Origin of the sequence: Streptomyces sp. NBC_00400, from assembly GCF_036048035.1 — a bacterium.
GTDB lineage: Bacteria > Actinomycetota > Actinomycetes > Streptomycetales > Streptomycetaceae > Streptomyces.
In genome coordinates, this window is sequence record NZ_CP107940.1 from 3,070,234 (window position 1) to 3,185,153 (window position 114,920).

Genomic DNA, 114,920 nt, shown 5'->3' on the forward strand with positions numbered 1-114,920 from the left:
GGATCACGGTCTCGGTCCGGTGGCGGACGAGGGCGTCGGGGTCGACGCCCTTCCCCCGGCAGGTGAGGGGCTTACCGGGGTGGGAGGGGTGAGAGGTGCGGGAGGGGTGAGAGCCGGCCGCCCCCGCAGGTACGGCAGCGGTGCCGAGGAGGCCGAGGGCGAGGGTGAGCGGGACGGCGGACAGGGCGGCGCGGAAGCCGGTACTGCGAAAGCCGGCGCCGCGAAAACGGGTGCTGCGGATCCCGGCGCTGCGGATGTCAGTGGTGCGGATGCCGGACATGGAGTTCCCCTCTGTCGGTCGGGAGTGTGAGCGCTGCCTACCGGGCGGATCGCGCGGCCGCACCGCACCTCCGCCCACCTGAACTACAGCCTCACACCTTCGTTAATAGTTATAACGCGACACAGAACAGCAGGTCAACAACTTGCGTGATACCTTCTAACCAAGTCTTGAAGATGTAGCCAGACGGATGGGGACGGTGACAGGCCATGGCGACGACGGGTGCGAACACTCCGCGGGAGCGCTACCGGGCCCAGGTGCGGGCGGAGATCACGGAACGCGCCTGGGAGCAGATCGCCACGGCGGGGGCGTCCGCGCTCTCCCTCAATGCGATCGCCAAGCAGATGGGCATGAGCGGACCGGCGCTCTACCGCTACTTCGCCAGCCGCGACGACCTGATCACCGAACTCGTCCGGGAGGCGTACCGAAGCCTCGCCGAAACCCTCCGCACGGCCTCCGCCAACGGCGCCGACCTGGCCGGGCTGGCACACGCCCTGCGCGACTGGGCCCTGGCGGACCCGCAGCGGTACTTCCTCGTCTACGGGACCCCCATCCCCGGCTACCACGCGCCCGAGGACACCACCGCCCTCTCCTCCGAGATCATGACGATCCTGGTCGACGCGTGCGCGGCGCTCGCCCCGGACAGCGCCACGACGCCCTTCGGCAGCTACCTGGAGGACCACCGGGACTGGGCCGCCGGCCACCCCGCCCCGCCCGAAGCCCTCCACCGGTTCCTGACCTTCTGGACCCGCCTGCACGGCGTCCTGTCCCTGGAACTCGCCGGCCACTTCACCGGCATGAACCTCGACTCCGCCCTGCTCTTCGCGGCCGAACTGGACGATCTGCTGGCACCCCGGTCCTGAGGCCGCACGCGGCGCGGCGCAGGTGGCGCGGCGCAGGCGCGGCGTAGACGGACCCCCTAGGCGTCGTGCGCGTACCAGCGGAGCTCGATGGTGTTGCCGTCCGGGTCGCTGACGTACAGGGACTGGCCCTCGCCACGGGCGCCGAAGCGCGGCCCGGGGCCGTCGACCACCGTGAACTCGCCCGAGTCGATGACCTCCTGCCAGTCGACGGGCTCGACGACCAGGCAGAGGTGGTCGACGTTGGAGCCCTCACGGGGCCTCTGGGTGAGGTCGATGATGACCGTCGGGCTCACGCGCACGGAGGGGAAGGGCACCTCGCCCGCGCGCCAGGCGTCGACGCGGACCGGCTCCAGGCCGAGCGAGCCGCAGTAGAAGTCGAGCGAACGCTCGATGTCGGAGACGTTCAGAACGAGATGGTCGAAGGCGGTGACGCGCATGGAAGCTCCTCTGGGGGCGCCCGGCATGGACAGAGCGCCGTCGGGTGATTGCATGAGGAACGTATCGCCCGGATCAGGGAGTGGGGATCGGCCGTTGGACCTGGTCCCAGCCCTGGTCCTGGTCCGCCGGTCCTGATTCCCCGGTCCTGGTCCGCTGGTCCTGGTCCTCCGGTCCCGGCCCATCGGTCCGGCCTAATCCTCCTCGCGCAGCACCAGGCCGAGCAGCCCCGGGAAGCGGGCGTCGAACTCCTCACGGCGCAGCCGGTTGAGGCGCTTGGGGCCCTGGTCGCGCTGTTCCACCAGGCCCGCGGCGCGCAGTACGCCGAAGTGGTGGCTCAGCGCGGCCTTGCCGACCTCCACGCGGAAGCTGCCGCAGCTGTGCGACCAGTCGGCGGAGCCGGCCAACTCGCGGACGAGCTGGAGTCGTACGGGGTCGGCGAGGGCGGCGAGGGCGGTCTCGACGGGGACGTCCTCGGGGTGGATGTGCACCGGCTCGGCGCGGTGGCTGCTGCGGCCCGGCATTCCTCGGTCTCCTCGATCTCCTCGGTCCCTTGGGCCTTGAGCCCCTGGATCCCTGGCCCCCCTTGCAGAGTGTTCGATCCAGATCATACAGTCGGAGTGTTCGCATCCCATTGAACAGTCGTGAGGGGCGTGTGTGGTCATGCGTGCGGTGGAGTTCGAGGAGTACGGCGGTCCCGAGGTCCTGAGGGTCGTGGAGACCGGCGTTCCCGGGCCGGGGCCCGGGCAGGTGAGCATCGATGTCGCCTACATCGGGGTGAACTTCGCCGATCTCAAGGCGCGCGCCGAGGGGTACCGCGTCCCGTCCCTGCCCTTCCGGCCGGGCCTGGAAGTCTCCGGGCGCATCCGCGCGGTCGGCGCGGCCGTCGACGGGCTCCGGCCGGGGCAGGAGGTCGCGGCGCTCACGGACGGCGGCGCGTACGCGGAGACCGTGGTCGCCGCCGCGGCGAGCGTGTTCCCGCTGCCGCAGGGGGTGAGCCTGCGCACCGCGGCCACCTTGCCGACGGTGCTGCCCACCGCGCATGCCCTGGTGCACGAGGTGGGCCGGCTGCGGGCCGGCGAGACCGTGCTGGTGCAGGGCGCGGCGGGCGGCATAGGCACGGTGGCCGGCCAGTTGGCGAAGACGGCCGGGGCGGGTGCCGTCTACGGCGTCGTCTCGGATGCGTCGAAGGCGGAGCACGCGCGCGCCTACGGCTACGACGAGGTGTTCGTCGGCCCGGACTTCGACGAGGAGGTGCGGCGCGCCACAGGCGGACGGGGGGTCGATCTCGCCCTGGACCCCGTCGGCGGTGACACCTTCCGGCGCAGCCTGGACGCGCTTGCCGTCTTCGGCCGCCTGGTCTCGTTCGGGAATGCGAGTTCCGCCGAGCCGTGGCAGGTGGGCCTGCCCGAGCTGTACCCCCGGGGGCGCTCGGTCGCGGGGTTCTCCATCCTGTCGCTGGCCCGGACGGCGCCGGAGGCACTGCGCGCACTGGCCGGGCGGGCCTTCCGTACGGTCGCCGAAGGGGGCGTGGAACTCCCCGTGTCGGCGGAGTTCCCGCTCGCCGAGGCTGCCGGGGCGCACCGGCTCCTCGGCAGCCGCAAGAGCACCGGGAAGCTGCTGCTGCGGGTGGAGTGACATGGGGAGGCACGGGAGGGGCGAGTGAGGCAGGGGAGCGGCGCGTAGGGCGGGCCTCCTACTGCCGCGCCGGTCTGGGGTCGCGGTATGCGGAGGGGTGGGGTCTGCCGGCTGCTCCGTAGCGGTACCCCTGGAGCTGTTCCGCTGTCGGGTACCACTGTTTGTCGCAACGGCAGCACCACCAGCGCCAGTTGTCCCAGTCGGTGTCGGTGTGCGTGGTGTCCTTCCACAGCACGTCGTCACAGTCGGGCGTGGGGCAGGTCGGCGGCAGCGGCATGGCGGGGCCTTTCGTCGGTGGCGGCTGCCCAGCCTTCTGCGCCTGCCGCCGCGCCGCGCGGCGGTTCACCGCTCGCCACCCGAACGGGTAAGGAGCAAGGCCCCCGCGGCACCCGAACGGGTAAGGGCCCTTCGGCACCCCGCACAAGCACCGGGGAAGACCGGGGAGTGCCGGGGAGCACCGAGGAGGACCGAGGAGCACCGGGGAGAACCGGCCCGCAACGCGCTCGCGGGCAGTCGCACACCCCGTGCGACTGCCCGCGAGATCCCGCTGTGCCCTTGCGGCGGCTATGCCCTGATGGCAGTGATGCCGCCTGTGGCGGCTACTTCTTGGGCAGCCACTTCTTCCAGACGTCCGGGTGCTTCTCCACCCAGCGCTTGGCCGCCTCGTCGGCCGACAGACCGCCCGAGGCAATCGACTCGGAGACCTCGTTCTGGTCGTCCTTGGTCCACTTGAAGTTCTTCAGGAACGCCGCGGCACTGCCGCCCTTCTTGGCGAATTCCGTGTTGAAGAACTTCTGCAGCGGGGTGGTCGGATAGGCGCAGTCGATGGACTTGGGGTCCTTGGCGCCCTTGGCCGCGCAGGCGTCGGTGTACTTGGGCAGCTTGACCTCTTCCATCGGCACCTGGTTGAAGAGCCACTGCGGCTCGTACCAGTACGTAAGGAAGGGCTTCTTCTCCTTGGCGAACTGCTGGATCTGGGTGATCTGCGCCGCCTCGGAGCCCGCGAAGACGACCTCGTAATCCAGCCCGAGGTTCTTCACCAGCGCCTTGTCATTGGTGACGTAGGACGGCGAACCGTCCATCAGCTGGCCCTTGTTGCCGCTCTCCGACGTACGGAGCTGCTTGGCGAACTTGTTGAGGTTCTTCCAGTTCTTGACCTCGGGGTGCTTGTCGGCCCAGTACTTGGGGACGAACCAGCCGATATGGCCGGTGACGCCGTTGCCGCCGCCCGCGGTGATCGTCTTCTTGTCCTTGACGTACCGCTTCTCCTGGTCGGGGTGGCCCCAGTCCTCCAGGATCGCGTCGACCCGGCCCTGGCTCAGGGCGTCCCAGGCGGGGATCTCGTCCACCTGGACGGTGTCGACGTGGTAGCCCATCTTGTGTTCGAGCAGGTACTTGGCGACCGCGACATTGGACTGGGCGCCGACCCAGGTCTGCACCGAGAGGGTCACCGACTTGGAGCCCTTGGCCGCCGCGAACGGCGAGGTCTGCTTGGTCATGTCGGCCTTGCCGCAGGAGGACAAGGAGAAGGAGAGGACCGCCGCGCCGGCCAGTGCGGCCGCCCCGATGGTCATGGTGCGCTTACGGGACATGGTCAGGCTCCCTTCCCCGTCGTGCGGCGTTCCGTGGGCTGGGTGACCCGGTCGAGCATCAGGCCCAGGCACACGATGGCCACACCCGCGACCAGGCCGAGACCCAGGTCTCCGGTGGCGAGGCCGGTGACGACGTCGTAGCCGAGGGCGCCACCGCCGACCAGACCGCCGATGATGACGACGGCGAGGACCATGACCACGCCCTGGTTGACGGCCAGCAGCAGTGAGGGCCGGGCCAGGGGAAGCTGGACCTGGCGGAGCATCTGCCAGCGGGTGGCGCCGAGCGACTGGGCGGACTCCATGGCGGCGGGGTCCACCTGGCGCAGGCCCTGGGTGGTGATGCGGATGACGGCCGGGAGCGCGTAGACCACGGCAGCGGCGGCGGCCGGGGCGCGGCCCACGGCGAAGAGCGCGACGACCGGGATCAGGTACACGAACTGCGGCATGGTCTGCATGACGTCCAGTACGGGCCGCAGGATCGCTTCGAAGCGCTTGCTGCCCGCTGCCAGGATGCCGATGCCGAAGCCCAGCACCAACGTCACCGCCAGGGCGGCGATGACCTGGGAGAGGGTGTTCATCGACGGCTTCCACACCCCCAGGACACCGATGGCGGCCATCGCGAGGACGGCGGTCAGGGCGGTGCGCCAGGTGCCGATGACCCAGGCCAGCGCGGCGACGATGAGCAGCGTGGCGTACCAGGGCAGCGCGGTCAGGCCGTCCCGCAGCGGGTTGAGCACCCAGTCGGTGAAGTGCGCGGCCCAGTCGGCGGTGCCGCCGACGACGGGGACACCGGAGTAGAGGTGGTCGACCATCCACTCCTTGAAGTCGTTGACGGGGCGGGCCAGGTCAACGGCCCAGGCGTCCGGCCAGACCAGGGAGCCGGACAGCCGGCCGACGAGAGCGAGGACGGCGGTGACCGCCGCGACGCCGACCCAGGCCAGCCGGCCGCGCAGCCACTTCGGGCCGGTGGCCGCGGTGTCGGCGCCGAGGCGTTCACCGGCGGCGGCCGTGGTGCGGTCCATGACGATGGCCAGCAGCACGATCGGGATGGCGGCGGAGAGCGCGGCGCCGACGTCGACCGAGGCGAGCGCCTGGTAGACGCGGTCACCGAGACCGGCGGCGCCGATCATCGACGCGATCACGACCATGCCCAGCGCCATCATGATCGTCTGATTGACGCCGAGGAGGAGTTCCTTACGGGCCAGCGGCAGGCGGGCGGTCAGCAGCCGCTGCCGTCCGGTGGCGCCGAGCGAGGAGACCGCCTCCAGGACGCCGGGGTCGGCGCCGCGCAGGCCGAGCGCGGTCAGCCGGGCCATCGGCGGAGCCGCGTAGATGACGGTGGCCAGCAGCGCGGCGGGGACGCCGATGCCGAAGACCAGCACGACGGGGAGGAGGTAGGCGAAGGCAGGCAGGACCTGCATGGTGTCCAGGACCGGGCGGAGGATCCTGAACAGGCGCTCGGAGAGGCCGGCCGCCAGGCCCAGCAGGGCGCCGACCACGACCGAGACGGCGACCGCCACGACCATCAGCGCGAACGTCTGCATGGTGGGGACCCACATGCCGAGCAGGCCGCTGACCAGGAAGGAGATCAGTGCGGTGGCGGCGATGCGGAGGCCTGCCACCCGCCAGGCGAGCAGCGTGACACCGGCCGTGACGCCGGTCCAGCCGAGCGCGAGCAGCAGCAGGTAGACGGCGCGTACGGAGATCACCACGCCGTTGCTGAGGTGACCGAGGAAGTAGACGAACAGCCAGTGGCTGTCGCGGTTGTCGATGATCCAGTCGCTGGTCTTGCCGAGCGGGCCGGAGACGTCGACGGTCAGCGACGACGGCCAGGCGGCGCCGTACTTGGCCTGCAGCAGCGGGACGAGGACCGCCGCGGCGATCACGAGCAGCAGGAGCTTGCTCAGGGCGCGCATCTGCAGTACGGCCCGCAGGGGGCCGGGCCGTACGGCATCGCTCAGCGGGCGCGACGCAAGGGGAGGCGTGGAAGTGCTCATGCTCGCCCCCGCTTCACGGTGCCGGTGGGCATGTTCAGGGCGGCGCAGCGCTGGGCCTCACGCCAGTGGCGCAGCAGGCCGGCGCGCAGCCGGGCCCGCGGCGTGGCCGCGGGAGCTCTGGAACCGACGGCGCGCACGGCGCCGCGGTGGGTGGTGGCGGCGTACATCAGGCGGCCACCTCATCCTGCCGGGGGCCCTCGTCGACGCGGGCGACCACGTTCAGCAGGCAGGCGTGGTCGACGATGCCCAGGCAGCGGCTGCCGTCGACGACGCGGGCGGCGCCGCCGGAGCGGGCGACGGCCTCGATGGCGTCGGATATGAGGGTGTCGGGAGCCAGCGCCGGGCCCTGGTCGGCCTCGCCGTCCTTCACCGGGCGCATCGCGCGGCGCACCGTCAGCACCTGCTCGCGCGGGACGTCGCGGACGAAGTCGCGGACGTAGTCGTCGGCCGGCGAGCCGACGATCTCCTCGGGGGTGCCGAGCTGGACGATCTCGCCGTCGCGCATCAGGGCGATCCGGTCGCCCAGGCGCAGCGCCTCGCTCAGGTCGTGGGTGATGAAGACCATCGTCCGGCCCTCCTCGCGGTGCAGGCGGATGACCTCTTCCTGCATATCGCGGCGGATGAGCGGGTCGAGCGCGCTGAAGGGCTCGTCGAAGAGCAGGACCTCGGGGTCGACGGCGAGCGCGCGGGCCAGGCCGACGCGCTGCTGCTGGCCGCCGGAGAGCTGGCCGGGGCGGCGCTTCTCCATCCCGGCCAGGCCGACCTTGTCGACCATCTCGTTGGCCTTCTCGCGGCGCTCCGTCTTGCCCATGCCCTGGATCTCCAGGCCGTAGGCGACGTTGTCGACGACGGTGCGGTGCGGCAGCAGGCCGAAGTGCTGGAAGACCATGGCGGCGCGGCGGCGGCGCAGTTCGCGCAGCGCGGTGCGGTCCATGGCGCGGACGTCCTCGCCGTCCATCTCCAGGTCACCGCTGGTCGGCTCGATCAGCCGGGTCAGGCACCGCACGAGGGTGGACTTGCCGGAGCCGGACAGGCCCATGACGACGAAGACCTCGCCCTTGTGGACGTCGAAGGAGACATCGCGGACGGCGGCCACACAGCCGGTCCGGTCACGCAGCTCCTGGACGTTCAGCCCGGCGACCGAGGAGTCGTCGGGGATGCTCTCGGCTTTGGGGCCGAAGACCTTCCAGAGGTGGCGGACGGAGAAGACGACCTCGCGGCCGTCCGCATCGGAGGCGGACTCGGGCGTGCGGGCGTTGGGTATCTCGGATGCGCCGGCGGCGGTGGTAGCCATCACGCATCACCTCCTTGGGTCGGAGCCTTGTGGAGCAGTTCGGCGCACTTCTCCCCCACCATGAGCACGCCCAGCATCGGGTTGACGGCGGGCATGGTCGGGAAGACGGAGGCGTCGGCGATACGGATGCCGGACAGCCCGCGGATCTTCAACTCGGGGTCGACCACGGCCAGGCGGTCGTCGGCGGCGCCCATCTTGCAGGTGCCGGCCGGGTGGTAGACGGTGTGGGCCGCCTTGCGCACCAGCTCGCTGATCTCCGCGTCGTCGGTGACCTCGGGGCCGGGGAAGACCTCGCGCTTGAGCCACTTCTTGAACGGCTCGGCCTGGGCGACCTTGCGGGCCAGCTTGATGCCGTCGACGAGGGTCCGGCCGTCGTAGTCGCCCTCGTCCTCGAAGTACTTGAAGTCGAGGGCGGGCTTGGCCTCGGGGTCGGCGGAGGTGAGGTAGAGCCGGCCGCGGGAGCGGGACTTGGGGATGTTCGGCGTCATCGACACCCCGTGCTCGGGGCGCTCGTAGCCCAGTCGCTCGGGGTTGTCGGTGAACGGGATTTGGTAGAAGTGGAACATCAGGTCGGGGCCCTTGTGCTCCGGGTCCCGCTTGACGAACAGACCCGCGTCCGAGTCCATCGCGGAGTTGCCCGGGATCGGTCCGTTCGTCTCCCAGACGATCACCGACTCGGGGTGGTCGATCAGGTTCTCGCCGACGCCCGGCAGGTCGAGCACGCAGGGCAGACCCAGCGCTTCCAGGTCCTTGCGCGGCCCGATGCCGGAGTGCATCAGCAGCCGCGGGGTGTCGACGGCGCCGGCGCACACCAGCACCTCGCGGGCGGCCTCGACGTAGACCTCCTCGCCGTCCTTCGTGCGGACGTGGACGCCCTTGGCGGTGGTGCCGTCGAGCTCCAGCTTGTGCGCCCAGGTCTCCAGCATCAGCGTGAGGTTCGGGCGGTCGCCGGCCTCGATGTGCGGGTGGAGGTAGGCGACGGACGCGGAGGAGCGCTTGTTGTTCTCCGGGTGGTAGGAGAGGTCGAAGAAGCCGACGCCCTCCTCGAAGGGCCGGTCGTTGAAGCCGACGACCTCGGGGACGCCGAGGGCGGTCTTGGTGGCCTCGATCCAGTCGGCGGCGATCTCGTTCTGGTCCTTCTTGGCCACCCGCACGATGTTGTTGCGCAGCTTGCCGAAGTAGGGGTCCATCTCCCGGGCGTTCCAGCCGGTGGCGCCCGCCGCCTCCCACTCGTCCCAGTCGGACGGCAGCGGCTTGAAGGAGATGAGGGTGTTGTGCGAGGAGCACCCGCCGAGGACCTTGGCGCGGCTGTGCAGGATGTGCGAGTTGCCGCGCGGCTGCTCGGTGGTCGTGTACTCGTAGTCCAGGTCGCCGCCGAGCAGGCCGAGCCACTTGCGCAGTGTCAGGACGTCCTCGCGGTCGATGTCGGACGGACCGCCCTCGATGACGGCGACGGTGACGTCCGGGTCCTCGGTGAGGCGGGAGGCGATGACGGAACCGGCGGTGCCGCCGCCGACAACGACATAGTCATACACAGGCATTGGGGGTGCTCCTTCTTACAACGTGCGTGGTGCGGGTGGTGCTGTGACAGGGGCGGGTGTCAGCCCGCGAACCAGCGCACCGGCTCCGGCCGGAGGTTTTCGTAAATGTGCTTGCTCTCGCGGTACTCGTCCAGACCTGCGGGGCCCAATTCCCTGCCTATGCCGGACTTGCCGAAGCCGCCCCACTCCGCCTGCGGGAGGTAGGGGTGGTAGTCGTTGATCCAGATCGTGCCGTGCCGCAGCCGGGCGGCGACCCGGCGGGCGCGCGCGGTGTCGCCGGAGAACACCGCGCCGGCCAGGCCGTACTCGGTGTCGTTGGCGAGCGCCACGGCCTCGTCCTCGGTGGTGAAGGTCTCGACCGTCAGGATCGGCCCGAAGGTCTCCTCGCGGATCACCTTCATCTCGCGGTGGCAGCCGTCGAGCACGGTCGGCGCGTAGAAGTAGCCGGTGGCCGGGCGGACGTCGGACGGCTCGGGCCGGGCGCCGCCGCAGCGCAGCTGGGCACCCTCGGCGAGCGCGGAGGCGACGTACGCCTCGACCTTGTCGAGCTGCTGCTGGGAGACGACCGGGCCGCACTCGACGCCGTCCTCGGTGCCCCGGCCGAGCTTGATCTTCTCGGCGCGGCGGGCGAGCTCGGCGACGAAGCGGTCGCGCACCGACTCCTCGATGATCAGCCGGGCACCGGCCGAGCAGACCTGGCCGCTGTGGATGAAGGCGGCGTTCAGCGCCTGGTCGACGGCGGTGTCGAAGCCCTCGTCGGTGGCGCAGGCGTCGGCGAACACCACATTGGGGTTCTTGCCGCCCAGCTCCAGCGCGATCTTCTTGGCGCCGGAGACCGCCGCCGCGCCCGCCTTCGTCCCGCTGACCAGGCCGCCGGTGAAGGAGAACAGGTCGACGTCCGGGTGCTCGGCCAGCCGCTGGCCGACCGGCAGGCCCGCGCCGGTGACGATGTTGGCGACCCCGGCCGGCAGCCCCGCCTCGACCAGCAGCTTGATCAGGTGCACGGTCGACAGCGGGGTGACCTCGCTGGGCTTGATCACAAAAGTGTTGCCGGCCGCGAGGGCCGGCGCGATCTTCCAACTTGCCTGCAGCAGGGGGTAGTTCCACGGCGTGATGAGCGCGCAGACACCGACCGGCTCGTGCACCACGATGCTGTGCACATCGGGCGATCCGGCGTCGACGACCCGGCCGCCGCTCTCGTTCATCACCAGGTCGGCGAAGTAACGGAAGGCGTTGGTGACGTCGTCGACGTCGACCCGGCCCTCTTCCAGCGTCTTGCCGGTGTCCCGGCTCTCGATGAGGGCGATCTCCTCACGGTCGCGCTGCAGCAGGTCGGCGACCCGGCGCAGCAGCGCGGAACGTTCGGCGACGGCCGTACGGGGCCAGACGCCCGCGCCACCGTCGAAGGCCCGGCGGGCGGCCGCGACCGCCGCGTCGGCGTCCTCGGCACCCCCCTCGGACACCAGCTGGAGCGTCGTCGCGTCGGCGGGGTCGAGGACCTCCCGCGTTTCGCCGGATGCGGCCGCGAGCCACACCCCGTCTACGTGAATGGTCTCGATTGACGACACGTCGTTCTGCCTTCCGGTTACCGTTCTGTTCCCACTGGTGCAACCACTGGCGTCACCAGCAACGGGGACCCCTCCCCTGAAGCCGCGTATCTATGCCCACAGCTTCATGGAAAGTGACTCGACTCACTGAATGTGCGGCGAAATGTCCCGGAACGTACCCTGAATAGCCGTATGTACCTGGCGGAGTTGTCCCCTCGGGACCGGAGGTACCGAGATGACCAGCAGACGGCGTGCCGCCTCTGTCACCGCGGCGCTGACCTGCGGCGTGACCCTGCTAGCCGGGATCACCTGCACCACGGCCGCGGCGGCGGCGGACACCTCGGACGGCGGCGAAGGCGATCTCGCGAACAAATCGGCCCAGCAGATCGCCGATGACGCCCTTCAGCAACTGGTCGGCGCGCAATCCCTGCGGTTGCGCACCCAAACCAGTGCTGATCCCACCAAACTCGACCTCACCCTCGACCGCGCCGGTAACTGCACCGGCGCCATCAGTAAGGGCGAGTACGGCAGCGTCGAACTCATCAAGCGCGGAAACCAGGTCTGGATGAAGCCGGACGCGGCCTTCTGGAAGGGCCAGCTGCCCGGCAAGTCGGGCGAGGAGGCCGCGGCGAAGTACGAGAACACGTTCCTGCACGGCACGACGAAGGACTCGTTCCTGCGCAACCTGGCCGCCGCCTGCGACCTCAAGGCGTTCCAGAAATCGGCCTCGACCCCCGAAAAACCCTCGTCCGGCGGCCACACCCCCTCATCCCCCTCCCACGCACCCTCGGTCTCCCTCACCAAGGGCCGGCCGACCACCGAGGAGGGCACCCGCGTCCTGCCCGTCATCAAAAAGGCCAAGGGCGCCGTGCAGACCCTCTACGTGGCCATCGACGGCACGCACTACCCCCGCAAACTCACCGCCGAGCTCGACCACCGCTCCGGCACCATCCAGCTCAGCAACTACAACACCCCCGTCTCCACCAAGACCCCCGCGCCCGGCGACACGGCCGACATCTCCGTACTGGAGAAGCAGCTGAAGGGTTCGCAGGGGGCGTGACCGTTCCCCCAACCGCTCCTCCCCGCCGGCGCGCGTGCGGTACGTAACGCGTGCGGTACGTAACCGCTCGTACATTCGTATCGTTGAACCGTGCGGCTGCCCGCGCCCGCGCGGCAGTGGGGAGGAGCGGCACGGTGACCATCGAACTGACCGACAGGACCGAGATGGCCGAGAGCAGCGAGCTGGACGACATGTTCAAGCGCGTGGAGCAGATGCACATCCCCGAGGGCTACAAGGCTGAGATCGTCGAGGGGACCATCTACATGGCGCCGCAGCGGGGCACGCACTGGGAGACCATCGCTGACATCTACGAACAGCTCCGCACGCGGTATCCGAGGAAGCGCGTACTGTCCGACGTGCGTATCGACTTTCCCGGCCATCTGAACGGATTCGCCTCCGACCTGGTGGCACTGGCCGAAGAGGCCACCAAGAACGACAAGAACCAACCGCGTTACCAGGACATCGAATTCGTCGCCGAGGTCACCTCCGCGAGCACCGGCAAGAACGACTACGGCCCGAAGAAGACGGCCTACGCGCTCGCCGAGGTCCCGGTCTACCTGATCGCCGACCCCTACATCGGCCGGTGCCGCGTGTTCACCGACCCGCAGGACGGCGACTACAAGGTCGACATCACCGTCGCTTACGGCATGCCCATCGACCTCACCCACACAATCGTCGGCATCACTCTCTCCACCGCCGAGTTCCCCCGCGACTGAGGTCGCACCCGCCGCGCCGTCACCCGGCCTGCCGAACCGGAGGGGCCGCGGGCGGCGGGCCGGACGACAATGCAGGCATGGCTGACACAGCGGCGAAAGCGGTGCTCGAAGGCGGCCCCGAAGAGCTCCCCGAGCGGATCGTGCCGGTCGATCCTCCCGGGGCCGAGCTGAAGATCCCGTTCCGGAACGGCTATGAACACTTCCGGGCCACCAGCCGGCAGAAGCACACCGCCGAGGGGGCCCTGCCCGTCTACGAGTGGTGGGAGCGGACGGAGCTGCCCGGGTAGTGCGGGGCGCACGGGCAGTGACCCCCGGTAGTGACGCCCCGCGGACCGTGCGCAGCGCTCAGGTATGAGGAACGAAGGTCCGCAGGGCGATCTGCTGGGTGACCTCCTGCTCCGGCCAGTCGGCCTCGGCCCCCAGGACGAGTACGGCGAACTGGCGGCTGTCGGCGGCGGTGAAGGCACAGTCGACGACCTTGACACGCATGCCGAGACTCTCGTTGTCATAGGCGTAGACCAGTTGGTTGGCGTCTATGCCCGGCCCCGGGAAACCCAGCGGTTCGAGGCTTATCTCCTTGTAGCCGGGTTTGCCGGACCGGCTCTGCGATGCCTGCCGGAGCGCCTCGCGCGGGGTGATCTCAGGATCGGTGATCTCAAAGATCTGCAGCAGTCCGCGGTCGTCCGGGGCGGTGTAGAACACCCCGTCCTTGCGTTCGCTGCGCGTCCAGGTGCCGGGCACCGCCAAGGTGAAGCCCTTCTTGTCGTGGGCGAGGCGGTAGCCGTCCGGCAGGTCGGTGAGGGTGGGGGCGGGCGTGATGCTGTCCGGGGCGCCGGTGGACGGCGCGGTGGCCGTACCGGACGGGGCGGACGACTTGGTGCGGGCCGGCGGGCGGGCGGCGGCCGGATCGTCGCCGTGCCCCCAGAGCAGATAGCCACTGCCGACGGCCGCCGCGAACACGGCCACCGCCGCACCGGCGACCAGTGCCGTGCGGCGCCGGGCACCGGGGGCGTAGGTGACTGCTGATTCGGTGGTGGTGTACGGGTCGGTGGGGTACGGGTCGGTGGGGTACGGGTGGGCGTCGGGGTCCGGTAAGGGGCCGGGATGCGCGCTGGGGCCGCCCGCCGACGGCGTGAAGGACGGCCGGGGCGGCATCGGGCCCGTATAGGGCGCGGGCGTCGGGGCGCCGTCCTCCCAGCGCTGGGTCTCGTCGTTCCAGCCGGCCTGCCCGCCGCGCGTCATGGTCAGCCTCCCGCCAGGGCCGCGACCGCCTGGCTCACCGCGGCGCCGGAGGCCAGCAGACCCACGACGGCGCCGGCGTCGGCGAGCGCCGTACGGAGCCGGGCCAGCCGGCCGGGACCCGCCGCACCGCCGTCCGCGATCTCCGCTTCGGTCTCGGCGAGTTCCCCGCTCAGGGCCGTGATCTGCGGGCTCTCCACCGCCCGGGACAGATCGTCGCGCAGCGCCCGGACGGCGCGCAGCAGCTCCTCCTGCGCCGGGTCCGCGGGTGCGGCCCCGCCCTCGTAATGCGTCACGGTGTTGTGGTCGCCGATGGCCAAGGCACCCCGGACGCTGCCGATGTGGATGCCGTTGCCGCGCTCGTCAGCCGTTGCCACGCTGGGTACTTCCCTTCTAATCGGAGTCGAGATGGGGCGTGTTGTGGGTGATCGTGTTGTGGTCGCCGACGCCGACGGCGCCCTGTGCGGACTCGATGTAGACGCCGCCCTCGGCGACATGCACCACCCGCTGCTCGAACTCGGCGGTCTGATAGCCCGCCTCGCGCAGCGCCGTGGTCACCCCGGCCACCACCCGCTGCTGAACGGTCCCCAGATAGCGGGCGACGTCCATGTCCTGGAAGAGCGACGACTCACCGAACGAACCCAGCTCGCGTACGGAGGCACGGGGGCCTTCGGGGAGCGCCGCGCCATGTCCCGCGGTGCCCAGCTGCCAGCCCGGCAGCAGGCCGCGCAGCAGCGTGAGGGGGGCATTTCCGACGGAGCGCGGGGTGTGGGACAGCGCCCACACCGCCTTGCCGAAGCGGTCGTGGTGCCGGTACTGGTGGGCGAGCCGGTCGGCGTCCTGGAAGAGCTGCCGCAGCGGCAACAGCACATGCGGTGCCACCTCCAGCATCAGCATCCCGCCCTGCGTGTGCACCCGTACGAAGAGCGTGGTGACGATGCCTTCGTCCCAGCCGCCGATCCGGATGCGCAGGAAGTGCCGGCGGGTCTCCCCGCCCTCCTCCACCGCCGCCGCGCGGTGCCCCTCGAAATCCGCCGGTGCGTACGGCGCCGCAGCGCGGGCCGGCAGCCCCTCGGCCGGCAGGAAGACGCACTCGTCGATCTCCAGCGTGCGCAGCCGGTCGCGCACCGCTGCCGCCCCCGGCGAACCGTGCGGTGACGGCACCCGCAGCGCCGCCACCAGCGGGATGATCCGGGCCAGGATGGCGCCGTTGTCCAACGGTTCGGGATCGCGGTCCGCCCGGGGGTTCAGCTCCACCGCCAGCGACCAGGTCTTGTACGGGTATCCGGCGCCGCAGAACGGGTGGGCGGCCCGGTACATCACCAGCGGCCCGTGCTGCTCGATCCGCACCCGCTCCCGCAGCCGCCGGGAGCGGGAACCCTGGGACCGTTCGGCAGGATCGGACAGGACGTCGGGGAAGCGCGCTCTGGACAGTTCGCGCGCCAGCGCACGGGCGAACTGGCCGCGTTGCAGCCCGACGATGACAGCCAGCGCCAGCGGCAGCAGCAGCGCGATCCACACCGGCAGCAGGGTGTTGACGCCAATGCCGCCCCCGAGTGCGGAGGCGCCCACTCCCTGGCTGAAGGCGCTCTCCGACGACGGGCTGCCGTACGAGCCGGAGCCTTCCGGGCCGCTCGCCAGGGGGTTGAGGGCGTCCGGGAGGGGCAGGAACATCCAGTCCACGCTCACGTTGGCCCCGCCGACCGCCACCACCACCAGCGACGAGCAGTAGAGCGTGAGCGACAGCCGTCCGTACCAGCTCAGCACGAAGGCGCACAGCCTGGCCAGCCAGCGCGGAATCGGTGCCCGGCGGACGGCGCGGCCGAGCGCCATCAGGACGATGGGGAACAGGTAGAGCACCACGAGGCCCGCGGACAACGGGATGGCCGCGATCCATAACAGCACGATCGCTGCCGCCCAGCTCAGTTCCAGCCGCCGGGCGCGCAGCGCATGGGCCAGGACCCGGGCGGCGTCGATGCCCAGGGAGGGCGCGGCGAACCGCTCCTCGTGGACGTACAGCTCGTCGATGACGGTGTCGCGGAAGGTGTCGTCCAGGTAGGTGCCGGCGCACAGCAGCCGAGTGGCTTCGCTGGCGCCCGGCGGGGTCGGGGGGAGCGGTGGGGGCCCGGCGCCCTCCGGTGTCCGGCCCGACCGCCGGGGCCCGTCGGGCTCTCCTTGCTGCTGAGGCACATCCGTACGAGCCATCACCCTCCCCCGGAACACCAACTGGCCGCCCCGGCGGCCTGGTTGGCGGGCGAGCTGCCGGTGGCCGGGCGCGGGGCAGTGCGGAAGCCGCAGCATAAGGGAGCGGAGCACTCCGTGTCAGCGCGATGACGCAAGGTTGCTGCGCGGGCTGCGGACAACCACCGGTGCCAGGTGCTCTCGCATGGGGTGAGTTCGTTGTTCAGGAAGTTCCTCGGCCTCCACCTCCGCCTCCACCCCGCCTCAGCGCCTGGCGGAAGCCGTCTCCGTCATCGAACGCCGGTCTTCTCGCCCATGTCCTGCGCCAGGGGCTTGGCACCGTCATCGGCTGTGCCGGGGAGGGTCTTCGGAATCCAGCGCAGGGCGAGGAGGCCGAGTGCGCAGTGCAGGACGCCGGCGACTATGGCGGCGACATGCAGACCGGTGACGAATGCGGTCTTCGCGTCACTGATCACCCCGGGTGCAAGGCCGGGGAGCTGAAGTGTCTCGCTGAGGGTTCCGGCGATCCCCGGCCCCTGGGTACGGAAGAGCAGGGCGGCCAGCGAGCCGAGGAGTGCGATGCCGAGGGCATTGCCGATCTCGTTGCTGGTTTCGGCAAGCGCGGCCGCGGACCCGGCGCGTTCCGCGGGAACGGCGGCAACGGCGGTGTCGGCCACCACGCTGAACGAGATGCCGTAGCCGAGCCCGGCGACGACGGTCGAGGCGAGGTACCAGCCGATGCCGTCGGAGACGCTGGTGGGCACCAGCAGGAGCAGCCCGACGGCGACGCAGAAGTGGCAGGTGAGGAGCGCCGCCCGCTTGCCGATGCGCCCGACCAGCGCCGGAGTGACGATGCAGGTGACAGTGAGGACGGCGGCGCCGGGCAGGGCGAGGAGAGCCGCGTGCAGGACGGACAGTCCCAGCACCGACTGGAGGTAGCCGGCACCGAGGTAGGCGGCAGCCGACCACGCCATCAGCGGAAGTAGCCCGGTGATGATCGCGATCGTGAACACCCGGTCGCGGAACAGACCGAAGTCGATCAGCGGATACTCCAGGCGGCCCTGCCGCCGGGCGAACCAGCCCAGGATGACGATGCCGGCGATTCCCGCGCCGGCTGAGGTGGCCGTCAGCCCTTCTGTGGCGGCGTCCTTGACCGCGTAGACGGTCAGCAGCAGGCCCACAGCGGAGAGCAGGACGCTCAAGGCGTCGACATGGCCGGCCTGGGTGGCACGCACTTCGCGGAGCAGCACCGGGGCCAGAATCAGGAACAGCGCAACGACGGGCAGGTTGATGAGGAAGACCGATCCCCACCAGAACCGGCTCAGCAGCTGCCCGCCGACGACCGGCCCGAGGGCGAACCCTGCGGCGAAGGTGGCTGCGAAGATCCCGATCGCCCTTGCTCGCCGGCGTGGGTCGGTGAACAGTTCGCAAAGTACCGCCAGCACCGACGGCAGCAGAGTGGCACCGGCCACGCCCATCAGCGTGCGGAAGGCGATGAGTAGTTCCGGGCCGGGCGCGAACGACGCTCCCGCCGAGCCCATGCCGAACGCCGCCGCGCCGGTCATCAGCAGCTTCAGCCGGCCGTAGCGGTCACCGATGCTGCCGAACGCGATGAGCAAGGACCCGACCGCGAATCCGTAAACGTCCAGGATCCACAGGGCCTGATCGGCGGTCGGCGAGAGGGCCTCGGTGACCTTGGGCATCGCCACGAACAGGACCGAGCCGTCCATCGCCACCAGCAATACCGGCCCGAGGACCACCAACAGGCCGAGCCACGCCCGAAGGCCGGGCCGGTGAGAAACACGCTGTGCGTTCATGCCGCCGACCGTGCAACGCCACCCGCTCGGCAACCAGACCCACGCCATGGGTACACCTCGCAGGGACACCCTGAACAAGCCCGCGCCGCCTACGCTGAAGGCCATGGAGCTGGAGAGCCTGGGGATGTATCTCAAGACCCGCCGGGACCGGATCACGCCCGCCGACGCCGGACTGCACACCTATGGCACCACCCGCCGCGTACCGGGTCTGCGTCGCGAGGAGCTGGCCCAACTCGCCGGCGTGAGCGCCGGGTACTACGTCAGGCTGGAACAGGATCAGGCCGGCACCGCCTCCCAGCAGGTCCTCAACGCGCTCGCCCGGGTCCTCCAGCTCGACCCGGCCGAGACAGCCCACCTGCACAACCTCGCCCACCAGCCCGCCACGCCCCGCCTCGTCCGGCCCGGCCCCGAAACACCACACCCACGGGTGCTGGCACTGTTGGCGTCCCTGGGCGAGAGCACACCGGCCGTCGTACTCGGCCGCCGCGGCGACGTATTGGCCTGGAACCGCACCGGACACGCCCTCGTGACGGAACACGTCGGCTTCGACGCCCCCCACCACCTCGCGCGACGGCCGTCCATCCCCCGGATGTTCTTCCTGGACCCGCTCACCCGCGACCTCTACCGAAACTGGGCAGAACTCGCCCGGAATCATGTCGCCTATCTGCGTCTGACCGCGGGCCGGTATCCCACCGATGCGCGACTGGCCGAACTGATCGGTGAACTCGCCATGCGCAGCGACGACTTCGCCGCGTTATGGGCCGCCGGCGACGTCGCGGACTGCACCGTGGGCCCCATGCTCCTGCACCACCCCACCGTCGGAGAGCTCAACATCGACTACCAGGTGTGGCTGCAGCCGGAGAGCCCCGGCCACCGGCTTGAGGTCTACACCCCCAATGACACCGCCTCGGCCGACGGGCTGCGCCTGTTGGCCGGCCAAGTCGCCGCCCCCGCTGCGGACGGCAGCGAGCTGCCGGAGGTGGCCCCGGGCCACGTCGACGCGTGACCCGGCTGCGCGCCTTCCCCGCACGGGTCAGGCGACCGCGGGGAACTCCCCGCTCTTGAGGGCCGCGACGAAGGACGACCAGCCGCCCGTCGGGAAGACCAGCACGGGGCCGTGGGGGTCCTTGCTGTCACGGACGGGGACGGCGTCGGGGATACCGGGGGCTATTTCGATGCAGTCCCCGCCGTCGCGATCGCTGTAGCTGCTCTTCATCCAGGTGAGCGCCACTTCGATGCAGTCGCCGCCATTGTTGTCGCTGTAGCTGCTCTTGACCCAGGTCGCCGCGCCGAGTTCGAACCTGTCCATGCTGCTCGTACCCCTCCATCACGTCACTGATCAGAGCGGCGGACTCATGGGCTGACAGAGCATCCGCCCTGAGCACATCATAGGTCTGGCTGTAGCGTACGTAGACTGCCGGATCGTTGTTGAAATGACCACGGTCCAGCGACTCCGAGTACACCCACCGCCCGTTGGGCAGTTCGATCAGGGTCATGGAACCCCTCGGGCGAACGAGCCCGAAGAGGCCCGCTGGAGCCACCTGGATACGGATGTTGGGGCGCTGGCCGACACTCAGTAGATGCGCGCACTGGTCACGCATGACCTCCGGATTCCCCACCGCATTGCGCAGACAGCTCTCGTCCAGTACGGCGATGTACAGCGGGCCGCCGTCGGCCAGGAAGCGTGGCTGTCGGCTCAGTCGAGCGCGGACGCGTTCCTCCACCGCAGCGCCACTCGCGACCTGAGAGAACAACGCGTGCGCGTAGCCTGGCGCCTGCAACAAACCAGGAATCACCCGCTCTTGATAGGCCCGCAGCGCCAACGCCTCCGCATCCATCTCCGCCCGCCGCTCGAACCAGTCAGGATGCTGCACCTCCGGATACCAGTCGATCCGTCCCCATAACCGCAGCAGCACTCCACCCGTCTGCAACAGCTCGTCGCACTGCCTGGCGAAGGATTCCTGCGGTACGCGCGTGCCCGCCTCCACGCGGGCCACCTGCGAGCGGTCGCACGGGATCTTGTGCGCCAGCTCCTCCTGTGTGTACCCCGCCGCCTCCCGGAAGTGCTTCAGCACCTCCCCGAACACGGCGGCATTGGTGGCTGCCGGTCCACTCGTGGCGTTGCGTCGTCGTCGGCTCACCGCTTCCCCCTTGGTGCCAGATGGTGAGTGTCACGCGTCTGACGTTGCGGTCCCGCACTACGGGGCGCAACGCTGAACACACCCAACGTAATGGGTCATTCGGCCGACTGTGCCGCCTTCCCCCACAAGACCCCCGCGACGGGGATCAGCCGTCCGGGGGCGTGGCCACCAACTTCTGGAGTCAGTGAGCATGAGTTACGACCGGGATGCCGTCCCCGCGCACATGCCGGGGCTGCGCCTGCTGCCGTGGGAGAACGAGGGCGGGAAGCCGTGCTTCTTGTCGGCGGACGGCGCCGGGGGTGTGCTGTCCCGGCTGGCCGACGAGATCGAGGCGGAGCAGCTGTGCGACGGTGCCGATGTCCTCAAGGGTGCGGTGGCCGTGCTGGACGACGGCAAGGCGGGGGAACATGCGCTGCGGCTGGCGCTGCGGGCGACCACGCAGGCCTTCGGCAACGTCCTGCGCGTCGCCGACAGCCGGGGCGCGCGCCTGCCCGTGGCGGGGGACGGTGGCCACGAGGCCGACGACAGGGAGCTGCGGACCGAGACCACCTGACCGAGCTGTGCGCGCCCCTGGGGTCTGTCGTTCGGATCATTGAGCGGTTCCCAGTGCCTCGCTATCGGCACCAGTGCACAGTGGCGCTCCGGCCGGGCGCTCTTCACATGAGGACGTGGCCAACACCCGGCCGGAGCACAGTGCATCAGACAGTCGCGGCCAGCCAGCCGATGGTTTCGGTGGTGTGCTTGCCGTCGCTCTTGGTGGCGCCGGCGTACACCTCGTTCAGGCGGATGAGGAAGCCCGTGTTGGTGACGTCATGGATTCGGATGCCCGGCGTCTCCGGCCCGTTGAAGGTCTGGGTCAGTGGGAGGACAACGACGCTGGAACCAGGCGGGAACGGGCTGGGGAAAGTGACCCGTGTGAAGGTCGAGGTGTTACCCCCGCTCGTCTCGATCGCGTTGTCGGACTTCAGATCGATCTTGCCGGTCTGAACGAAGCTCATCGTCGACTTCCTCCGTCTTTGATCTGGACTGCTTGGCCGTCCTCGACGGCCGACGGAAGACTTGTCACGAGTTCGTCCCGGCATGCCGAAGTCCTTCAAACGAGTGATCGCCTTTTGGACAACGGGACACCGTGCACATTCCTGCTGCCCAACGACACATCCGCATCGACGACGAACTGATCCAAACGAAAGCGCCCAGGGATCACCCTGCCGGCACGAATACGCCTGCATCGCGGAGGCCACGCCGTGAGTGAATGGAGGGCATGCTCTTCGACTTCACGCACGACCACGACGGTGAACGGCTCAGCGGTGTGTACGGCGGTGACCCTTCCGGGGTCACCGCCGTGGTGCTGCACGGCGCGGGCACCAGCAGCACGGAGCGGCTGCTGCCGCTGGTACGGGAGTTCGTGGGCCACGGCTGCCGAGGGATCGCCTTCGACTTCTCCGGGCACGGCGAAAGCACCGGACAGCTCGGCGAGTTGAGCCTGCGGCGACGGTTCGAGCAGGCCGTCGCGGTGATCGACGCGTATGCGGGGGCGGACGGGCCGCTGGCCCTGGTGGGGTTCAGCATGAGCGGCCAGACGGTGGCCGATCTCGTGGCGCACTACGGGGAGCGGGTCGCGGCGCTGGGGCTGTGCGCGCCCGCCGTGTACGCCGCCGAGGCGTGGGACGTGCCCTTCAAGGACGGGAACGGCCGGTTCAGCGGGATCATCCGGCAGCCGGACAGCTGGCGGGAGGCACCCGCGCTTGGGGTGCTGCGGGCGTACGAGGGCCGGGCGGTGCTCGGCGTGCCGGGCACCGACGCGGTGATCCCGTCCGCGGTGACCGAGTCCGTACAGGACGCGCTGGCCGCACGTGCCCGGTACACGCGGTTCGACCTTCCGGACGCACAGCACCAGCTGGGAATGTGGTTCCGGGATCACGGCGACGACCGGCGGGAGTTCGTGGCGGCGGTGCTGACCGGCCTCGACGGCCACGGCCGGTCGGTCACGCGTGCGCGGCCGGCCAAGTAGCTCGTCCACGGCCGCTCGGTGACCGGCCCACATGACCGAGCCCGCACGGCCGTTGCAGGCCGTGCGGGCTCGTCGGTGCTGCGGTGCCGCCCGGACGGGGCGGCCGCGGCGGTGGGTCAGCCGAGGAGGCCGAGACCGCGGACGGCCTCGCGCTCCTCCTCCAGCTCCTTGACGGAGGCGTTGATGCGCTCGCGCGAGAAGTCGTTGATCTCCAGGCCCTGGACGATCTCGTACTTGCCGTCCTTGGTGGTGACGGGGAAGGAGGAGATCAGGCCCTCCGGGACGCCGTAGGAGCCGTCCGAGGGGATGCCCATCGAGGTCCAGTCGCCGGCGGCGGTGCCGTTGACCCAGGTGTGGACGTGGTCGATGGCGGCGTTGGCGGCGGAGGCGGCGGAGGACGCGCCACGGGCCTCGATGATCGCCGCACCGCGCTTGGCGACGGTCGGGATGAAGTCCTCGGCCAGCCACTTCTCGTCGTTGACGGTCTCGGCGGCGTTCTTGCCGGCGACCGTGGCGTGGAAGATGTCGGGGTACTGGGTGGCGGAGTGGTTGCCCCAGATCGTCAGCTTCTGGATCTCGGACACCGGGGTGCCGGTCTTCTTCGAGAGCTGCGAGAGCGCGCGGTTGTGGTCCAGACGCGTCATCGCGGTGAAGCGCTCGGCGGGTACGTCCGGCGCGGCGGCCTGGGCGATCAGGGCGTTGGTGTTGGCGGGGTTGCCGACGACCAGGACCTTGATGTCATCCGCGGCGTGGTCGTTGATGGCCTTGCCCTGCGGCTTGAAGATGCCGCCGTTGGCCTCCAGGAGGTCGCCGCGCTCCATGCCCTTCGTACGGGGGCGGGCGCCGACGAGCAGGGCGACGTTCGCACCGTCGAAGGCCACGTTCGGGTCGTCCGAGATGTCGATGCCCTGCAGCAGCGGGAAGGCACAGTCGTCCAGCTCCATGGCGGTGCCCTCGGCGGCCTTCAGACCCTGTGGGATCTCCAGAAGGCGCAGCTTGACCGGCACGTCAGCGCCGAGCAGATGACCGGAAGCGATGCGGAAGAGGAGTGCGTAACCGATCTGGCCGGCGGCGCCGGTGACGGTGACATTGACGGGAGTGCGGGTCATGGCGATCTCCTGCGCGGTGTTTTCCGGGGGCAAGCCCCTGGACCACCATGGGTGGCGGTGGGTGTCCCTGCCCAGCTATCCGGGTCTCTTGGTATCGAGAGACCCGGCCGTCAGGCTATCGGACCCCCGCCCGGTGCAAGCGACGGGCCGGTGTGGAACACCTCACCGGGTGCTTCCGGGGCGCCCGTACGGCTGCCGCAGGACTCCGCTTACCCGCGCGGTGTGTGCTCCGCGGCGGTCCCGCAGGAAGGGGGCGGCGGCCGCCCGCTCAAGGAGGGGGGAGTGCGGGCGGCCGCCAGGTTGTGCCACACCCGTGGGGGGGTAACCGTCGTCTGCCCGAGATCCCGGAGGGCATGCCCCCTGAATTTCGGACAGCTTCCGGGGGGGATCCCGGGCCGGAGGCGGGGCGGGAAGCGGGCCGGGCGGCCCGGCGGGTGGCCGGTCGCCGCCCGCTTCCCAGCAGGTCTTGCGGGCGGATCGGCCGGCCGACCGGCTAGCGGACCGCCTGGGTGGCCCCGGGCGCCTTCCCGGCGGGCGTGGCCGAAACCGGACGGGCGCAGTTCTTGGCACCCGCCATGGTCGTCTGGCAGGCCGCGACCTTCGCCGGGTCCCCGGACACCGCGACCATCGGGGTGTAGGCATCACCGCCCCGCTCGGCCTGCGCCGTGGCACTGTGGCCCCCGGCGCTGATGGTGGCCTGGTCGCCCTGTGCCGCACGGCTGATCCGCGCCCAGGCGGTGCGGCAGACCGCGCTGTAGCGGACCTCGATCACCGAGCGCCCGGCCAGACCGCGGGACGGGGTGACCGCATGCGTCCCGCCGCAGCCCATCTTCTCCGGGTCCTTGCCCACGCAGCCCTCGCCGGTGCAGTGCACCCCGGCCGGAAGGTCCGGCTTTGCGCTCGGCGCGGTGGCGGGGGCGGCCGCCGGCTTCGTGGCCGGTTCGGCGGCCGGTTTCAGCAGGAGTACGGCGGCGCCGGCCACCAGCAGCGCGCCGACCGCACCGGCGACGAACACGGCCGTCCGGCCGCGGCGGCCGCGCTGGTTCGCGGGCGCGCCAGATGAGGCGGCCGGCGCCGGGGCGTGGCCCGCTGCCACTGCCGCCGCCATCTGCTCGGCGGGGAAGTCGGCGCTCGACGGGAGGTCCAGGCGCGGCTGTTGCGGCCACTGCACCGTCAGCGGCTCCGTCAGCGGCCCCGCGGCCTGCGGCGACTTCGCACCCTTGGCCTTTGCCGCCGCGGCTCCCTTCGGCGCCTTTGCGGACTTGGCGGCCTTTGCGGACTTCGTCGCCGGCGCGGCCGGTGCCGGCTGCGTGTCGAACTCCCCCAGGGCGGCGCGCGCCTGGGCCACGCTGATCGCTTCCATGGTGACGTCCTGCCGCATCTCGGCCCGGCTCCAGGCCCGTTCGGCCAGCTCCCACAGCGTGGTGAGATGCGCGGGCTGCGCGCCGGTCACCTCGGCGAGCGCGACCACCGCGCGCAGCGGCGGCAGCAGCCGCCCGTTGAGATACCGCTCCCAGGACGTCTTGCTGTAGCCCGTACGGTCCGCCACAGCGGCCACACTCAGCCCGCTGCGGTCCACGAGCCTGCGCAGCTGACCGGTGAACTCCCCTACCTGCGGATCGAGTTCTTCCGGAAGCGCCTTCCAGCGAGGCATTGCCTCCCCCTATCCCCCCGCTTACGTGCGACAGCGGCTCCCCCGGTCCGCCCTCCTTGCTCCCCGCACGGATGCCCCCGGTCAGGACGGCAGTTCGCGTGCGCAGGCGCACGGGAGCATCCGGGCACAGGTCACCCACCCGCACACCCCGTGGCCCCCGCAGTGTCGCATTTCGACCGGACTCTGCACGAGTTCCGTACGTTTACTGACAAGAACAGCCCGCGCAATCCCCTCGGGGGCCTACTGTGCGAAGCACTCCCCTGCCCCGCCGCCCGCCGGGTAGAGACACAGCCGGATGCCCTCGGGACCGCGGGCCACCGCCATCGGCGTGATGAGGTATCCCTCGGCGTCGAACCGGTCCACCACCCGTACCGACCGCGGGCGTGCCCCCGGCACCGACACCTCCAGACGGTCCCCGATCCGGCCGTTGCGGAGCCGGCCCCAGGCCGCGCCGCAGGCCTTGCCGTAACGGATCTGCACATGCTCCCCACGGGCGGCAGTGCGCTCCACGGGTGTCTGCACGAGGTCCTGGCGCTCGCAGTACATCGACTCCGGATCCTTGCCGTCGCACGCCCTCGCCCGGCAGCCGGTCACCTCGGAGGGCTCGGGCGCGGCACCTTTCCCCGGGTCGGTGCCCACGCCCCCCTTTCCCACCCCGAAGGCCAGCACCGCCACCCCGACCGCCACCAGGCCGACACAGGCGCCGGCGACAACGGCCGCGAAGCGCTGCGGCACCCGCGGGGAGGGCGCACCGGCCGCGGCGCTTCCCGGGCCCCGGTCCGGTGACGTGCCGCGGTCCGACGCCGCGCCCTGACCCGACGCCGCGCCCTGGTCCGGCACAGCGCCCCTGCCCGACGCCGCGCCCCTGCCCGGCATCGCGCCGCCGTCCGGTCGTCCGCGTCCGCTCCAGGCCGCATCCGCCAGCTCCCACAGCGCCAGAAGCCCCCCGGACGGCTCCCCCGCCAGCCGGCACAGCGCCTCGACCGCGCCCCGCGGCGGCAGCTTCTTCGCGTTGAGATAGCGCTCCCAGGACGACTTGCTGTACGGCGTCCGCTCGGCGAGACCGGCCAGGGTGAGCCCCGTACGCTCCCTCAACTCCCGCATACGCACTGCCAGTCGGGAGCACTCCACGCCTTCCGCCGGTTCGCTGCCGGGCCCGCTCACCGGCGCAGCACCTTCCAGGTGTCGGGGCCCACGATCCCGTCCGTGGGCAGCCCGGCCCTGGCCTGCAGACGCTTGACGGCACGCAGGGTCTTGCCACCGACGATGCCGTCCACCACGCCCGGGTCGTAGCCCTGGCGGTGCAGCAGGCACTGCGCCTCGACGACGTCCCAGCCCGTCGCGCCGCGGTCCAGGATCGCCGTGCCGGTGCGGCTGTGCCCGGCGTACAGGGCACCTGCCCGGCGCTGTACGGAGCAGGGGAAGGCCTCCCCCGGCCGGTGGGTGAAGGTCGGTGCGGTGCTGGGCCCGCTGATGGCCGGCATGGCATCCGCACCACTACTGCCTATCCCGGAGGCGTCCTCCCAGAGGCGGGCGACCAGCAGCGCCGCACCGGCCATGACGAGCACGGCCAGGGCCCCCAGCACCAGCGGCCTGAGCGGCACTTGGCGACCGGCCGGGGTGGCGGATGCGGCGGATGCGGCGGGTACGGCCTGTGCGGCCTGTGCGGCCGGTACGGCCGGTACGGAGGTGGCAGCGGGTCCAGCGGGTACGGCTGCCTCATCCCGCTCCGCCCCTGCCTCTGCCCCTGCCTCCGCCCTTGTCTCCGCGTCCGCCTCCGCCTGCGGCCGTTCCGCGTGCCAGGCCTGGGCGGCGACCTCGTGCAGCGCCAGCAGCCGGGTCGCATCGGCCTCGCAGATGCGCGCCAGCGCCTCCACCGCCTCGCGCGGCGGCAGCTTCTTGCCGTTGAGATAGCGCTCCCAGGACGACTTGCTGTACGAGGTCTTGGCGGCGAGCGCGGCCAGGCTCAGCCCGCTGTGGTCCTTCAGTCTCCGTAACTGGACGATCAGGTACCGCACCCGGTGATCCAGCGATTCGGGCAGCCCTTTCCAACGCGACATGTTCCACCCCATACGCGTTCGTTCTCCCCCGAGGCCATGAGCCCCCTGTGCCGCCGATGATGGCGCGGACACGACCTCCCTTCCCGCTTTTTACTCTTTCCACGCGGTACCCGAACCGCCCCGCCGCCTCCTTCGCCGTCCCACCGCAGCGTCCACCCCGACGACGTCCCCGCAGGTCACAGCCGGGACATCCCACGGCATCCCACAGCGTCCGCAGACGGCGGCCCCCGTGCGCCGGACCCCGGCGGGCGGGAGCGCGACCGGTAGCACTCCCCCGGGCCGCACGGCCCGTACCGCGACGCCTCCACCACCCTCCGTGCGCCGCCCCGCCGCCCCGCCGCGCTCCGTGCGCCGTCTCTGCCGTGCTCCGTGCGCCACCCGCCCCCTCGTACGACTGCGGACGACCTCGTAGGACCCCCGCCTCCGCACAGCACAGCGGCGGCCCGCCCTCTCCCTGAGGAGAGGACGGGCCGCCGCCGTCGTCGCGTCGTACCGGCGGTACGGCACGGCCGGAAGGAGATCCCCCTACCGCACGGTGAAGTGCACGATGTCGTCCAGGAACGGGATGTGGATCCACGGCTTGGGCTGCACCATCAGCGCCAGCATCACGATCACGAAGCCGAGCCCCCCGTACGTCGCCATATCGGTGAAGCGGGAGCGCACGGCCAGCATCCCCACCGACGGCAGCGCCCACCGCAGCACCGCTCCGGCCAGCAGGGAGAGCCCGATCACGATCGACCCGATACGGAACGCGTCGAGCGCCACGAGCAGCAGCCCGAGCGCGACCCCGCTCATGACGCTGAGCAGCGGCCACTGCCGGGCGGGCGCGGGGAAGCCGCCCGAGGCGGCCCGCCCGCCGCCTTCCGGCCGGGCGGTGTCGCGGGTCAGCGTCGGAAAGCGGCGCGAGGAGCGCTGTGGCTCGCTGGCCCCGTCCGCATGCGCTTCGGCACCCATGGCTGGCAGTCCCTTCGGTATCCGGATCGATCCGTCTGTCTCAGGGACAGGGTCTCAGATCCCGTGTGATCAGCCCGCCGCGCGCTCGGCGGCCTCGACGACGTTGACCAGCAGCTGGGCCCGGGTCATCGGCCCGACGCCGCCGGGGTTGGGGGCGACCCAGCCGGCCACCTCGGCGACGCCCGGGTGCACATCGCCGACGATCTTGCCGGCCTCGTCGCGGCTGACGCCGACGTCCAGGACCGCCGCACCGGGCTTGATGTCCTCGGGCTTGATGATGTGCGGCACACCGGCCGCGGCGACGATGATGTCGGCCTGCTTGAGGTGCGCGGACAGATCACGGGTGCCGGTGTGGCACTGGGTCACCGTGGCGTTCTCGGACTTGCGGGTGAGCACCAGCGGCATCGGGCGGCCAATGGTGATACCGCGGCCGACGACCACCACATGCGCGCCCTTGATCTCGACGTCGTGGCGCCGCAGCAGCTGGACGATGCCGTACGGGGTGCAGGGCAGCGGCCCCTCGATGCCGAGCACCAGGCGGCCCAGGCTCATCGGGTGCAGTCCGTCGGCGTCCTTGGCCGGATCCATCAGTTCCAGGACACGGTTGGCGTCGATGCCCTTGGGGAGCGGGAGTTGGACGATGTAGCCGGTGCAGGCCGGGTCCTCGTTCAGCTCCCGTACGACCGCCTCGATCTCCTCCTGGGTGGCGGTCTCCGGCAGTTCCCGCTGGATCGAGGCGATGCCGACCTGGGCGCAGTCACGGTGCTTGCCGCCCACGTACCAGCGGCTACCCGGGTCGTCGCCCACCAGGAGGGTGCCAAGACCGGGCTGCACGCCCTTGGCCTTCAGCGCTTCGACGCGGGTGGTGAGCTCGGACTTGATGGCGGCTGCGGTGGCCTTGCCATCCAGGATCTGGGCAGTCATACCCCCCATCTTCGCGGATGAGGGCGGCGGCGTTCCAATCAGGGCATGCGGGGCGTCCATGGCCGGAATTGATCATTGCACTTGGACAACAGCCATGGGCCTTGACTGGACAGAGTGAATGCGCAACTAGAAGGATTGACGCACAGTGCCGCAGGCTTTGTCGGGGGGTGGCCAGTGAATCCTGTTTTTCCTCCGAGTCACGCCGCGTCGTGCCGCAGTCACCCAACGGAGGAAAACAGCAGATGAGTTTCGGCGACCCGAACAACCCCTACGGCCAGCCACAGCCGCCGCAGGGCCCGTACGGGCAGCAGCCGCAGGCGCCGCAGGGCCCGTACGGCCAGCAGCCCCCGGTCCCGCCGCAGGGACAGCCCGGCTACGGGTACCCCCAGCAGGCCCCGCAGCAGCAGCCGTACGGCTACCCCCAGCAGCAGGTCCCGCAGCAGCAGGCGTACGGCTACCCGCAGCAGGCGGCGGCTCCCTACGGCCAGCCCATGCCGGGCATGGGCATGCCGACGGGTTACGCGAGCTGGGGTGCGCGGCTGTGCGCCTCGCTCATCGACGGTCTGGTCGTGGCCCTGGTGCCCGGCATCCTGTACGCGATCGGGTTCGGCATGGTCCTCTCCTCCGCGAGCAAGATCAACAGCTGCGCCTACGACGACTACAACTGCCGGGCGGAAGCGGCCTCGGCCGGCCCGCCGGCCATCGCCTTCCTCCTGATCGGCATCGCCGGCCTGGCGATCCTGGCGGGCGGCATCTTCATGCTCATCCAGGAAGGCAACAAGGGCCAGACGATGGGCAAGAAGGCCATGAACATCCGCGTGGTCCGCGAGGACACCGGTCAGCCGCTCGGCTTCGGCATGGCTTTCGTCCGGCGCCTGGCGCACTTCCTCGACAGCATCGCGTGCGGCATCGGCTGGCTGTGGCCGCTGTGGGACGACAAGGCCCAGACCTTCGCCGACAAGGCCGTGGCCTCGGTGGTCGTCAAGACCCAGTAAGCGGTTGGGGGTGCCACCCCGGCCCGAGGTGTACCACTCCGCGAAGGCCCCCTCGCCCCTGCGCGACCGGGGCCTTCGCGGCTCCGTTCACGTCGTATGAAGGACACCGCTAGTGAGTTATCCCCCACAGAACCCTTACGGTCCCCCGCCGGGTCAACAACCCCAGTACGGCTACCCGCAGCAGCAACCACAGCAGCCGTCCCCGTACGGCCCGTACCCGGGCGGCGGCGGGATGCCCGGTATGCAGCCGCAGTACCCGGTGGCGATGCCCGGCGGGGTCAAGACCGCCCGGGTGCTCCTGTTCGTGCTCTCCGGTGTGAACCTCATCGGGCTGGTCCTCTCCGTGATGTTGCTGGGAGGCGTCAGCAAGGCCTCGCACGATGTCTCGGCGTACTCCGCCGCTGACGACGTCACCGCGATCAACGTCAGCAAGGGCCTGCTGATCGCGGTGATCGTGCTCATCGTGGTCTTCACCGTGCTCGCGATCACGCTGGCCCTGCAGTTCGCCAACGGGGGCAGCGGGGTCCGGGTCGGCAGCATCGTCTTCGGTGTCGGCACCCTGATACTGAGCCTGTGCACCTTCCCCCTCGGCCTGGTGCACACCATCCTGGGCATCATGGTGATCGCCTTCATATCCAAGGACGAGAGCAAGTACTGGTTCAGCAGGCCGCGTTACTGACGTCTTCGGGTACCGCGCGGATTCAGTGCGCGGATTCAGCGTAAGAAGAGGGCCGCACCCCGGCTGGGGTGCGGCCCTCTTCTTACGCCGGTACCGGCGGCTCAAGCTCGGGCTCAGGCTCAGTGGAAGAAGTGCCGGGTCCCGGTGAAGTACATCGTCACGCCGGCCTTCGCGGCGGCCTCGACGACGAGTTCATCGCGGACCGAACCGCCCGGCTGGGCCACGGCCTTGACGCCGGCCTCGGCCAGCACCTCGAAGCCGTCCGGGAACGGGAAGAAGGCGTCGGAGGCGGCGTAGGAGCCGCGCGCCCGGTCCTCGCCCGCGCGCTGCACCGCGAGCTTCGCGGAGTCCACTCGGTTGACCTGGCCCATGCCGACACCGACCGTGGCGCCGTCCTTGGCGAGCAGGATGGCGTTGGACTTCACGGCGCGGCAGGCGCGCCAGGCGAAGGCCAGCTCGGCCAGCTCGGCGGCGGTCAGTGCGGCCCCGCTGGCGAGTGTCCAGTGCGCCGGGTCGTCGCCCTCGGCCTGCAGCCGGTCGGTCTCCTGGAGCAGGGCGCCGCCGTCAACGGGCTTGACCTCGACGGGGTTCGACGGCGCGTCGGGGCAGCGCAGCACCCGGATGTTCTTCTTGCGGGCCAGGATCTCGACCGCGCCGTCCTCGTAGCCGGGGGCCACGATGACCTCGGTGAAGATCTCGGCGACCTGCTCGGCCATCGCCACGGAGACCGGGCGGTTGACGGCGATGACGCCGCCGAAGGCGGACAGCGGGTCACAGGCGTGCGCGTTGCGGTGTGCCTCGGCGACGTCCGCGGCGACCGCGATACCGCACGGGTTGGCGTGCTTGATGATCGCCACACACGGCTCGGCGTGGTCGTACGCGGCCCGGCGCGCGGCATCGGTGTCCGTGTAGTTGTTGTACGACATCTCCTTGCCGTGCAGTTGCTCGGCCTCCGCGAGCCCGCCGCTGCCGTCCACGTACAGCGCGGCGCCCTGGTGCGGGTTCTCGCCGTAGCGCAGGACGTTCTTGCGGGCGTAGGTGGCGCCCAGGAACTCGGGGAAGGCGGAGTCGTCGGCCGCGGCGTAGCCTTCGGCGAACCAGGAGGCGACGGCCACGTCGTAGGCCGCGGTGTGCTGGAAGGCCTCGGCCGCCAGCCGCTTGCGCTGCGCCAGTTCGAAGCCGCCGCCGGTGACGGCCTCCAGGACATCGCCGTAGCGGGCGGGGTTGACGACCACGGCCACCGAGGGGTGGTTCTTGGCGGCGGCGCGGACCATCGAGGGCCCGCCGATGTCGATCTGCTCCACGCACTCGTCGGGGGTGGCGCCGGAGGCGACGGTCTCCCGGAACGGGTAGAGGTTCACGATCACCAGGTCGAACGGCTCGACACCGAGGTCGGCCAGCTGCCGGCGGTGGTCCTCCAGGCGGAGGTCGGCGAGGATGCCGGCGTGCACCTTGGGGTGCAGGGTCTTGACCCGGCCGTCCAGGCACTCGGGGAAGCCCGTCAGCTCCTCGACCTTGGTGACCGGCACCCCGGCCGCGGCGATCTTCGCGGCCGTCGACCCGGTCGAGACGAGCTGGACGCCCGCCGCGTGCAGCCCCTGGGCCAGCTCCTCCAGCCCGGACTTGTCATAGACGCTGACCAGCGCGCGGCGGATGGGCCGCTGCGTACCTTCGGTGGCGGTCACGAGATACGTACCTTTCGTCCCTCAATGCGGTAGCCGTGCCGGGCCAGACGCCCCACGACCTCGACGAGCAGCGATCGCTCGACTTCCTTGATGCGCTCATGCAGCGCGGATTCGTCGTCCTCGTCCCGGACCTCGACCACGCCCTGGGCGATGATCGGGCCGGTGTCGACACCGTCGTCGACGAAGTGGACGGTGCATCCGGTGACCTTCGCGCCGTACGCGAGCGCATCGCGCACGCCATGGGCACCGGGAAAGCTCGGCAGCAGCGCCGGGTGGGTGTTGACGGTGCGGCCGCCGAAGCGGGCAAGGAACTCCTTGCCCAGGATCTTCATGAAGCCGGCCGAGACCACCAGATCGGGCTCGTACGCGGCGGTCGCCTCGGTGAGCGCGGCGTCCCAGTCCGCACGGCTGTCGTAGTCCTTGACCCGGCAGACGAAGGTGGGGAGCCCGGCGGCCGCGGCGCGCTCCAGGCCCGCGATGGCGCCCCGGTCGGCGCCGACGGCCACGATCTCGGCGCCGTACTCCTCCGGGCCCAGGCCGGCGATGCCGTCCAGCAGCGCCTGCAGGTTCGTTCCGGAGCCGGAGACGAGGACGACGATGCGGGCCGGGCGGCCGGGCTCGGCGGGGCGGGCGGGGGGTGGGGAGGAAGCCACGGCGGGGCTCTTTTCCGATCTCGCGTGCTTTGTGTGGTCGTACAAGACTGCGGGTACCGCAGATCCGGGGAACCCTACGAAGGCGCCGACCGTCAGCAACGATACCGGCACACCGCGCGGCCCCCACGGGACGGGGGCGGGCACGGGAGGTAGCGTCAGGCCTAAGACTGCATGCAGTTCGTGGTAACCGGGCGCCGGTTGTGACGGCCCGCGTACGGACGACGCAAGACGAGACAGACGAGACAGACGAGACAAGGGGAAGACGCACTCCAGATGACGGACCGACGCCGCCGCGCGGCCCTCCTGCTCCCTCCCCCGGCTACGGCTGGGTGGTTCCCCCAGCCCACCACCTCCCCCGGGATGGTGCTGCTGCCGCGTGAGCGCAAGCCGTCGTCCTCCTCCCCGGAGCCCGCCGCCCCGCATGCCCCGGACTCCGACCAGGACAACAACCCCTTCGCCCCGCCGCCGGCCGACGCGCCCGACCAGGAGTGGCGCCCGCGTCACCCCGCTCCGCACGGCCCGGACGGCAACGGCAACGGCGACGAGGACCGGCCGTCGCAGGACGAGTCGGCGCCGGGCTGGGGCAGCCAGTGGAGCCCCCGGCAGCCGGGGCGGCAGAGCGGCGGTTTCGGCACCCGCCCCGGCAGCCGCAACGGCCAGCAGGGCAACGGCCCCGGGGGCCCCGGCAGCCCCGGCGGGCTGCGCTGGGACCCCACCGACCCGGCCCAGCGCCGGGCGCGCTTCGCACTGCTCGGCGGGCTGTGGTCGTTCTTCTGCGTGCTGTTCGGCCTGCCGGAGGTGGCCCTGCTGCTGGGCGCGCTGGCGCTGTACTGGGGCGTCAGCTCGCTGCGCGCCAAGTCGAACCCCGCGAAGGCCGACGCCGCGGCCACCACCGCCGCCATGGAGGGCCGCCCCGCCCCCGCCGCCCCGCCCGCCCCGGGCGCACAGCCCGGTGCCCCGGCCTCCCCGGGCAGCACCCGGCCGCAGGTCACCGCGGCGGTCGCGGGCCTGGTGATCGCCTCGCTGGCGCTGGTGATGGTGGCCGCGACCTTCACCGTGCAGATCGTCTACCGCGACTACTTCACCTGCGTGAACGACGCCCTGACCCAGTCGGCCGGCAAGTCCTGCGAGCAGCTGCTGCCGCGGGAGCTGCGGCCGCTGCTGAGCGCGCGGCAGTAGGAGGAGGCTGCGGGGGGGCGGCCGGTCAGCCGTTCGGGATGACCGGGGTGGCGGCCGGTTTCGTGGCGGCCGGTTCCGCGGCAGCCCGCCCCGTGGCCGCCGGTTCCGCGGCCGCCGGCTCCGTGGCAGCCGGTTCCGCGGCCGCCGTCGGCTCCGCGGGAGTTCCCGACTCCGTGACCGTGAGGTCATCGGGGCCCGGACCAGCGGCGCCGGAGCCGGGGCCGGGGACGGTGTGCTTGCCGTCGGCCGCGGCGGGGCCGGGGGCGGCGCCCCCGCCATCGCCCATCGCCACGCCGGGGCCGGTCGCGGTGCCGGTACCCCCCGTCCTGGCGCCGGGGCGGGTGTCCTCGTCCTGACCCCGCCGGCCCGCCCGCAGCCGCCAGGCCCGTAGCGCGATCGCGCCCGGGACGCCGGTCAGGGCGGTCCAGCCCGCTGCCGCGAGGCCCGTACGCCACCAGCTCGGGCCGAATGCGGCGAGCGCTCCGGTGCCCAGCGCGCCGCCGGAGAGGCCCGCGAGCACTGCGGCGACGGCGCCGCAGAGACCGGCCCCCAGGGCTGCCGCACCTGCCGTCGTCCACCACGACCAGGGGTGTCCCCCAGCGCCGGGCGCCGGCGCGGAACCGGTCACCGAGCGGGCGACCGAGCGGGCCAGCAGCACCCCCGCGATCAGGGGCACCACCGCCACCGCCCAGGTCAGCGGGTTTCCAGGCCCGGCATCCGGCAGCCCGCCGAGCAGCGGAAGCCGGGGCAGCGCCGAAGGTGGCGAGGTGCCCAGCGGGCCGACCGCGCTGCCCGCGCCGACCGTGAAACCCGGCCCCAGGGCGTATGCGGCGCCCCAGACGGCCGCGTTCGGGAGCAGAACCAGGCACAGCAGCAGCACCGTGGCGTGGCTCGCCCAGTCGGGCGCCAGCCGGAGCAGGTCGTCGCGTACCCGGCCCGCGTGCAGGCCGAGGGAGAGCAGGGTGAGCACGGCGCCGGACACCAGCAGGGCGCCGAGGGCGGCACCGGCGGCGCGCGCCGCGACGGCGCACCGGGCGCCGGCGAGCAGGCTTCGCAGACCGCCCGGCACCGCGGCCCCGGCCCGCAGCGCCCAGGCGGGCAGCAGATCGGCGCCGGGATGCCGGAGCAGGAACCAGCCCGTACCGGCGAGCGTGGCGAGCGCGGTGGCCGGTACGGCCGCCAGCACGCTCAGCGGCTCGGCGCTGAGCTGCCCTGCGGAGGCATAGACCAGCACCGCGGCCGCGACCAGCAGATAGCCGGTGAGCAGCGCACCGAGCAGGGTGCGCGGCACCACCGCCAGGGTGGCGTCCGCAGCGCTGCCGGGGCCCGTGCCGGGGACCACGCCGGGGCCGGTACGGGCGTCGGCCGCGGTCGCCAGGGTGTGGCGGGCGGCCCGGTGGAGCAGCCAGACCGGGAGGACGGCGAGCAGCAGCGGGGTCACGGCGACCGGGACGGCGGAGTGGCCCGCGGTGCGTTCGAGGGCGCCGCCGTGCGCCATCAGCCACAGGTCGGCGGCGAGGTGCAGGGCCCGGGACGGGCCGCTGTCGGGCTCGGGGGAGGCGACCCAGAGCAGCAGCACGGCGACCGCCAGCGCGCCGAGGCCGAGGCCGGCGGCCGTCACGCCGCCGAGGAACGCCGCGCCGATCGCGGAGGAGCGCTGCGCGGCGGCTCGGCCGTGCGAGGACAGGGTGGGGCCACGCTCGGTCAACTGGCTCACGCGGCCATGCTGCCAACAAGAGGCGTTTCCTCCCCGCACTGGCGAAATGCCCGACGTGTCGCGCTGCATCCAGCAATGCCGGTTTTCCACACTGCTCTGTATGACCCAGCGCGAGAGGCCCCGGCCCGACACGAACCGGCCCGAGGTGAACCGGCCCGACACGAACCGGCGTCGGACACCCCGGCCCGAGCCGGCCGCCGCCGCCTTCGACGACCTCCACACCCGGCACGCGGCAGCGCTGATGCGGCAGGCCTATCTGCTCACCGGGCGGCCGTGGCTCGCGCGGCGGGCCGTGCAGCAGGGGTTCCGGCGCGCCTGGCAGCACTGGCCGCAGGTCGCGGTGGACCCGGATCCGGCGGGGTGGGTGCGGGCGGCCGCGTACGAGTACGCGCTGACCCCCTGGCACCGGCTGTGTCCCGGACTGCGGACCGCCCGGAAGCCGAAGCAGTTCCACGAGACCGGCGAGCCCGCGGACCGTGCGCTGCTGGCGGCACTGCTGCGGCTGCCCGCCCCCTACCGGCGGGCGCTGCTGCTGCACGACGGGGTCGGGCTGGGGCTCTACGAGACCGCGGCGGAGATCGAAGCGAGTACCCCGGCCGCGGCCGGGCGGCTGACGCATGCGCGGGAGCGGATCGCCGAGCGGCTGCCGGAGCTGGGACTCGACGGGCACCCGCCGGTGCGGCAGGGCGAGATCCTGCGGACCCGGCTCACCGCGCTGACGGCCGCGCAGCAGGTGACGCCGGCCGCCACGGAGCGCGTACGGAGCGACGCCGAACGCAGCGATCTGCGGACCACACGGGCGGCGGTCGGGCTGGCCGGAGGGTTCGCGCTGGTGGCGGTGGTGATGATGCTCGTGACGCCGGACCACTACACGCCACCGCCGGACAAGCCCGTGGCGACCGCGCCACACGCCGTCGTCCCACCCACCGGGCACCGTGGCGCGGAGGTCAGGAAGCAGGGCAATGCCGCGGTACGCAAGAGACTGCGGGAGGCCCGTCTGGTGCCGGACGTCCGCTAGGAGTTGGACGTCCGCCAGGAGTTGGACGTCCGCCAGGAGTTGGACGTCCGCCAGGAGTTTGGGGGAGGGCTTCCTGAGGGCCGGCGCCCCGCTCCGCCCCGCGTCCCGCGTCCCGCCCCGAACGCACACCGCCGGACCCTGCCCCGGTCGCCGAGCGCCCCCGCGGCGGAAGATTCTTCCACCGCGGGGGCGAGGCGCCACAAGGGCGAGGGTCCGGCGGTATCGCCGGCGTGCCGTCAAGGACGACGTACGTCCCGTCCGGCAACGACGCCGGGAGGCAGTCAGCCGCCGAGGATCTCGCGGGCCAGCCGCGCGGTCTCCGACGGGGTCTTGCCGACCTTGACGCCGGCGGCCTCCAGGGCCTCCTTCTTCGCCTGGGCGGTGCCGGAGGAGCCGGAGACGATGGCACCGGCGTGGCCCATGGTCTTGCCCTCGGGCGCGGTGAAGCCCGCGACGTAGCCGACGACCGGCTTGGAGACGTTGGCCTTGATGAAGTCGGCCGCACGCTCCTCGGCGTCGCCGCCGATCTCGCCGATCATCACGATCAGGTCGGTGTCGGGGTCCGCCTCGAACGCCTGGAGGGCGTCGATGTGCGTGGTGCCGATGACCGGGTCGCCACCGATGCCGACGGCCGAGGAGAAGCCGATGTCACGGAGCTCGTACATCATCTGGTAGGTCAGCGTGCCGGACTTCGACACCAGACCGATGCGGCCGGGCTTGGTGATGTCGCCCGGGATGATGCCGGCGTTGGACTGGCCGGGGGTGATCAGGCCGGGGCAGTTCGGGCCGATGATCCGGGTCTTGTTGCCCTTGGTCTTCGCGTACGCCCAGAAGGCGGCGGAGTCGTGCACCGCGATGCCCTCGGTGATCACGACGGCCAGCGGGATCTCGGCGTCGATCGCCTCGACGACGGCGGCCTTGGCGAAGGCCGGCGGCACGAAGAGCACGGACACATCGGCGCCGGTCTTCTCCATCGCCTCGGCGACCGAGCCGAAGACGGGCACGTCGGTGCCGTCGAAGTCGACGCTGGTGCCGGCCTTGCGCGGGTTCACACCGCCGACGATGTTGGTGCCGTCACCGAGCATCAGCTTGGTGTGCTTCATGCCAGTGGCACCGGTCATGCCCTGGACGATGACCTTGCTTTCCTTGGTCAGGAAGATAGCCATGGTTGTTGTGTCCTCGTCCTTTACTTAGCAGCCAGCTCGGCGGCCTTGTCGGCCGCGCCGTCCATGGTGTCCACGCGCTGCACCAGCGGGTGGTTGGCCTTCGACAGGATCTCGCGACCGAGCTCCGCGTTGTTGCCGTCGAGGCGCACGACCAGGGGCTTGTTGACGTCCTCGCCCTTGGACTTGAGCAGCTCCAGGGCCTGGACGATGCCGTTGGCGACCTCGTCACACGCGGTGATGCCACCGAAGACGTTGACGAACACGGACTTGACGTCCGGGTCGCCGAGGATGATCTCCAGGCCGTTCGCCATGACCTCGGCGGAGGCGCCGCCACCGATGTCGAGGAAGTTGGCGGGCTTGACGTTGCTGTGCTTCTCGCCGGCGTAGGCGACGACGTCCAGGGTGCTCATGACGAGACCCGCGCCGTTGCCGATGATGCCGACCTGGCCGTCGAGCTTGACGTAGTTCAGACCCTTGGCCTTGGCCGCAGCCTCGAGCGGGTTGGCTGCGTCCTTGTCCTCCAGGGCCTCGTGCTCCGGCTGGCGGAACTCGGCGTTCTCGTCCAGGGACACCTTGCCGTCGAGGGCGATGACCTCGCCGCTCGCGACCTTGGCCAGCGGGTTGACCTCGACGAGGAGCGCGTCCTCGGCGACGAAGGTCTTCCACAGGGTCACCATGACGTCGGCGACCTTCTCGGCGACCTCGGCCGGGAACTTCGCCTGGGCGACGATCTCGCGGGCCTTCTCGATCGTGACGCCCTCGTTGGCGTCGACCGGGACCTTCGCGAGCTCGTCGGGCCGGGTCGCCGCGACCTCCTCGATGTCCATGCCGCCGGCGACGGAGGCCATGGCCAGGAAGGTGCGGTTGGTGCGGTCGAGGAGGTACGAGACGTAGTACTCCTCGGCGATCTCCGGAGCGGTCTCGGCGATCATCACCTTGTGGACCGTGTGGCCCTTGATGTCCATGCCCAGGATCTGACCGGCCTTCTCGACCGCGTCGTCCTCACTGGTGGCCAGCTTCACGCCGCCGGCCTTGCCGCGGCCACCGACCTTCACCTGCGCCTTGACGACCGACTTGCCGCCCAGCCGCTGGGTCGCCTCGCGCGCCGCCTCAGGCGTGTCGATGACTTCACCGGCCAGCACCGGTACACCGTGCTTGGCGAAGAGGTCCCTCGCCTGGTACTCGAACAGGTCCACGCGCGTCCGTCCCTTGTCTTCTCAGAATCGCCGTAGTGATCGCGGTTCGTTCGTCTGCGATGGGCGTGCCGCGAAGGGCAACGTGACGGCGCTGTCACTGAGGGAGGCGTACACGGTGACCGGATACGCGGCATGTCCGTCCCGCAGGTTATCGCCGCAGGACGTGCGGCCCTAAATCGCAGATCACACTCCAGCGGTGATTACCATCACAGATCTTTTGGCCAAGTTACGCCTTCTCGGGATTTCTGCATGCCGTCGGCCGGTTTGTCGCGAGCTGGATTGCGGTGGGGTGGTTTGGCGGGGGCTGTTCGGCGGGCGCTCATTGCCGTCCGCGGGATGGTCGTGGATCGGCTTTCGACCTCCCCCGATGATCTTGAAGGCGGGGCGGGCGGCTCTGCCTCGTGACCGTCCGTTGTCACTCGGCGTGCGCGCTCACGTCGCGCATCGCCCGCGGCCTCCTCCCGGTACGCCTCTGTGCGCCCCGCCTCCGGCGATTCCGGTTCCGATGGCACGGGAATCCGTGGGGGAAGAGGTCCTCCGCGGACGGGTCCGGAAAGGCCTCTTGACCCTTCAACTTCCCGCTACGGACACTGTCTTGAGCACTTACGGATACCTACGCATCAGGAGTCACACACTTCAGGCTTGGTCCCGCTCCTTCTTTCTCGTTTTCCCGGTGCCCTCACATCCGGCGCCGGAAGCGGCATACGGCGCGGCGGGTCCGGTGCCGAGCAGGGCACAGACCACCGCGGCGGCCGAAGCCGCGGTCGACGTAGGAGGTACGGGCCGATGGCCACTCCCCTGACCGCGAGCAAGCTGATCGCGGCGCTGCGCGACGAGGGCCTGGTGGTCCACGAGGTCCGCGACTGGCGTGAGCACAACCGGAACGCCAAGGGCCCCTGGGGCCCGATGCACGGCGTGATGATGCATCACACCGCCACCCAGGGCACCGACAGCTCGGTGGACCTGTGTTACGACGGGCGCTCCGACCTGCCGGGGCCGCTGTGCCACGGCGTGATCGACAAAGCGGGCGAGGTCCATCTCGTCGGCAACGGCCGCGCCAACCACGCCGGGCTCGGTGACGCCGACGTCCTGCGCGCGGTGATCAACGAGGACGCGCAACTGCCGCCGGACAACGCCGCGGACACCGACGGCAACCGTTACTTCTACGGCTTCGAATGCATCAACCTCGGCGACGGCAAGGACCCTTGGCCCGCGGAGCAGCAGGCCGCCATGGAGAAGGCCGCGGCGGCGGTCTGCCGGGCGCACGGCTGGACCGAACGCTCGGTGATCGGGCACCTCGAATGGCAGCCGGGGAAGGTCGATCCGCGCGGCGTCGCGATGAACGACCTGCGGGGCCGGATCAAGAAGCGGCTGGCGAAGCCGGCCGAGGGCTCACCGGAGCCGCAGCAGCCGGCGTACGAGCCGTTCCCCGGCCGCGACTTCTTCCGGTCCGGGACCCACAGCCCGGTGATCACGGCGATGGGGGAGCGGCTGGTGGCCGAGGGCTGCAGCCACTACGAAATCGGCCCCGGTCCGGAGTGGACCGAGGCGGACCGGCAGTCGTACGCGGCCTGGCAGCGCAAGCTCGGCTTCCACGGCAAGGATGCGGACGGGGTGCCGGGACAGGTCAGCTGGGAACGGTTGCGGGTGCCCCGCACATAGCCCGGCGGGTGGTCGAGCGAGGAGCCCAACACGTAGCTCCGGCCGGCTCGTTGGCGCACCGCGGGACGAAAGAACGGTGCGGCGGTGCGGCGGTGTGGCGGTGCGGTGGTGCGGCGGTGCGGTGGAAACACCAAGGCCGGGCGGCCCTCCCCCACAGAGGTCCGCCCGGCTGTTCATGGGTGTTCCGGTTTCGGCCGCCGCCGCGGCCGAGGTCCGGTGGTGTCGGCCTGAGGCCTCAGACCGCCTGGACCGGGAGGGCCGGGAGGGCCGGCAGCGCCGGGATGTTGGCGGCGTTGGTCAGGTCGGCCAGGTTGGCGGGCACGGCCGGGAGGGCCGGGGCGGCCGGGACGGCAACGGCGTCGGTCAGGTTGGCCGGGACCGCGGGGACGGCCGGGACGGCCGGGAGGGCGTCGGTCACGTTGGCCGGGACGGCGGGGACGGACGGGAGGGACGGGACGGCCGGGAGGGCGTCGGTCACGTTGGCCGGGACGGCGGGCACAGCCGGAACGGCCGGGACGGCGTCGGTCACGTTGGCGGGCACGGAGGGGACGGACGGGACGGAGGGAACGGCCGGAACGGCGGGCACCGACTTCACCGGGGCCAGGCCCTTCACACCGGCGACGGCCTGGCCGGCGGTGCCCTGCGCGACCGGCACGACCTTGACGACGACCCGGCGGGCGACGGGCGGCAGCACGTCGGAGGCCGCCTTGCCGACGACCGGACGGGCGGTGGCGAGACCGCCCTGGACCGGCTTCGTCAGGTGCTCGGGGCGGAGGCCCGCACCGGCGAGACCGGCCAGCAGGTTGTCGACCGAGCCCGGAGCCTTGGGCAGCGCGGGGGCCTTGGGCAGCGCCGGGGTGCCGGGCAGGCCCTGGGGCAGGCCGCCGGGCAGGTGGGCGGACGGGACGCCCGGGGTGGCGGGCAGCGACGGAACGGAGGGCAGCGTGCCCTTCGCCAGACGGCCGGCCTTGCCCAGGCCGGCGGCCTTGGCCGCCTTCTTGGCGGCCTTCTTGGCCTTCTTCAGGTCGGCGGCCTTGCGCACCTCACCGGTCTTCGGCAGGCCGGCGCCCTGGGCCTGCTTCCGCACACCGTCCACCGCACCGGTCAGGTCGCCGGCCTGCGGCAGCTTGCCGGTGGGAAGGTCCTGGGTGGTCACATCGCCGCCGAGGGCACCGGTGGCCTTGCCCGCCGTCTCCTCGGCGGTCGTGGTGGCGGTCCTGGCGGTCGTGGTGACGGTCTTGGCCGTCTTCGTCACGGTGCCGGCCACGTCACCGGTGGGCAGCTGCTTCGCGGTGCCGGTCACCGTGCCGGCGGCCGGCAGGTCCGAACCGACGGGCAGCTCGGCGGCGTTGGCGGCGACGGAGCCCAGGGCCCACAGACCGGTGGCGGCGGTGGCAACGACGATGGAACGGCGGATGTTCGAGCGCATGGAGGTGAAGTCCTTCGAATTCAAAAGGGGTGAAAGGGCAGACCTGTCCCGCCCCCGCGCGGCAGGTCAGTTACAGACGCGGAGCGGTCTGCCCTAGCCCGGGAATTCGAGGATTTCTTCGGCACGCCGACGCGTCGGAGCGCCATCGGCCGTGCGGACGCCACCGGGCAGGAGCCGGAAGCGCAGGGGGTCCGCCGAGGCGGCGGCGTGCTGGTCCCCGCCACGGGGGCCGTGGCCGTTACCGGCGGTGTGCGAGGCAGGCGCCACCGGAGCCTGCGGGCACTGTCCCGGAAGGCCGTTGTGGCCCGGGGCGTGCTGCTCGTGGGCGGCGGCCGAGGGGTGCTCGGCGGCCGGCTTGTGCAGGCAGTCGGCGACGTCCGACGACGGCGCGGCGTACGGGCCGGCAGCCCGGTCAGCGGTCCGCGGACCGGCCGGCTGAGCCTCGCCCGGCGTACGGCCGTGCTGGTGCGTCGCGCCGTCTCCGGAGCCTCCGGTGTGCTCACCGGACGGGAGGTGCACGGGAAGCGCGGCGCCTGCCGAGTCCCCGACCTCCCGTACGACACGGTTCACCGGCTCGGTGATCCGGTCGGTGACCGGCGCGGCCTGCTCGGCGGCGGGGCGTACGGCCCCCGCCACCGTGTCGGACGCGGCGTGGGTGTGCTCGGCGAGCTTGGCGCCGGACGCCTTGCCCTGCCGCCGGAGCACGGTCTTGGAGCCGGACAGCCCGTTCGCCGCCCCGTCCCGGGTGGCGGCCCGGTCCGGAGTGGACGCCTCGGACGCGGTCTTGGCCGGGGTTGCCACCCCGGTCAGGTCCGCGCTCCGCGTGCGGTCGTCGGCATGGGCGCCGGGACCGAAGGCGAAGCCGAGGGCGACAAAGCCCACCAGGAAGAGCCCGGCCAGCAGCGCACGCCGCGCGGCCACGGTGCGCGGCAGGCGCACGGCGGCAGGCGGGGCGAACACAGCAGACAAGGAGGGACCTTCCCCTACGGACGGGGACACCCAAGGCACACGGCCTCGGGGTCACGCGCGTCGCGGGCGATCGGGCGATGGCCTGATCCTTGCACGAGCAGCCAGGTGCCACGCAAGTCCCCCCGGGGTTCCTGTCACCGTTGCTCCGCCATGTCCGGTATGGGCAGCGGCCGTTTCTCGATCGCGGCCGCCATCACGTCCGGAAACAGATCCGGGGTGCAGGCGAACGCCGGTGCGCCCAGGGCCGCGAGGGCGGCGGCGTGGTCACGGTCGTAGGCGGGCGCCCCCTCGTCGGAGAGCGCCAGCAGGGTCACGAACTGCACCCCGGACGCCTTCATGGCGGCGACCCGCTTGAGCATCTCGTCCCGGATGCCGCCTTCGTAGAGGTCGCTGATGAGGACGACGATGGTTTCGGTGGGGCGGGTGATGCGGGACTGGCAGTAGGCGAGCGCACGGTTGATGTCCGTGCCGCCGCCGAGCTGGGTCCCGAAGAGGACGTCCACCGGGTCGTCCAGTTGGTCCGTCAGATCGACGACCGAGGTGTCGAAGACGACGAGCCGGGTGTCGAGGGCCCGCATGGAGGCGAGCACCGCGCCGAACACCGAGGCATAGACGACCGAGGCGGCCATCGAACCGGACTGGTCGATGCAGAGCACCACCTCCTTCTTCACCGACTGCGCCGCGCGGCCGTAGCCGATCAGCCGCTCGGGGACGACCGTGCGGTACTCCGGGAGGTAGTTCTTGAGGTTCGCCCGGATCGTGCGGTCCCAGTCGATGTCACGATGACGCGGCCGGCTGATCCGGGCGGAGCGGTCCAGCGCGCCGGTGAGGGTGGCGCGGGTGCGCTGCGCCAGCTTCTTCTCCAACTGCTCGACGACCTTGCGGACGACGGTGCGGGCGGTCTCCTTGGTGGTCTCCGGCATGACCTTGTTGAGCGAGAGCAGGGTGCCCACCAGATGCACATCCGCCTCGACGGCCTCCAGCATCTCCGGCTCCAGCAGCAGCGCGGACAGCCCCAGCCGGTCGATGGCGTCCCGTTGCATCACCTGCACCACGGAGGACGGGAAGTACGTACGGATGTCGCCGAGCCAGCGCGCCACCCCGGGCGCCGAAGCCCCGAGCCCCGCCGAGCGCCTGCCGCCGGGCGCCGTGCCGCCGCTGTCCTTCTCCCGGCCGTAGAGCGAGGCCAGTGCCCCGTCCATCGCCGCGTCCCGCCCCCGGAGTTCACACCCCGTACCGTCCGCACCGCCACCACCGAGCACCAGCCGCCAGCGGCGCAGCCGTTCGGCCTCGGGGGTGGGGGCAGGGGTGGGGGCCGTCTTGGGGGCCGTCTTGGGGGTCTTCGCGGGGGCCGCAGCCGTGTTCGTTGCTGCCGCCGGAGCGGTGGTTGTGGTCGTCGCCGGGGCCGATGCGGTGGCCGTACCCGTCGTCGCCGGCGCCGATGCGGTGGCCGTACCCGTCGTCGCCGGGTCCGGTGTCGTGTGGGTCATGTCCGTGCCCCCGTGAGGTCGTCGGCCGGTCGGGTGGTGTCCGGTGGGTTGTCGTCCGGCCGCTCGCCGGGCTCGTCGCCGAAGCCGGGCGCTCCGATCCCCAGCAGCAGGCGCAGGGTGGGGAGGACGGCCGCGGCGCGGTCGCGGTCCAGGCCGGGGCCGAAGCCGGGCGCGGCGGCGTCCGGTGCCGCGCCTGCCGGGTGGCGGGACGGCGCCGCGGGGCCGCGGCGGACCAGTTCGCCGAGGGTGCGCCGCACACCGGTCTCGTACTCCGCGAAGGTCCGGCGCAGCAGCGGCAGGACGTCCGTGAATGCGGCGTCCGGCACACCGGTCAGCCAGCCGTCGACCAGCGCGAGCAGCCGTTCGTCATGGACCAGCAGCATGCCGCCGTCCCCGCCGCCGACGAACCCCTCGATCCAGCCGGCAGCATCGGTGGGCGGGGTGCCCGGCGAGAGGGCGAGCCCCATCAGCCGCTCCGCTCCCCCGTCACCCAACTCCCCTTCGTCCAGCAGCAGTCTGGCCGCCCGCCCGCGGATCAGGCCCGGCACGGCGTCCCGTTCACTCACCGCCCGCAGCACCCCGGCCCACCGCATCCGCAGATGCTGCGGTCCGGACTGCGGTACGGCCTGAGATCCGGGCTGCGGTACGGCCCGGGGTCCGGGCTGTGGGGCGGTCTCCGGTCCGGTCTGCTGCCCCGGCTGCGGCTGACCGAGGAGGCCGACGGCCTGGTGGGTGGCGTCGAGATGGCCGCGCATTTCGGTGGCACCGTCGGCATCCAGGCCCAGGCAGGCGGGTGGCAGTCCGACGAAGACCCGCTCGGCCAGGCCCGTCGCCACCTCGCGCAGCGCCGCGGCGTCCGTGCCGCGTACATCGCCGTAGCGCACGGACCGTACGAGGGCGGGCAGTGCCTGGGCGAGATGGCCCACGTCCGCGTCCAGCGCCGCACGGTCCGACAGCGCCCGCATGACCACCGGGAGGGCGTCGGGGAGTCCGGCCAGCAGGCAGCGCTCGGCGAGCGCCGTGACCTCGGCGAGCGTGGCCGCCTCGGACGCCTCGGACGCGGCCTTGGCCGTGGCGGCCGAGAGCACGGTCGTGCCCCAGATACCGGCCTCCGCGACCCGCACCGACAGTTCGGGCTCCCAGCGCAGCCGCCAGGTCTCCCGAAACGTGCCGGTGCTGCCGCGGGAGCGGCCGGGCTCGCCCCACGGGATGCCGAGCAGCCGGAGCCGGTGCAGCAGGCGGCTGCGGCCGGCGTCGGTCTCCTTGCGCAGGTCCAGCTCCAGTTCCCGTTCCGGGGCCTCCGGTTTGAGCCGTAGCGTCCGCTGGCTGCGGGTGAGGTCCCGTTGCAGCGGTACCGCGGGGGCGTCCTGGGGAACCTCGCCCAGCACCTCCCCCACCACCAGCCGGTCGTGGACCAGCGAGGACGGCGCATCGGAGCCGTCCCCCATCACGGCCCGGACCGCGTCGTCCAGTTCCGTCAGGCCGGCCAGCGGGCGCCCGCGTACCGTGGCCAGCCCTTCGGCGAGCCGCACCGCTTCGATGATGTGCGCCGACGAGACCGCGTAATCCTCTTCCCTGAGCAGCCCGGCGACCTTGGTCAGCCAGCGTTCCACGGGGCGGTCGGGGGCACTGAAGAGATGGCCGTACCACCCCGGTGAGGCGATACCGGCGCCATAGCCGCTGTGGCGGGAGAGCCGTCGGTGCGTCCAGGGCACCCAGGTCACCGCCGCCTTCACCTTCGGCAGGCCCTTGAGCAGCTGCCGGTCGGCGGCCACGGTGGTGCGCCGCGCCAGGGCCGGTACATGCCAGGCACCGCACACCACGGCGATGCCGTCCCCGAACTCCTTCCGCGCGGCGCGCAGTCGCAGCCGCATATGGGCCTCGCGCACCGGATCACGGTCATGGCCGCCGTCCCCGTACGCCTCGCGCAGCGCCCCCATCGCCTCGGCCAGCGCCGCGAACGGGGCCAGCGCGTCCGCACCGGCGCCCCCTGCGGTCCCCACTCCCCCTCCCGCGCCCCCGCGGTGTTCGACCACGTCCTCCCACCAGCGCTCGGGATCGTCGTACCCGGCCGTCCCGGCCAGCACCCGGAGGGGATCGACCCGCACCTCGGCCCCGTCGGGTACCTCGTCGGGTACCTCTTCCTGCTCCTGTCCGGCGGCCGGAGGCCCGTCGGCCGAAGGCCTATCGGCCGCAAGCCCGTTGGCCTGAGACCCGTCGACCGGAGGCCCGTCGGCCCGCCCCTCATCGGTCACCGGGCCCTCACCGGTCACCGCCCCCTCGCCGTCCCCCATCGCCAGCGAGTGGGCCGCGGGCAGGTCGATGAAGCGGACGGGGATGCCGCGCTCCAGCGCCCAGCGCATCGCCACCCACTCCGGGGAGAACTCGGCCAGCGGCCAGAACGCCGCGCGGCCGGGATCGTCCTGTGCGTGGGCGAGCAGCGCGACGGGCGGACGCATCCCCTCCTGGGCGGCCAGCGGCACCAGCGCGTCCGCCTCCGGTGGCCCCTCGATCAGGACCGCGTCCGGCGTGCACTGGTCGAGGGCGGCACGCACCGCCCGCGCCGAGCCGGGGCCGTGATGGCGCACCCCGAGCAGCACCGGCCCGGTCATGCGCTCACCTCACGGCAGGCGCGGTAGAAGTCCTTCCAGCCGTCGCGCTCGCGCACCACGGTCTCCAGGTACTCCTGCCATACGACCCGGTCCGCCGCCGGATCGCGGACCACGGCCCCAAGGATGCCCGCGGCCACGTCCCCGGCGCGCAGCACACCGTCCCCGAAGTGGGTGGCCAGCGCCAGCCCGTTCGTCACCACCGAGATGGCCTCGGCCGTGGAGAGGGTGCCGGACGGCGACTTGAGCTTGGTGCGGCCGTCGGAGGTGAGGCCGGCCCGCAGTTCGCGGAAGACCGTGACGACGCGGCGGATCTCGTCCAGCCCCTCCGGCCCGGCCGGGAGATCCAGCGAGCGCCCGAGCTGCCCGACCCGGCGCGAGACGATGTCCACCTCTTCGTCCGGGGTGGCGGGCAGCGGCAGGACGACGGTGTTGAAGCGGCGGCGCAGCGCGCTGGAGAGTTCATTGACGCCGCGGTCGCGGTCGTTGGCGGTGGCGATCAGGTTGAACCCGCGGACGGCCTGCACCTCCTGCCCCAGCTCCGGGATGGGCAGGGTCTTTTCCGACAGGACCGTGATGAGCGTGTCCTGGACGTCGGCGGGGATGCGGGTCAGTTCCTCGACGCGCGCGGTCATGCCCTGTGCCATCGCGCGCATCACCGGACTGGGCACCAGCGCCTCGCGGCTGGGGCCGTGGGCGAGCAGCTGGGCGTAGTTCCAGCCGTAGCGGATCGCCTCTTCGGGGGTGCCGGCCGTGCCCTGGACCAGCAGGGTGGAGTCGCCGCTGACGGCCGCCGCCAGATGCTCGGACACCCAGGTCTTCGCGGTGCCCGGCACGCCCAGCAGGAGCAGCGCGCGGTCCGTCGCCAGCGTCGTCACCGCGACCTCGACGATCCGGCGCGGGCCGACATATTTGGGGGTGATGACCGTGCCGTCCGCGAGCGTGCCGCCGAGGAGGTAGGTCGCGACCGCCCACGGCGAGAGCCGCCAGCGCTCCGGGCGCGGGCGGTCGTCGGCCGCCGCGAGGGCCGTCAGCTCCGCCGCGAAAGTGTCCTCGGCATGCGGTCGCAGCACTTCGCCGCCCGCGCCCTGCGGCGCCGTCCCGCCGTTCGGATCGGTCTCGTCGTCCGTCGTCTTGAAGCTGTTCTCGGACATGGTTCCCCCTCGTCGCAACGTGTGCGGCCGGGACGGCGAAATCCCTGCGGCCGCTTGCGGGATCAAGCCTGCACCACGCCACTGACAATCCCCCGAAAACCCACCCTGAACTGCGAGTTCGTCGCGATCCCCGGCGATTGTCAGTGGGGCGTCGTAGCGTCGATGACATGAATCCGCAGGGGGAACGCTGGACGACGGATCAGGTGCTCGCGCTGGCGCCTGACGAGGCCTCGCGCAAGGCGGGCGGCAAGCTCGCAGCGCCGGGGCCGTGGTCGGAAACGGGCGCGGACGCGAGCGCGGTGTGGGGGCAGTGCAAGGGCAGCGGCAAGAAGCCGTACCACACGGTCGTGGACCTCAACGGCCCCGCCTTCACGTGCAGTTGTCCGAGCCGCAAGTTTCCGTGCAAGCACGCGCTGGGGCTGCTGCTGCTCTGGGCGGGCGGCGGCCGAGAGGTGGCGGCGGGGGATCCGGCGCCGTGGGCGGGCGAGTGGCTGGCCGGACGCCGGGAGCGCGCCGAGCGGTCCGCCCGATCGGCCCCGGGCGGCGGAGCTCCGTCGCGGGCGCCTGCCGACCCGGAGGCCGCCAAGCGGCGGGCGGAGCGCCGGATGCAGCGGATCGGCGCCGGAGCGAGCGAGCTGGAACAGCGCCTGGAGGATCTGCTGCAGTCGGGGCTGGCCTCGGCCGGCCACGCCGACGGGGGGATCTCCCGGCCGGCCGGCGGCGGAGGGGGCTCCTGGGGCGAGACGGCCGCCCGCATGGTCGACGCCCAGGCGCCCGGGCTCGCCTCACGGGTGCGCGAGCTGGGCGCGGCCGTGGCGTCCGGTCCGGACTGGCCGGCCCGGCTGCTGGAGGAGTGCGCCCTGCTGCACCTCCTCGACCAGGGGTTCCTCGGTATCGAGCGGCTGCCGGTCCCGCTCGCGGCAACGGTCCGCTCCCGTGTGGGGCTGACCACGGAGGCGGCGGATCTGCTGACCGGCCCCGAGGCGGCGACGATCCGGGACCGCTGGCTGGTGCTCGCCCAACAGGACACCGAAGAGAGCATGTTGACCACCCGCCGCATCTTCCTCCGCGGCGAGCGGACCGGCCGGATGGCGCTGCATCTCTCCTTCGGCGGCGGTGCCCAGCGCCCGCCGGCTCTGGCCCTGCCCCCTGGTCTGGTGCTCGATGCGGACCTCGCCTACTACCCCGGCGCCCGCCCCCTGCGCGCCGCCCTGGGCGAGCGGCACGCCCCGGCGGTCCCGGGTTCCGTGCCGTCCGGCTGCGGTATCGACGCCGCCCTGGCCGCGTACGGCGACGCTCTGCGTGACGACCCGTGGCTGGATTCCTGGCCGGTGGTGCTCGCCGAGGTCACACCGGTCCCCGGCCGCGAAGGCAAGAGCTGGCAACTGGCCGATGCGGACGGTGAGTCGGCACTGCCGCTGGACCCGCACGGTCCGGGACAGACGGGCCTGTGGCAGCTGGCCGCCATATCGGGCGGCGAGCCGATCACGGTCTTCGGCGAATGCGGCCACCGCGGCTTCCTGCCGCTGACCGCCTGGGACCCGGCCCCGGTGTCCCTGTGACCCGGGCCCCCACCGCCCCGCCGGCCAGGCCCCTCCCCCCTGTCACCCACCGGCCGCACACACCGTCCACCACCGACCCCGGAGGAAGGGCATGACGACCACCACCAGGCCCACTTCGCCCACTTCGCCCACTTCACCCACTCCCGCCGCCGCCCCCGAATCCACCTCCGCACCAGCATCCGCCACGCCTCCTTCCCTCGCCCCCACCCCGACCGCCCCGGCCCCCTGGGCCGATCTCGTGAGCGCCGCGCTCCTCGGGACCGAGCGGCGGACGCCGCCGGTGGCGGTGCGCTCCGGACAGAGCGCCGCGGCCGCACTGCTGGACGCGGCAGCGGTGAGCACGGTGCGCCGCCGCGCCGCACTGCGCCCCGCACCGGCCGGCGAACGGCCCGCCCCGGCCCCGGCCGACCCGCGGCCCCCGCTGCCGCCCGCCGCGCGCCGCCGGCTGGCCCTGCTGCTCGCCGACCGCGGCGGCAGCGGCGGCAGCCGCCGCGGCACGGCCCCCGACCTCACCGAACTGCTCCCCCAGTGGCTGGCCGCCGCCGAGGAGTACGGCTACCGGGCCCCGGAGGCGCTGCTGCCCGCACTGCTCGACGCGGCCCGCGCTCGTACGGACCTGCGGCCCGCCGCGCTGGCGCTGGCGGGGCCGCGCGCCCTGTGGCTGTCGCGGCTCAACGCGGAGTGGAAGTTCGCACTCCGGGGGATCGGCGGCCCGGCCGGGCTCTCCGGCGACGACGGCGACGACGGCCCCGACGGCGTACGACGCCGGTGGGAGGAGGGCCTGTTCGCGGAGCGGGTCGCCCTGCTGACCGCGCTGCGCCGCCAGGACCCGGGGGCCGGCCTGGCCCTGCTGTCCACGACCTGGCCCACGGAGCGGGCCGAGGACCGTCTGATGTTCCTCGACTCGCTGCGTGACGGGCTCTCGGCGGCCGATGAGCCCTTCCTGGAACAGGCACTGTCCGACCGCAGCCGGAACGTCCGCGCCACGGCCGCCGAGCTGCTCTCCACACTGCCCGGATCCGCCCTCGCGGCCCGGATGGCGCAGCGCGCGCACACCTGTGTCGGCCTGGACCGTACGGCCGGCGCACCGGCGATCGCCGTCGAGGCACCGCACGAGTGCGATGCGGGGATGCAGCGGGACGGCGTGGCACCCAAGCCGCCCTCCGGACGGGGCGAACGGTCCTGGTGGCTGGGCCAGTTGGTGGAGGCGGCGCCGCTGGACGGATGGCACGCCCGCTTCGGAGGCCGCGACGCGGCGGCGATCGTCGCACTGCCGGTGGGCGACGACTGGCGGACGGAGCTGCACGACGCCTGGTGCCGCGCCGCGGTGCGCCGGCGGAACACCGACTGGGCGCGGGCGCTGCTGGGTGCGCCGGGCGCTCCGTCCCAGGCGGCCGAGGTCGCACCGGCCGGCTCGTCGCGGGACCTGACCAAGCTGCTGACCGTACTGCCCGATGCCGAACGCGCCCGGTGGGTCGCGGAGTTCATCGCGGCCCACGGACTGTCGGAGGCCTTCCGGATGCTCGGCGTGTGCGCGGTCCCCTGGGCCGAACCGCTCGGCGGGGCCGTCGTCGACGCCCTGGACATCGCCCGGGACGCGGGCAGCTACCCGTGGAGCTTCAGCGGGGTGATGGGCCTGGCCGAACGCTGTCTGGACCCGGCAGCGGCGGACCGTCTCGCCATGCTCACCGCCGTCACGGACGAGCCGGAGGGCGCCTCACCGGGCTCCGGCGGCTACTGGTCCGAGGCCTTCCAGCGCCTGGTCGGCACCCTGCGCCTCCGCGCCACCATGCACGCGGAACTCGCCCCGGAACCGACCGGCCACGAGGACACGGGCAACACCGGCACGGGCACCGGCACCGGCGCCCCTACCGCCACCCCGGCCCACGGCCCGGTCCGGGCCACGCGACAGCCCCTCGCCCCATGACCCTCCGCTCACCCCTCCGCCCCGGAACCGCCCGCGCCCCGGCGGCCGCCCTCACCCCGGCCGCCCCGCCGCCCGGCCGTCCCGTAGCGCAGACCTGCCCCATGACTCAGACCTGTGCCGTGGCTCAGCCCCGCTCCGTGGCTCAGACGGCCAGCGAGCGCACATTCGCGTTGACCCACTCCACGATCGAAGCGGTCGTCGCGCCCGGCGTGAAGATCTCCGCCACGCCCTGCGCCTTGAGCGGGGCGATGTCGTCCTCGGGGATGATGCCGCCGCCAAAGACCTTGATGTCCGCCGCGTCGCGCTCCTCCAGGAGGGCGATGACCTTCGCGAAGAGGGTGTTGTGCGCGCCGGAGAGGATGGACAGCCCGATCGCGTCGGCGTCCTCCTGGATCGCGGTGTCGACGATCTGCTCCGGGGTCTGGTGCAGCCCGGTGTAGATCACCTCCATACCGGCGTCGCGCAGCGCCCGCGCGATGACCTTGGCGCCCCGGTCGTGCCCGTCCAGGCCCGGCTTGGCCACGACCACACGGATCGGACCCGACCTGCCCGCCGTGCCCTGACTCCCCGCTTGCGCTCCGTCGTGCCGAGCCACACTCATCACTGCCTCCAAGCCATGCACGGCACTGTGGTGCCGCCGAGCCGACAATCGATCGCGCGACCGCGATCCGGCGGCCACGAGCGTGAACGAACGTTATCGCCAGCATCCCGTACCCAGCCGTTTCGTGACATCCGGGGAGGGGGAAATCACACCTGGGACACGTTCGCTACGCGCCGTGTTCCGCGTGTCGTACCGCCCCGGCCGGGCGGATCCGTACGCGCGGGGCGGGCGCTCGGGGAGTCGCAGCCGGGCCACCGCGCCGCCGGGCGCGCATCACGGCGGGTACGCCGCATGCCCGCCGTCGCTGCTCATGGCTTCCCACGAGGGCATACGGGGGTCGAAGCCGCCTCCCGCGTGCCGTTCGGGAGGTCGGCCATGCAGGCCCTGCCTTTTCTCTCCGCACCCCTTCTGTCCGCACACCGTCTCTCCGCACCCCTGCTCTTCGCACCCCTCCTGCTCGCGCGCCTTTTCGCCGCGCCCTTCCAGCGCGCTCGCCGGCTCCCCGCTCACGCCTCTCCCCTGCTCCTGCGCAGCACGGCCGTGGAGCTGGCGGTCCTCGCCGGCCACCTCCTCCTCTATCCGACCGGCATCTCCCGGGAACGACCGGTGCCACCACCCGTGCCACCACCCGCGCCGCACCCCGCCGCGGGGGCCCCGGAGGGACACCCGGCGCCGGAGACCGTGCAGCCCGCCCCCGGCGCACCGTCGATGCTGCCGACCGAGGGGCGGGCCCATCCGCCGGTCCTCCTGCTCCACGGCTTCATCGACAACCGCTCCGTCTTCCTGCTGCTGCGCCGCTCGCTGCACCGGCACGGCTGGCGTCATGTCGAAGCGCTCAACTACTCGCCGCTGACCTGCGATCTCCGTAAGGCCGCCGAGCTGCTGAGCCGCCATGTGGAGGAGGTGTGCGCGCGGACCGGGCATCGCCGGGTGGACCTCGTGGGCCACAGCCTGGGCGGGCTCATCGCCCGCTATTACGTGCAGCGGCTCGGCGGCGACACCCGCGTCCGTACGCTGATCACGCTCGGCACCCCGCACTCCGGCACCGCCATCGCCCCCCTGATGTCGGCGCACCCGATCGTCCGCCAAATGCGCCCCGATTCCGAGGTGATCACGGAGTTGTCGCTTCCGGCGCCGCATTGCCGGACGCACTTTGTCGCTTTCTGGAGCGAGGAAGACCGGGTGATGGTCCCCGCCACGACGGCCAGAATCAGTCATCCGGATTTGCCTGCGGACAACGTGCATGTCGCCGGTGTCGGACATCTCGCGCTACCGGTCAGCGGCACCGTCGCCGCCGGCATACGCGAGGCACTGACCTCGGCACAGACCGCGGAAGGAGCCGCGGACGTCATCTCGGTGGCCTGACCCCGGCCGGCGAGGCCGGCCCGGCACCCGTCCCGCGAAGACGCCGCAACGGCTACCTGATCTTGACGTGTTGCCGAACAATCATCGAACGGGGCGCCAAGAGCTCGCATGGGACTGCCGAAAGGCGGCCAAATGCCCTGTCTCGCCGAGCCCAAAACCTGTGGAAGATTGTCGCCGCCGCGTACCGCCGGGTACAGTCGCCGCTAATTCTCCTGCTGCCGAGGCGAAAGAGAAGTTGGTGAACGACCGTCACCCATCGGGGGCCCAGCTCCCGACCGGATCCGCTTCCGACGCCTCGTATGCGCACTATCCCGCTTACGACTCCTACGGGCAGCAGCACTCCCCGTCGGACAACGCCGCATACGGCGACGGCGACCCGCTCTTCGGCTCGCTTCCCGGCTCGTACGAGACCGGTATGTACGAGACCGGCACTTACGACACCGGCACTTACGACACCGGCAACTACGGCACCGGGACGTACGACACCGGTACCCACGGCGCGGGCCCCTACGGCATGAGCGCCTACGGCACGGGCACCTTCCACACCGGTGCGTACGACACGGGTGCATACGACACAGGTGCGTACGCAACGGGCGACGGCTACGCCACCGGCGCCTACGACACCGGCGGCTACGCCTCGGCGCAGTGGGACACCGGCGCCCACGAGACCGGTGCCTACAAAACCGGTGCCTACGAAACCGGTGCCTACGACAGCGGCGCCTACCCCGCCGCCGATCCGCACTCGGCCGCCGCGGGCTACGACCCCTATGCGCACACCTCGTACGAGTCCCCGGCGCAGGACCCGGCCGCGTACGCCTCTCCCGCCTACGACACGGCGGCCACCACGTACGAGAACGCCGCATACGAAGCCACCGCCTACGGGCACGGCGGGTACGACACCGGGAGCTACCCCACCGGCACGTATGACACCGGGAGTTACGCCACCGGCGCGTACGAGACCCCCGGCGACTTCGAGGCCACTGGCGGCTTCGAGACCACCGGCGGCTTCGAGACCATCGGCCGGCAGGACACCGCCCTTCAGGAGACCTCCCTCCAGGAGACCGCGAGCTACGAGGCCACAGCGATCTGGCCCACCATGGACCGGAACCTGATCGCCGGCATCCCGGCCCAGGCCGGCCCGCCCCCGACCGACACCGTCCACTGGGACACCACCGTGTGGGACACCACCGTGTGGGGCGACACCGGTCAGGGCGACACCGGTCAGGGCGACACCGGTCAGCTCGACTTCACCCAGCTCGACGTCGGTCAGCTCGACACCCAGCAGTTCGACGCCGACGGCTTCGAAACCGACGTCTTCGAGGCCGGCCGGCCCGGGAGCGACGGCAACTCCCCCGGCGACGGCCCTCGCTCCGGCGGCGCCACCGACAGCAGCGATGCCGCTGCCGTGGCGGACGCCATGACGCAGGCCATGCCGGTCACCGCCGCCGCCCCCACCGCGCGGCGGGTCGCCGGACCGGACGCCGGGAAGGCCGTCCGTGGCCGCGGCCGGAAGCGCCCGGTCAAGCGGTCGGCGCTGCTGACCGTCGCGGTCCCCTCGGTCGCCGCCATGGGCGTGTGCGCCGTGGCCGCCGCATCCGTCACGGGATTCACCGGGGACGACAAGAGCGAGGCGACCGCCCAGGCCGCGCCCGACGCGGGCGCCGTCAAACCGTCCGCGGCCAACAACAAGCTCGACACCCAGCTCGCCGGACTCAGCGCCAGCGCGGACGACTTCCGCGACCGGGCCAGCCGCACCCAGGAGCGGATCGACCTCAAGGAGCGCCAGGCGCTGGAGCGCAAGCGCAAGGCGGAGGAGGCGGCCCGCAAGGAGGCCGCCCGCCCCAAGTTCGTCCTGCCGGTCACCCAGCACGGGCTGAGCGCCACCTTCGGCCAGGCCGGTGTGAACTGGATGTCCGTGCACACCGGCATCGACTTCCCGGTCAGCTACGGCACCCCCGTCATGTCCGCCACCGACGGCACCATCCGCACCCAGTGGAACTCCGCCTACGGGAACATGGCGGTCGTGACCGCGCCCGACGGCACCGAGACGTGGTACTGCCATCTGAGCAGCACCAAGATCCGGTCCGGGTCGGTCAAGGCCGGTGACCAGATTGCCTATTCGGGTAACTCCGGCAACTCCACGGGGCCTCATCTGCACTTCGAGGTGCGCCCCGGCGGCGACGCGGCGGTCGACCCGCAGCCGTGGCTGCGCGATCACGGCCTCAACCCGAACTGAAACACGGCCTTCCCCCGAACCGACCGCCGTTCCGCGTGCCGTCGGCCGCGTGACGCCGTTCCGCCGGGTGACGATTCCCGTCACCCGGCCCGCGCGACTCCCGTTACAGCTTCTCCACCGGCGCATACCGCAGCAGCAGCCGCTTCGGCTTCTCGCCGCCGAAGTCGATCGTCGCCTCGGCGTTGTCACCGCTGCCCTTGACGCCGACGACCGTGCCGAGCCCGAAGCTGTCGTGGGTGACCCGGTCGCCGACGGTCAGTGAGACGACCTGACGGTCGCCTGCGCGGCGGGTCGCGAAGCCGCTCGGGCCCTTGGCCCGCGCCGACGAGAACGTGGAGCCGAAGCCGCCTCCTCCGCTGCCGCCTGCCGACATGCCGCCCATGGATGCGGACGGCGTCGCCGGGCCCGTGCGCTTCCACTCCACGTGGTCGGCCGGGATCTCCTCCAGGAACCGGGAGGGCGGGTTGTACGAGGGCTGGCCCCAGGCACTGCGCATCGTCGAGCGGGTGACGTAGAGCCGCTGGCGGGCGCGGGTGATGCCGACATAGGCCAGCCGGCGCTCCTCCTCCAGCTCCTTGGTCTGGCCCAGCGAGCGCATATGCGGGAAGACGCCGTCCTCCAGGCCGGTCAGGAAGACGGTCGGGAACTCCAGGCCCTTGGCGGTGTGCAGCGTCATGAGGGTGATCACGCCGCTGCCCTCCTCGTCCTCGTCCGGAATCTGGTCGGAGTCGGCGACCAGCGCGACCTGTTCCAGGAAGTCGGAGAGCGTGCCGGGATTGTCCTCGCCGCGGTCCTGCTCGAACTCCAGGGCCACTGCGGCGAGTTCCTGGAGGTTTTCGATCCGGGTCTCGTCCTGGGGGTCGGTGGAGGCCTGGAGTTCGGCGAGGTAGCCCGTGCGCTCCAGGACGGCTTCCAGGATCGTGGCGGGGCCGGCGCCGGACTCGACGATGGTGCGCAGCTCCTCCATGAGGACGTTGAAGCGCTTGACGGCATTGGCGGAGCGCGCCGCCATGCCGTATGCCTCGTCGACCCGGCGCAGCGCCTGCGGGAAGGTGATCTTCTCGCGCAGCGACAGGGCGTCGATCATCGCCTCGGCGCGGTCGCCGATGCCGCGCTTGGGGACGTTCAGGATGCGGCGGAGCGGGACGGTGTCCTCGGGGTTGCTGAGCACCCGCAGATAGGCGAGGACATCGCGGACCTCCTTGCGCTCGTAGAAGCGCACCCCGCCGACGACCTTGTAGGGCAGTCCGACCCGGATGAAGATCTCTTCGAAGACGCGGGACTGGGCGTTGGTGCGGTAGAAGACCGCGACGTCGCCGGCCTTGGCGTCACCGGCGTCGGTCAGCCGGTCGATCTCGTCGGCGACGAACTGCGCCTCGTCGTGCTCGGTGTCGGCGACATAGCCGGTGATCTTGGGGCCGGCGCCGGCGTCGGTCCAGAGGTTCTTGGGACGGCGGTTCTCGTTGCGCTCGATGACCGCATTGGCGGCGGACAGGATCGTCTGCGAGGAGCGGTAGTTCTGCTCCAGCAGGATCGTCGTCGCGTCCGGGTAGTCCTCCTCGAACTGGAGGATGTTGCGGATCGTGGCACCGCGGAAGGCGTAGATCGACTGGTCGGCGTCACCGACGACGCACAGCTCGGCGGCGGTCTCGGCGGGGCCGACCAGCTCGCGGACGAGGGTGTACTGGGCGTGGTTGGTGTCCTGGTACTCGTCGACGAGGACATGGCGGAAGCGGCGGCGGTAGTGCTCGGCGACATCCGGGAAGGCCTGGAGCAGATTGACCGTGGTCATGATGATGTCGTCGAAGTCCAGGGCGTTGGCCTCGCGCAGCCGTGCCTGGTACATCGCATACGCCTCGGCGAGGGTCTTCTCAAAGCCGTCGGCGGCCGTCCCCGCGAAGGCCTCCTCGTCGATGAGCTCGTTCTTGAGGTTGGAGATCTTCGCGCTGAAGGACTTGGGCGGGTAGCGCTTGGGGTCCAGGTCCAGATCGCGGCAGACCAGGGCCATCAGGCGCTTGGAGTCGGCGGCGTCGTAGATGGAGAAGGAGGAGGTGAAGCCCAGCTTCTTGGACTCGCGGCGCAGGATGCGGACGCAGGCGCTGTGGAAGGTGGAGACCCACATGGCGTTGGCGCGCGGGCCGACCAGCTCCTCGACGCGCTCCTTCATCTCGCCGGCGGCCTTGTTCGTGAACGTGATCGCGAGGATCTGGCCGGGGTGGACATGGCGCTCGGCGAGCAGATGAGCGATGCGGTGGGTGAGCACCCGGGTCTTGCCGGAGCCGGCGCCGGCGACGATCAGCAGCGGGCCGCCCGTATGCACCACGGCGGCCTTCTGCTCGTCGTTGAGCCCTTCCAGCAGCGTCGCCGGGTCGAGGACGGGACGGGCGGCGCCGTCGCGGTAGTACGCCTCTCTGGGCGCGGGCGCGTCGAACCTCCCGCCGAAGAGGTCGGCGGGGATCTCCTCGGGGGCCGGGCCGTGCTCGTCCTCGGGAGGCGGGGGTTGCTCCTCCTCGCCCTTGGGGCCGAGGTCCGCCAGGAAGCTGTCGTCAAAGAGGCTGCTCATCGCCCACCGAGTCTAGGCCGCCGCACTGACAGTCCGCGGCCCAGTAGCCGATTGCGGCCCGCTTTCGCCGCGGGCCGCGGCACCGCGGCAGGTCAGGCGTCCGGGGCCGGCACAAACCGGTCGGCGGCTCGTCTACCCGAATCCGACATCTGTCACGACAACCCCCGCATCGCGTTCAGGTCACAAAAAGGTTTCGGGCATATCGAACATCAGCCTTCACAGGAGCCACACGAGTTGGCTAACGTCCTCGCTCAGGCAGCCCGCCTCCCCGTGGACGACAGCGTCCGCACGGGCCGCCCACGCCGAGTCCGGCCCTGCCCTCGGGCACCCGGAGCCGGGGACCCACCAGCACCACCGGGGTGAATCGATCCGGACAGCCGTCGTCGGCGGACATCCGGACCGTAGGGCAAGCCTTCCGTCAGCGACACCGCCCGAACCCGACAGCTAACCCGGTAGGCGGTCCACGGAAGGAGTCGCCGGCCTTGGCGTCGCACCGCAAGCCGCGCACCAGCATTCTCACCTCGCCCGGAGGACGCCGTACGGCGGTCGGGCTCACCACCGCCGCCCTCGCCTCGGCCACGCTGCTCTCGCAGTCCGCCGACGCGGCCCCCCGGGCGCCCAAGCCCACCGTCGAAGAGGTCAAGCAGAAGGTCGACGGCCTCTACCACCAGGCAGAGGTGGCCACCCAGAAGTACAACGCCGCCAAGGAGCACACCGACGGCCAGCGTCACCGCGTCGACGGACTGCTCGACGCCGCCGCCGAGCGGGCCGAGAAGATGAACGACGCCCGGCGCCGGCTGGGCGCCTTCGCCGCGGCGCAGTACCGCACCGGCGGCATGAACCCGACGGCGCAGCTGATGCTCGCCAAGGACCCGCAGCAGTTCTTCGACCGCAGCCACCTCATGGAGCGGCTGACCGGGCGGCAGAAGGAGGCCGTCTCCGAATACCAGGAGCAGCAGGCCGCCGCCGCCCGGCAGCGGGCGGAGGCGACCCGCGACCTGGAGCGGCTGCAGACGTCACAGGCCTCGCTCAAGGAGTCCAAGCAGTCCGTCCAGCAGAAGCTGGCCGAGGCCCGGCAGCTGCTGTCCGAGCTCACCGCACAGGAGAAGGCGCGGCTGGCGGAGCTGGAGCGCCAGAAGGAGGCGGCGGCCAAGCGCAAGGCCGAGGAGGAGGCCCGCAAGCAGCAGGAGCGGGAGCGTCAGCAGCAGGACGGGAGCGGCACGTCCGGCGGCCAGACCGGTGGCGGCGCCGACAGCGGCGGCTCGACCGGCGGTTCGTCCTCCACCCAGGCCGAGAAGGCGCTCGCCTTCGCCCGCGCCCAGATGGGCAAGCCGTACGTGTGGGGCGCGACCGGACCCAGCTCGTACGACTGCTCGGGGCTGACCCAGGCGGCGTGGAAGGCGGCCGGAGTCAATCTGCCGCGGACCACCTGGGACCAGGTCAAGACCGGCCAGCGGGTCGCCACCAAGGACCTCAAGCCCGGTGACCTGGTCTTCTTCTATGACGACATCAGTCATGTGGGCATGTACATAGGCGGCGGCAAGATGATCCACGCCCCGCACCCGGGCGCCAACGTCCGGGAGGAGTCGATCTACTACATGCCGATCTACGGGAGCGTCCGCCCGGGCTGAGGCCCGGCCCCCGCTCCCCCTTCAGGCCACCCCCCACGGCCACCCCCCACACGCCACCGCGCGGCCGTCGCCTCCGGATGAGGAGTGCGATGACCGCGCGGTGTGCCGTTTGGGGAGCTTGTGCGTCGGCGTCCGGAGCCCTGCTTCCGGGCGTTCACCGTTGTGGCCTGCGCCCCGAGCCCGGCTCCCGGGGTGTCCGCCGTTCCGCTCAGGTCCAGAGCACGGCGATGAAGATGTTGGCCACCGTCAGCGCACCGACCGCGCCGAAGAGCGGCGGGGCGATCTTCTCGTCGTCCCGCTTGACGTAGACCAGCGCCAGGATGACCACCAGAACGGCCATCTTGATGCCGAGCTTGATGGTGTTGAGGCTGTGGCCCTCGGCCTGGTTGAGGCCGACCAGCACGATGCCGGTGACCAGCATCGTCAGCGCGCCGTGCAGCATCGCCGGCACAAAGCGGGCGGTGCCCGCGCCCATCGCCTTCATCTGGGTCAGGAAGCCGCCCAGCAGGGAGGCGATGCCGATGATGTGCAGGCCGACGAAGAGATTGATTACTACGTCCATAGTGCTGGATCGTAGCCGCCGCATAGCACGGCCCTTCGGGCAGGGCGCCCGCAATCGCCGCTTCGGTCAGGCCGGGCCCGGTCCCGGCCGTGCGGCCGTGGCGCCACGGTCACCCGCGCACCGACACCGGTCGAAAGCGAACAATCCCGGGCAAGTGGACTCATCACCGCAACGCCCCGGCTTAGCGTCCTCCTCCAGGCGGTCGACTCCCCGCCCTCGCCGGCCTCCCACCGGCGTCCTGTCGGCCGCCCCGCCGTGAGGTGCGGCGGCGGTCCGTTCCCTCGTACGGACCGCCGCCGGGCACACGGGCTCCAAGGGAAGGAAGTGACGGCCACCGTGGCCTCGCACCGCAAGCCGCGGCAGCATCCGCTCGCCGCGCTCACCGGCGGCGCACGCAGCGCACGCACCGCCCGCACGGCCGCCACCCTGGCACTGGCCGGCGCCGCCACCGCCACGGGCTTCGCTCCGGCGGCGGAGGGTGCCCCCGTTGCCGCCGTTGCCGACGGCGCCGGCCAGGCCGCGCACCGGCTCACCCCCGACCGGGTCAAGGACCGGGTCAACGCGCTGTACCAGGAGGCAGAGGTGGCCACGCAGAGCTACAACGGCGCGAAGGAAGCGGCCGGCGCCGCACACCAGAAGCTGAGCAGGCTGCAGGACGAGGCCGCCCGCAGAACCGCGGAACTGAACGCCGCCCGCAGCGAGCTGGGCGCCGTGGCCGCGAGCCAGTACCGCTCCGGCGGCGTCGACCCGACCGTACGGCTGCTGCTGTCCGCGGACCCGCAGCGCTATCTGGACGGCGCCGCGGTCCTGGAACGGACGGGCAGCCACCAGGCCACCGCGGTGGCCGGTTACGCGCGCCGGCTCGGCAGCGTACGGCAGATCCAGCGGCGGGCCGAGGACACCGCACAACGGCTGGCGGACACCGAGGCGGCGCTCAAGAAGCACCGGGTCACGGTCGTCCACAAGCTGGGCGCCGCCGAGCAGTTGCTCAACCGGCTCACCGCGGAGCAACGGCAGCGGATGGCAGGCCGCGGCGCCGCGCACGGCGGCGCCGGGCGGGGCCGGACGGGGCGCGGGACGGGGCAGGGGGACGCTCTCCCCGGCAAGGTCCCCGCCGGCCCGGACGCCTCCGCGGCCGCGGCGCAGGCCGCGGCGCAGGCCCCCGACCCCCGGGCCGCGCGGGCCGTCGCCTTCGCCTACGCCGCCCTCGGCAAGCCGTACGTCTGGGGTGCGACGGGCCCCTCCGGCTTCGACTGCTCGGGGCTGACCCAGGCCGCCTGGAAGTCGGGCGGGGTGTCGCTGCCCCGTACGACCTACACCCAGATCAGCTCCGGACCACGTATCGGCAGGTCCCAACTCGCCCCCGGCGACCTGGTGTTCTTCTACTCCGGCATCAGCCATGTGGGGCTCTACATCGGGGACGGCAAGATGATCCATGCGCCGCATCCGGGGGCGCCGGTGCGGATCGCGCCGATCGACCAGATGCCGTTCGCGGCGGCGACCCGGCCGGCGTAGGGCCTGTCTTCACAGTCCCGCCCGCCTTCACAGTCCCGCCTGTTTTCACAGTCCCGCCTGCCTCGCGGCTCCCTTGGCCGGGCGCGCCGCGCGCTCACCCCCTGAGCTGCGTCCCCAGCCAGCGGAAGATCTGCGGCACCTGGTGCTCCCACACCTTCATGGTGTGGCCGCCGGCGCCCGACGAGATCTGGTGGACGTCCACCGTCGTCGGATACTTCGCGAACTGCCGCAGACCGAGGCCGGCTTGGTAGCCGTCGCCCGCCGCGCCCGACACATACAGGGCCGTACGCGGCGGCCTGCCCGCGGCGTTGGCGGACTTCAGGATGTGCATCGGGTTGGTCTCGATGCGCAGCTTGGGGTCCTTGCCGGCCAGCGAGTCACGTTCGAGCGCCGGGTCGTTGTAGCCGGACATGGCGACCGCGGCGCGGTAGCGGTCCGGGTGGGACAGGGCGAGCTTGGCGGCGCAGTGCGCGCCCGCCGAGTAGCCGGCCAGGGCCCAGGAGTCCGCCCTGTCGCCGGCCCGGAAGTTGTCCACGATCATCTTGCGGACATCTACGGTCAGCCAGCTGTCGGCGTTGACCTTCCCGGGGATGTTGACGCAGCCGGTGTCCGCGCCGGGGAAGACGTCGGTCCGCGGTGACACCAGGATGAACGGCTTGACCTGGCCGCTTTGCATCATCGGCCGGAGCTGATCGGCCACCCGCAGGGAGCCCAGCCAGGTCTTGGCCGAGCCCGGGTAGCCGGGCAGCAGCTCGACCACGGGGAACTTCTTGTTCCGGTAGGCCGGGTCGTTGTACTGCGGCGGCAGCCATACGTACACCTCGCCCTGCACGCCCGAGATCCGGCCCCTGAGGTCGGTCATCTGCACGCCCGGGCCCACCTTGGGGTCGTCGGCGGGGCGGAACTGCTGGAGTTGCTTGGGCTCGTTCTTGATCTGCCGGCCGCCCATGCCGTCGGGGCCGAGGTTCTGGGCCTCCTCGATATGGCTGCCGGTGCCGAGCAGATCGCCCCAGGTGTCGTAGAGATTGTTGGCGTTGTTGACCAGGACGAAGACCACGGTGATGGCCGTGACCTGGGCGAACAACAGCATCAGCAGCCGGGCGAGGCTGCGGAGCAGGGGCGGTCCGGCTATGCGGCCCCACAGGGCGAACGGCAGCACAAAGGCGACGATCAACAGCAGGATCGAGGTGAGGAAGAAGGGCGTGCCCGTCAGGCTCATCGGGATCTCGTTTCCAGGACAACTACGCGAAGGACGTGGGGATGGTTCCGGCCCCGCCTTCGGCAGTGAGCCTCTCCGCGCCGTTAGATGGTGATCCGCGTGGTCCTGGTTGCCCGTCTTTGGCCGTTCTTTACGACCCCGCCCGCCGGCGGCCCGTTACCGGGCGCGCGGCGGTGGTGCAGGTCAGACCAGCCGCCGGGCCGCCGCCCAGCGGGTCAGCTCATGGCGGTTGGAGAGCTGGAGCTTGCGCAGCACCGCGGAGACATGGGATTCCACGGTCTTCACGGAGATGAAGAGCTGCTTGGCGATTTCCTTGTACGCATAGCCGCGGGCGATCAGCCGCAGGACCTCGCGCTCGCGCTGGGTGAGGCGGTCCAGGTCCTCGTCGACCGGCGGGGCATCCGTGGAGGCGAAGGCGTCCAGGACGAAGCCGGCCAGCCGCGGGGAGAACACCGCGTCGCCGTCGGAGACCCGGAAGACCGCGTTGACCAGGTCCGTGCCGGTGATGGTCTTGGTGACATAGCCGCGGGCGCCGCCGCGGATGACGCCGATGACGTCCTCGGCCGCGTCGGAGACGGAGAGCGCGAGGAAGCGGACCGGGCGCTCGGCGTCGGCCATCATCGCGGCGCTACGGCGCAGCACCTCGACACCGCCGCCCCCGGGGAGATGGACGTCCAGCAGGACGACCTCGGGGCGGGTGGCCGTGATGACCGTGACCGCCTGGTCGACGTCGGCCGCCTCGCCGACCACCTCGACGCCGGTGCGCCCGGTTTCGCCGATCTCGGCCTGGACGCCCGTACGGAACATCCGGTGGTCGTCGACCAGCACGACCCGTACGGTCCGGCCCTCGGCCGCCGCGCCGCCGGTCCCGCCCTGCTGTGCGCCCTCGCTGCTCATCTCTTCCGCCCGTCCCTCGATGTCTGCCCCGTCATCATCCCGTGCTCCGTCCCGCGGTGCCGCCACCGGCCGCCGTTCGCCCGGCCCGGTCATGTGCCGCCACCGGCTGCCGCTCGCCGGCCGGTCATGTGCCGCCCTCCGTCGCCGGGCGTTCCATCTCCAGCTCGACGACCGTGCCGCCCTCGGGGGCGGAACGCAGCCGGGCCGTGCCGCCGTTGCGTTCCATACGGCCGATGATGGACTCCCGTACGCCCATCCGGTCCCCGGGGACCGCGTCCAGGTCGAATCCGGGTCCGCGGTCGCGCACCGAGACGAAGACCGTACGGCCCTCGACCTCGGCGAACACCTGCACCGCACCGCCCTCGCCACCGTACTTGGCTGCATTGACCATCGCCTCGCGGGCGGCCTGTATCTGGGCGCCGAGCATGTCGTCCAGCGGGCAGTCGCCGACGATCACGACTTCGATGGGGACGCCGTGGTCGTCCTCCACCTCGGCGGCGGACGCCCGGACCGCCTCCGCCAGGGTGGCCGGTTCCTCGTCCTCGTCCTTGCCGCGGCCCTCGGGCTTGTAGAGCCAGGCACGCAGCTCCCGCTCCTGGGCGCGGGCCAGCCGCGCCACCTCCCGGGGGGCCTCGGCGTTGCGCTGGATCAGGGTGAGGGTGTGCAGGACGGAGTCGTGGACATGGGCGGCCACTTCAGCGCGCTCCTGGGCGCGGATGCGCATCAGCCGCTCCTCGGAGAGGTCCTGGGTGATCCGCACGAGATAGGGCCCCGCCAGCAGCGCGATGCCGACGACGACGGCGAGCGAAGCCTGCAGCACCGAGCCGAGATGGCGCACCGAGCCCTGCAGCACGACGATGCCGGTCACCCCGACGCCGACCAGCAGCACACCGGCCGCGCCGCGCAGCACCGGCAGCACGCCCTTGCGGCGGCCGAGCTCAAGCCATTGCGCCCGGCGGGAGTTGTCCGCCTGGCGCCACACCAGGGCGACACCGGCGCCGATCAGCAGCACCGGCCAGACATAGCCCTTGGCCTGGCCCAGCTGGAATCGGGAGGCGACGACGGCGCTGCCGATGAGCAGCGCGATCAGCGCGAAGACCTGGCCCTTGTCGGGTTTGTGCCGCCGCAGCGCCCGTTTCCCGCCGGCCGCCGCGGCGGGGTGCCGGCGGTCCACGCCGCCGACGCCCAGCGGGACGAAGAACCAGAACGCGGCATAGAGCACGGCACCCATGCCGTCGGCCAGGAACAGGGCCACGAACACGATCCGCACCCAGGAGACCGGCAGCCCGAGATGGCCCGCCAGACCGCGCGCGACACCACCGAGCAGCCGGCCGTCGGCGCTGCGGTACAGCTTGCGCACGGGCGGTTCGTCGGGGTCCGGCGCCGGGGCGTAGCTCGTCTCGGCGCGGGGCGGAGCGGTGGTCATGTCCCCGATCGTCACACGGCGCCGGGGCCCGGGGCATCAGGGTCGACCCTGAACCCGTCCCTGACGTTTTTCCCCTCGCCGCTCCTGCCCGTTGCTCTGCCCGCCGCTCCGCCCGGTGCCTCAGCTCTTCGGGTCGGTCCGGCGGAAGCCGTCCTTCACCACCGAGAAGACCTTCTCGAACTTGCTCCAGTCGGCTTGCGGCGCGGAGACGTAGATCGCGTATTCCTTGCCGCCCTCACGACCGAACCCGAGGTCGATCGCCCGGAAGGTGCGGGCCCGGCCTCCGAAGGTGCACTCCCAGATCGCGGCGGGATCGCCCTGGAAGGTTGTGGGCTGCATCCGCAGCTGGGTGTAGACGGGGTACTTCTTCTTGAAGAAGGCCTCGACGTCCTTGAAGTGCTGCACCTGATCGGGCGAGGAGAAGTCCAGAACGCTCACGGTCAGCTGAGCGCGCTCGGCATCCGAGGAGTAGACGATCTGCCGGCCACCGTCCTGGGGGACGCGCCTCCACCCATCGGGCAACGGGAAGGTCACGCCGAGCGCGGACTCCTTTTGCTGCCGGTAGCCGTCGGGGAGGGGCGGCGGCGGTCCGATGCTGTTGTCCGGGGCCTTGGGAACAGCCGGTGCGCCCTTGTCGGAGGCGCTTTGGGCCACACCGGAGTCGTCACGGTGCATCAGGTACCAGGCCGTGCCCCCGCCGCCCCCGGCGAGCAGCACCCCGACGACGCTCCAGACCATGACCCGGGCGGCACGCCGTTTACGGGAGGCCTTGCCGCCGGACAGCGCTTCCGTACGGTCCCCGTCGGCCCGTCCGCCGCCGATGCCGTCCGGGAGCGCCATGGGGCCGGTCACGGGGACGCCGCCGAGGTCCGTACCCGACGTGCCGGCGCCGGTGCCCGAGCCCGTGCCGGTGTCCGTGCCCGTGCCCGTGTCCGAGCGCATACCCGTGACCGTGCCCGCGCCCGCCCCGGTGCCCGTCCCGGTGCCAGTTCCCGCCCCGGTTCCGGTGCGGTCCGAGGTGTCTCCCGGTGCGCCCGTGTGCGGCACCTGACGCGTCGGTGCCTCCGACTGCTCGCCGGACGCGGCCGGTTCCGCCGCGCCGCGTCCGGCCGTGCCCAGCGCCAGCGTCGGCCAGCCGTGCAGCGCCGTCTCCGCCTCGGCCTCGACGGCCCGCAGCGCCTGCTCGACGACCTCGGCCGTCGGGCGGTCGGCCGGCTCCTTGGCGAGCAGCGCCTCGATCAGCGGGCTCAGCGATCCGGCACTGCGCGGCGCCTCGAGCGGGTCCATGGCGATCGCGTACGCCGTCTCGACGGCGGTGTCCTTACGGAACGGGGGCCGCCCCTCGACCGCTTGATAGAGCGTCGCGCCCAGCGCCCACAGGTCGGAGGCGGGCCCCGGGCTGCCGCTTCTGACCCGCTCGGGCGCCAAGTAGTCGATGGAGCCCACCAGCTCGCCCGTCTTGGTGAGCGTGGACGTACCACTGGCGACCGCGATACCGAAGTCGGTGAGCACGACCCGGCCGTCCTCACCGAGCAGCACGTTGCCCGGTTTGACGTCACGGTGCAGCACACCGGCAGAGTGTGCGGCCCGCAGCGCCGCCACCATGCCGCGTCCGATGCGGGCTGCCTCGCGCGGCGTGACCGAACTGTCCTGCCGCGCGGCTTCCTTGATGACATCGCCGAGGGTCGTCGAGGGGACGTACTCCATGACGATGCACGGCATTCCGGCGTCGTCCACGACGTCGTGCACCCCCACCACATTGGGGTGGTTGATGCGCGCGGCGGCCTGCGCCTCGCGAGTGGTGCGCTCATAGCGCATCGCCAGTTCGTCCGCTTCGAGATACGGCGCCACGTGCAGACGCTTGACCGCGACCTGACGCCCAAGGACCTCATCGCGGGCCCGCCAGACGGTTCCCATACCGCCCTGGCCTATCCGCTCAACCAGGCGATACCGCCCGGCGACCAGTCGCCCCTCGTCCACCGACGCCGCCTCCGTCACCGCACGCCCCTCCGGAAACCCGTACGTATTCAAGGGGCAACGATAGTCGCCCACGCCAACGGAAAGACCTCCGCCCACCGCCCGTCCGCACGCGTGTTCCGGCCCGATGCCGAAACGGCGGGGCAAATGCGAGCGCACGAGGGGTTTCGGGACCCCCCGGGGGCATCTCGGGGACGCCGTCGGGGGATCTCAGGGATCTGCCAGGGTTTCCACTGATGCCTGGAGCGCGCCGCGCTTGTCACCATGGGTCCATGAACGATGCAGCCCCCGTCGACGAGTCGGCGCCTTCCGGCCCCGTCGGCCCCACCCCGCCGCAGGCCCCGCTGCGCCGCAGCCGGCGGCACAAGGTGATCGGCGGGGTGTGCGGCGGGCTGGGCCGCCAGTGGGATCTCGACCCGGTCATCTTCCGGATCGTGCTCGCCGTGCTCGCGGTCGGCGGTCTCGGCCTCATCGTCTACGGCTTCGCCTGGCTGCTCATCCCCCTCGACGGGGAGGACGAGAACGAGGGCCGCAGGCTGCTCTCCGGCCGGGTCGAGGGCTCCGCGCTGACGGCCCTGCTCTTCGCGCTGGTGGGCTGCGGCCTGTTCCTGACGACCCTCGCCAAGGGCAGCATGATGTCGTTCGCCATCATGCTGACGCTGGCGGCGGCAGGTTCCGCCTACTGGTCCCGGCGGCGCCGGGAGGTGGAGACCAAGGGCCCGGAGTCGGTGGACGCCGCCACCGCCCAGGCCGTCGCCGACGCCCCGCCCGAGACCACGGCGCCCCCGGTGCCGGCCAGTCCGTCCTGGTGGCGCAACCAGCGCTCCAGGGAGGCGGGCGGCCCGGGCTATCTGTGGGGGCCCGACAACACCCCGCTCCCGCTGGACATCACCTACCGCCCCGAGCACGGCGCGGGCGTGACAGCTGCTGACCGGCCCCGCCCCCGGCCCGACGCCGGCAGTCCGCCCGGCCCGACGCCGCACGGCACACCGCCCGCCCCCGCCCCGCGCCGAACTCGCCCCAGCGGGCGCCCTATCGGCGGCTTGACGTTCCTGCTCGCGCTGCTCGCCGGAGGCGCCACGGCCCTCGCCGTCTCCCGCCAGGACGGCTTCGCGCCCGCCCTCCAGGCAGGGCTGGCAGCTGCGTTGGTCGTCTTCGGCCTGGGACTCGTCCTCAGCGCCTGGTGCGGGCGGACCGGAGGCGGCACGGTCTTCATGGTGGTGTGCACGGCCGTACTGCTGGCGGCCGCGACGGCGCTGCCCGACAACCTCACCACCGACTGGCAGCAGCGCACCTGGACCCCCGCCACCCTCGGCTCCGTCCGGCCGCACTACGAGGTCGGTTCGGGGGAAGGGAGGCTGGACCTCGGTGCCCTGCCCCTCAAGGGCGGCCGTACGGTCCACACCAGCGCGCGGGTGGGCTTCGGCCGCCTCCAGGTGACGCTGCCGCAGGGTGTCACCACCCGCCTCCATCTCTCTCTCGGCTTCGGCGACCTCCAGTTGCCCGGTGAATCGCCGCACGACGTGGACCTCTCGGCGGGAGGCGAGCAGCGGACCATCACGCTGCCCGCCGACGGCCTCAAGAAGGGCGAGAAGCCACGCGGCTCGCTGGATCTCGACCTCGAACTCGGCGCGGGCCAGATCGCCATCGAGCACGCGACGCCGGGCTCTCCCCCTTCGGCGCCCACCCCGTCGGCATCCTCACCGTCAGCACCCACCCCGTCTGCCCCCGCGCCGTCGGAGCCCACCCCTGAGGGAGCCCCCGAGTGAAACGCCATCGCTTCGAACCGGCTCGACTGATCGCGGGCCTCACCGCCCTCGCCATCGGTTCGGGCTACGGACTCGACGCCCTCGGCCTCTGGCAGGCCCCGGGCCTCTGGCTCTTCCTCGCCCTGCCCGCCGGCCTGCTCCTCTCCGGCATCACCGCCGCCGTCCGGGCCACGACCCGCCGCGGCTCCCCGCACACCGACCCGCCACCCCTGCCGCACACCTGACCGCCGTGACGCCACCCCCACCGCCCCGCGCCGCCACGGAGGAATGCCCGCCGCGGCGGCGCCTCGCCGGATACCGTCAACTCTCCAGCCGGACCACGCCATCCCGACCGGCCAACGACGCCTCCGCCGGACGACCGCATCCCGACCGGACAACGACGTCTCCACCGGACAGCCACGTCCCGGCCGACACCCCCATCCCGGCCGGAAAAACCGCGCCCCGCTAGCCGAACAGCTGTGTCCCGTGCCGCTTGCGGCGGTGCGCCCAGGCCGCGTCCAGGGAGAACCTCGGGGTGCCGGCCAGTACGAGCGGGACCCAGGCCATCAGATAGGCGAGGTCATTGCCGTAGTAGTACGGAGTGGTCGCCCAGCTCACGGTGAGCCACAGGGACAGCGAAATCAGCGCACCGCCCAGCGCCGCCAGCCGCCCCAGCAGGCCCACGAGGGTCCCGAGACCCACCGCGAGTTCGCCCGCCGCGATGGCATAGCCGAAGCCCACCGGACTCTGCTGCGCGAGGTCCACGAGCTGCGGCAGTGCCGCCGCGTCATGGACCTGGCGCAGCGTTTCACCGATGGACCCCGCACCACTGGCCTTCAGGAACGCATGATCCAGCAGCTTGTCGATACCCGCGTAGAGGAAGGTCGCCCCCAGAAACAGCCGCAGCGGCAGCAGCGCATGGCGCGCCAGCCGCCCCCGCAACCCGGCGCCGGAGCCCTCAACGGCCACTCCTCCCAATTCGGCACCGATCGTGCGATTCGCGTGAACCATGACGTCCGCCTCTCCGTTGCCTCCGGGCGCAGACGATTGTGCCCCCGCCCACGCCTCGTGGGGAGATACGTACGCACGTACGCGAGAGGTTCAACGGACCGATGCACTTCGGGCGGTTGCGGCACACACAATCATCACGCAACGGCGGCCCGGCCGCTGCCGCACCGCCCCCCAGCCACCCTCGGGGCCGTCTCACACTCCCCCGGACCCGCCACGCCCCGGCACCACCCGCCACGCCCCGGCCCCACACCCCAGCCCCACCCACGGTGCCTCAGCCCCGCCCGCCGCGCCGTGGTCCTCCTCAGTCCAGCACGTCGACCGGGTAACCGTTCGACTCCACACCCGCCGCCGTGATCACCCGGACCGTCACCCGGCCCGGCTCGACGTCGACCGGCACCGGGACGGTCAGCACCCCGTCCGTCGGATTGGCGAAGCCACCGGCCACCGGAACCAGGGGAACCGGGACGTGGACATCGCCGATCCGGACGACGGTCCTGGCGAGCCGGTCGGGTGTCCCGGCGCCCGGCGGAACGAAGCCGGCGCCGCGGATCTCGATGTCGTCGCCGGTACGGACCGGTGCGGCAAGATCACCCAGCTCACGGGAGCGGACCACGGAGAGGATCACCGGGCGCCCGCCCGCCACCGCCTTCCCCCACAGATAGGTCGCCCCGGAGAGGGCGAGGAGCACCACCAGCCCCCAGGGAAGCTGCGGCAGCTGCCCCGGCTGCCCGGCCGGCCGCACCAGGGCGCACACCAGCACGGCCGCATTCACCAGGACGTACTGCACATCCAGGAGGCTGCCCCGGCCCGCGTCGTCCGCCAGCAGGTCGGCGGCCCGCGGCCGCTGGGCGGGGACCTTCTGCAACCGCCCCGACCGCACCCGCGCAGCCACCAGCCCGTACGCCAGCACGGCCACCCCGCACCCGACGGCGAGCGTCGTCAACAGGGCACCTGACCGGGCGAGTTCCAGGCTCTGGCGCAGCGCGCGCCGCTCCCCCGGCCCGGCGGTCGTCGCCAGTTGCACGGCCGTCGTCAGCACGGCGTACAGCACCGCGACCGCCCAGCCCGCCGCCACCGTCCGCGAGGTGGACAGCCGCCCGTCCTCGCCGATCAGCGGCGCCAGCGCCCCGCCGTGGGCGCGGTGCCACCAGGCCGCCGCCGTCAGTCCCAGCGCGAGGACGACGGCCGCGATCAGCCCCGCCGTACGGGACGCCGTCCAGCCACCGCCGATGGCGGTCAGCGCCTGCCCGACCAGCAGTGCGATCACCGCGCCCCAGACGACGAGCAGGGTGCGCCACCGTACGGACGCCAGCCAGGCGGTTCCTTCGGCGGCGCCGCGCTTGGCCACCTCCCGTGCGGACAGCGTCAGTTCATCGGAGACCCACTGCCGGGCGGCGCCGGCGGAGCGGGCGAGCCCGGCCGGCACCCCGTGCCCGGCGGCGAAGTCCTCGCGCAGCGCGATGAACGCGGCGACCGCCTGCCGGTGCCCCGTACGGGCGCCGTGCGGACACCGCCCGCACTGGCACTCGCCGCCGGCGGCACGCTCCGCGCCGTCCCCCGGCTCGCCCGTTCCGGCCATCCTGCCCGCCGCCTCAACCGACACGTCCGTTACCGCCCGCCGCCGCTCGCCGCCAACTTCTTGTCTCCAAAAGCGAATTGTGCCCCAGGCGGCCAGGGCGGATATCAAACGTCCAGTTGGTGACGGGTGGCAGGCGCATCGGCGCGTTGACGTACGGGAAAAGGCAGCCCCGTGCCGTCGCACGCGCCCCGGTGGGATCCGTACCGGCGGCCGCAGACTCGGCCCCCTTCACCCCCCTCCATCGCCCTCACCACCCTCACCCCCTTCACCGCCCTCACCGCCCTCACCGCCCCTCCGCACACCTGACCGGCGGCCGACCACGCCAACCCGCCGCGTCCCCTATTCGGGCGAACCGGGGCACGGCGACGGCTGAGCGGTCCACGCGCTGCGCAAGCTCTCGCCGTGTGCCAAATACACCGACCCCATGGATCGCATCGCCGCGTTGACCTGGACAGAGGCAGACCACCTGCCCGGGCCAATCCGACGGAACCGAACGGAACCCACGCACCTCACGGATTCGACAAACGCAGCGAACGCAGCGAACGCAGGGAACTCGGCCGCCTCGGCCGCCTCCGGCGCCTGGCAGCCGCACTCCTGGCCGCCGCCTTCCTGCTCCTGACCGGTGCCGCTGCGCTGCTCGTCAACGCGCCTACGGCAATGGCCCATGACCGCCACCACCACCGCCCGCCCACCGGCGACAACTGCGCCTATGCCGGTACCGCGCCCCCCGTGGACGTACCGACCGGCTTCCCCATGCCCCGCCACTGGCACTTCCCCTGCACCGAAACCAAGCCCCCGCCCCCGGCCTCCCACAAGCCGGCGCCCCGTCCGCCGAGCCCGAAGCCCGCACCCCCACCGCCGCCCGCGCCCAGACCCCGGCCGACACCGCCACCCCCGCCTCCCCCGCCGCCTCCGCCACCCCCTCCCCGCGCCCGCCCCGCGGCCCCGCCGCCCGAGCCGGAACCCAAGCCCAAGCCCAAGCCCGAGCCGGCCGTCAGCCGCCCGGCGTCACCTCGGCCCGTCCTGCCCCGCAGCTATGCGCCGGTGTCCCACAAACCGCGCGCCGGGCGCTCCATCGTGACCACGACCCTGCTGATCACCGCCCCGGCCGTACTGGCCGGAGCCGCCCTCCGTCCCCGTTCGCGCTCCTCGTCCGGTTCCGCCGGGCGCCGTTCCTCGTAGGAGGTCTCCATGTCGCAATGGCTGGTGCTGACCCTCGCCATGGTCGCCGCCTGTGGCGTCGTCCTGACCATCACCGTCCTCAAGGAGCGCCGGATCAGTGAGGACGACGACCCGACCGAAACACCCGATGTGATCGAGTATCTGACGATGATGGTGGGGGTGGTGTACGCGATCGTGCTGGGCCTGGCCATCGCCGGGGTCTGGGAGGCCAGGAGCGCGGCCGAGGACACCGTACGGACCGAGGCGCAGGCGCTGCACGAGGTCAGCGCGCGGGCCCGGGCCTACCCCGCGCCGGTCCGGGACCGCATCCGCTCGGACGTCGGCACCTATGTGTCCCACGTCGTGCACAAGGAATGGCCGGTCATGGCCGAGAAGGGCGAACTGACCGACCGCGGCACCGCACTGCTGACGAAGGTCCGGGCGGACGTCACCGACTACCACCCGCGCAACGACTTCGAGGGGCAGTCCTACCAGCCCCTCGTCGACCAGGTCGCGGTGGCCGACGGTGCCCGCTCCGCCCGTGCGGACGCGGCCGGTTCGACACTGCCGGGCGTGGTGTGGTTCGGGCTGATCATCGGCGGCGCCATTTCGATCGGCGTCATGTTCACCCTGCAGATCCGGCGCTCGGGGCGGGAGCTGCTGATGGCCGGACTCTTCAGCGCGTTGATCGCCTTCCTGCTGTTCCTCGTCTGGGACTTCGACGCGCCCTTCAGCCGGGGCCTCGCCGCCGCCGCACCGTTCTTCGACCTGTTCCCGCATCCGTGAGAGGCGCCGGGCCCTGCGGGACGGGCGCCGGCCCCGGCGGGACGGGCGCCGGCCCCGCAGGGCCCGGCCGGCTCACCCATCCGGCAGGAAGGGCCCAGGTGGGCCGTCCGGTGGTTCGCGTGGACACGCACGCCCCCACAGGCACAATCCGTAATCACATGGATACAGTGCGCACACATGGTCGATGTGTCGACCTTCGCGTCGTCAAGTCCTCAAGGAGAGATCTGTGGAACGAGAAGCCCGACACGGAGCAGTGACCCAGCCCAAGTCCAGGGCTCAGCTTCACCTCGCGGACTGGCAGGCCGCCGGCCTGGAGGCCGGCAAGTTCTTCCCCACGGCAGAAGCCGGCCTCACCGACCCGTACGCACCGGACGACGTCCCCAACTTCGAGCCGCCCCAGGACGGCCGGATCGCCAGCGCGGGGAAGGACTTCGCCGCCAAGCTCGACGAGCCCGACTCGCAGCAGGACTGGCACAAGCACCAGGCGGCCGCCGGCCAGCCGCTGGAGATCACCTGGAGCTACCACGCCCCCCACAAGACCCGCCGCTGGAACTACTTCCTCACCAAGAACGGCTGGGACCCGGGGGCGCGCCTGACGCGGTCCCAGTTCGACCTGGAGCCGATCGCCACGTACCAGAACAGCGGCCAGCCGTACTGGAGCGCCGACGACCTCCTCCCCGAGGACCCGACGATCCACCACGTCACGCTGCCCGGTGACCGCAAGGGATACCACGTGCTGTTGTCGGTGTGGGAAGTCGCCGACACCGGCAACGCCTTCTACCAGGTCATCGACCTCAACATCGGATAGCTCACCGCGCGGTCCGAGCCCGGCACCGGCGCCCCGTCACCTTCATCGGCGACGGGGCGCTGCCACCGACCGGGTGGCAGACCCGGAAGCCACCGAACCTGCCATGGGACCTCCCACCGGCCCCGCCACCACCACCGGACTCACCCCACACCCGCCACCGCTACCGACCCCGCCCTAGCCGAAGAGATCCGGCTCGCTGCGCACGATCTGCTGGTACAGCGGCTGGTAGTTGATCCAGGCCACCAGGTCGTTGCCCAGCTGTTCGCGGGTGCGGACGGCGTTGAGGTGGTCGATCAGGACCGGTTTGCCGGCGGCCTTGGCGGTCAGCTGGACCTGGCAGGAGCGTTCCATCGTGACGAACCACCACGCCGCCGCGTCCACCGAGTCGCCGACCGTCAGCAGGCCGTGGTTGCGCAGGATCACCGCCTTGTGCGGCCCGAGGGCGGCCGCGATCCGCCGGCCTTCCGCCTCGTCCACCACCACGCCTGTGTAGTCGTCGAAGAGCGCATGGTCCTCGTAGAACGCACAGACGTCCTGGGTGATCGGGTCCAGCAGCTCCCCCAGCGCGGACAGTGCCCGGCCGTACGTGGAGTGGCTGTGGGCCGCCGCGACGACGTCGGGACGGGCCCGGTGGACCTGAGCGTGGATGGCGAACGCCGCCTGGTTGACGTGGTGGCGGCCCTGGACGACCTTCCCCTCCGCGTTCACCAGCAGCAGATCACTGACCGTGAGGTGCCGGAAGGACATGCCGAAGGGATTGACCCAGAAGCAGTGGGGGAACTCCGGGTCGCGCACGGTGATATGGCCCGCGACGCCCTCCTCGAAGCCGTAGTGCCCGAAGAGGCGCAGCGCCACGACCAGGCGCTCCTTGCGGTGGCGCCGTTCGTCCTCGACGGTCTGGTGCGTCGGCGGCATCGCGAACTGCAGCTGATCGGTGGGTATCGGGGTCGGCTCGGGCATCGCGGCTCTCCTCCTGGCACGTACGGCACTTGATGCTCGATGCGGAAGCTACCTTCCACCACGGCAGGTAACCAGGGGCGTGACCGGCGGGAATGCGCGGCGAAGCAACAGCACCCGGGCATTCACTCCCGAAGCCGGCCGAGGACGGCCGAGGCGAGCGCCGCGTCCAGTGCTCCGACACCGGTGAGGTCGGCGACCGTGATCGCGGTGTCCGGCCGGTCGACGGCCGTCTTGAGCAGCAGCCCGGCCGCCGTGTCGCCGTCCTCGGCGGCGGCCCCGGCGCGGACGGCGTGGCCGAAGTCTCCGTGGTCGAGGCACTGGGCGTGGTCGTCGGTGGCGATGAGTCGGGCGCGGCGAAAGAGCGCGGGCGGCAGCTCGTTCTTGTGCGGCATATCCGTGCCGATGCCGGTCACATGGGCGCCCGGGCGCACCCGGGCGGCGTCCAGGACGGGGGACGTGGCCGGCGTCGCGGTGATGATCATGTCGGCCTGGGCCGCCTCCGCCGCCGCGGCGGGCCGGGCGGCCAGCCCGTGCGCACCGAGTGCGTCGCACAGGGCGCGGGCCTTGTCCGGGGTGCGGCCGTGGACCAGGACCGGGCCGAGCGGCCGGAGTCCGGCCAGCCAGAGCGCCTGGAGACGGGCCTGTTCGCCGGTGCCGAAGAGGGCCAGCGTGCCGGCGGCGGGCCGGGCCATGGCATGGGTGATCAGCGCGCCCGCGGCGGCGGTGCGCCAGGCGGTCAGCAGACCGCGGTCGTCGAGGAGCGCGCGTGGCGCTCCGGTGCGGGCGCTGACGACGCAGACCAGGCCGTGGTTGGACGGCAGGCCGAGCGCCGGGTTGCCGTAGAAGCCGGTCGCGATCTTGACGGTGAAGTCGGCGGCCCCGGTGATCCGGCCCGCTTTGACGTGGCAGTCCCCGCCGGCTTCGGGGAAGTCCAGGTGCAGCGGCGGCGGCACGCTGGTGCGGCCTTCCGCGTGGGCGATCAGCGCCTCGCGGACGGTGTCGAGGACCAGCCGCGAGGGGACGGCCCGTTCGATGGCGGCCGCGTCGAAGACGGCGAGCGTCATCGGCGCGCCCGCATCCAGTCGGCGAAGGCGGCCAGGCCTTCTTCCGGGTTGCGGCGGCCGATGCCGACGCGGAAACGGTCTGCGGGGGTGGCGGTGAGTCCGGAGCGGTAGATGCTCGCGGGCAGCAGCAGGACACCGGCTTCCTCGACCAGACGGGTGCAGAACTCCTCCACTCCGTCGGCGCCGAGGTAGCGGGGGTAGGCGACGCATCCGCCGTCCGGTCGCCGCCACTCGATCTCGTCCGCGAACTCGGCGAAGAACGCCTCGAAAACCGGCAGATTGGCGGCGATCAGGGCCCGGTTCCGGTGCAGGATCGTCTCGCGGGCCTTCAGGGCGATACGGGCCAGGACCTCGCTGGGCGCGGAGTTGCAGATGGTGGTGTAGTGCTTGGCCCGCTCCAGACGGGCGCGCAGCGCGCGGTCCCGGCAGGTGATCCAGCCGATGCGCAGCCCGGGAAGCCCCAGGGACTTCGACGTCACGTTCAACGACAGTGCGCGCTCCGACACGTCGGCGGCCTGCGGCAGGGTACGGGCCGGGTCGCGTTCCAGGCCGCGGTAGACCTCGTCGCTGAACAGGTGGATGCCGCGCTCGTCGCACAGGCGGGCCAGTGCGCGGAAGTCGGCGGCGTCGAGGACCTTGCCGGTCGGGTTGTTGGGGAAGTTCACCGACACCACCCGGGTGTTCGGCCGGATCGCCGCCGCCACCTCGTCGAGGTCGAGGGCCCAGTCCCGGTCCGCGTCGAGGGCCACGCCGGTGACCTCGCACAGCGCCAGCGGCACGGTCTCGGCGGCCTGGTAGTTCGGGGTCATCACCACCGCGTGGTCACCGGCGCCGAGCAGCACGTTCATCGCCAGATACAGGGCTTCCTCGGCGCCCGCGAAGCAGATGACGTCGTCCGCGCCGGCCTGCTCGTACGTCTCGGCGATCACTTCCCGCAGGGCCGGGTCGCCGAAGGTCTCGGTGTAGCCCAGGGACAGGTGCTCGAAGGCCGCCCGGTCCCCGTCGTCGGCCAGCCCGAGCAGTTCACCGAGTGTCATGGTCTGGGCGTCGGAGGCGGTCAGGTGGTGGCGGGCGGTGAACTCCCAGCGGGAGAAGTACGTTTCGAGCCGGAAGTCGGGCAGCCGGGTCATGGCGGTCAGTCCTTTGTGCTGGATGCTCTGAGTTCGGCCAGCAGGCCGTAGACGGTGGACCGGGACACCCGCAGGGCCCCGGCGACGACCGGCGCGGCGCGGCGCACCGCGAACACCCGGGCCTCGTCCAGCCGGCCGAGGACGGCCAGGCGGTCCTGGCGGGTCATGCGCTCGACGGGACGGCCCGTCTCGCGGATGTGGCCGCCGATGATGTGCTGGATGCGCTCGGACCAGTCCTGCTCGAACAGCGGCTCGGGGCGCTGCACGGTCGGGGCGCCGAAGGCGGACAGCACCGCCGCGGCCTGTTCCAGCGGGGTGCGGTCGAGGTTGATGCACAGCACGGCCGACGGCCGGTCGTGCGCATCCCGCAGGACCGCGCTCACCGACGAGAGCCGGCGGCCGTCCGCGAGCAGCTTCTCGTACGGCCCGTACACGCCCTGCGGTGACGGGTCGAGCCCGTCCAGCTCGCCGAGCAGGGAGGGGTCCCCCGGGCCGCGGGAGCTCATCGGATTCCAGATCTCCAGGACCCGGTCGGTGTCCGGATCATGCAGTACCACCTCGGCATACGGACCGAGCAGTCGCGCGACGGCCTGGCACACCGGCGCCCACATCCGCACACGAGGGTCCCGGGCCTCTTCTGCGTGTCCCATGCTTGGACTATAAGTCCAGACTGGACAGAAAGTCCATACGCGCCGACGCCCCTACGCCCCTGCACCGCCCCGCCTCGCCTCGCCTCGCCTCGCCTCGCCCAACAACAACGCCGCCGCTCAGCGCAGGCTGAGCGGCGGCGTCGTCATACGGCCGGTGGGATCACCCCGGTCCGGCGGGTGGGGTCACTCCCACTCGATGGTGCCCGGGGGCTTGCTGGTGACATCGAGGACGACCCGGTTGACCTCGGCGACCTCGTTGGTGATGCGGGTCGAGATCCGCGCCAGCACGTCGTACGGCATCCGGGTCCAGTCCGCGGTCATCGCGTCCTCGGAGGACACCGGGCGCAGCACGATCGGGTGGCCGTACGTCCGGCCGTCGCCCTGGACGCCGACCGAGCGGACATCGGCGAGCAGGACCACCGGGCACTGCCAGATCTCGCGGTCCAGACCGGCCGCGGTCAGCTCCTCGCGGGCGATGGCGTCGGCCTCGCGCAGCAGGTCCAGGCGCTCCTTGGTGACCTCGCCGACGATGCGGATGCCCAGGCCGGGGCCGGGGAACGGCTGGCGGTGGACGATCTCGTCCGGCAGGCCGAGCTCCGAGCCGACCATCCGGACCTCGTCCTTGAACAGCTGGCGCAGCGGCTCGACGAGCTGGAACTCGATGTCGTCGGGGAGCCCGCCGACGTTGTGGTGGGACTTGATGTTGGCGGTGCCCGTGCCGCCGCCGGACTCGACGATGTCCGGGTAGAGCGTGCCCTGGACCAGGAAGGCGACTTCCTCGCCCTCGGCGCCGGCCTCGGCGACCAGCTCGGCCTGGGCCTGCTCGAAGACGCGGATGAACTCGCGCCCGATGATCTTCCGCTTCTGCTCGGGGTCGCTGACCCCGGCCAGCGCGGTCAGGAAGCGCTCCTCGGCGTCGACGACCTTCAGCTGGACGCCGGTGGCGGCCACGAAGTCCTTCTCGACCTGCTCGGACTCACCCTTGCGCTGGAGGCCGTGATCGACGTAGACGCAGGTCAGCTGGTCGCCGATGGCCTTCTGCACGATGGCAGCGGCCACCGAGGAGTCCACGCCGCCGGACAGCGCGCAGATGGCGCGCTTGGTGCCGACCTGGGCGCGGATCGCGGCGACCTGCTCCTCGACCACGCTGGTGGTGGTCCAGCTCGGCTCGATGCCCGCACCGCGGTAGAGGAAGTGCTCCAGGACCTGCTGGCCGTGCGTGGAGTGCATGACCTCGGGGTGGTACTGGACGCCGTAGAGCTTCTTCTCGTCGTCCTCGAAGGCGGCGACCGGCACCACGTCCGTGGACGCGGTGACCGTGAAGCCCTCGGGCGCGGCCGAGCAGGCGTCGCCGTGGGACATCCACACCGACTGCTCGGTGGGGGTGCCCTCGAAGAGGGTGGATCCGGGGCGGGAGACGGTCAGCGGGGTGCGGCCGTACTCCCGGGCGCCGGTGTTGTCGACGGTGCCGCCGAGGGCGATCGCCATGAGCTGGAATCCGTAGCACATGCCGAAGACCGGGACACCGGCCTCGAACAGCGAGCGGTCCAGGCTGGGGGCATCTTCGGCATAGACCGACGAGGGACCGCCGGAGAGGATGATCGCCTTCGGGTTCTTCGCAAGCATCTCCGCCACCGGCATGGTGGACGGCACGATCTCGCTGTAGACCCGGGCCTCACGGACCCGTCGGGCGATGAGCTGGGCGTACTGTGCGCCGAAGTCGACTACGAGGACGACGTCCGGGGCAGCGGCAGGGGGCGCTGATGGCACTTCGGCGGCCTTCCGGCGGTGTGGAGCAGGGGTTGGACTTTCGATTCTAACGGGCTCATACTTGGCCCCATGTCCAAGCAGCTGACCTTCGTCTTTACCTATGGCACCGGCCCGTCCGGCTGCCATGGTCGTGCTGCTTGATCCACTGACAAGCAACTTCCCAGGCGCCCCGGGCCGAAATGGTCCGGGGCGTCTGCGTCTGTCGGGACCGATCATCGGCTCCGGGGCCACTCACCCCAGGAGATACGGACATGAGCCCTCGGACCACCACCTCCCCCGCCCCGGCCCCCGCCCCCGGCACCGGCGCCCACACGCCGGAGGCGGCCGGGATCATCCATGACGCACGGCAGCGGATCGATGATCTCGACGGCCGGATCATCGGCCTCGTCCAGGAACGGATGGCCGTCTCGGCCGTCATCCAGCGCGAGCGCCTCACCTCCGGCGGACGGAGGGTGAACCTCTCCCGCGAGATGGAGATCCTTGCCCACTACCGCGACCAGCTCGGCAAGCCGGGCACCGCGCTGGCGATGACCCTGCTGGAGCTGTCCCGGGGCCAGATCTGAGGCGGGCGGGAGGCGGGGCCCGGACGGCTGCCAGGGTGGCCTGGCCGCTTCCGGGGGTGGCCGGCCGACCGCCGGGGGTGGCCGGATCCGGCCGGTATTCCGGCGGTTCCGGCATCGGGATCAGAGGCGGCCGTGGCTGGTTCTGGACGGTTTGCGGTCGGTTTCGGGGCCGGTCGGGGCGCGTGACGAAGCGCACGCGCCCCGGCGCAGCTGCCGGATCTGCGTTCGGTTGCCGACTCACCCGTACGGCGCGTGACCGGCCGCCGCGAGGCTTCGTTGTTCCCGGTGCCACGCCAGCCAGGCGCGGCCTGCAGGACTACGCGTAGACGCCGCCTCACGGGCGGAAACCCGGAGCGATGAGACGCCGGCCGCCAGCCGCGGCCCGCGTCGTGGGACCTCGCTCCGGAGCCGTGACCGGTCAGCAGGGGACAGCAGCCCGGTCACATCCGATGGGGTGGTCGGTCCTGGGGACGCCCGGGACCGACCGCATCCGGTCGAAAAGGTTGCGCCAGGTGAGGCGCATCCAGGACGATGCTTGACGAACGACCTGCCGTATCCGGTACGGACTTTTGCACTGCCATTGGTCCGACCACCGCAGCATTCGCACCATCGCGCACCACCCCATAAGCCAGCGGCGCTACCCCCCCCCCAGCGCCGCCCCTCGGTGCCGGCGCTGCCCTGACGCCGGCACCGAAAGCAAAGGGCCCCGTGGCCGTCCGCACCCCCCTCGCGGACGGTATCCGGGGCCCTTCGCTGTGGGGGGAGTGCGCCCGGCGCACGGCCGTCGCCGAGCCCGTCCCGCGCCCCTGCCTTCGTGACGCCGACGAGGTGGCCGTGAGGCTGTTGTGCGTCTCCCGTGAGACTGCTGTGACGGATGTGATCGACATCACGGCAGCCTTCTCCTTGAAGGGACACCTTTTTCGGCCACCGTCGACGCCTTCCGTATGCCTTCCCTGTTGCCGTCCGGGTGCCTTCCGTGCGCCTCGTGCGCCTTCCGCCGGGTCCCCTACGTCACGGGCTTCTTCGGCGGCACCGGCGGGACGGCCAGGAACGGCAGGTTCAGCGCGCCGAAGGCCTGGGGAGGGACCGCGGGGCGGGCCGGCTCGACGGGCGCCAGCCGCCGGTAGGCCCGGCCCGGGGCGGGACGCGGGTCCGGCTCGCCCTTGTTGGGCCACAGCGACATCGCGCGCTCGGCCTGTGCGGTGATGGTCAGGGACGGGTTGACGCCGAGGTTGGCGGAGACCGCGGAGCCGTCGACGACCGAGATCCCCGGGTGGCCGTAGAGGCGGTGGTACGGGTCGATGACGCCGTGGTCCGCGTCCTCGCCGATCGGGCAGCCGCCCAGGAAGTGCGCGGTCAGCGGTGTCCCCATGAGCTCGCCGACATTGCTGCCCGCGAAACCGTTGATCTCCTGTGCCAGCAGGGTGGCGGCCTCGGTCGCCTCGGGGATCTGCTGGGGGTTCGGTGCGCCATGGCCCTGGCGGGCGGTGAGCAGGCCCTTTCCGAGGCCGCTCGGCTTGCGGTAGGTCGTCAGGGAGTTGTCCAGGGACTGCATCACCAGGCCGATGATGGTGCGCTCGGACCAGCGGCGGTTGGAGAGCGACCGCAGCAGCAGCATCGGGTGCCGGGCACAGTTCGCTGCCCACCGGGCGGCGCGCGAGCCGCGGCCGGTGAGGGGCACCTGGAGGATGGACAGGGCACCCATCGCATTGGAGCCCTTGCCGTAACGGACCGGCTCGATGTGGGTGTGGGCGTCGGGGTGGATCGACGAGGTGATCGCGACCCCGCGGGTGAAGTCGGCCTTGGTGCCGTGCCGTCTGCGGTAGCGGCGGTCGTCGGTCTGTGCGCCCACCAGCGCCTCGGAGTTCGTCCGCGTCAGCTCGCCGAGCCGGCCGGAGAGGCCGGGGAGCAGTCCGCTGTCCTTCATCTTGTGCAGCAGGGTCTGGGTGCCGTACGTACCGGCCGCGAGGACGACCCGGCGGGCGGTGAAGGTGCGGCCCCGGCCCGTGCGCTTGTTGTCGGTGGGCAGGGTGGCGACGGCATAGCCGCCGCGGGAGTCCTCGGTGACGGTGACGACCGAGGTCATGGGGTGGATGACGGCGCCCGCCTGCTCGGCGAGGTGGAGGTAGTTCTCGTTGAGGGTGTTCTTGGCGCCGTGCCGGCACCCGGTCATGCACTCCCCGCACTCCGTGCACGCCTTACGGGACGGGCCCTTGCCGCCGAAGTACGGGTCGGGGACCTCCGTGCCCGGCGCGGTTTTCGATGCCCCGTTCTCCGCCTCTCCCTCCCCGCGGACGGCGTCCCGTCCGTCGCCGAAGAAGACGCCCACCGGCGCGAGGTGGAAGGAGTCGCCGACGCCCATCTTCTCGGCGGTCTCCTTGAGGTGGACGTCGGAGGGCGTCATCGTCGGGTTGAGGCGCACCCCGAGCATGCGTGTGGCCTGGTCGTAGTACGGCGCCAACTCCGCGTGCCAGTCGGTGATATGGCCCCACTGCTGGTCCTCGAAGAACTGCTTCGGCGGGACGTAGAGGGTGTTGGCGTAGTTCAGCGAGCCGCCGCCGACGCCGGCGCCGGCGAGCACCATGACGTTGCCGAGCAGATGCACCCGCTGGATGCCGTAGCAGCCGAGGGCCGGGGCCCACAGGTAGTTGCGGATGTCCCAGGAGTTCTTCGGCAGCGTCTGCCGGGTGAAGCGGCGGCCGGCCTCCAGGACGCCGACGCGGTAGCCCTTCTCGGTCAGCCGGAGTGCGGAGACCGAACCGCCGAAGCCCGAGCCGACGACCAGCACGTCGTAGTCGTAGTCGTAGTCGGAGGCATGGCCGTCGGGGGCGGCGGCACGGGCGTCGGGGGCGGCGTGGTTCTCAGGGCTGTCCCGGGCGTCCCGGCCGCCGTTCGCGTCCTGATTCCGGGCAGAGTTCTCCTGGGGCACTGGCTCTCCCTGCTGAGGGGGGTTAGCGGAGTCGGAGCGCCTTCATCGCGCGCAGGCTGCTGGTCATGAACTGGGCGTACTTCTCGTCGGTCATTCCGAAGGACGGCGCGAGCGGCATCAGGCGCTGCTGGGCGACGGTCTGCGCCTCGGTGTACTTGAGGATGCCCTCGGAGCCGTGCCGGCGGCCCAGGCCCGAGTCCCCCATGCCGCCCATCGGCGCCTGCACACTGCCGTAGCCGGCCGCGTAGGACTCGTTGACGTTGACGGTGCCGGTGCGCAGCCGGGCGGCGACCGCACGGCCGCGGCGGCCGTCCTTGGTCCAGACGCTGGAATTCAGCCCGTACGGGGTGGCGTTGGCGAGCGCCACCGCCTCGTCCTCGTCGCCGAAGCGGTAGACCGAGACGACCGGCCCGAAGGTCTCCTCGCCGCAGACCGCCATCGGGGCCTGGACGCCGTCGAGGATGGTCGGCTCGTAGAAGAGCGGGCCGATGTCGGGGCGGGGGCGGCCGCCGGCGACCAGTTCGGCGCCCTTGGCGACGGCCTCCTCGACATGGCGGGTGACCGTCTCCAGCTGGCGCTCGCCGACCAGCGAGCCCATGTCGGCGCCGTAGGCGAGGGCGTTGCCCAGCCGCATCGCCTTCGTACGGGCGGCGAACCGCTGGAGGAAGTCGTCGGCGATGGACTCGTGGACGTACAGCCGCTCGATGGAGATGCACAGCTGGCCGGCGGAGGAGAAGCAGCCGCGGACGGCACCGGCGGCGGCCTTCTCCACATCGGCGTCCCGCAGCACCAACATGGCGTTCTTGCCGCCGAGTTCGAGCGAGACGCCGACCAGCCGGGCGGCCGCGCCCTGGGCGACCTCGCGGCCCGTACGGGTCGAGCCGGTGAAGGAGACGTAGTCGGCGTGCTCGACGACGGCGGGGCCGACGACCGGGCCCTCGCCGAGTACGACCTGCCAGACGTCCTCCGGCAGCCCGGCCTCGATGAGCTGTTCCCGGGCCCACAGCGCGGTCAGCGCGGTCTCCGTGTCGGGCTTCATGACGACGGCGTTGCCCGCGACGAAGGCCGGCAGCGCGTCGCCGACGGACAGCTCGAAGGGGTAGTTCCAGGGGGCTATCTGCCCCACGACGCCCCGGGGCTGGCGGAGTTCGGTGACCTTGGTGAGGGTCGGTACGACGCCGGTGCGGGCCTTGGGCTTGAGGTAGGCGTGGGCCTTGCGGCCGTAGTGGCGGGCGGTGACGGTGACCGCCTGCACCTCCTCATGGGCGTGCAGCCGCGCCTTGCCGGTCTCCAGCTGGATCAGGTCGAGCACTTCGGCCTGGCGGCGCAGCACCAGGTCGTGGAAGCGGAGCAGGACCGCGGCGCGCTGCTTGACCGGGACCTTGGCCCAGCGCTCCTGGGCGGCGCGGGCCCGCTCGAAGGCGGTGGCGACGTCCTCGGGGGTGGACTCGGGCAGGTCGGCCAGCTTCTCGCCGGTGAACGGGGTGTGGTTGGCGGTGCGGCCCGCGCCGACCACACCACGGGTGAGCCGGGCGGCGAGTTCGGGGGTGACCACATCCGCCGCGGTACGGGCGCCCGCCGGGGTGGCGGCGACCGGGTTGCCGTCGGCGGGGGCCTCGTCGGCCGCGGGAGTCTCGGCGGGCGCCTCGGGGGCGGTGGCCTCCGGGGCCGCGGCGGGGGCCTCAGGGGAGGCTGTTCCGGTGTCCTGCGAGTCCGTCATGTCGGCGAGCGTATTCCTCCCCGGACACTTTGTGTACCCGTGAGTAATGAGTTTTCACGCCGTACGCACCATCGCGCCAGTGTCCGCTGGCCGCAAGGGGGCTGGTCTGGGACGACCGGGGCCCCGGGGCACGGGATCACGGCCCCGGGTCATGCCCCGGGTCACGCGCCGGTCAGCCGGAACGCGTCGAGCGCGGTGTCGAAGTGCCGCGTGGCCTCGGTGCGCGCGCCGACCGGGGAGGAGATCCACACGTCGATCATCCGGCCGCCCTCGTCCCAGCTGAGGTCGTAGGTGCAGCGGGGGCCGCCGTCCTGCGCACCGCCGTCCCAGACGAACTCCCAGCGCCCGGCCCGGAGCCCGTTGTGGGTGGTCTCGGTGACCTGCCCCTGACGGTAGCCGCGGTAGTGCGCGGGGCCCTCCGCGTCAGCCGTCCGCATCGCGCCCAGCGGCCCCTCCGGGACCCGCTTCTGGAGCTGGATGCCGATCCGGAACCGTCTGCCCTGCGAGGAGTAGTAGACGCGGTCGTTCTCGTACGAGCGGGTGAAGCCGTCCGGTACGGCGAGCACGAAGCCGGCCGGGTCGTGGACGAGGCGGTAGCCGGCGGGGATCGTGCCGGTGGCCCCCGGGGAGGGCGACGAGGTGACCGTGACGGTGGGCTGCCCGCCGGCCGGGCCGGGGGTCCGCGCAGGCCCCGGCCCCCCTTCCGAGGCTTGCGGGGAGCGGCCGCCGGCTTTGCCGTCGCTCCCGTTCGGATGCATCCCGTCCGGGTGCATCAGCAGGACGGCGAGGCCCGCACCCGCGCCGCCGATCACCACGGCTGCGAGCGCCACCAGCAGAGCGGTGCGGAGCCGGCCGGTGTGCGGACGGGCGGCCACGGCCAGCGCCCGGTCGTCGAGGGAGGCGCGGATCGGCGCGCCCGGGGCCCGGCCGGCTGCGCGCCCGCCGGCGCGCTCGCCTGCGTGCCCGATCGCGTGCCCGCCCGGCTGCCTGGCGTCTTCGCCCTCGCCGCCGTCCCTGCCGCCGTCACCTCCCCCGGTGGGCGCACGGCCGGGACCGGGCGGGGTCGCGGACGGCGCACCCGCGGCCAACGGGTCCTCGCTGGGCGGGTGTTCGCTGGGCAGGCCGTCGCCGGGGCCGTCGTGCGGGGAGGCGTGGGCGTCGGGCCCGGGGTGGTGCGGGGCGTGAGGGCTCCCGGGGCGGGGGCCGGCCGGTCCCGGCGGCCCGCTCGCGCCCGCCACGGCCTCGGCGGCGCGGCCGGCGGCCCCGTCGCCCCTGTCACCCGCGTGGCCGTGGTGGCGGCCGTGACCACAGCCGTGGCCGCGATCATGACCGCCCCCGTGGCCGTAGCCACCCCCGTGACCATGGCCCTGGCCGTGGCCGCGCCCGGTCCCCTGGTCACCCGCCCCGCGCTCCGGAGAGCGGCCCGACCGCAGATAGCCGCGCAACAGCCGCTCCGTCTCGGCGACCCCCAGCCGGCGCTCCGGATCGCGCTCCAGCAGGCCCTCGACGACGGCGCGTAACGCCCGTGCGGCCTCCGGGAATTCAATGTCCTCGTACACCACGGCATGCAGCACACCGCCCAACGAGTCGCGGTGGAACGGCGAGGCACCGCTGAGCGCGGCGCACAGCAGCACCCCGAGCGACCAGAGATCGGCCTCGGGCCCCGTGCCGCGGCCGGACATCCGTTCCGGCGCGGTGTATTCGGGTGAGCCGACGAATCCGCCGGTGTCGGTCAGCGTGGTGACACCGGGGACCTGGGCGATACCGAAGTCGGTGAGTACGACCCGGCCGGTGCCCGACTCCATCAGGACGTTGGCGGGCTTGATGTCGCGGTGCAGTACCCCGCGGGTGTGCGCGGCCCGCAGCGCGCCCAGCAGTGCGACACCGATCCGGGCGGCCTCGCGCGGCGCGACCGGCCCGCCGCTCTGCAGCCGGTCGGCCAGCGACGGGCCCTCCACCAGCTCCATCACAATCCACGGCCGGCCGTCCTGCTCGACGACGTCATGCACGACAATCACATTCGGGTGCTTGATCCCGGCGACCGTCCGCGCCTCCCGCACCGCCCGCTCACGCTGCACCCGCGGCTCGGACCCGGACGCCCCCTCGCCTTCACCCTCACCGGCCTCCTCGTCCAAGTGCAGTTCTTTGACCGCGACTTGGCGGGCCAACAGCTCGTCGGTGGCGCGCCAGACCGTCCCCATACCGCCGCGGCCGAGCCGTACTCCCAGGCGGTACCGGCCACCGATCAGCCGGCCCTCGCCCCCGAAGATCCCCATGGGCCCATCTTCCCGCACCGGCCCCTCACGGGAAGGGCGTCACCTCGGGGACCGGCCAAGGTCGCCCAGGCCGCGACACCGGCCCCCGCCCGCCGTGATCCACCGCCCCTGCGGAGGCAGTTGCCGCGCTGCCCCGTGAAGGCGGGCGTTGCACTGCCGCCCCGTGAAGGCGGTTGCCACGCTGACCCCCTAGAACCCCCTAGAAACCCCGAGAACCCCCGACCGCACGACACACGGGGTGGAACCTCCACCTGCTCTTCCACCGTCCTTGACACAGTGAGGCTGTCGTACGGGAACAACCGGTGCGGTGGCCACGAGAAGCGGATCGGGGGTCGGTCATGGTGATGCAGGACGGTGGAACGGTGGATGTCCGTCCGGGCCCCGATCCGGGCCGGGCCGCCCCGTCGCACGGCGGCGCCTACCGTGCGACCGCCGTGTCCCTCGCCCTCTACGCCGGTGTGCTGCTCGCCTGGACGGCCTACGGCATCGCCCAAGGGGACGGCAACGTCTGGGACTTCCTGGAGGGCCTGTTCAACCCGGGTGCCTCCCCCACAACCCAGATCCTCGGCCCGTACGAATGGGCCTTCACCGTCGGGTTCCTGGTGATCGCCGGACTGGCACTGGCCCGGCGACGGGTGGCGCGCTCCGCGGCGCTGCTGTCCGGCTGGGTGCTGCTCGCCGTCTCCCTGCGGGAGGGCATGGGCCTCTCCGACGCCGCCTACCGCGATCTGTACGGCCACGATCCGCTGGGCGGCTGGGTGCTCGCCACCCGCGGTCTGGGGCTGGTGGTGGCGCTGGTCGTGCTGTGCACGATGTTCCCGGCCACCGAGCGCCGCCGCGGCGGGCGCCCGTCCACCCCGGCGGCGGACGGCCCGGCGGCGGACGGCCCGGCGGCGGACGGCCCGGAAACCTGGCGGCGCCGCCCGTCCCGGATCTGCGGGGCGCTGTTCCTGCTGATGTGCCTGGCACGCCTCGGCTGGCTCGTCGGCGATCTGACGACCCCCGACGGGGACGTGGGCCACTACCTGCACGACGCGGTCGACGGCTCGGTGCTCGGCACCCTCGATCTGGCGGCGCCCAGCGCGTTCACCACCGTCGGATCGGTGCTCGTCCTCCTCGTCCTCGGGGTGCTGGCCCTACGAGGACGACGGGAAGTGCGCGGCGCGCTCCTGACGTTCGCCGCGCTGGAGCTGTACATCACCGTGCGGACGGTCGTCCTGCTGACCGTGACGGACTTCTTCAACCGCTCCTTCGAAACCCCCCAGGGCGCCCTGTCGCTCGTCACGACCGCCTACGCCCTGGCGGCCATGACCTCGGTGGTCGTCCTGGCCACCGGCCGCGGCTTCGGCCCGTACGGCGGCATGCGGACGGAGGGGTTGCGGGCGGCGGCGGTGGGACGGGGCGGGGGGCTGTAGCGTCACGCCCCGGTTTCCCGGCCCAGCCCCCTGGCCCAGTCCCGCACTGCGGGGTCGGCCAGGCTGTCGCCCAGCCAGTCGTGGTCGAGGCCGGCTCCCGGAAGGGACGGTACGACCGCGACGTAGAGACCGGCAGCACGCGCCGAGGCGATGCCGGTGGCCGAGTCCTCGAAGGCGACGGAACGCTCCGGGGCCGCACCGAGCGTGGCGCATGCCGTGAGGTAGAGCTCCGGTGCGGGCTTGGGGGAACGCACCTCGTCGGCGGCGAACGAGTGGGTGAAGCAGTCGGCGAGGCCGGCCGACCACAGCGCCGCGTCCAGCAGTTCCCGGGGGCTGTTGCTGGCCACCGCGACAGGGACGGCCGCCCGGCAGGCGCGCACCAGGTCCGCCGCCCCGGGGAGGGCCGCGGCGCCCCGCGAAAGCTCCTTGCGGACCCTTTCGAGGAGTTCGGCGGCGATTTCGGCACCGGCGTCGGGGCGTCCGAAGTACTGCGCCATGGCCTCTCCGGCGGCCTCCACGGTGCGGCCGATGACCAGGGCCTTCTGTTCAGGACCGAAGGGATGGCCGTGCGCCGCGAAGATGGCCGTTTCCGCCACGGTCGCGCAGGCCTCGGTATCGACCAGCAAGCCGTCGCAGTCGAAGACCACGGCCTCGGCGCCGGTGGGGAGCGGGCGCATGCGGATGTCCTTGATCATGAGCGAACACACTAGGCCGGGCCCTCCGGAACGTCCATGTTTTTGCCCGGAATCAGGCAGGAATGGCGGAGTTCGCGGCTGGTTTCGCGCCACACACCTCCGGTGATGCGCCCGGCATACACCAACATGACCTGGGGTCAGCCGATCGGATCGGGCTCCCCCGGAACGAGGGCGCCCAGGGGGCGTGGGCGCCGTGCACGGGCGTAGCGTGGTCGGTACGTCCTTCTCGCGGGGGTGGCCATGGAGTTGTCCGAGGAACCCGGCATCGGTGAGCGCATCGCCCGGCTACGCGCACGCCGGAAGCTGACGCAGGAGACCCTGGCCGAGCGGGCGGGCCTGTGCGTCGACACCGTCCGGAAGCTCGAACAGGGCGTACGCCGCACGGCGCGGCTCACGACGCTCAACGCGCTGGCCAGAGCCCTGGACGTGGAGCCGTCGGCGCTCGTCGGGCAGCCTGCCACCTTCGAGGTGCGCAGCGAGGGCGAACAGCCCTCCGTCCTGGCGCTGCGCCAGGCCGTCTCGCCCGTGTCCGACCTGCTGGGCGACGATCCGGACTCCGAGGACCCGCCGGGCATCGCGGCGCTGCAGGCCGCCCTGCGGTCGACGGAACGCATCCGCCGCGAGGGGCGGATGGCGGAAATCGGTGCGCTGCTGCCGCAGTTGATCAGGGATGCCAAGGCGGCCGCCCGCGCCACCACCGGGGCCGAGGCCGCTGCGGCCCACTCGGTCCTGGCCGAGGCCTATCAGGTCGCCGCCACGACGCTGACGGCGCTGGGCAAGGAGGACACCGCCTTCACCGCCCTGGAACGGTCAATGACAGCGGCGGCCCGGGGAGACGACCCCCATCTGGAGACCGCCGGCTTCTCCAGCCTTGCCTGGGTGCTCACCAAGCAGGGGCGGCTGGCCGACGCCGAACGCGTCGCGCTGAACGCCGCCGAACGCATCGAACCGGGATTCCGCTCCCCACCGCTCGAACTGGCTCTGTGGGGAATCCTGCTGCTCCGTGCGGCAACCGCCGCGGTCCGCCTGGAGCGGCGCGACACCGTACGGGATCTGCTCACGATGGCGAGCGCGGCGGCGGCCAGGATCGGCACGGACCGCCTCGACTACGCGACGCCCTTCGGCCCGACCAACGTCGGCGTGGCCAGGGTCAACTTCCTGGTGGAGATGGAGGAGAGCGCCGAGGCACTGCGCACCGCGCGCACCGTCCCCGAGCTGCACACGCTGCCCCCGACCTGGCGCGCGCGGTTCCACGTGGACCGCGCCCTGGCCTTCACCGATCTGCACAAGGACGACGGCGCGGTGCAGGCGCTGCTCGCCGCCGAGCGCACCGCCCCCGAATGGATGCGCTACCACTCCACGAGCCGCCGTCTGGTGGCCGACCTCCGCCAGCGCGAACGCCGGCGCACCTCACCGCTCACGGAACTGGCCGACCGTCTTGATCTCGACGGGTAGGACAGGGCGTCCCAGCGGCGGCGGAAAGTGGCACAGCACGTCACTGTCCGGGCCGCAGGTCCGCGCCTAGCGTTGCCGCACCGTCAAGAACGACGGGCCCCGCGGCCGTCGCGAACGGCCCCGGCGACATGCCACCCCACGAAAGCAGGTCGACGTGACCCACGCTCCCCCCGTCCGCACCCCCCTCCGAACGCACCGGCAGAACGCGCAAGCGGAGGGCGCCCGATGAGCACGCCCGCCACCCCCCGGCTGCTCCCCTGGACCGGTCAGGACGGCAAACCCTGCTATCTCCTCACGGACCGGGACGACAGCCCACTCTCCCGGCGCGCCGATCAGGTCGAGGCGCTGCAACTCAGGATGGGGGCGGGGCTGCTGGAGCACGCGCGGGCGCTGATCGATGACCCGGCGGTGGATGCGCGGCAGTTGCGGTTTTTGTCGGCTCAACTCAGTGCCGCGCTGCGGGACGCCTTACGGGTCGCGCAGAGCCGCGGTGCCCGGTCAGCCGACGACGATATCCCGTCTGACCTGGGGTTTTGAGGAGGCGCCAGGGCGCTTGCCGGGCGTGCGGGGGAGATCCCCCTCCGGAACGCCCCCGCACGCACGCGGCGGCCGTCGCGTGTGGGGGTCGCGGCGGCCGCCGATGTGAACTGCAACGCGTCTTGGGCCTGTGGCCTCTTCAGTGGTGCAGCATGTGAACAACTCTGCCCGCGGGGTCCTCCCCGCGGCATCCTCCAGAGGTCGCGGGCTCACCCCCGCCGCTCGGCGGGGGTGCGGGGCCGCCACAGGGCGGTCCGGGACGGCGGGGAAGCGGAATCGCGCGACGCCGGGCGGTTTTGCGAGCTCGGATGGGCGCGAAGGAGAAAGGGGCGGCCGGTGATCCGTGTCGCTGTGGTGGACGACGAGCGGCTGGTCAGATCCGGACTGCGGATGATCCTGGGGACCGCCCCGGACATCGAGATGGTCGCGGACTGCAGCGGCGCCGAGGCCGTGGAGACCGTGCTGCGGTGCGCGGCCGAGGTCGTGTTGCTGGACATCCGGATGCCGGACGTGGACGGGCTGACCGTCCTGCGCCGGCTGCGCGCCGCCCCGAATCCGCCCGTGGTGGCGATGCTGACCACCTTCGACGCCCAGGAGTACCTGACGGCGGCGCTGCGCGAAGGCGCGGCCGGGTTTCTGCTCAAGGACTCCGATCCGGAACAACTCGTACGGGCCGTAAGGACGCTGGCGGCGGGCGGCAGTGTGCTCGATCCCGGGGTGACCCGTGCGGTGATCGGGGGCTATCTGACCGCCGAGGACCAGGCCGCCGCGAACCGGGCGGTGCGCGGGCTGACCCCGCGGGAGTCCGAGGTGCTGGCCCTGCTCGGCGAGGGCCTGGCCAACGCCCAGATAGCCGACCGGATGGGGCTCGCCCCCAGTACGGTCAAGGACCATGTGCGCGCCCTGCTGGGGAAATTGGGCGGGATCAACCGCATCCAGGCGGCCATCGTGGCCGACCGGGCCGGTCTGGTGGCGAGCGACCCTCGGGGGTCGTGGTGAGAGCCGGGGGCGGGAGCGGCGGGGGGAACGGCAGAGGCAGCGGCAGCGGCAGCGGCAGCGGCAGGGTGAACGGTTCGGTGACCTCCGGCCCGGGGACACCCGGCAGCCGAGGAACGTCCGGCCGGGACGCACTGCCGCCCGGCACCGGCGTGGGGCGGGCTCTGACACGCGGGCCGGTCGGACGGCGGCTGCGCAAGGTCGCTCCGCTGGCGGTCCCCGTTCTGCTGGCGATCGCCGACGCGATGCTGGTCAACGGCGTCGAACTCGACCTGGAAGTGGGCGTCTCGATGGCGGCGGCGGCCGCCCTGCTGGTGCGCCGCCGCTTCCCCCTGCTGGTCTTCCTCTTCACCCTTCCCGGGCTCTACATCGGCTACATCTGGTTCGCGCCGATGATCGCGCTCTACACCCTGGCCGCCCTGCGGCCCGGCCGGGCGCGGCTCGGCGGCTGTGCGCTGCTGCTGATCGCCGCGCACTTCTTCCCGTATCCGATCTCCGACTTCGAACTCACCGCGTACCGGGAGAACACCCTGGTACTGATCGACGCCAGCGTCACCTCGGCCGCCCCCATCGCCCTGGGGCTGCTGGTGCGCACCCGCCGGGAACTGGCCTCCCGCGTCGAGGACCTGACCCGCAGCCTGCGCCGCGAGGACCGGCTGCTCGCGGACCGGGTCAAGACCACCGAACGTGCCCGGCTCGCCCGTGAGATGCATGACGTGGTGGCCCATCAGGTCAGCCTGATCAGCCTGCAGGCGGGGGCGGTGCAGGTGAGCACCGAGGACGCGGAGGCGCGCGCGGGCGCCAGGACGATCCGGGAGTTGTCCGTACGGACGCTGGAGGAGCTGCGGCACATGGTGGGCGTGCTGCGGGCGGACGGCGGTGAGGCGGCGGAGGCGCGCGACCTGGCTCCCCAGCCGGACCTGGAGGAGCTGCCGCGGCTGATCGAGATGAGCGCGCTGGATGTGACGTACGAGCGGGGTGTGGTGGCCGGTGCCGGCGGGGTGAGCGGTGCGAAGACGGTGGAACGGGCGGCCTTCCGCACGGTCCAGGAGGCACTGACCAACGTCCGCAAGCATGCGCCGGGGGCGCGGGTGCGGGTGCGGGTGGATCCGGTGGACACGGTCCGGGGCCCGGCGACGGACGGAGCGGAGATGGCGGACGGAGCGGAGATGGCGGACGGAGCGGAGGTGGCGGACGGGACGGAGGCGGCCCACGGGGCACGGGCGGCGGACGGGACGGAGGCGGCCCACGGGGCACGGGCGGCGGACGGAGCGGCGGCGGCCGACGGGAGCCGTACGGCGCACGGGCTGCGGGTGGAGATACGCAACGGGCCGCCGGACGCAACGGCGACGGTCCCGGCCCTTCCCGGGGGCGGACACGGCCTGGTGGGGCTGCGCGAGCGCGCACAGATCCTCGGCGGGACGCTGGAGGCGCGGCGCACCTCCGACGGCGGCTTCGTCGTACGGGCGGAATTCCCGTACGGAGCGGGGCGAAACGAAGTAGAGCGGGGTGAAGCGAGGTAGAGCGGGGCGGGCCACGGGGCGGGAGCAGCGGCCGGGTACCGGGGCCGGTCCCGGTGCCGGAGGCGTCGGCCCGGGGCCTCGGCCCGAGGTGCGTCAGGCGGGAGGCGTCAGACGGCGGCGTCAGGCGGAGAGCGGTGCGGCGGCCTCGTCGACGGCGGTGCGCAGGTCCGGGTAGACCTCGAAGAGCCGGCGCACGCCCAGTGCGGCCAGCACCCGGTTGACGTGTGAGCCGTCCACGGCCCCCTGGGCGGGGAGGATCAGCCGCAGCCGCCCCTGGCAGGAGCGCATCAAGCGGCGGGCGGCGATCAGTACGCCGACACCGCTGGAATCGCAGAACCGCACTTCGGAGAGGTCGAGCACCAGAGATCTCCGCCCGTCCGCCACCGCGTCGTGCACATGCTGGCGCACCGCCGGTGAGGTGACCAGGTCCATCTCACCGGACACCTGGAGTACGGCCCAGGGGCCCTTTTCGTCCTCTGCCACCTTCAACGACACGCGCTCGAAGCCTTTCGCTCGCTTTCGTACCGGATGATGACGGACCGCATCCGGAAATCATCCTTCCCCGCCTCGACTGCCCGGCCCCTCTCCCCTGAAACTCTTCCGAATCCTTGGCGCAACAGGCAGTACGCCTAAGGCTATGCCCCTAAGAGCACAGCTCTTCGCCGAGATCCGGTCACACACGGATAACACATGGCCCCATACGGGCATGAACGATCCGCATCGATCCACTGCGATCGGGCATTATCGCCACAAAGCGAGGGCACCGGTCCGTCAGGGCTTTACCATCCCCGTACCCCTCAGGGCTCGGTTTGCCGCAAAGGAGCATGCGTTGTCAGACCCGCGCATTACATTCGAGGGCACGGCGGGTCCTGTGACGGTGCACACAGGTCCGGGCATGCGGGTGCAGGAGTGACGGCAGAGGTGTGAGCCCGGAGGCGCCGGGCAGGGATGGGGATCCGATGGGACACGACGCCCCACCACGGTGGGACAGGCGGATGCAGCAGCGGCTCGCCCACGGCGAGGCGGCCGCGCTGGGTGAGCTCTACGACCGCTTCGCCTCTCTGGTGCACAGCCTCGCCTACCGCGTCCTGGACGACGAGGACGCCGCCGACCGCGTGACCCGCGAAGTGTTCGGCTACATCTGGGAGCACCCGGATTCCTACGACCCCAAGCACGGCCCGCTGCGCTCCTGGGTCGCCGGTGTCACCCGCCATCAGGCCGTCCAGCGGCTGCGCCAGGCCGAAGCGGCCTCGGCGCGCGACGGCGGACCCGACGCACCCGCGCCCGCCGAAATAGAGCAGAAGATCCGCGAGGCCTCCACCGCGGCCCGCGCCGACTTCATCGTCACGTCCATGCCCGCGCCCCTGCGGGCCGCCCTGGAGCTGGCGTACTTCCAGCGCCGCGACTACCGCCAGACCGCCGCCGACCTCGGTGTCACGGAGGACGAGGCCCGGCGCCGGCTCCGCCTGGGCCTGCAGCTGCTGTCCACCGCCCACAACCACCAGGCCCTGCCGCCCGCCCACCGCTCCGCACCCGTCCCGCGCTCCGCACCCGCCTCGTCCCATGGGCCGCAGGCGTCGCGCACTCCCCACGGAACGCGCCCGCCGTCCCAGCACACCGGCCCGGGGACCTCCGCACCGCCCGGCGGCCCGGGACACGGACGGTCCCGGTGAACGGCCCGGACGAATGGGACGGCCGCGAGCTGCCCGGCAGCCCCGGCGAACGGCCGCGGATACCTTCCCCGCGCACCGCGGCCGAGGACCACGGCCCGCTCCCTGACGACCTGCCGGTACCCGTCCGCGACCCGGCATCGGACACCGGCGAGGGCCCCTGCGAACCGGAAGCCGAGCCCGTGACCGAGCTGCCCGCTGCCGTCCCTCGCCCCGCACCGGCGGCCGGCCAGCCGCACCGGGTCCTCAAGTCGCTGCTCGGCGCCTGGGCGCTGTCGGCCTGCTCCACCGAGGAGACGGCCGCGGTCGAGGCGCATCTGACCGACTGCGCCTCCTGTGCGGACGAGGCGCTGCGGCTGCGCGATGCGGTCGGGCTGCTGCATCCCGCCGACAGCCTCGACCTCGATCCGCTGCTGCGCTCCCGTGTACTGGAGGGCTGCCTGGGCCGCCGCCCGGCCCGTATCCCGGTGCCCGAGTGGGCGACGCCGTACGACGCGGAGACCGCCAAACTGGACGCGCTGCTGCGCGACATGGGCGAGGCGGAGTGGCGCGCTCCGGTGCGGCTGCGCTGGTTCGAGGGGGAACGCCCGGTCGAGCGGGAGTCCACCGTCGCCGGCGTCATGGGGCATCTGATGGCGGTCGACGGCCTGGTCGCGACGGCTCTCGGACTGCCCGACCCGCTCGGCACGACCGCCCCGCCGGGCACCCCGGATCCGCTGATCCGTACGGAAACGTTCTGGCGGACGCCGGCCGAGGAGCACAGCCCGCTCGCCCTGCGCGCACCGTGGCGTGACCAGAGCTATGCGCTGATACGGCAGGTGTCGTTCGCCGGCGACAAGGTGGCCGAGCTCGCCGTGCCGTACGGGGATTTCCGGCTCACGCTGCGCGACGCTTTCCTGGACCGCGCCTTCGAGTGCTGGGTGCACGCCGGGGACATCGCGGAGGCTGTGGACTATCCGTATGTGCCCCCGGCCGCCGGGCATCTCCACCTGATGGTCGACCTCGCCGCCCGGTTGCTGCCCAGCGCGCTGGCCGACCGCCGGCGGGCCGGGCTGGCCGCGCCGCCGCAGCGACTGGTCGAGGCGGGCGCCCCGGGCCGTACGCTCCATCTGGAGGTCGAGGGCAACGGCGGCGGGCACTGGTACATAGCGCTGGACTCACCGGCCGCGCTCGGCACCCCGGACCGCACCGTCGCCCATATCGCCCTGGACAGTGCCGAGTTCTGCCAGCTGGCCGCGGGCCATATCTCCCCCGAGGAGGCCGCGGCCGGGCAGAACGGCGAGCGGGACGCGATCCGCGACGTGCTCTTCGCGACCGCGTCGCTGTCCCGGCTCTAGGAGCCTACGGCTCCGGGGCTGGGCTCTTTGGGGAGCGGGCCCCGCCAGTAGGGGGCGGTCGAACGTGTCCCGTAGGGGGTCCGAGCGCCCCCCTCGGGGCCACAACGTGAGAGATGCGGAAGGTATTCCGCGTCGGGAGGTATTCCGCGTCGGGAGGTATTCCGCGTCGGAAGGCGTTCCGCAGCGGAAACGACCCCACCACGGCGGGACGAGAAACCACTCCGCCACGGCAGGACGAGAACCCGCTCCACCGCCGCAGGACGACGCGCCTACGCGAAGACGACCGTCCGGCTGCCGTTGAGCAGGACCCGGCGCTCGCTGTGCCACTTCACGGCCCGGGCCAGCGCCTGGCACTCCACGTCCCGGCCGATCGCCACGAGCTGGTCCGGCGTGACGTCGTGGCCGACGCGCTCGACCTCCTGCTCGATGATCGGGCCCTCGTCGAGGTCGGCGGTGACGTAGTGCGCGGTGGCACCGATGAGCTTCACCCCGCGGGCGTGCGCCTGGTGGTACGGCTTGGCGCCCTTGAAGCTCGGGAGGAAGGAGTGGTGGATGTTGATGATCCGGCCGGACAGCGCCTTGCACAGATCGTCCGAGAGCACCTGCATATAGCGGGCGAGCACCACCAGCTCGACGTTCTCCGCCTCCACCAGCTCCAGCAGCTGCGCCTCGGCCTGGGCCTTGGTGTCGCGGGTGACCGGGATGTGGTGGAAGGGGATGTCGTACGAGCCGACCAGCTCGGCGAAGTCCGTGTGGTTGGAGACCACGGCCGCGATCTCGACCGGCAGCGCCCCGATCCGGGAGCGGAAGAGCAGGTCGTTGAGGCAGTGCCCGAACTTGGACACCATCAGGACGATCCGCATCTTCTCGTCGGCCCGGTGGATCTGCCAGTCCATGCCGAAGGAGTCGCCCACCGCGGCGAAGCTGGCGCGCAGCTTGTCGACGCTCACCGAGGAGTCCGCGCTGAAGTGGACCCGCATGAAGAACAGCCCGGTGTCGTGGTCACCGAACTGCTGACTGTCCTCGATGTTGCAGCCGGTGATGAAGAGGTAGCTGGACACGGCGTGCACGATCCCCTGCTTGTCCGGGCAGGACAGGGTGAGGACGTACTGATCGTTCCGATCGTGCTGACCGGGCTGGGTGGGCTGCGACTCGCTCATGACCTCATAGGGTCGCACACCTGCCGGGCAGGTCAGGCCGGGGCATCCGCCTGACCGGTCATGATGGCCAGCACCTCCAGCGAGCGCGGCGCGGCGTCGGGGTCCTCGCCGTCCGCCGTCGTCAGCTGCACATGGGCCTCCCGGGCCGCGTGCACGGCCTCCGGCCAGCCCTGGTGTTCCAGGTACGCGGTCACCGGAGCGTCCGCGCCGACCTGGTGCATGATCCGCAGCACCCGGAGCACGGCGGCATCGACGAGCTGCGCCTCCCGGGAGTCCCGGAAGATCGTGCCGACGTATTTCTCGGCGGACCAGTTGTCCAGCCAGGTGTCCTCGACGAGGCGGTAGACGGCGTCGGTGACATCTCCGTACCCGGGCAGACCGGCCAGCCAGGCCTCCTGCTGGAAGGCGGGGTCGGAGAGCATGTGCAGCGCGGAACGCACATTGCTGCGCCAGCGCCACCACGGCATGTCGTTGAGTGGCATACCGCCCATGGTGGTCGAGCGGCGCCCGCGACGGGAAGACTTCTCCGAACCTTGCACAGCAATCGATCGTACGTTCTTCACCAACGATCTCAAGCTGCCCCCCGGAGTTCACCTCTGCGTCACCGAGCATTGCCTCGTCGTCACCAGCCCGTTCCGGGCAAGACGGAAGGCTGCTGTGCCATGACCGGACGGCGACGCCCCCTCCCCCGCCCCTTCTCCTCGGTTCCCGCGGCCACCACCGCTTCGGCGGCGGCGTGTACGGCGGTCCTTGCGTCGCTGCTCTCGGGCTGCGGCTCGCCCGCCGGGGCGGCGGAGGATGTGGGGGACAAGGCGCCGGTCACGGTGATGACCTGGGCTCCCGAGGGCACCAAGGCGACCAATATGCCGGGGATGCCGGCCATGGCGCAGGCCTACGCCCGCTGGGTCAACTCCCGGGGCGGTATCCGGGGCCACCATCTGAAGGTGCTGACCTGCAACGAGCAGAACGACTCGGTGACCGCGGCGCACTGCGCCCAGCGCGCGGTGACCGAGGGCGCCGTCGCCGTCGTCGGCTCGTACAGCCAGTTCGGCCGCTCGTTCATGTCGCCGCTGGAGGTCAAGGGGATCCCCTTCATCGGCGGCTACGGGGCCTCGGACGAGGAGTTCGAGAGCCCGCTGTCCTACCCGGTCAACGGCGGCCAGGCCTCCCTGCTCGCCGGCAACGGCCGCCAGCTGGCACACGACTGCTCGCGCGTCGCGCTCGTCCGGCCGGACACCATCCAGGGCGACCAGATGCCGTCCCTGCTCAACTCCGGCCTCCAGAGCGGCCATCGGCACCCGGCCAAGGACATCAAGGCGCCCGAGGACGGTACCGACTACTCGTCCGAGGTGAACCGCGCACTGGACGGGGTGGATGCCGACCCGGCCGTCCACGGCACCTCGGCGGCCGACGGCAAGGTGCCCGGCTCCTGTGTGGCCGCCTCGCTCGGCGACCACACGGACACGTTCTTCGACTCGTTCCGGCGGCTGCAGGAGGACCGTCCCAAGGTGCGGGTCGCCTCCGTCCTGGGCAGCGTCGGCCAGTCGCTGCTGAACCGTACGGGCGGCAGCGCCGGGCCGCTGGAGGACGCGGACATCACCGGCTGGTACCCGGTCGCGCACGATCCGCGCTGGCAGCCGATGCGCAAGGTCATCAACGACTTCGCCTTCGACGACAACCGCATCGACCCGGCCGACCAGGGCGTCCAGACGACCTGGATCGCCTACACCGTCCTGCGCGCCCTGATCGGGCAGCTCGACGACGCGGGCGTGGACGACATCACCCCGCACGCCCTGCAGACGACGCTGGACCGCGGTGACCACGCCATCGACACCGGCGGCCTCACCCCGAAGCTGCGCTGGCGGGACGACGACATGCTCGCCGTCCAGGACTTCCCGCGCATCGTGAACGGGATGGTGACCTACCAGGTCGTCAGGGACGGCGAGTTGATCGCCGCCCAGGACGGCTTCGTGAATGTCACCAAGACGCTGGAGCGGCGGCGCACGGACAGCTGATATCCCTGCGCCTGCCCCTACCTCTGCCTCTGGCCCTGCGACTGCCCCTGCTCAGAGCTGTTCGGGGCGGCGCTCCGTCAGGCCGTACTTCTTGGCGAGCGGGTTCCAGATCTGGGCCGCCTGCTTCTTGGCCGTGGTCGCCTGGCCGCTGGCCGCATTGCCCTGGGCGGTCTGTCCGCTGAGCCGGGCCTTGCCCTTGTGGCAGCCCTTCTTGCTGCCGACCTGGCCGGCCCAGGCCGCGTAATGGTTGTCCGCGGCCGCCGAGGACTGCCAGGCCTTGGTCAGCATGGCGGTCAGCTGGGCGTGGTTCGGGATCTTGTCGACGGGCAGCTGCTGCAGCCGCTTCACCAGGTCGTTGCGCTGGCCGGCCGCGGCGCGCAGGTCCTTGGCCGCGCCGCCGAGGTTGCTGCAGGACTTGATGCTGTTGACGGCGCCGATCACCGAGGAACGGCTGTTGTTGCTGTCGCCCAGCAGCGCGTCCAGGCCCTTGGCCTGTGCCTCGGCGGGATCGGCGGACGGCTTCGGCTGCTCCGAGTCCTTGGCCGCCTTCGTCGTGCCCGCTCCGGCGTCCTGCTTCTTCGCGGCGGGCTCGTCGCTTCCCCCGCTCAGCGCCCAGCCGAGGCCGAGACCGGCCCCCGCGAGCGTCACGATGACGATGCCGACGATCACGGCCGGGGCGAGCCGGCGGCGGCCGCCACCGTCGTCGTCGTACGAGGCCGGCTGGTCGTAGCCGCCGGGCGGGAACTGCTGGCCCTGGTAGCCCTGGCCCTGGCCCTGCTGGCCGTACGGCGGGCGGCCCGGGTCCTCGAAGCGCGGCAGCTGTGCGGTGGAGTCCGGGGCGCCGGGCTGACCGGGTGCGCCCGGCCCGTCACGGAACAGGCCGTCGAACTCGGCGGGGGTGGGACGGTCGCCGGGCGCGCCCGGGCGGACGCCGTACGGCGCGCCGGGCGGCGGGGGCGGTGCGGCGGCGCCGACCGGCGCGATGAGCTGGGTGGCCTCGGCGTCACCCGCGCCCTGGGCACCGGGCATCGGCTGCGACTGCGGCATCGGCTGGGCCTGGCCCTGGCCCTGGGGCCTGGCCTGGTTCGGCTTGATGGCGCGCAGCATCGTGGTGGATTCGTCGGGCGTCTCGGGCCGGGTGCCCGCCTCGGGCGGCAGCGGCGCGGCACCCGGGCCGCCGGGCTGCTTGTCGAAGCCGGACTGCTCGTCGAAAGGGGGGATGAGCGCAGTGGCCTCCGCGTCGCTCGCGGCGGGCGGCAGCGGCGCACCGGTCTGCGGGGTCGCCCGCACCAGCTCTCCGGACGGGCCCTGCGGCGGCTGCCCGTACTGCTGCTGGGCCTGCTGCGACTGCTGAGGCGGCTGGGGCGCCTGCTGCGGCATCGAGGGCGGCAGCGGCGGTACCGGAGGCTGCCCCTGGGGCGCCGCCGGGAAGCCCTGGCCGCCCTGCGACTGCTGCGGCTGCTGCGGCTGGGCGGGCGCCGGGGAGGCATGAGAGGGCTGGGAGGCCTGGGGCTGCTGGGCGTGCTGCCCCTGCTCCGGGGCGTATCCCTGCGGGCCCTGGCCGTAACCCTGCTGCCCCTGCCCCTGCCCCTGGGCATGCGCCTGCGGCTGAGGCTGCTGGTACCCCTGGCCGTACGTCTGCGCCTGCTGCGGGCCGGGCGCCTCGCCGTACTGGCCGGGCGCCTCGCCGTACTGGCCGGGCGCCTCGCCGTACCCCTGCTGCGGGGCGGGCGCGGCCTGCGGGCCGGGTCCCCAGGGCTGGCCCCACGGCTGCCCGGCCGGCGGTGCGGCCTGCTGGTCGGGCACCCAGGGCTCACCGTTGGCGGGCAGCACAATGCCCTCTCGCGCGGGACCGGCCGCAGAATTCTGCGGGTCGTGACCCTGTCCGCTCTGCGTCACCGTGACTCCTACCAACGTGCAGACCTACGGAATCGTCGGCTGCACGCTACCGGGTCGCAGCAACGTTCGACCACGTCGCCTGGTCACCACCCCCGGCCGCCCCCGGCACGCACCGGGCGAGCCCGGCGCGCGGCCCGCCCGACGGCGTGCGACATACCCGACGCTGTACAACAAAGCCGTACAACAAAGCCGTACAACGACGCTGCACAACGAAGCCCTACGCCGAAGGGGCCGCTCCTTTTCCGTGCCGCCGCCGCTCCCGCGATGAGGCGTTGTTCACGCTTCCCGCGGCGCCGTTCACGCCGCCGCCGTGGCCCGCAGCTCCAGCCGGCTGCTGAATTCCCGCACCACCGGTTCGTCCCGGAAAGGCTCCAGGCGCAGCTGGAAGTCCTCCAGATACTCCGCACCGCGGTCCGTACGCAGCCCGCTCAGCAGCTCCACCGCCCGGGTGCCCGTATGGCAGGCCTGCTCCACCTCCCGCTGCTGCGCCTGCGCACCGGCCAGCAGCAGCAGACCGATGGCCCGCCGCCGCGCCCGGCCCTCCGGGTGCCCGTCCAGCGCCTCCTGCGCACGCTGTCCGGCGGGCCCCGGCTGCCCCAGGTCGCGGTGACAGTGGGCGAGTTCATCGGCCAGATACGCCTGGTCGAAGTGCGAGATCCAGACCGGGTCGTCGCCCGCCTCGGCCGACGCGTCGGCGCGCTCCATCGCGGCGACCGCCCGGCCGGCCACCACCTGGAAAGCCCGGCCGTCGCCCATCAGGGCGTGTCCGCGTGCCTCCGCCGCGCAGAACATCGCCTCGGCCCGCGGGGTGACATGGCCCCGGGCGCCCTCCTGGGCGGCCCGTGCGAGCTGGGCGATCTCCCGGGGATTGCCGAGCGAGGCGGCGAGGTGGCTCATGCTCGCGGCCAGGACGTAACCGCCGTAGCCGCGGTCGCCGGCCGCCTGGGCCAGCCGCAGCGCCTGGATGTAGTAGCGCTGGGCGAGGCCGGGCTGGCCGGTGTCGACGGCCATATAGCCGCCCAGTTCGGTCAACCGCGCGACGGCGGCGAAGAGTTCCCGTCCGACGGACTCGCGGTACGAGCCGGCCAGCAGCCCCGAGACCACGCTGTTGAGGTAGTGCACGACGACCGGCCTGACGTGCCCGGCGCCGAAGCGGTGGTCGAGTTCGCTGAGCGCCGTGGTCATGGCGCGTACCGCCTCGACGTCCGAGATCCCGACCCGGGCACCGGCGTTCCGGGCGACCTGGCTGTCCGCTCCGGTGATCAGCCAGTCGCGGCTGGGCTCGACCAGGGCGGAGGCCGCGACCGTGGAACCGCTGAGGAAGTCGCGCCGCCCGACGTCGCTGCGCCACAGCTCGCAGACCTGCTCGATGGCCCCGAGGACGGTCGGCGAGAACTGCAGTCCCACCCCGGAGGCGAGGTTCTTGCCGTCGGCCATCCCGATCTCGTCGATGGTGACCGTGCGCCCCAGCTTGCGCCCCAGCGCCTCCGCGATGACGGCCGGAGCGCGGCCCCGCGGCTGCTGCCCGCGCAGCCACCGGGCCACGGAGGTCTTGTCGTAGCGGAGGTCGAGACCGTGCTCCGCGCCGCACATGTTGACGCGGCGGGCGAGCCCCGCGTTGGAGCAGGCGGCTTCCTGGATCAGCGTCTGCAGCCGTTCGTTGGGCTGGCGTGCGACGAGTGGCCTGGCGGCCATGCATGTACCCCCTGAGTACCGCTGTGCGTTCACCGGCGAACGCCGTTCCTCGTGATCGATTCCCCGTGAATATGCCGGATATCCGAGAGGTCCGGGATATGCGCGATAGGAGAGATCAGAGTGATACGCACTTTGCAGCGGATGCTCAGTTGTGAGCGTTTTAGGCCCTGTCCGGAGCATCCCCGGTGCGCAGCGCTCGTTCACGAGTAGGGAGGGTGCGCGGTGCCGTGCACAGATCGCGGCGCCGCCGTGCCGGGCTCCCCCGGGTGCACTTCGGCCTGCCGCCGGGCGGCCTCTCCGCCCGTCAGGCAGGTGGCTACCCGCTCCCCGGGTCCCGCCCGCATATGCGCCCCCACCGGTGCACCCATGCGCCCCACGTGCGAGAACGATGCGCCGGGGGGCCAACCGTCCGGCCGTAACCCTTGGTGACACCGGAAGTTGTCCTCAGCGTGGAAGAGACCATAGGAGTTACAGGTACCTCGCAGATCCCCGGGCAGCGCGGCAAGCAGCGTGGCGAGGAGCTGCTCGACACCGCGGTGCGTTACGCGGAGGAACGGCATTGGGACGTGTTCCCCGGCGCATGGCTGGAACACGACGGCGACACACTGCGCTGCTCGTGCGACGCCGGTGACTGCGCGGCGCCCGGCGCGCACCCGACCGCCCCCGGCTGGGCCGGACAGGCCACCGGCAGCGCCACCGCCGTCCGCCGGATGTGGAGCAAGCAGCCGCGGGCCTCGATCCTGCTGCCGACGGGCCGGGCCTTCGAGGCGCTGGATGTCCCCGAGACCGCGGGCTGTCTGGCGCTGGCCCGTATGGAACGGATGGCGCTGCCGCTGGGACCGGTGACCCGCACCCCCGGCCGGCGGATGCTCTTTCTCGTCCTTCCCGGTGCCTCGGTGAAGGTCCCGGCGCTGGTACGGAACCTCGGCTGGGCGCCGGCCGCGCTCGATCTGATCTGCCGCGGCGAGGGCGAGTACATCGCCGCACCGCCGACCCGGGTGGGCGCGCACGGGTCGGTGCAGTGGGCGCGCCGCCCCACCGCCACCAACCGCTGGCTGCCGGACGCCGAGGAGCTGATCAGCCCGCTCGCGTACGCCTGCGCACGGGACGCGGTCGCGGCCCGGGGGCGCTGATCCGGACCGGCCGGGTCCACTGTCCGGGCCGGCCGGTCCCACTGTCCCCGGGGGCGTCCATCGCCCGGCGGCCTCCGGTACCCGGTCGTATCGTGGGGTCCCTGACGGGGGCCAGGACGGCCTCTGCGGGGACGTCGAAGGGCAGGGCCGGTGGCGAACGAGCCGGAAGACATCGATCAGCACCTCGATCCGCACCTCGATCGGCGCGTCGATCCGCACCTCGATCAGCAGGCCGGGGCGGTGCCGCCGGAGCCCCCGTCGACCGTCTCTCCGGGCGGGGCGGCCGGGGCCTTTGGGGGCGCCGCGGCCGGCCCGCCCGCCGTACGCATCCAGGGGCTGTGGAAGAAGTTCGGCGAGCAGATCGCCGTCAACGGCATCGATCTGACGCTGCCGGCCGGGCGCTTCATCGGTCTGGTCGGCCCCAACGGCGCCGGCAAGACCACCACGCTGTCCATGGTGACGGGCCTGCTGCGACCGGACGCCGGGCTGGTCGAGATCGGCGGGCACGACGTCTGGCAGGACCCGGTGTCCGTCAAGTCCCGGATCGGGGTGCTGCCCGAGGGGCTGCGGCTCTTCGAACGGCTCTCCGGGCGTGAACTCCTCGGCTACATAGGCCGGTTGCGCGGCCTGCCGGGCGACGAGGTGGACAAGCGCGCCGGGCAGCTGCTGGACGTGCTCGATCTGGCGGGCGCGCAGAACAAGCTGGTGGTGGACTACTCCACCGGTATGCGCAAGAAGATCGGGCTGGCGGCGGCGCTGCTGCACAACCCCGAAATCCTCTTCCTCGACGAGCCCTTCGAGGGCGTCGACCCGGTGTCGGCGCAGACCATCCGCGGGGTGCTGGAGCGCTATACCGCCTCCGGGGCGACCGTGATCTTCTCCAGCCATGTGATGGAGCTGGTCGAGTCGCTGTGCGACTGGGTCGCGGTGATCGCCGCCGGGCGGATCCGTGCGGACGGCCCGCTCGCGGAGGTACGGGGCGCGGCGCCCTCGCTGCAGGACGCGTTCCTCGAACTCGTCGGCGCACGGGGCCGCGGTCCGGGAGCGAACCTCGACTGGCTGGGCGGTGGCGGCGCCCGATGAGCACCGAATCCCCCGTGGCGACCGCAGGACCGGCCGTCGCCCCTGCCCCGTCCCTGACCGGCGTCTTCGTCCGGCTGAAGCTGTCGCTGCTGCGCAACGGGCTGCGGCAGTCCACCGGGCGCGCGCTGGCCTACATCGCGTCCGTCATCGTCGGCCTGCTGTTCACCGCGGGTGTCGTGCTGGGGCTGATCGCGCTGCGCGGCACCGCGCATGTCGGCGCGCTGGTCGTTCTGCTCACCGGGATCCTCACCCTGGGCTGGGCGGTGATGCCGCTGTTCTTCCCCACGGGCGACGAGACGCTGGATCCGACCCGGCTGGTGATGCTGCCGCTGCGGCCGCGGCCCCTGATCGTGTCGCTGCTGGTGGCCTCGCTCGTCGGCATCGGCCCGGTCGTCACCCTGGCGCTGGCGGCCGGCTCGGTGATCGCGGTCGCCGACGGCCCGGCCGCCGCGGCCGTGGGTGTGGTGGCCGTCGTCCTGGTGGTGCTGGTGTGCGTGTCGCTGGCACGGGCGGTCGCCACCGCGTCGGTGCGGCTGCTGACCAGCCGCCGTGGCCGTGATCTCGCCGTACTGGGCGGCCTGTTCATCGCCATCGGCGCCCAGGGCATCAATATCGCCGCCCAGAAGCTGGGCCGGCCGGACGGCCTGTCCGTATTGGAGCCGGTGGGCGAGGTGCTGCGCTGGGTGCCGCCGGCCTCGGCGGTCAGCGCCGTCGAGGACGCCGGACACGGGGCGTACGGGCGGGCGCTGGCCGGCCTGGCGCTGGCGGCACTGGCGCTGGTCCTGCTGCTGTGGTGGTGGCAGCGCACCCTGACCACCCTGATGACGGCCCCGGACTCCTCGACCCTCCAGGCGGTGGAGAAGGACAGCGCACGCCGGGCCGGCGCGAGGGAGCGGGGGCTCGGGCGGCTGCTGCCGGACGGGCGGACCGGTGCGGTCATGCTCCGGACGCTGCGCTACGCCTGGCGCGACCCCAAGTCGAAGATGGCGTGGGCGACCGCGCTCGGCGTCGGCCTGCTGTTGCCGGCCGTCTCGGCCGCGCAGGGCAACGGCAGCATCTATACGTCGTTCTCGGCGTCGGCGCTGCTCGGGTCGCAGATGTACAACCAGTTCGGGCAGGACACCTCGGCGTTCTGGATGGTCGCCTCGACGATCGCCACCCCGCGGGACGCCTACCGGGAACTGCGGGCGCGCGCCTGCGCGCTGGCGCTGGTGGCCGTCCCGTACGTCACGCTGGTCGTGGCCGGCACCGCCGCCGTCATCGGGCCGTGGTCGGACTTCGCGGAGGTGTACGGGCTCTCGCTGGCCGTGCTGGGTGCGCTGATGGCGACCGGGGCGCTGTCGTCGGCGGTCTTCCCCTACTCGATCCCCTCGGAGGGCAACAAGAACGTCGCGCCGGGACAGGGCGCGATCGCCTGGTTCAGCCTCTTCGGCGGGGTGCTGGTGGGCGCCGTGCTGTGCGCGCCGCTGCTGGGCCTGACCATCTGGCTGCATGTCGCCGGTCTGCACGCTCTGCTGTGGGTGCTGCTGCCGGTCGGCGCGGTCTACGGCGTGGGCATCGCGGAGCTGGGACTGCGGGTGGCGGCGCCCCGGGTGGCGCGGCGGCTGCCGGAGATTCTGGTGGCGGTCAGCAAGGCCTGAGAACACGCGGCGGACGGGGCGGGCCGGACCGGGAACCGGGCGGACCGGGAAGCCGGCGGGCCGGACGGGGCGGGCCCGCCTGGCGCGCTCCCCGCCGCCGGGCACACGGCCCGCGCTGCCCTGCGGCAATGCCTCGCCGCGCGGGCCGTGTGCCGTGTGCCGTGTGCCGCTCAGCCGGGCATCGTGGCCGTACGGAGAAAGGGTTCGATGGCGGCGCACCAGGCGTCGGGTTGTTCCCAGGGGAGCAGATGGCCGGCGTCGGGGATTTCGGCGTAGGCGCCGCGCGGCAGCACCCGGACCATCTCCATGGCCTCGGCACGGCCCAGTTCGGCATCGAGGCCGCGGACGACCAGGGTCGGGCACGGGACTTGGGCGAGCTCTTCCCAATGGGCGTCGTGCACCCAGGTCTCGCGGGCGGTGAGCATCTGCCGGCGGGAGAAGACCGGGCGCCAGCCGTCGGCGCGCTCGGCCATCACCTCGGCGAAGAACTCGCCGCGGGCGGGTCTGGGCCGCTCCAGGGTCGGGTCGTCCTCGCCGAACCACCTGCGGACGTCCGCGAGGGTGGCGAACGGCACCGGCCAGGAGCGGAACCATTCGGTCCACTCGTGCTGCGAGGCCGCCCCGAGCGCCGAGGCCCGCATGTCGCAGATGACCAGCGCACTGACCAGATCCGGTCTTCGGGCCGCTAACTGCCACGCCGTCAGGGCGCCCATGGCGTGCCCGACAAGGGCGACCGGGGCGAGGCCCAGCTGCTCGATGGCCACGATGGCGTCATCGACGTACGCCTCGCGGTCGTACGGCCCCTCGGCGGGCTTGTCGCTGCGGCCGTGGCCCCGCTGGTCCAGCGCGACGGGGCGGTGGCGCGCGCTCAGACGGCGCGCGGTGGCCGCCCAGTGCGAGGCGCGGCCCATCAGGCCATGGAGCAGGAGTACGCCAGGCCGTTGCTCGCTCTCCTCCAGCCCGCCGCCGATCTTGGGCGGGTCGGTGAATTCCCAGGCGGCGAGGCCTACTCCGCCGGCCCCTGTGACATCGATGCGCTGCACCATGTGCCTTGGCACCCCCAATCGTCCCTTGAGCAGCTCCACACTATCGAACCTCTATTCGAACGCACCGTTTCGGCGCGCAATACCCCTCGTTCGAGTGACCTCACTCAAGGATTGGCCGCGCCCGCCACGGGGAGACATCTGCCGGGAGGCGGGCCCTACCGGGAAGGGGGCCCGCGGGGGAAGACCCTGGGAGCTCGGGGCTCCGGGTCTTGGGTGGGGGACATGGGGAGGCAGGGCCCCGGCTGCTCGCAGCGCCGGGGCCCTGACTGTCTCCGTCATGCGTGGATGCATCCGAACCCCCTCCCCGGCCAGGACAGGCCGATGCATGGCCATGCGTCAGCGTGGCACGAGACCGGCTGTATCGCACGGATTCGCACAAGTCCGTTCAACCGGAAAGAACTTGCCGAGCCCGCTGAGCGGCGCATCGGCGCAGTTCAGCGGGCTCGCGGGGAGGCTTCGGCCGGGAGGGCCGACAAGAAAGAGGCTGAAACTGCTTTCAGCGCTTGGCGACAAACACATGGGCGGCGATCTCGGAATCCAGCTCGGCGGCCTCGCCGCTGCTGCCGACCAGCACCCCGGCCGACGACTCCGTCACGCTCACCACCGCGCCCGGCTGCACACCGGCCCGCCGGAGGGTGTACATCAGCTGGGCGTCCGCCTGGATCGGCTCGCCGATCCGGCGCACCACGGCCGTCTTGCCGTCGGCCCCGGCGTCCAGATCCATCAGGCTCACCATCCCGGCATCCAGGAACGGGTCGCCCCCGGCCTTCTCGCCGAGCTCTTCCAGCCCCGGAATGGGGTTGCCGTACGGCGACTCCGTCGGATGCCGCAGCAGCTCCACGACGCGGCGCTCGACCGCCTCGCTCATCACGTGCTCCCAGCGGCACGCCTCGGCGTGCACCTGCTCCCATTCGAGCCCGATGACGTCGACGAGCAGGCACTCGGCGAGGCGGTGCTTGCGCATCACCCGCGTCGCGAGCCGGCGGCCCTCCTCCGTCAGCTCCAGATGACGGTCGCCCGCGACCGTCAGCAGCCCGTCCCGCTCCATGCGCGCGACCGTCTGGCTCACCGTCGGGCCGCTCTGTTCAAGCCGCTCCGCGATGCGGGCGCGCATGGGCACCACACCTTCCTCCTCGAGTTCGAGGATGGTGCGGAGATACATCTCCGTGGTGTCGATCAGTCCGGACATGCGTGCCCCTTGATGTGTGGTGCGGTGGCCCTGAACTCAATTCTGACGCATCCCGCCGACAACGGTGCCTCCTCGTCTCCGGGCCGTCCCCCCACGGCTGTATTGACAGGGCACCGGTCCGGACCGCAACGTGATCCGCGCCACTGATCAGATACGACGAGATGCGCCGTGCGCCGCGCCCTACGGCGCGGCCCGACGAGAGGGGCCCGCGTCCATGGCTGAGAGCGACCGGAGCGACCGGCTGGCCGGGGAGTACTTCGACGCCGCGATCGACCTGCTGCGGCAGGTCCGCGACGACGAGGGCGACCGGATCACCGCGGCCGGGCAGCTGATCGCGGACGCCGTCGCGGCGGGCGGCCGGGTCTTCTCCTTCGGCGCCGGGCACTCCTCGCTCCCCGCGCAGGACACGGTCTACCGCGCGGGCGGCCTGGCCATCATGAATCTGCTGTCCGTCCCGGGCGTGGTCGGCGTGGACGTACGGCCCGCGACGCTCGGCAGCGCCCTGGAGCGCGTCGACGGGCTGGCCGGGGCCGTCCTGGACACCAGCCCGCTGGCGGCGGGCGATGTGCTGGTGATCATCTCGCTCTCCGGCCGGAACGCGCTGCCCGTCGAGATGGCGCGGAACGCCCGCGCCCTCGGCATCAAGGTCATCGGCGTGACCTCGGTGGCATACGCGGACGCGACCACGTCCCGGCACGCCTCCGGCAGCTTCCTCAAGGACCACTGCGACCTGGTGCTGGACAGCCGGATCCCGGTCGGCGACGCGGAGTTGACGCTGCCGGGCATCGACGCGCCGTTCGCTCCCGCCTCCACCGTCGTCACCAGCGCGATCATGCAGGCCATGGTGGCGACGGCCGCGGGCACCCTCGCCGAGCGGGGCATCGACCCGCCGCTGCTGCGCTCGGGGAACGTCGACGGCGGGCACGACTGGAATGCCCGGGTGATGAGCGAGTACGCGGACCGGATCTTCTACCGGCAGTAGCGGCGGCCCGCCCTGGAGCAGCCGTCGGGCCCGGAACAGCCTTCTGGGCCCAGTCCATCCGCTGGGCCCGGAACAACCGCTGGGCCCGGAACAACCGCCGGAACAACCGTCCGGCCCGGTCCGACCGCCCGTCCCGGAGCGGCTGCCCGCCTCAGAGCGAGGCCGCGCCCGCGAGGTCGAGGGCCGCGGCGATCCGGGCCGCGACCTCCTCCGCGTAGTCCGCGTCCGCACGGTCGAAGGGGCGGCGCGCGGGCGCCCGCAGAAAGGTCGCGACACCGAGCGTGCGGCCCCGGCTGCGCAGCACCACGCACAGCCCGTGCACGGTGCCGTCCGGCCAGTTGCGGGCGGCCGCCCAGCCCTCGGCCGAGGCGGGACCGGCACTGGTACGCACCGAACCGCCCCGCTCGTACGCCTGGAGCGCCGGATGCCCCGGCACGTACGGCGTGGGGATCCCGGTCACCGGCAGCCGCTCCGAGGGACCGGGCGAACCGGCCGGGGAAGCCAGCGTCCGCACCAGCCGGGGCGCGGACCGCCGCGGACGCCGGCCGGACTCCGCTTCGGCCTCCGCGTCGGGTTCCGCGCCGGCCCCCTCATCGGGCGCGCCGTCGGGCGCGCCGTCGGAGGCGTCCTCGTACGGACCGTCCTCGGCGACCGCCCCGTACGGCTCGGGCGCGGGCGTCGCGGCGAGGTCGACGAGGCCGTGGTCGGCGAAGCCCGCCAGGGCGAAGTCGAGGTGGACCGCGGCGGCCTCGGCCGGGTCCGGGCAGTCCGCGGCCGCCCGGCCGGCCCGGTGGAGCTGATGGGCGCGGAAGCGCAGCAGGGAGCTGTCCTGCTCGGCGCGTTTGGCGGCCGTGACGTCCTGGAAGAGCCAGGCCACACCCAGCGGCACCGGCTCCTCCGCCAGCGGGGAGGCCAGCCGGACGAAGCCGCTGCGCCAGCACCGGCGCGGCAGCTCGGCCTCCTCCGAGCGCAGCGTCACCCACAGCTCGGCGACGGCCGGCGGCGCGCCCTCGGCGAGGACGTGCTGCAGGGCGCACTCCAGCTCCTCGACGCCCTGTGCCAGCAGCTCGCCCAGGGGGCGCCCCAGCAGGGCGGTGCGCCCCACCCCCAGGGCCCGGGCGGCGTGTGCGTTGACGACGGCGGGCCGCAGATCGGCGTCGATCAGCACCACGCCCCACGACGCGTCCTCGAACAGCGCCTCGCTGAGCGCGATGGACCGCTCCAGGTCCATCTGGGTGTGCACCTCGCTGAAGGCGCAGTACACCCCGGCGACCCGGCCGTCGGGTCCGCGGACCGCGGAGGCCTGGGTCCGGACGAGCACACGGTGGCCGTCCTTGGTCAGCAGGGCGAATTCCTGTACCTGGCGGCCCGGGGAGCGCATGGCGGCCGTGAGGGCGGCGTCGATCCCGTCGGCGTCCTCCTTGCGGACCGCCCAGCCGGCCAGGCCCGTACGGCCGACGGCTTCGGTGGTGGTCCAGCCCAGGATGCGTTCGGCTTCGTGGTTCCAGTGGGTGACCGTGCCGTCCGCGGCGAAGGCGACCAGGGCGGCGTCCATCCCGTCCAGGAGCGCGGCGAGCAGACCCGAGTCATCGGCCTCGTCGGCGGACCAGCGGGCCTCCGACGAGGCAGAAGAAGCTGACGAAGCAGTCACTGGCACCCCTTACGAAACCCGGCCGCACGTGCTCCACCTGGGAACATTCAACTGGAACGTGACACACCCCACAGCCGGTTTGCGGAAATCGTTGCTATCGGGAAATTCCCTTGTATGCGGCCGGGCGGCTTCCTAATCTGTGGAGCACACGAGAAGGGAGGTGGTTCGGCAGATGATTTCGCACCGGACGCGTGAGGTGGCTGCGGGCTAGCGGCCCGTCGCTTCACCCGAAGTGCAGCGCCGGACCAGCGCATACTGCAGATGCGCAGCCGGCCAATCCCAAGCAGTCACCCGACCCGCGGGCTGCCGGTTCGTCCGACCGGCCCTCTGCGCCACCGAGCGCGGAGGAAACAGCCCGCGGGTCGTCTGCGTTCTCCCCTCCCTTTGCGTTCTCTCCCCCGGGCGCCGCCGTCAGGGCGCCAGGCGCTCCACCCGCCAGGAGTCGTGCTCGCGCACATACCGCAGCCGGTCGTGCAGCCGGTTGAGCCGGCCCTGCCAGAATTCGACGGTCTCGGCGGCGATCCGGTACCCGCCCCAGTGCGGGGGCGCCGGCACCTGCTCGCCCTCCGGGTAGCGGGCCGCCAATTCCTCGTAGGCCTGCTCCAGTTCCGCGCGCGAGGCGACGGGGGCGGACTGGTCGCTGGCCCAGGCGCCGAGCTGGGAGCCGTGCGGGCGGGTGCGGAAGTAGGCGGCGGTCTCGTCCCGGCCGATGCGTTCCGCGGTACCGGTCACCACGACCTGGCGGGCGAGCGGGTGCCACGGGAAGAGCAGCGAAATGGCCGGATTTTCGGCCAGTTCGCGCCCCTTCCGGCTGTTGTAATTGGTGAAGAACACAAAGCCGCGGTCGTCGAATGCCTTGAGGAGCACGGTCCGCGAACTCGGCCGGCCGTCGGCGTCCGCCGTGGAGACGACCATCGCATTCGGCTCGTGCAGACCGGCCACCGTCGCGTCCTTGAACCAGCGTGCGAACTGGTTGTAGGGGCTGGCGGCGAGGTCGGACTCGACGAGTCCCTCGGCGCGGTAGTGCGCACGCATGGAGGAGGGATCGGGGGTCTCGGCATGAGGCTCGGCTGGATGCACGGCCTCATCTTGCAGCATCGGCTCGGGCGCGGTCAGCCGGAAGGGGCGGAAGTCTGCCCCTCGTCGACCTGCCGTAACCCTCCCGTAGGCGGATCGACCATTGTGCCGAGTCTCACCCCCCTTCGCAGGTGGGAGACCCGCCAGAATGAGGGGGCGCCCCACTGTGGCCTGCGGACGGGGAGAGCTATCGTGTCCGTCCGGCCCGAAGGAACGCACCACACCGCACCTGCCAGGGACGCACCACGCCACACCGCACCTGCCCGCCCGCGGTTTGACCCACTGCGGGCAAGACCGCCGCGTGACCCACGCCCTGGCGGGGCATCACCGGCGTGACCGGTACGGACCGCGAGCTGCCCGGCGCAGCCGCGTAACCGCACCGGGACCGCACCGCAGACCTGAGACTCGACCGCACGGCAGCCGGTCACGGACCGT

Annotated in this window: 95 protein-coding genes, 2 pseudogenes and 1 riboswitch (1 of these 98 running past the window's edge); of the genes and pseudogenes, 36 read left to right on the forward strand and 61 right to left on the reverse strand. The window is 72.2% G+C overall.

The window, feature by feature from the left end:
* Positions 1–280: the 5' end (the start) of an SRPBCC family protein gene (locus tag OHS81_RS13390; protein WP_328385005.1), read on the reverse strand. Its footprint begins 449 nt before the window's first position; the window shows 280 of its 729 coding nt (coding positions 1–280); it begins with the start codon at positions 278–280; the stop codon falls past the left edge of the window.
* 206 nt (positions 281–486) lie between these two features.
* On the opposite strand from OHS81_RS13390, the gene OHS81_RS13395 reads away from it, so the two are divergent.
* A complete protein-coding gene (locus OHS81_RS13395) occupies positions 487–1,140 on the forward strand; it encodes a TetR/AcrR family transcriptional regulator (RefSeq protein ID WP_328385006.1) in 654 nt (217 codons plus the stop codon).
* A gap of 56 nt (positions 1,141–1,196) precedes the next feature.
* Here OHS81_RS13395 and OHS81_RS13400 read toward each other — a convergent pair whose 3' ends face one another.
* Positions 1,197–1,577, reverse strand: a complete 381-nt coding sequence (locus OHS81_RS13400; protein WP_328385007.1) for a VOC family protein — start codon at positions 1,575–1,577, stop codon at positions 1,197–1,199.
* A 192-nt stretch (positions 1,578–1,769) separates the two neighbouring features.
* Positions 1,770–2,099, reverse strand: coding sequence for an ArsR/SmtB family transcription factor (locus OHS81_RS13405; protein ID WP_088799536.1), 330 nt, complete (start codon positions 2,097–2,099; stop codon positions 1,770–1,772).
* Positions 2,100–2,238: 139 nt separating this feature from the next.
* Between OHS81_RS13405 and OHS81_RS13410 the strand changes: the two genes are divergently transcribed.
* Complete coding sequence (locus tag OHS81_RS13410) at positions 2,239–3,213, forward strand: quinone oxidoreductase family protein (RefSeq protein WP_328385008.1); 975 nt, start codon at positions 2,239–2,241, stop codon at positions 3,211–3,213.
* 58 nt (positions 3,214–3,271) lie between these two features.
* On the opposite strand, the gene OHS81_RS13415 is transcribed toward OHS81_RS13410, so the two are convergent.
* The 7 genes from OHS81_RS13415 to OHS81_RS13445 all read right to left on the reverse strand — a co-directional run bounded on the left by OHS81_RS13415 (position 3,272) and on the right by OHS81_RS13445 (position 11,205).
* Positions 3,272–3,490 carry a hypothetical protein gene (locus tag OHS81_RS13415; protein WP_328385009.1) on the reverse strand — a complete coding sequence of 73 codons (219 nt, stop codon included), beginning with the start codon at positions 3,488–3,490 and terminating at the stop codon, positions 3,272–3,274.
* Positions 3,491–3,812: 322 nt separating this feature from the next.
* Positions 3,813–4,805 (reverse strand): ABC transporter substrate-binding protein, encoded by a 993-nt coding sequence (locus tag OHS81_RS13420; protein ID WP_328385010.1) that lies wholly within the window; start codon positions 4,803–4,805, stop codon positions 3,813–3,815.
* A gap of 2 nt (positions 4,806–4,807) precedes the next feature.
* Positions 4,808–6,802: an ABC transporter permease gene (locus OHS81_RS13425; RefSeq protein ID WP_328385011.1), complete on the reverse strand. Its 1,995-nt coding sequence runs from the start codon at positions 6,800–6,802 to the stop codon at positions 4,808–4,810.
* Positions 6,799–6,969 carry a hypothetical protein gene (locus OHS81_RS13430; protein ID WP_328385012.1) on the reverse strand — a complete coding sequence of 57 codons (171 nt, stop codon included), beginning with the start codon at positions 6,967–6,969 and terminating at the stop codon, positions 6,799–6,801. The genes OHS81_RS13425 and OHS81_RS13430 overlap by 4 nt, the downstream gene beginning before the upstream one ends.
* Positions 6,969–8,096, reverse strand: a complete 1,128-nt coding sequence (locus OHS81_RS13435) for a quaternary amine ABC transporter ATP-binding protein (protein WP_328385013.1) — start codon at positions 8,094–8,096, stop codon at positions 6,969–6,971. The genes OHS81_RS13430 and OHS81_RS13435 overlap by 1 nt, the downstream gene beginning before the upstream one ends.
* Complete coding sequence (locus OHS81_RS13440) at positions 8,096–9,637, reverse strand: GMC family oxidoreductase (RefSeq protein ID WP_328385014.1); 1,542 nt, start codon at positions 9,635–9,637, stop codon at positions 8,096–8,098. Before OHS81_RS13440 ends, OHS81_RS13435 begins: the two co-directional genes overlap by 1 nt.
* A 59-nt stretch (positions 9,638–9,696) precedes the next feature.
* Positions 9,697–11,205, reverse strand: coding sequence for an aldehyde dehydrogenase family protein (locus OHS81_RS13445; RefSeq protein WP_328385015.1), 1,509 nt, complete (start codon positions 11,203–11,205; stop codon positions 9,697–9,699).
* Positions 11,206–11,419: 214 nt separating this feature from the next.
* On the opposite strand from OHS81_RS13445, the gene OHS81_RS13450 reads away from it, so the two are divergent.
* From OHS81_RS13450 to OHS81_RS13460, 3 genes are all read left to right on the forward strand, one after another.
* The gene (locus OHS81_RS13450; RefSeq protein ID WP_328385016.1) at positions 11,420–12,244 is read left to right on the forward strand and encodes a hypothetical protein; all 825 of its coding nucleotides are present in this window, start codon (positions 11,420–11,422) and stop codon (positions 12,242–12,244) included.
* 134 nt (positions 12,245–12,378) lie between these two features.
* Positions 12,379–12,960 (forward strand): Uma2 family endonuclease, encoded by a 582-nt coding sequence (locus OHS81_RS13455; protein WP_328385017.1) that lies wholly within the window; start codon positions 12,379–12,381, stop codon positions 12,958–12,960.
* A gap of 77 nt (positions 12,961–13,037) precedes the next feature.
* Positions 13,038–13,247, forward strand: coding sequence for a DUF5988 family protein (locus OHS81_RS13460; RefSeq protein ID WP_164992965.1), 210 nt, complete (start codon positions 13,038–13,040; stop codon positions 13,245–13,247).
* Positions 13,248–13,305: 58 nt separating this feature from the next.
* On the opposite strand, the gene OHS81_RS13465 is transcribed toward OHS81_RS13460, so the two are convergent.
* From OHS81_RS13465 to OHS81_RS13480, 4 genes are all read right to left on the reverse strand, one after another.
* Entirely contained in the window at positions 13,306–14,202 is an 897-nt protein-coding gene (locus OHS81_RS13465; protein ID WP_328385018.1) for a hypothetical protein, read from the reverse strand.
* Between the two features lie 2 nt (positions 14,203–14,204).
* Positions 14,205–14,576 (reverse strand): hypothetical protein, encoded by a 372-nt coding sequence (locus OHS81_RS13470; RefSeq protein ID WP_328385019.1) that lies wholly within the window; start codon positions 14,574–14,576, stop codon positions 14,205–14,207.
* A gap of 16 nt (positions 14,577–14,592) precedes the next feature.
* Positions 14,593–16,404: a hypothetical protein gene (locus OHS81_RS13475; RefSeq protein WP_328385020.1), complete on the reverse strand. Its 1,812-nt coding sequence runs from the start codon at positions 16,402–16,404 to the stop codon at positions 14,593–14,595.
* 266 nt (positions 16,405–16,670) lie between these two features.
* A complete protein-coding gene (locus tag OHS81_RS13480) occupies positions 16,671–18,197 on the reverse strand; it encodes an MFS transporter (RefSeq protein WP_328385021.1) in 1,527 nt (508 codons plus the stop codon).
* Between the two features lie 103 nt (positions 18,198–18,300).
* Here OHS81_RS13480 and OHS81_RS13485 point away from each other — a divergent pair, with 103 nt between their 5' ends.
* Complete coding sequence (locus OHS81_RS13485; protein WP_328391129.1) at positions 18,301–19,203, forward strand: helix-turn-helix domain-containing protein; 903 nt, start codon at positions 18,301–18,303, stop codon at positions 19,201–19,203.
* A gap of 27 nt (positions 19,204–19,230) precedes the next feature.
* Here OHS81_RS13485 and OHS81_RS13490 read toward each other — a convergent pair whose 3' ends face one another.
* The gene (locus OHS81_RS13490; RefSeq protein WP_443058696.1) at positions 19,231–19,413 is read right to left on the reverse strand and encodes a DUF397 domain-containing protein; all 183 of its coding nucleotides are present in this window, start codon (positions 19,411–19,413) and stop codon (positions 19,231–19,233) included.
* Positions 19,331–20,284 carry a helix-turn-helix domain-containing protein gene (locus OHS81_RS13495; protein WP_443058847.1) on the reverse strand — a complete coding sequence of 318 codons (954 nt, stop codon included), beginning with the start codon at positions 20,282–20,284 and terminating at the stop codon, positions 19,331–19,333. The genes OHS81_RS13490 and OHS81_RS13495 overlap by 83 nt, the downstream gene beginning before the upstream one ends.
* 244 nt (positions 20,285–20,528) lie before the next feature.
* On the opposite strand from OHS81_RS13495, the gene OHS81_RS13500 reads away from it, so the two are divergent.
* On the forward strand, positions 20,529–20,891 hold the full coding sequence (locus OHS81_RS13500) for a hypothetical protein (protein WP_328385023.1): 363 nt from the start codon (positions 20,529–20,531) through the stop codon (positions 20,889–20,891).
* A 145-nt stretch (positions 20,892–21,036) separates the two neighbouring features.
* Here the strand turns inward: OHS81_RS13500 and OHS81_RS13505 are convergent, their stop codons facing one another.
* A complete protein-coding gene (locus OHS81_RS13505; protein WP_119984211.1) occupies positions 21,037–21,336 on the reverse strand; it encodes a hypothetical protein in 300 nt (99 codons plus the stop codon).
* 263 nt (positions 21,337–21,599) lie between these two features.
* Between OHS81_RS13505 and OHS81_RS13510 the strand changes: the two genes are divergently transcribed.
* Complete coding sequence (locus OHS81_RS13510) at positions 21,600–22,349, forward strand: alpha/beta hydrolase (RefSeq protein ID WP_328385024.1); 750 nt, start codon at positions 21,600–21,602, stop codon at positions 22,347–22,349.
* Between the two features lie 116 nt (positions 22,350–22,465).
* Here OHS81_RS13510 and OHS81_RS13515 read toward each other — a convergent pair whose 3' ends face one another.
* From OHS81_RS13515 to OHS81_RS13540, 6 genes are all read right to left on the reverse strand, one after another.
* Positions 22,466–23,458, reverse strand: a complete 993-nt coding sequence (locus OHS81_RS13515; RefSeq protein WP_328385025.1) for a malate dehydrogenase — start codon at positions 23,456–23,458, stop codon at positions 22,466–22,468.
* Positions 23,459–23,951: 493 nt separating this feature from the next.
* A complete protein-coding gene (locus OHS81_RS13520) occupies positions 23,952–25,112 on the reverse strand; it encodes a helix-turn-helix domain-containing protein (protein ID WP_328385026.1) in 1,161 nt (386 codons plus the stop codon).
* A 240-nt stretch (positions 25,113–25,352) separates the two neighbouring features.
* Positions 25,353–26,276, reverse strand: a complete 924-nt coding sequence (locus OHS81_RS13525) for a helix-turn-helix domain-containing protein (RefSeq protein ID WP_328385027.1) — start codon at positions 26,274–26,276, stop codon at positions 25,353–25,355.
* Positions 26,273–27,172: a peptidoglycan-binding protein gene (locus OHS81_RS13530; RefSeq protein ID WP_328385028.1), complete on the reverse strand. Its 900-nt coding sequence runs from the start codon at positions 27,170–27,172 to the stop codon at positions 26,273–26,275. The genes OHS81_RS13525 and OHS81_RS13530 overlap by 4 nt, the downstream gene beginning before the upstream one ends.
* Positions 27,173–27,697: 525 nt before the next feature.
* Positions 27,698–28,126 (reverse strand): DUF3017 domain-containing protein, encoded by a 429-nt coding sequence (locus OHS81_RS13535; protein ID WP_328385029.1) that lies wholly within the window; start codon positions 28,124–28,126, stop codon positions 27,698–27,700.
* A gap of 69 nt (positions 28,127–28,195) precedes the next feature.
* The gene (locus OHS81_RS13540; protein WP_328385030.1) at positions 28,196–29,050 is read right to left on the reverse strand and encodes a bifunctional methylenetetrahydrofolate dehydrogenase/methenyltetrahydrofolate cyclohydrolase; all 855 of its coding nucleotides are present in this window, start codon (positions 29,048–29,050) and stop codon (positions 28,196–28,198) included.
* Positions 29,051–29,292: 242 nt separating this feature from the next.
* Between OHS81_RS13540 and OHS81_RS13545 the strand changes: the two genes are divergently transcribed.
* Positions 29,293–30,045, forward strand: coding sequence for an RDD family protein (locus OHS81_RS13545; RefSeq protein WP_328385031.1), 753 nt, complete (start codon positions 29,293–29,295; stop codon positions 30,043–30,045).
* Positions 30,046–30,157: 112 nt separating this feature from the next.
* Positions 30,158–30,724, forward strand: coding sequence for a hypothetical protein (locus OHS81_RS13550; protein ID WP_328385032.1), 567 nt, complete (start codon positions 30,158–30,160; stop codon positions 30,722–30,724).
* A gap of 119 nt (positions 30,725–30,843) precedes the next feature.
* On the opposite strand, the gene purH is transcribed toward OHS81_RS13550, so the two are convergent.
* The gene (gene purH, locus OHS81_RS13555) at positions 30,844–32,409 is read right to left on the reverse strand and encodes a bifunctional phosphoribosylaminoimidazolecarboxamide formyltransferase/IMP cyclohydrolase (RefSeq protein WP_328385033.1); all 1,566 of its coding nucleotides are present in this window, start codon (positions 32,407–32,409) and stop codon (positions 30,844–30,846) included.
* Complete coding sequence (purN, locus tag OHS81_RS13560) at positions 32,406–33,062, reverse strand: phosphoribosylglycinamide formyltransferase (protein ID WP_328385034.1); 657 nt, start codon at positions 33,060–33,062, stop codon at positions 32,406–32,408. Before purN ends, purH begins: the two co-directional genes overlap by 4 nt.
* A 273-nt stretch (positions 33,063–33,335) precedes the next feature.
* Here purN and OHS81_RS13565 point away from each other — a divergent pair, with 273 nt between their 5' ends.
* On the forward strand, positions 33,336–34,241 hold the full coding sequence (locus OHS81_RS13565; protein ID WP_328385035.1) for a hypothetical protein: 906 nt from the start codon (positions 33,336–33,338) through the stop codon (positions 34,239–34,241).
* Positions 34,242–34,266: 25 nt separating this feature from the next.
* On the opposite strand, the gene OHS81_RS13570 is transcribed toward OHS81_RS13565, so the two are convergent.
* A complete protein-coding gene (locus OHS81_RS13570) occupies positions 34,267–35,958 on the reverse strand; it encodes a cell division protein PerM (protein ID WP_328385036.1) in 1,692 nt (563 codons plus the stop codon).
* Positions 35,959–36,058: 100 nt separating this feature from the next.
* On the opposite strand from OHS81_RS13570, the gene OHS81_RS13575 reads away from it, so the two are divergent.
* Positions 36,059–36,976, forward strand: a complete 918-nt coding sequence (locus OHS81_RS13575) for an RNA polymerase sigma factor (RefSeq protein WP_328385037.1) — start codon at positions 36,059–36,061, stop codon at positions 36,974–36,976.
* Positions 36,977–37,257: 281 nt separating this feature from the next.
* On the opposite strand, the gene sucD is transcribed toward OHS81_RS13575, so the two are convergent.
* A complete protein-coding gene (gene sucD / locus OHS81_RS13580) occupies positions 37,258–38,142 on the reverse strand; it encodes a succinate--CoA ligase subunit alpha (RefSeq protein ID WP_328385038.1) in 885 nt (294 codons plus the stop codon).
* A 20-nt stretch (positions 38,143–38,162) separates the two neighbouring features.
* The gene (gene sucC, locus OHS81_RS13585; RefSeq protein WP_129294605.1) at positions 38,163–39,338 is read right to left on the reverse strand and encodes an ADP-forming succinate--CoA ligase subunit beta; all 1,176 of its coding nucleotides are present in this window, start codon (positions 39,336–39,338) and stop codon (positions 38,163–38,165) included.
* A gap of 786 nt (positions 39,339–40,124) precedes the next feature.
* Here sucC and OHS81_RS13590 point away from each other — a divergent pair.
* Positions 40,125–41,000, forward strand: a complete 876-nt coding sequence (locus OHS81_RS13590; protein WP_328385039.1) for a peptidoglycan-binding protein — start codon at positions 40,125–40,127, stop codon at positions 40,998–41,000.
* Positions 41,001–41,235: 235 nt separating this feature from the next.
* On the opposite strand, the gene OHS81_RS13595 is transcribed toward OHS81_RS13590, so the two are convergent.
* From OHS81_RS13595 to OHS81_RS13615, 5 genes are all read right to left on the reverse strand, one after another.
* Entirely contained in the window at positions 41,236–42,429 is a 1,194-nt protein-coding gene (locus OHS81_RS13595) for a hypothetical protein (protein ID WP_328385040.1), read from the reverse strand.
* 93 nt (positions 42,430–42,522) lie between these two features.
* Positions 42,523–43,398, reverse strand: coding sequence for a hypothetical protein (locus OHS81_RS13600; RefSeq protein ID WP_328385041.1), 876 nt, complete (start codon positions 43,396–43,398; stop codon positions 42,523–42,525).
* 134 nt (positions 43,399–43,532) lie between these two features.
* Positions 43,533–44,888: a VWA domain-containing protein gene (locus OHS81_RS13605; RefSeq protein WP_328385042.1), complete on the reverse strand. Its 1,356-nt coding sequence runs from the start codon at positions 44,886–44,888 to the stop codon at positions 43,533–43,535.
* On the reverse strand, positions 44,885–47,500 hold the full coding sequence (locus OHS81_RS13610) for a DUF5682 family protein (protein WP_328385043.1): 2,616 nt from the start codon (positions 47,498–47,500) through the stop codon (positions 44,885–44,887). Before OHS81_RS13610 ends, OHS81_RS13605 begins: the two co-directional genes overlap by 4 nt.
* Positions 47,497–48,651: an ATP-binding protein gene (locus OHS81_RS13615; RefSeq protein ID WP_328385044.1), complete on the reverse strand. Its 1,155-nt coding sequence runs from the start codon at positions 48,649–48,651 to the stop codon at positions 47,497–47,499. Before OHS81_RS13615 ends, OHS81_RS13610 begins: the two co-directional genes overlap by 4 nt.
* A 167-nt stretch (positions 48,652–48,818) precedes the next feature.
* Between OHS81_RS13615 and OHS81_RS13620 the strand changes: the two genes are divergently transcribed.
* A complete protein-coding gene (locus tag OHS81_RS13620; RefSeq protein ID WP_328385045.1) occupies positions 48,819–50,213 on the forward strand; it encodes an SWIM zinc finger family protein in 1,395 nt (464 codons plus the stop codon).
* A 91-nt stretch (positions 50,214–50,304) separates the two neighbouring features.
* Entirely contained in the window at positions 50,305–52,140 is a 1,836-nt protein-coding gene (locus OHS81_RS13625; RefSeq protein ID WP_328385046.1) for a DUF5691 domain-containing protein, read from the forward strand.
* Between the two features lie 142 nt (positions 52,141–52,282).
* Here OHS81_RS13625 and OHS81_RS13630 read toward each other — a convergent pair whose 3' ends face one another.
* Entirely contained in the window at positions 52,283–52,741 is a 459-nt protein-coding gene (locus OHS81_RS13630) for a cobalamin B12-binding domain-containing protein (protein WP_129294611.1), read from the reverse strand.
* A gap of 375 nt (positions 52,742–53,116) precedes the next feature.
* On the opposite strand from OHS81_RS13630, the gene OHS81_RS13635 reads away from it, so the two are divergent.
* Entirely contained in the window at positions 53,117–54,106 is a 990-nt protein-coding gene (locus OHS81_RS13635; RefSeq protein ID WP_328385047.1) for an esterase/lipase family protein, read from the forward strand.
* 238 nt (positions 54,107–54,344) lie between these two features.
* Positions 54,345–56,342 (forward strand): M23 family metallopeptidase, encoded by a 1,998-nt coding sequence (locus tag OHS81_RS13640; RefSeq protein ID WP_328385048.1) that lies wholly within the window; start codon positions 54,345–54,347, stop codon positions 56,340–56,342.
* 103 nt (positions 56,343–56,445) lie between these two features.
* On the opposite strand, the gene pcrA is transcribed toward OHS81_RS13640, so the two are convergent.
* Entirely contained in the window at positions 56,446–58,905 is a 2,460-nt protein-coding gene (gene pcrA / locus OHS81_RS13645; protein WP_328385049.1) for a DNA helicase PcrA, read from the reverse strand.
* A 290-nt stretch (positions 58,906–59,195) separates the two neighbouring features.
* A riboswitch (cyclic di-AMP (ydaO/yuaA leader) is annotated at positions 59,196–59,379 on the forward strand.
* Positions 59,380–59,387: 8 nt separating this feature from the next.
* On the opposite strand from pcrA, the gene OHS81_RS13650 reads away from it, so the two are divergent.
* Positions 59,388–60,536 carry a C40 family peptidase gene (locus tag OHS81_RS13650; RefSeq protein ID WP_328385050.1) on the forward strand — a complete coding sequence of 383 codons (1,149 nt, stop codon included), beginning with the start codon at positions 59,388–59,390 and terminating at the stop codon, positions 60,534–60,536.
* A 208-nt stretch (positions 60,537–60,744) separates the two neighbouring features.
* Here the strand turns inward: OHS81_RS13650 and OHS81_RS13655 are convergent, their stop codons facing one another.
* A complete protein-coding gene (locus OHS81_RS13655) occupies positions 60,745–61,098 on the reverse strand; it encodes a hypothetical protein (RefSeq protein ID WP_328385051.1) in 354 nt (117 codons plus the stop codon).
* 324 nt (positions 61,099–61,422) lie between these two features.
* Here OHS81_RS13655 and OHS81_RS13660 point away from each other — a divergent pair, with 324 nt between their 5' ends.
* The gene (locus OHS81_RS13660; RefSeq protein ID WP_328385052.1) at positions 61,423–62,613 is read left to right on the forward strand and encodes a C40 family peptidase; all 1,191 of its coding nucleotides are present in this window, start codon (positions 61,423–61,425) and stop codon (positions 62,611–62,613) included.
* A gap of 94 nt (positions 62,614–62,707) precedes the next feature.
* Here the strand turns inward: OHS81_RS13660 and OHS81_RS13665 are convergent, their stop codons facing one another.
* The 4 genes from OHS81_RS13665 to OHS81_RS13680 all read right to left on the reverse strand — a co-directional run bounded on the left by OHS81_RS13665 (position 62,708) and on the right by OHS81_RS13680 (position 68,072).
* Positions 62,708–63,832, reverse strand: coding sequence for an alpha/beta hydrolase (locus OHS81_RS13665; protein WP_328385053.1), 1,125 nt, complete (start codon positions 63,830–63,832; stop codon positions 62,708–62,710).
* Positions 63,833–64,015: 183 nt separating this feature from the next.
* Positions 64,016–64,729, reverse strand: coding sequence for a response regulator transcription factor (locus OHS81_RS13670; protein ID WP_328385054.1), 714 nt, complete (start codon positions 64,727–64,729; stop codon positions 64,016–64,018).
* A 124-nt stretch (positions 64,730–64,853) separates the two neighbouring features.
* A complete protein-coding gene (locus tag OHS81_RS13675; RefSeq protein WP_328385055.1) occupies positions 64,854–66,155 on the reverse strand; it encodes an ATP-binding protein in 1,302 nt (433 codons plus the stop codon).
* A gap of 120 nt (positions 66,156–66,275) precedes the next feature.
* Positions 66,276–68,072 (reverse strand): protein kinase domain-containing protein, encoded by a 1,797-nt coding sequence (locus tag OHS81_RS13680; RefSeq protein WP_443058848.1) that lies wholly within the window; start codon positions 68,070–68,072, stop codon positions 66,276–66,278.
* A 332-nt stretch (positions 68,073–68,404) separates the two neighbouring features.
* Here OHS81_RS13680 and OHS81_RS13685 point away from each other — a divergent pair, with 332 nt between their 5' ends.
* Positions 68,405–69,901 carry a PspC domain-containing protein gene (locus tag OHS81_RS13685; RefSeq protein WP_328385056.1) on the forward strand — a complete coding sequence of 499 codons (1,497 nt, stop codon included), beginning with the start codon at positions 68,405–68,407 and terminating at the stop codon, positions 69,899–69,901.
* Positions 69,898–70,125, forward strand: coding sequence for a hypothetical protein (locus OHS81_RS13690; RefSeq protein WP_328385057.1), 228 nt, complete (start codon positions 69,898–69,900; stop codon positions 70,123–70,125). The genes OHS81_RS13685 and OHS81_RS13690 overlap by 4 nt, the downstream gene beginning before the upstream one ends.
* A 220-nt stretch (positions 70,126–70,345) precedes the next feature.
* Here the strand turns inward: OHS81_RS13690 and OHS81_RS13695 are convergent, their stop codons facing one another.
* The 3 genes from OHS81_RS13695 to OHS81_RS13705 all read right to left on the reverse strand — a co-directional run bounded on the left by OHS81_RS13695 (position 70,346) and on the right by OHS81_RS13705 (position 73,663).
* A complete protein-coding gene (locus tag OHS81_RS13695) occupies positions 70,346–70,891 on the reverse strand; it encodes a TQO small subunit DoxD (RefSeq protein WP_328385058.1) in 546 nt (181 codons plus the stop codon).
* A gap of 301 nt (positions 70,892–71,192) precedes the next feature.
* Entirely contained in the window at positions 71,193–72,470 is a 1,278-nt protein-coding gene (locus tag OHS81_RS13700; protein WP_328385059.1) for a hypothetical protein, read from the reverse strand.
* A gap of 1,034 nt (positions 72,471–73,504) precedes the next feature.
* Entirely contained in the window at positions 73,505–73,663 is a 159-nt protein-coding gene (locus OHS81_RS13705) for a hypothetical protein (protein WP_328385061.1), read from the reverse strand.
* Here OHS81_RS13705 and OHS81_RS13710 point away from each other — a divergent pair.
* Together OHS81_RS13710 and OHS81_RS13715 are read left to right on the forward strand one after the other, a co-directional pair.
* The gene (locus OHS81_RS13710; RefSeq protein WP_328385062.1) at positions 73,662–74,417 is read left to right on the forward strand and encodes a bestrophin-like domain; all 756 of its coding nucleotides are present in this window, start codon (positions 73,662–73,664) and stop codon (positions 74,415–74,417) included. The two genes, OHS81_RS13705 and OHS81_RS13710, sit on opposite strands and share 2 nt — an antisense overlap.
* A 226-nt stretch (positions 74,418–74,643) precedes the next feature.
* On the forward strand, positions 74,644–75,225 hold the full coding sequence (locus tag OHS81_RS13715; protein ID WP_328385063.1) for a lytic polysaccharide monooxygenase auxiliary activity family 9 protein: 582 nt from the start codon (positions 74,644–74,646) through the stop codon (positions 75,223–75,225).
* A gap of 174 nt (positions 75,226–75,399) precedes the next feature.
* Here OHS81_RS13715 and OHS81_RS13720 read toward each other — a convergent pair.
* The 5 genes and pseudogenes from OHS81_RS13720 to guaA form a co-directional block, all read right to left on the reverse strand.
* Positions 75,400–76,191, reverse strand: a pseudogene (locus OHS81_RS13720) (class II aldolase/adducin family protein); the annotation flags it as partial.
* Positions 76,192–76,307: 116 nt separating this feature from the next.
* Positions 76,308–77,249, reverse strand: a complete 942-nt coding sequence (locus tag OHS81_RS13725; protein WP_328385064.1) for an ornithine cyclodeaminase family protein — start codon at positions 77,247–77,249, stop codon at positions 76,308–76,310.
* Entirely contained in the window at positions 77,246–78,379 is a 1,134-nt protein-coding gene (locus OHS81_RS13730) for a pyridoxal phosphate-dependent aminotransferase (protein WP_328385065.1), read from the reverse strand. Before OHS81_RS13730 ends, OHS81_RS13725 begins: the two co-directional genes overlap by 4 nt.
* A 5-nt stretch (positions 78,380–78,384) precedes the next feature.
* Positions 78,385–79,029: a helix-turn-helix transcriptional regulator gene (locus OHS81_RS13735; RefSeq protein ID WP_328385066.1), complete on the reverse strand. Its 645-nt coding sequence runs from the start codon at positions 79,027–79,029 to the stop codon at positions 78,385–78,387.
* 183 nt (positions 79,030–79,212) lie between these two features.
* Positions 79,213–80,799: a glutamine-hydrolyzing GMP synthase gene (gene guaA, locus OHS81_RS13740; RefSeq protein ID WP_328385067.1), complete on the reverse strand. Its 1,587-nt coding sequence runs from the start codon at positions 80,797–80,799 to the stop codon at positions 79,213–79,215.
* 251 nt (positions 80,800–81,050) lie between these two features.
* Between guaA and OHS81_RS13745 the strand changes: the two genes are divergently transcribed.
* A complete protein-coding gene (locus OHS81_RS13745) occupies positions 81,051–81,362 on the forward strand; it encodes a chorismate mutase (RefSeq protein ID WP_328385068.1) in 312 nt (103 codons plus the stop codon).
* Positions 81,363–82,368: 1,006 nt separating this feature from the next.
* On the opposite strand, the gene OHS81_RS13750 is transcribed toward OHS81_RS13745, so the two are convergent.
* The 3 genes from OHS81_RS13750 to OHS81_RS13760 all read right to left on the reverse strand — a co-directional run bounded on the left by OHS81_RS13750 (position 82,369) and on the right by OHS81_RS13760 (position 88,287).
* Positions 82,369–84,291, reverse strand: coding sequence for a GMC oxidoreductase (locus OHS81_RS13750; RefSeq protein ID WP_443058697.1), 1,923 nt, complete (start codon positions 84,289–84,291; stop codon positions 82,369–82,371).
* 22 nt (positions 84,292–84,313) lie between these two features.
* The gene (locus OHS81_RS13755; protein ID WP_328385069.1) at positions 84,314–86,011 is read right to left on the reverse strand and encodes a succinic semialdehyde dehydrogenase; all 1,698 of its coding nucleotides are present in this window, start codon (positions 86,009–86,011) and stop codon (positions 84,314–84,316) included.
* A 161-nt stretch (positions 86,012–86,172) separates the two neighbouring features.
* Positions 86,173–88,287 carry a serine/threonine-protein kinase gene (locus OHS81_RS13760; protein WP_328385070.1) on the reverse strand — a complete coding sequence of 705 codons (2,115 nt, stop codon included), beginning with the start codon at positions 88,285–88,287 and terminating at the stop codon, positions 86,173–86,175.
* Positions 88,288–88,625: 338 nt separating this feature from the next.
* Here OHS81_RS13760 and OHS81_RS13765 point away from each other — a divergent pair, with 338 nt between their 5' ends.
* A complete protein-coding gene (locus OHS81_RS13765; protein ID WP_328385071.1) occupies positions 88,626–89,702 on the forward strand; it encodes a hypothetical protein in 1,077 nt (358 codons plus the stop codon).
* 2 nt (positions 89,703–89,704) lie between these two features.
* On the opposite strand, the gene OHS81_RS13770 is transcribed toward OHS81_RS13765, so the two are convergent.
* Entirely contained in the window at positions 89,705–90,397 is a 693-nt protein-coding gene (locus OHS81_RS13770; protein ID WP_328385072.1) for an HAD family hydrolase, read from the reverse strand.
* 240 nt (positions 90,398–90,637) lie between these two features.
* Here OHS81_RS13770 and OHS81_RS13775 point away from each other — a divergent pair, with 240 nt between their 5' ends.
* The 4 genes from OHS81_RS13775 to OHS81_RS13790 all read left to right on the forward strand — a co-directional run bounded on the left by OHS81_RS13775 (position 90,638) and on the right by OHS81_RS13790 (position 94,908).
* Positions 90,638–91,852: a helix-turn-helix domain-containing protein gene (locus OHS81_RS13775; RefSeq protein WP_328385073.1), complete on the forward strand. Its 1,215-nt coding sequence runs from the start codon at positions 90,638–90,640 to the stop codon at positions 91,850–91,852.
* 225 nt (positions 91,853–92,077) lie between these two features.
* Complete coding sequence (locus tag OHS81_RS13780; RefSeq protein WP_328385074.1) at positions 92,078–92,389, forward strand: hypothetical protein; 312 nt, start codon at positions 92,078–92,080, stop codon at positions 92,387–92,389.
* 336 nt (positions 92,390–92,725) lie between these two features.
* The gene (locus OHS81_RS13785; RefSeq protein ID WP_328385075.1) at positions 92,726–93,388 is read left to right on the forward strand and encodes a response regulator transcription factor; all 663 of its coding nucleotides are present in this window, start codon (positions 92,726–92,728) and stop codon (positions 93,386–93,388) included.
* 77 nt (positions 93,389–93,465) lie between these two features.
* Positions 93,466–94,908 (forward strand): sensor histidine kinase, encoded by a 1,443-nt coding sequence (locus OHS81_RS13790; protein WP_443058698.1) that lies wholly within the window; start codon positions 93,466–93,468, stop codon positions 94,906–94,908.
* Between the two features lie 120 nt (positions 94,909–95,028).
* On the opposite strand, the gene OHS81_RS13795 is transcribed toward OHS81_RS13790, so the two are convergent.
* Entirely contained in the window at positions 95,029–95,403 is a 375-nt protein-coding gene (locus OHS81_RS13795) for an STAS domain-containing protein (protein ID WP_030087372.1), read from the reverse strand.
* A 464-nt stretch (positions 95,404–95,867) separates the two neighbouring features.
* Here OHS81_RS13795 and OHS81_RS13800 point away from each other — a divergent pair.
* Both OHS81_RS13800 and OHS81_RS13805 read left to right on the forward strand, forming a co-directional pair.
* Positions 95,868–96,422 (forward strand): annotated as a pseudogene (locus OHS81_RS13800) (sigma-70 family RNA polymerase sigma factor); the annotation flags it as partial.
* A 155-nt stretch (positions 96,423–96,577) separates the two neighbouring features.
* A complete protein-coding gene (locus OHS81_RS13805) occupies positions 96,578–97,915 on the forward strand; it encodes a zf-HC2 domain-containing protein (RefSeq protein ID WP_328385076.1) in 1,338 nt (445 codons plus the stop codon).
* 269 nt (positions 97,916–98,184) lie between these two features.
* Here OHS81_RS13805 and purU read toward each other — a convergent pair whose 3' ends face one another.
* Both purU and OHS81_RS13815 read right to left on the reverse strand, forming a co-directional pair.
* The gene (purU, locus tag OHS81_RS13810) at positions 98,185–99,075 is read right to left on the reverse strand and encodes a formyltetrahydrofolate deformylase (protein WP_129294640.1); all 891 of its coding nucleotides are present in this window, start codon (positions 99,073–99,075) and stop codon (positions 98,185–98,187) included.
* A 32-nt stretch (positions 99,076–99,107) separates the two neighbouring features.
* Positions 99,108–99,620, reverse strand: coding sequence for an SCO4402 family protein (locus OHS81_RS13815; protein ID WP_328391136.1), 513 nt, complete (start codon positions 99,618–99,620; stop codon positions 99,108–99,110).
* A 117-nt stretch (positions 99,621–99,737) separates the two neighbouring features.
* Between OHS81_RS13815 and OHS81_RS13820 the strand changes: the two genes are divergently transcribed.
* Positions 99,738–101,090 (forward strand): ABC transporter substrate-binding protein, encoded by a 1,353-nt coding sequence (locus tag OHS81_RS13820; protein ID WP_328385077.1) that lies wholly within the window; start codon positions 99,738–99,740, stop codon positions 101,088–101,090.
* A 51-nt stretch (positions 101,091–101,141) separates the two neighbouring features.
* Here OHS81_RS13820 and OHS81_RS13825 read toward each other — a convergent pair whose 3' ends face one another.
* Together OHS81_RS13825 and OHS81_RS13830 are read right to left on the reverse strand one after the other, a co-directional pair.
* Entirely contained in the window at positions 101,142–102,989 is a 1,848-nt protein-coding gene (locus OHS81_RS13825; protein ID WP_328385078.1) for a hypothetical protein, read from the reverse strand.
* Positions 102,990–103,286: 297 nt separating this feature from the next.
* Positions 103,287–104,684 (reverse strand): transcriptional regulator, encoded by a 1,398-nt coding sequence (locus OHS81_RS13830; RefSeq protein ID WP_328385079.1) that lies wholly within the window; start codon positions 104,682–104,684, stop codon positions 103,287–103,289.
* Between the two features lie 449 nt (positions 104,685–105,133).
* Between OHS81_RS13830 and OHS81_RS13835 the strand changes: the two genes are divergently transcribed.
* The 3 genes from OHS81_RS13835 to OHS81_RS13845 all read left to right on the forward strand — a co-directional run bounded on the left by OHS81_RS13835 (position 105,134) and on the right by OHS81_RS13845 (position 108,540).
* Positions 105,134–105,817: a bifunctional DNA primase/polymerase gene (locus OHS81_RS13835; protein WP_328385080.1), complete on the forward strand. Its 684-nt coding sequence runs from the start codon at positions 105,134–105,136 to the stop codon at positions 105,815–105,817.
* A 240-nt stretch (positions 105,818–106,057) separates the two neighbouring features.
* The gene (locus tag OHS81_RS13840; protein ID WP_443058849.1) at positions 106,058–106,900 is read left to right on the forward strand and encodes an ABC transporter ATP-binding protein; all 843 of its coding nucleotides are present in this window, start codon (positions 106,058–106,060) and stop codon (positions 106,898–106,900) included.
* Entirely contained in the window at positions 106,897–108,540 is a 1,644-nt protein-coding gene (locus OHS81_RS13845; RefSeq protein WP_328385081.1) for a transporter, read from the forward strand. The genes OHS81_RS13840 and OHS81_RS13845 overlap by 4 nt, the downstream gene beginning before the upstream one ends.
* A 170-nt stretch (positions 108,541–108,710) precedes the next feature.
* Here OHS81_RS13845 and OHS81_RS13850 read toward each other — a convergent pair whose 3' ends face one another.
* Complete coding sequence (locus OHS81_RS13850) at positions 108,711–109,586, reverse strand: alpha/beta fold hydrolase (RefSeq protein WP_328385082.1); 876 nt, start codon at positions 109,584–109,586, stop codon at positions 108,711–108,713.
* A 496-nt stretch (positions 109,587–110,082) separates the two neighbouring features.
* On the reverse strand, positions 110,083–110,775 hold the full coding sequence (locus OHS81_RS13855) for a metal-dependent transcriptional regulator (protein ID WP_328385083.1): 693 nt from the start codon (positions 110,773–110,775) through the stop codon (positions 110,083–110,085).
* Positions 110,776–110,989: 214 nt separating this feature from the next.
* Here OHS81_RS13855 and OHS81_RS13860 point away from each other — a divergent pair, with 214 nt between their 5' ends.
* Complete coding sequence (locus OHS81_RS13860; protein WP_328385084.1) at positions 110,990–111,757, forward strand: SIS domain-containing protein; 768 nt, start codon at positions 110,990–110,992, stop codon at positions 111,755–111,757.
* Positions 111,758–111,908: 151 nt separating this feature from the next.
* Here OHS81_RS13860 and OHS81_RS13865 read toward each other — a convergent pair whose 3' ends face one another.
* Positions 111,909–113,312, reverse strand: coding sequence for a PAS domain-containing protein (locus OHS81_RS13865; protein WP_443058850.1), 1,404 nt, complete (start codon positions 113,310–113,312; stop codon positions 111,909–111,911).
* Between the two features lie 507 nt (positions 113,313–113,819).
* The gene (gene pdxH, locus OHS81_RS13870) at positions 113,820–114,506 is read right to left on the reverse strand and encodes a pyridoxamine 5'-phosphate oxidase (RefSeq protein ID WP_443058699.1); all 687 of its coding nucleotides are present in this window, start codon (positions 114,504–114,506) and stop codon (positions 113,820–113,822) included.
* Between the last annotated feature and the right edge of the window lie 414 nt (positions 114,507–114,920).

Bases quoted from the DNA above. Each gene is read 5' to 3' on its own strand.
- OHS81_RS13395 (WP_328385006.1), top strand. From the start codon at position 487: ATGGCGACGACGGGTGCGAACACTCCGCGGGAGCGCTACCGGGCCCAG.
- OHS81_RS13400 (WP_328385007.1), bottom strand. From the start codon at position 1,577: ATGCGCGTCACCGCCTTCGACCATCTCGTTCTGAACGTCTCCGACATC.
- OHS81_RS13405 (WP_088799536.1), bottom strand. From the start codon at position 2,099: ATGCCGGGCCGCAGCAGCCACCGCGCCGAGCCGGTGCACATCCACCCC.
- OHS81_RS13410 (WP_328385008.1), top strand. From the start codon at position 2,239: ATGCGTGCGGTGGAGTTCGAGGAGTACGGCGGTCCCGAGGTCCTGAGG.
- OHS81_RS13415 (WP_328385009.1), bottom strand. From the start codon at position 3,490: ATGCCGCTGCCGCCGACCTGCCCCACGCCCGACTGTGACGACGTGCTG.
- OHS81_RS13420 (WP_328385010.1), bottom strand. From the start codon at position 4,805: ATGTCCCGTAAGCGCACCATGACCATCGGGGCGGCCGCACTGGCCGGC.
- OHS81_RS13425 (WP_328385011.1), bottom strand. From the start codon at position 6,802: ATGAGCACTTCCACGCCTCCCCTTGCGTCGCGCCCGCTGAGCGATGCC.
- OHS81_RS13430 (WP_328385012.1), bottom strand. From the start codon at position 6,969: ATGTACGCCGCCACCACCCACCGCGGCGCCGTGCGCGCCGTCGGTTCC.
- OHS81_RS13435 (WP_328385013.1), bottom strand. From the start codon at position 8,096: ATGGCTACCACCGCCGCCGGCGCATCCGAGATACCCAACGCCCGCACG.
- OHS81_RS13440 (WP_328385014.1), bottom strand. From the start codon at position 9,637: ATGCCTGTGTATGACTATGTCGTTGTCGGCGGCGGCACCGCCGGTTCC.
- OHS81_RS13450 (WP_328385016.1), top strand. From the start codon at position 11,420: ATGACCAGCAGACGGCGTGCCGCCTCTGTCACCGCGGCGCTGACCTGC.
- OHS81_RS13460 (WP_164992965.1), top strand. From the start codon at position 13,038: ATGGCTGACACAGCGGCGAAAGCGGTGCTCGAAGGCGGCCCCGAAGAG.
- OHS81_RS13465 (WP_328385018.1), bottom strand. From the start codon at position 14,202: ATGACGCGCGGCGGGCAGGCCGGCTGGAACGACGAGACCCAGCGCTGG.
- OHS81_RS13475 (WP_328385020.1), bottom strand. From the start codon at position 16,404: ATGGCTCGTACGGATGTGCCTCAGCAGCAAGGAGAGCCCGACGGGCCC.
- OHS81_RS13480 (WP_328385021.1), bottom strand. From the start codon at position 18,197: ATGAACGCACAGCGTGTTTCTCACCGGCCCGGCCTTCGGGCGTGGCTC.
- OHS81_RS13485 (WP_328391129.1), top strand. From the start codon at position 18,301: ATGGAGCTGGAGAGCCTGGGGATGTATCTCAAGACCCGCCGGGACCGG.
- OHS81_RS13490 (WP_443058696.1), bottom strand. From the start codon at position 19,413: ATGAAGAGCAGCTACAGCGATCGCGACGGCGGGGACTGCATCGAAATA.
- OHS81_RS13500 (WP_328385023.1), top strand. From the start codon at position 20,529: ATGAGTTACGACCGGGATGCCGTCCCCGCGCACATGCCGGGGCTGCGC.
- OHS81_RS13505 (WP_119984211.1), bottom strand. From the start codon at position 21,336: ATGAGCTTCGTTCAGACCGGCAAGATCGATCTGAAGTCCGACAACGCG.
- OHS81_RS13510 (WP_328385024.1), top strand. From the start codon at position 21,600: ATGCTCTTCGACTTCACGCACGACCACGACGGTGAACGGCTCAGCGGT.
- OHS81_RS13515 (WP_328385025.1), bottom strand. From the start codon at position 23,458: ATGACCCGCACTCCCGTCAATGTCACCGTCACCGGCGCCGCCGGCCAG.
- OHS81_RS13520 (WP_328385026.1), bottom strand. From the start codon at position 25,112: ATGCCTCGCTGGAAGGCGCTTCCGGAAGAACTCGATCCGCAGGTAGGG.
- OHS81_RS13530 (WP_328385028.1), bottom strand. From the start codon at position 27,172: ATGTCGCGTTGGAAAGGGCTGCCCGAATCGCTGGATCACCGGGTGCGG.
- OHS81_RS13535 (WP_328385029.1), bottom strand. From the start codon at position 28,126: ATGGGTGCCGAAGCGCATGCGGACGGGGCCAGCGAGCCACAGCGCTCC.
- OHS81_RS13540 (WP_328385030.1), bottom strand. From the start codon at position 29,050: ATGACTGCCCAGATCCTGGATGGCAAGGCCACCGCAGCCGCCATCAAG.
- OHS81_RS13545 (WP_328385031.1), top strand. From the start codon at position 29,293: ATGAGTTTCGGCGACCCGAACAACCCCTACGGCCAGCCACAGCCGCCG.
- OHS81_RS13565 (WP_328385035.1), top strand. From the start codon at position 33,336: ATGACGGACCGACGCCGCCGCGCGGCCCTCCTGCTCCCTCCCCCGGCT.
- OHS81_RS13575 (WP_328385037.1), top strand. From the start codon at position 36,059: ATGACCCAGCGCGAGAGGCCCCGGCCCGACACGAACCGGCCCGAGGTG.
- sucD (WP_328385038.1), bottom strand. From the start codon at position 38,142: ATGGCTATCTTCCTGACCAAGGAAAGCAAGGTCATCGTCCAGGGCATG.
- OHS81_RS13590 (WP_328385039.1), top strand. From the start codon at position 40,125: ATGGCCACTCCCCTGACCGCGAGCAAGCTGATCGCGGCGCTGCGCGAC.
- OHS81_RS13595 (WP_328385040.1), bottom strand. From the start codon at position 42,429: ATGCGCTCGAACATCCGCCGTTCCATCGTCGTTGCCACCGCCGCCACC.
- OHS81_RS13605 (WP_328385042.1), bottom strand. From the start codon at position 44,888: ATGACCCACACGACACCGGACCCGGCGACGACGGGTACGGCCACCGCA.
- OHS81_RS13610 (WP_328385043.1), bottom strand. From the start codon at position 47,500: ATGACCGGGCCGGTGCTGCTCGGGGTGCGCCATCACGGCCCCGGCTCG.
- OHS81_RS13615 (WP_328385044.1), bottom strand. From the start codon at position 48,651: ATGTCCGAGAACAGCTTCAAGACGACGGACGACGAGACCGATCCGAAC.
- OHS81_RS13620 (WP_328385045.1), top strand. From the start codon at position 48,819: ATGAATCCGCAGGGGGAACGCTGGACGACGGATCAGGTGCTCGCGCTG.
- OHS81_RS13625 (WP_328385046.1), top strand. From the start codon at position 50,305: ATGACGACCACCACCAGGCCCACTTCGCCCACTTCGCCCACTTCACCC.
- OHS81_RS13630 (WP_129294611.1), bottom strand. From the start codon at position 52,741: ATGAGTGTGGCTCGGCACGACGGAGCGCAAGCGGGGAGTCAGGGCACG.
- OHS81_RS13635 (WP_328385047.1), top strand. From the start codon at position 53,117: ATGCAGGCCCTGCCTTTTCTCTCCGCACCCCTTCTGTCCGCACACCGT.
- pcrA (WP_328385049.1), bottom strand. From the start codon at position 58,905: ATGAGCAGCCTCTTTGACGACAGCTTCCTGGCGGACCTCGGCCCCAAG.
- OHS81_RS13655 (WP_328385051.1), bottom strand. From the start codon at position 61,098: ATGGACGTAGTAATCAATCTCTTCGTCGGCCTGCACATCATCGGCATC.
- OHS81_RS13665 (WP_328385053.1), bottom strand. From the start codon at position 63,832: ATGAGCCTGACGGGCACGCCCTTCTTCCTCACCTCGATCCTGCTGTTG.
- OHS81_RS13670 (WP_328385054.1), bottom strand. From the start codon at position 64,729: ATGAGCAGCGAGGGCGCACAGCAGGGCGGGACCGGCGGCGCGGCGGCC.
- OHS81_RS13675 (WP_328385055.1), bottom strand. From the start codon at position 66,155: ATGACCACCGCTCCGCCCCGCGCCGAGACGAGCTACGCCCCGGCGCCG.
- OHS81_RS13680 (WP_443058848.1), bottom strand. From the start codon at position 68,072: ATGGGAACCGTCTGGCGGGCCCGCGATGAGGTCCTTGGGCGTCAGGTC.
- OHS81_RS13685 (WP_328385056.1), top strand. From the start codon at position 68,405: ATGAACGATGCAGCCCCCGTCGACGAGTCGGCGCCTTCCGGCCCCGTC.
- OHS81_RS13695 (WP_328385058.1), bottom strand. From the start codon at position 70,891: ATGGTTCACGCGAATCGCACGATCGGTGCCGAATTGGGAGGAGTGGCC.
- OHS81_RS13700 (WP_328385059.1), bottom strand. From the start codon at position 72,470: ATGGCCGGAACGGGCGAGCCGGGGGACGGCGCGGAGCGTGCCGCCGGC.
- OHS81_RS13710 (WP_328385062.1), top strand. From the start codon at position 73,662: ATGTCGCAATGGCTGGTGCTGACCCTCGCCATGGTCGCCGCCTGTGGC.
- OHS81_RS13705 (WP_328385061.1), bottom strand. From the start codon at position 73,663: ATGGAGACCTCCTACGAGGAACGGCGCCCGGCGGAACCGGACGAGGAG.
- OHS81_RS13725 (WP_328385064.1), bottom strand. From the start codon at position 77,249: ATGACGCTCGCCGTCTTCGACGCGGCCGCCATCGAACGGGCCGTCCCC.
- OHS81_RS13730 (WP_328385065.1), bottom strand. From the start codon at position 78,379: ATGACCCGGCTGCCCGACTTCCGGCTCGAAACGTACTTCTCCCGCTGG.
- OHS81_RS13735 (WP_328385066.1), bottom strand. From the start codon at position 79,029: ATGGGACACGCAGAAGAGGCCCGGGACCCTCGTGTGCGGATGTGGGCG.
- OHS81_RS13745 (WP_328385068.1), top strand. From the start codon at position 81,051: ATGAGCCCTCGGACCACCACCTCCCCCGCCCCGGCCCCCGCCCCCGGC.
- OHS81_RS13755 (WP_328385069.1), bottom strand. From the start codon at position 86,011: ATGACGGACTCGCAGGACACCGGAACAGCCTCCCCTGAGGCCCCCGCC.
- OHS81_RS13760 (WP_328385070.1), bottom strand. From the start codon at position 88,287: ATGGGGATCTTCGGGGGCGAGGGCCGGCTGATCGGTGGCCGGTACCGC.
- OHS81_RS13765 (WP_328385071.1), top strand. From the start codon at position 88,626: ATGGTGATGCAGGACGGTGGAACGGTGGATGTCCGTCCGGGCCCCGAT.
- OHS81_RS13770 (WP_328385072.1), bottom strand. From the start codon at position 90,397: ATGATCAAGGACATCCGCATGCGCCCGCTCCCCACCGGCGCCGAGGCC.
- OHS81_RS13775 (WP_328385073.1), top strand. From the start codon at position 90,638: ATGGAGTTGTCCGAGGAACCCGGCATCGGTGAGCGCATCGCCCGGCTA.
- OHS81_RS13780 (WP_328385074.1), top strand. From the start codon at position 92,078: ATGAGCACGCCCGCCACCCCCCGGCTGCTCCCCTGGACCGGTCAGGAC.
- purU (WP_129294640.1), bottom strand. From the start codon at position 99,075: ATGAGCGAGTCGCAGCCCACCCAGCCCGGTCAGCACGATCGGAACGAT.
- OHS81_RS13820 (WP_328385077.1), top strand. From the start codon at position 99,738: ATGACCGGACGGCGACGCCCCCTCCCCCGCCCCTTCTCCTCGGTTCCC.
- OHS81_RS13830 (WP_328385079.1), bottom strand. From the start codon at position 104,684: ATGGCCGCCAGGCCACTCGTCGCACGCCAGCCCAACGAACGGCTGCAG.
- OHS81_RS13845 (WP_328385081.1), top strand. From the start codon at position 106,897: ATGAGCACCGAATCCCCCGTGGCGACCGCAGGACCGGCCGTCGCCCCT.
- OHS81_RS13850 (WP_328385082.1), bottom strand. From the start codon at position 109,586: ATGGTGCAGCGCATCGATGTCACAGGGGCCGGCGGAGTAGGCCTCGCC.
- OHS81_RS13855 (WP_328385083.1), bottom strand. From the start codon at position 110,775: ATGTCCGGACTGATCGACACCACGGAGATGTATCTCCGCACCATCCTC.
- OHS81_RS13860 (WP_328385084.1), top strand. From the start codon at position 110,990: ATGGCTGAGAGCGACCGGAGCGACCGGCTGGCCGGGGAGTACTTCGAC.
- OHS81_RS13865 (WP_443058850.1), bottom strand. From the start codon at position 113,312: ATGGACGCCGCCCTGGTCGCCTTCGCCGCGGACGGCACGGTCACCCAC.
- pdxH (WP_443058699.1), bottom strand. From the start codon at position 114,506: ATGCTGCAAGATGAGGCCGTGCATCCAGCCGAGCCTCATGCCGAGACC.